Here is a 115,343-nt window from a genome sequence, read left to right on the forward strand (position 1 = left end):
GAACCTCATTTGATTCTAAAACAATTTACTTAATGTTATGAAAAACATTATTAATGTATTATCTCATACATTATTATTGTATGAAATTATATAAGATACTATCTTTGCTAACCTAATTACTGACTTAACTATGATAAATATTACTTTACCTGATGGAACTATTAAAACTTTCGAAGCAGGAATAACTCCCATGGAAGTTGCTAAAAATATAAGTGAAGGGTTTGCACGAAATGTTATTTCAGCAAATTTCAATAGTGAAACTATAGAAACATCTACTCCTATATTAAATGATGGCTCTTTAGTTTTGTACACATGGTCAAATAAAGAAGGTAAAAAAGCGTTTTGGCATTCAAGTTCTCACGTCTTAGCTCAAGCATTAGAAGAACTCTATCCTGGAATAAAGCTATCTATTGGACCAGCCATAGAAAATGGGTTTTATTATGATGTTGATTTTGGTGAAAGTACTATTTCAGAAAAAGATTTCAAAAACATCGAAAATAAGATGATAGAAATCGCCAGAGGAAAGCACGAGTTTAAAATGCGATCAGTATCCAAAGGAGATGCTTTGTCATTATATAAGTCTCAAAACAATGAATATAAAGTTGAGTTAATTGAAAATCTAGAAGACGGCACTATTACATTTTGTGATCATTCAACATTTACAGATTTATGCAGAGGTGGCCATATTCCAAATACAGGTATTATAAAAGCCGTTAAACTTTTATCGGTTGCGGGTGCCTATTGGAGAGGTGATGAAAACAATAAACAACTCACTCGCGTTTATGGTATTTCGTTTCCGAAGCAAAAAGAACTGACAGAATATCTACATTTATTAGAGGAAGCAAAAAAACGAGATCACAGAAAACTTGGAAAAGAACTTGAGTTGTTTACTTTTTCACAAAAAGTAGGTCAAGGACTCCCATTATGGTTACCAAAAGGTGCCGCTCTGAGAGAACGTTTAGAAAACTTTCTAAAAAGTGCCCAGAAAAAAGCCGGATATGAAATGGTTGTTACGCCTCATATCGGACAAAAAGAGCTTTATGTTACATCTGGTCATTTTGCTAAATACGGTGAAGACAGTTTTCAACCTATTAAAACACCAAATGAAGGTGAAGAATTCTTGCTAAAACCAATGAATTGCCCTCATCATTGTGAAATATATAATACAAAACCCTTTTCATATAAAGAACTACCTAAACGCTATGCTGAGTTTGGCACAGTATATAGGTATGAGCAAAGTGGTGAATTACATGGTCTTACTAGAGTAAGAGGCTTCACTCAAGATGATGCGCATATTTTTTGTACACCTGATCAACTTGATAAAGAATTTAAAGACGTTATAGATCTTGTGTTATATGTCTTTGGCTCTTTAGGTTTTGAAAACTTTAAGGCTCAAGTATCACTAAGAGACCCTAATAATCCAGAAAAATATATTGGTAGTGATGAGAACTGGAAAAAAGCAGAAGATGCTATTCTCAGTGCAGCAATTGATAAAGGATTAGATTATGTTGTGGAGACTGGTGAAGCGGCCTTTTATGGTCCGAAATTGGATTTTATGGTTAAAGATGCTTTAGGCAGAAATTGGCAACTTGGAACAATTCAAGTGGATTACAATTTACCTGAACGTTTCGATTTAACCTATAAAGGAAGTGATAATGAACTTCATCGGCCAGTTATGATTCATCGCGCACCGTTTGGAAGTATGGAACGCTTTATTGCCATTTTACTAGAGCATACGGGAGGTAACTTCCCTCTTTGGTTAATGCCAGAACAAGTTATTGTACTGTCGTTAAGTGAGAAATATGAAAAATACAGTGAAAAAGTTTTAAATTTGCTAGAAAATAACGAAATTCGCGCCCTCGCAGATAATAGAAATGAAACGATCGGTAAGAAAATCCGTGAAGCCGAAATGAACAAAATACCGTTTATGGTTATTATTGGCGAGAACGAAGAAAACGAGAATAAGATTTCTGTCAGAAAACATGGAGGTGAAGATTTAGGCATGATTAGTGTAGAAGAGTTTTCACAAATTATTGACAAAGAAATCAATAGAACATTAAAAACATTTAAGTAAAATAAGTTTAACTAAAATATATAAGTCATAGCAATACGTAGAAGACACAACCCTAAGCGAGTAGTAAAAGAAGACCAGCACAAAATTAACTCTAAAATTAGAGCCGAAAAAGTACGACTTGTCGGTGACAACATAGAGGTAGGTATTTATTCGACTAAAGACGCTTTAGCCATTGCCGATGAGCAGGGCTTAGATCTTGTTGAAATATCACCAAAAGCTGATCCTCCTGTCTGTAAGGTTATGGATTACAAAAAGTTTCTTTATGAACAAAAGAAACGAGAAAAGGCACTAAAGGCAAAAGCCTCGAAAGTGACTGTAAAAGAAATTCGTTTTGGTCCTCAAACTGATGATCACGATTACGAATTTAAAAAGAAACATGCTGAAAAGTTCCTGAAAGATGGTGCAAAACTCAAAGCTTTTGTTTTTTTTAAAGGACGTTCGATAATATTTAAAGAACAAGGTCAGATTTTATTGTTGCGATTAGCACAAGACCTTGAAGAGTTAGGTAAAGTTGAACAAATGCCTCGATTAGAAGGTAAGCGTATGACAATGTTCATTGCGCCAAAAAAAGTAAAATAAGCTGAAAAGTTCAGCTTTAAGATAATAAGCGAAACGTAAATAAAAAGGAGACAATGCCTAAAATGAAAACAAAATCAAGTGCTAAGAAACGTTTTAAACTAACTGGCACTGGTAAGATTAAAAGAAAGCATGCTTTTAAGAGTCATATTTTGACAAAAAAATCTAAAAAGCGAAAGCTAGCTTTAACTCATGACACTTTGGTACACAAAGCAGATGAGAACAATATTAAAACAATGTTACGTTTAAAGTAATATCGTTTTAATCGGTTAAAACAAATTATAAACCCTGGAGTTAGGCAAAAAAATTTAGCAAGTGTCGAAAAGACCGCCTACTACAAAAAAACAATTTAAGAAATGCCAAGATCAGTAAATTCAGTAGCAAAAAGGGCCAGAAGAAAAAAGGTTCTTAAGCAAGCAAAAGGTTACTTTGGAAGACGTAAAAACGTTTGGACAGTAGCGAAAAATGCGGTTGACAAAGCGATGCAATATTCGTATAGAGACCGTAGAGTAAAAAAGAGAACGTTCCGTTCGTTATGGATAATGCGTATTAACGCAGGTGCAAGAATGCATGGAATGAGCTATTCAAAGTTTATGGGGAAATTAAAAGCTAATAATATCGAATTGAACCGAAAAGTTCTTGCAGATTTAGCAATGAATAATCCAGAAGCTTTTGAAGCCATAGTAAATAAAGTAAAGTAAGGCGTTCGCCTAAACAATAACAACAATTCGCTTATAAAACCGATTCAGAAATGAATCGGTTTTTTTATGGTATAAATTAAAAAACGACATCCATTAATTCGTGTCAACATGTATATAAAAAGCCAATCCTTGAAGAATTGGCTTTTTACTTTCATGCATTAACATGACATGAGTTTTTTGCAATTAATTTTATTTTGGTATAATGCCTCCACCTTCTTTCGGTATGATGCCTCCACCTTCTTTCGGTATGATGCCTCCACCTTCTTTCGGTATGATGCCTCCACCTTCTTTCGGTATGATGCCTCCACCTTCTTTTGGTATGATGCCTCCACCTTCTTTCGGTATGATGCCTCCACCTTCTTTCGGTATGATGCCTCCACCTTCTTTTGGAATGATGCCTCCACCTTCTTTCGGTATGATGCCTCCACCTTCTTTCGGTATGATGCCTCCGCCTTCCTTCGGAACGATAGAGTCTCCTTCCTTATGTTGTGATTGTTTAGCCATTATATAGTTTTTTAGGATTAATTATTTACTATATTAATAAAAATATGTAAATTTAGCAAGCGATTTCCCCTTTATATAACAAACCTCCTAACTTAATTAATTGTAAATGAACCTAAAAGGTTTTTTTAAAGAATGTCATAAAAAGGAAGTATTTAAAATGCTTTCAATTTATATTGTATCGAGCTGGGTGCTTCTTCAAGTCTTAGCACTGATATCAGAGCCTATTGGAATTCCTCAAAAGAGTATCACGTACCTGATCGTAATTCTATTAGTTGGATTTCCTGTTTACATATATGGCATATGGAAATTTAAACTGCTCAAATACGAAATCCAGCAAACTGAAGACCCTAATACTCCATACAACAAAAGTGCATTTCAAAAAATGTACTTTTCTTCTTTATTTGTGATTGGAATTATTTCTGGTATTTCAATAACACTAATTGTTAAAAATAGTTTTCAAACTAGTTTTTCCTTAGAAAAAATTGAAAGTAACAACAAAATTGCTGTATTAGAATTTGAGAACACAACCACAAATGAAAACCTCAATAATGTTGGTAAAATAGCATCAAATTGGGTTATTCATGCGATAACTGAAAACCAACTTGGCCAAGTTATTTCTCCCAAATTGATAAATGATTACACCAGTATTTTAAAATCGAAAGCAGAAAATAAAGATCTCAATAACTTATTGAAAAATTATTTTAAACCTGATAAAGTAATTGTTGGTGTTTATTACGAAGAAAATGGTAAGCTTTTACTTCAAGGCTCTATTAAAGATGGTTTAATTGATGAAACACTCATATCATTTGAAACCATTGTTTGCGATCCTAATTCGCCATTGGATTGTGCCGAAAAATTGAAGCAAGAAATTCTCGGTTATTTATCAACAGTCGGTAAACAAGATAATCTTGGCTATATTCTTAATAAAGATAATAAAACGATGTCGTCCTACTATGAGGAAACACCGCCTAACTATGAAGCGTATCAGTATCTTGTGAATGCACTCGAAAATAGAGGTAATGATAACATTTTTTTAGAATTAATAAATAAGTCGATAGCAACAGATCCTAGTTTCTTTGAACCAAAAATTCATAAGATCGCTTTCTACTATAATAAGGAACAGTACAAAATTGCAGATTCGCTACGACTTTTAATTGACGTCAAATCAAAATTAAATAATCGACAAGAAAATATTATGTTGTTTTATGAGTCCATATTAAAAGGGAAAAATGATAAAGCCTATAGAGCTCACAGTGAAGAATATAAAAAAGCTTATAAAGACCTAGGAACTAATATGAGTCAAATGACCATTGCTTTGCAAAAGGTTAATCTTCCAGAAGACATTGAAAATATTTTCAATGAAATCCCCATGGAAGATCTAAATTTAGAAAATTGTTCGCGTTGTGGATATCGATATTATATGAAAAGCCTTGCTGATGTTGAATTAGGTAAATATGAACAAGTGACTAAAACACTTTTACCAATTACTAATATTATTGAAGACAATTATTTAAAGCGCCCATTAATTAGTGCTTTTGTGAAATCAGGAAAATTTGTTGAATTGGAAAAATATCTATCCGATTATGAATTAATTGCCTCTCAAAATGACATAGACTATTTGATGGCTTTTACAGGCATCCAATTTATAAATTCTAATCAAATCGAAGAAGCCAACAAATATTTCAACAAAATAATTACTAGTGAAAATTCAAATTTAGACCCCATTAATTTGGCACAAGCTTTTTATTTTAAAGGTGACTTTATAAAAGCACAAGAACTCTATAAAACATTGCATGACAATAACCCAAGTAATATCAAATATGTAGTCCATTTAGCCATTAGCTATTTTAACAACGGAAATTTTGAAGCTGCAAAAACATGCATAGATAAGTTGGATGGCTTAAGAGCAGATTATCAATTCGGCGCTATCGATTATGCTTGGGCTCAATATTACACGGTTATTGGAGATAAAGTCAAAGCTATCGAATTTCTTCTTAAGGCTGTTGTTCAAGGTTATGATTATACACCATCTACATTTCAAAATGACCCCCATTTTAGAACGATTAAAGACAGTCCTGAATTCAATAATCGCATTATGAACTATTGGAAAAATAAAACATTATGATCACATTTTTACAAGCTGCAGCAGAAAAAGGACAAAAGATAACTGAAGGATTAAAAGACACCGAGAAAACTGTTGATGATCCAAAAATTTTTCACGATATAATTAATTTACTCGATGTCATCATTTGGCCAATTGCATTAATAATTGGCTTATATATGTTTAAAGATCATATCGGCAGAGTTATCAAGAGCTTAGGGTCAATTAAAGCGGGTGCATCTGGTTTTGAAATGAATTTTATGGAAAATAAGCTTGAAGAAGCTACTAAATTAATTGGCATCGGTTCATCTGGAATTATTTCTAAAGATGGTGGTTCTATCATACCAAAAGATGGTAGAGGTATTATTCCAAAGGATGGCTCTGGGATGATCCCTAAAGATGGATCAGATATTACCCCAAAAAGCGAAGAATATAAGACATCAAAAAGAAGTAATGCTGAATCACCATATCAAGAACTAATGGAATTACAGGATGCTATCAATCAAAAACTATCTGATATTGCAACACAAAAAGGCATTCAGAATACCGTTGGTCATTCAAATTTTGCATTGACTAGTGATTTATCTAACCTAGGCATAATAGATAAACATACATCGAGTAAGTTAAAAACTCTTATAGAGTTGAATACCCTAGGTCTTAATTCCCCCGAAATTACTCATGAACAAGTTTTTCAAATGAAAAGATTATTTAATAATATTTCCTTTTAAATTAAAATATGAGAACACTTGATAATGCATATGCACTCGTCATTGGAGTAGATTGTGATCAAAAAACACCACAACCTGAACGCGATGCAAAAGCCATTTATAATGTGCTTTGTGACCAGTCACTGTGCGGATATAAAGAGGAAAACGTTAGGCTTCTTGCAGACAAAGAAGCTACCATGCAAAGAATCCTTGATGAGTTAGATGACATTATTAAAAAAACTGATGAGAAATCCTCTTTTTTATTATACTATTCTGGCCATGGTGGTTATTCTAAGCAGTATAATCTTTCATATTTATGTCCTTATGATTATGGAAATGATCAATCAAAGCATGTAACTGGTAAAGAATTGAGAGAAAAAATTAGTGAAATGAAATCAAAAAGAATTTTTATTCTTTTTGATTGTTGCCATTCGGGGGCTTTTTTCGAAGAGAAAAAAGATGAAATTATTTCACAAACTATATCAAATAATACACGTCAGCAAATTATTCGCGAGAACTCAACCCTTGAAGGTCTTGCTCAAGAGATTGATGATGAACAAGGTATGGTCATAGTGGCTTCTTCGCAAGCCGATGAGCAATCATGGGGAGATTTTGAAAATGACGATTATAGTGTTTTTACAACATGCTTGATGGAGGCTTTCAAAGCAGAAAACATAAAACATAAAAAGTATTTGCCTGATGAATATATCAGAACTGTTAATACTATTAATTATGTTTTTGAAAGAACTCCTGAATTAATTAACATACTCAAAAAAAGAAGCGACATCGTAAAAGATCAGACTCCTTATTCTAATTTACAAATGAGTTCAGATTTTGCAATATGTTATATTCCCGAAGAACTAAAGCATAAAATAGCCACTAATAAATTTCAAAAACCATCTCAAAATACTGAAACGGTTATTTCAAAAAATAGCAATATTGAATTATGGGAAAGAGATGAAGGCAATAATTTGTTATTGTTTGTTCCTGGTTTTTCTGGAGAATCTAAAGGAACATTTGGAGACATCCCAAAATTATTGCAAGCAGATTCGAATTTTGATGGATGGGCTATGAAATCATTGGGTTATTCATCGGGAGTTCAACCTAAACTCGGTAAGGATATTTGGGGAGCTATTCGTGATCTAGATATCATTGCTGGAAACCTAAGAACCTCTATTAAAAATAAATTCCGTAATTATGATCGGATTGCTATTGTCGCGCACAGTTTAGGTGGGTTAGTCGCCCAAAAGGCAATATTAGGTTTAGACCAAGACAATAGAAATAGAATTTCTCATCTTATTATGTTTGGAACTCCAAGTAATGGAATTGCTCCAGAAGTTTTAACCAAACAATGGAATAAAAAGTATAGTGACATGAATAGTGAGGGTGATTATATAAAATCTTTGCGCAAGAAATGGAAAGACACATTTAATGATAACTATCCTTTTAAATTAAAAGTCGCAGCCTCTACTGAGGATGAATATGTTACTCTAGAATCATGCCATGGGCCTTTCAATGAAGAATACCGTGAATATGTAGATGATAAGCATTTGGCTATGGTAAAACCAAAAGATGAAAAAGATGATGCTTATTCATTAATATTAAATACATTAACCGGCAGCAAATTCTTTAATCAATACGCTAACAAAGAGGAAATAAATTTGACTCTCGGGAAATATGATGCCGTTGTTAAAGAACTGTTACCAAGAAAAGATGACCTTGATCCTAGAGGTTTAACACAGCTTATTTTTGCGCTTGAAGGTCTTGAGCGTAAAGATGATATTACTGATATTTTAAACAGTCACCCTATTACTCAAGATGTAAAAAAACATACAGATTTAATGGGAATCACTGCTGGTCGTCATAAACGTGATTACTTAAAAACATTTTCATATAAATCAAGTCAATTATCTCGTGATTATTATAGTAAGGCACTGGAAATTTCTGTCGAAAATGAAGTCCACTCACAAATTTATTATCATGCCATAAACTTAGCGTTTTTAAGTATTGTTACTGATCCTGTAACTGGCAAATCTGAAATGAAAAAATATGCTAATCAAGCATTAGAAGCAACTAGCCATTGTGATGATGATCTATGGAAATTTGCAACTGTTGCCGAAGCAAATATGTATTTAGGTCATCTAGAAACTGCAAAAGAATATTATATAAAGGCCTCTGAGGGTATTGGTGTAAGAGAAAAAATATCTATGCATACGAATGCTTATGAAGGATACGTCGCTTTAACAAAAAAAGAAGATGATGAGTTTACGCAATTTTTGAAAGCGCGCTTATTAAGTTAATATGTTAAGGTTTAAGCAACATATCATTCCAGATTTAGCATTTAAAAAAGCCATTAAAAAACCTATTCCAATTAAATGTTATCAAATTGATGACACTTTTACAGTAGACACTTTAGAAGGGACCATGACCGGGAAAAAAGGCGATTGGTTAATGGTTGGTGTCAATGGTGAAATGTACCCTTGTGATAAGTCTATTTTCGAAAAAACATACAGCCTATTAAAATAATGAGTATATTAACATTCCCTTAATTAATCCAAACCAACTAAAAACTAAATAATATGAGTGCTGAAACTATTTTTGTCAGTTACTCCAGTGACGACAGACCGTTCGCACTAGGACTTGTAAAAGAATTACAAAGTTTAGGAGCAAATGTCTGGATAGATCAATTAGGTATCGGTCTAGGCGAAAACTGGGATAATGCAATTGAAGAAGCTTTAGAAAAATCAGAAACATTTATGCTTATTTTATCACCTACATCCGTTGAATCACAAAATGTTCAGGATGAGGTGTCAATAGCGATAAATACAAAGAAGAAGCTTGTTCCCATTCTAATTAAAGAATGTGAATTACCTATGCGATTACAACGAAGACAATATGCTGATTTAACCAGCAATCCTGATAAAGCTATTAATGATATTTTAACTTTTCTTGGATTAAAAGAAAAGGCCTCTGCTAGCTTAGACAAAATATTGTCACTTATTGGAGTTTCCGAAGCACCAAAAAAAGTAGTACAAAAAATCACAGAAGAGTCAACAGGTAAAGTAATTCAACAAGAAGTTAATGCAGAAGATTTACTAGTTTCTGATGCTGAAATTGACCGAGCCATAGCAATGCATAAAAAAGGAATTAAAAAGAACTGGCAAATGACTATTATTACTGCTGTCATAAGCGTAATGTTATCAATTCTAGTTTTTGTTTTTAGAGATTCCGATTTTTTACGCATCGATCCTATGTATTCAATTATAGGTTGTTTATCAATTAATTTATTATCTGTTAGATTATACGGCAGCATGAAGAAAAGACTGAGGAACATTGATTTAATTGAACTTTTAAAGTTAAAAAGAGAACGCTTAACTCGAGTAGTAAATAAATTAACGAATAAAGAAATTGACGATTTAAATAACGAATTCTACAATTATATTACTATATAAAACATATTTCTATGAAGCGCATTGATGATAAAATTAAAGAAATTGAGAAAAAGGATAAATCCAATAGATGGTTATTTTATGGCATAATTGTCATCATTATTGGTTTTTTATATTTTGCCAGTACAACTAAAAAGACAATTGATGAACAAAAAGGCACCATTGCTGAACAACTCGAAACTATAGAAAATCAATTAGAAGTTGAAAAAGGACTAAGTCAGCAATTAGAAGATAGTATTAACGAATTAAACCGAAGTTTGAAGCCTGATGAGTATTGGGATCATATTAGAGCTGAAAACACTGTTGAGGGTTATATTGGATTTATAACAAACGATTGGGGAATAGATAAATCAGCATTTTTAACTAAAGCCTATAACAGATTAATGGATAACAATCCTGATACAAAAGCTGATGGATATGAAGGCTGGCTCTTTGTTGGGCTTAAAAATATTGCTAATGAATACACTAGCGGTAAGAGTAATGGAGAGAAAATAATTAAAATTGTTTATAGAGATGGAAACGATGATAATATCACCCATTCTGAACCTAAAGTAGGTGATGTAGTGCAACTAGTAAGCAAACGAAATCGTATAACTTATAGCCGAAAAGATAAAGTGAGTAAAAGAAACTATAGAAATGAGCAAGGATTTAGAAATAAAACTAAGGCCATTGTTGTTGATGTGCATCCAGATCCAAACACTGCCGAATTCTACGTACAATTAAAATATTATTAAAAATTTTAAAATCATAGTTTCTTTATAATTAAAAAAAACCGATTCTAAAATGAATCGGTTTTTTTATTGTTTTTTATTTCTCATGTAAAAGCATTCAAAGTCGTTTACACCTAATAAATTTCAATTTTTTAAGTAACTTACAATTCAATTAATTCCAACCATATGAAACGCATACAACTCTTTACAACCCTCATTCTACTCATTTCTCTTAATACCTATAGTCAAGATAAAGAAAAAGCAAAATCTTGGGATGTTGCCAATCCCGAAGGAACTTGGGACTTTAAAGAACTTAAACTTTCTACTGATGAAGGTACATGGATGAATCTTGATGTGAGTCCAGATGGTAAGTCTATCGTTTTTGACTTATTAGGAGACATCTACAAATTAGATATCAATGGTGGAAATGCTAGAGTTTTAAGAGAAGGTCTGCCTTTTGAAATTCAACCTCGTTTTAGTCCAGATGGTAAACACATTTCTTTCACAAGTGATGCTGGAGGTGGTGATAATATTTGGATAATGAATAGTGATGGTTCTGAAGCTAAACAAATCACTAAGGAAAGTTTTAGATTATTAAATAATGCGGTTTGGATGCCAGATGGTAATTATTTTATTGCTAGAAAGCACTTTACTTCCAGTCGGTCGTTAGGCGCAGGAGAACTATGGATGTATCATAAAACTGGAGGCAGTGGAATTCAACTTACAAAAAAGAAAAATGATCAACAAGATGTAAATGAGCCTACAATTTCTCCAGACGGAAAGTACCTATATTATAGTGAAGATGTATATCCAGGTGGATTTTTTCAATACAATAAAGATCCAAATAGTCAAATTTATGCTATCAATCGCTATGACTTAGTCTCAGGAAAAACGACGAGAGTTACTGGTGGACCAGGTGGTGCTGCGAGACCTCAAATATCAAGAGATGGCAAAAAACTTGCTTTTATAAAACGTGTCCGTACCAAGACAGTATTATACATCCATGATATAGAAACTGGTGAAGAATGGCCTGTTTATGATCAACTCAATAAAGATCAACAAGAAGCTTGGGCTATTTTTGGAGTATATACAAATTTCAACTGGATGCCTAATAATGAAGATATTGTAATTTGGTCAGGAGGCAAAATAAAGAGTATAAACATTAATTCCTTTGCGGCATCAGAGATTCCTTTTCAAGTAGATGCAACTATAAAAATGGCAAAGGCCATTGAGTTTGATACTCCTGTAGCTCCAGATACCTTTGATGCTAAAGTAATTCGTCATGCCGTGACATCTCCTGATGGAAAATCAGTCGTATTTAATGCCTTAGGATATTTACACATACAGAAATTACCTAATGGAAAAGCAAAGCGATTGACCGCAGGTACAGACTTTGAATTCGAACCTGCCTTCTCACCTGATGGAAAATCAATCACCTATGTGACATGGAATGATGAAAATCTAGGAGGCATATATTCTGTTCTTGCAACTGGGGGAACACCAACAAAGCTTTCTTCAGAAAAAGGCATTTTTAGAAACCCCTCCTATTCCCATGACGGAACGCATATCGTTTATCGCAAAGAAGGTGGCAATAACGAACAAGGCCGTACCTTCGATAAAAAGACAGGTTTATACATAGTGAATGCTGATGGCTCTAATCCAAAACGCATTACTAAAGAAGGTGATTATCCTATGTTTAATGGTGATAATACACGAATTATCTACCAAAAAGGAGGTCAGTTTTTTGGCGCCCTTACTAAAGAATTAAAAAGTATAGCTCTTAATGGTTTTGATGAGCGCGTTCATGTTAAATCAAAACACGGAAATCGCTTAGTCCCAAGTCCCGATGGAAATTGGATAGCTTTCATTCATTTACATAAAGTCTATATGGCGCCAATGCCTAAAGCTGGACAAACTATAGATTTGACTGATAAATCCAAGTTTGTTCCCATTACTCAGCTGTCCAAAGATGCTGGCATCAACTTGCATTGGTCTAAAGACAGTAAGACCATACACTGGACATTGGGTAACATGTATTATTCTGCTGAAGCTTCAGAAGACACCAAACTTGTAGAATCAGGAACTAAAATAAACCTAGAAGCTAAGACTGATAAACCACAAGGGAAAATCGTATTAAAAGGTGCACGTATCATTACTATGGAAGGTGACGAAGTAATTGAAAATGGGACTATTGTTATTAATAATAATAGAATTGAAAGCATTGGTAAAGCTTCAGAAGTATCAATCCCATCCGATGCAAAGGTATATGACGTTTCAGGAAAAACAATCATGCCCGGAATGGTCGATGCCCATGCTCATATAGGCGGATTTCGGTACGGTCTTACCACCCAAAAGCATTGGCAATTTTATGCCAACTTAGCTTATGGTGTGACAACCGCACATGATCCTTCAGCTAATTCTGAAACAGTTTTCGCTCTTTCCGAATTACAAAAAAATGGTACTCTCGTTGGACCACGCCTCTACTCTACAGGGTTTATACTTTATGGTGCAGATGGTGATTTCAAAGCTATTATCAATAACCTCGAAGATGCACGATCGTCAATTAGACGAACAAAAGCTTTTGGTGCTTTATCTGTAAAAAGTTACAATCAACCTCGTCGTGAACAAAGACAACAAGTCTTACAGGCTGCCCGTGAAGAAGGCATCTTCGTAGTTCCTGAAGGTGGATCAACTTTCTACCATAATATTACCATGGTCATGGATGGACACACAGGTGTTGAACATAATATTCCAGTGGCTCCAGTTTATAAAGATGTATTAAAACTTTGGGGAAATAGTAATGTTGGTTATACGCCTACGCTTATTGTTAACTATGGTGGTATGAATGGTGAAATGTACTGGTATCAAAAAACTAATGTTTGGGAAAATGAAAAACTCTTAAGGTTTACACCTCGCGGAATAATCGATGCACGTTCAAGACACCGCATTATGATTCCTGAAGAAGAATATGAGAATGGACACATTCTGGTTTCTAAGACATGTAAAGCCCTAGCCGATGCTGGTGTTAAAGTGAATTTAGGTGCTCACGGACAATTACAGGGTTTAGGTGCGCATTGGGAATTATGGCTATTACAACAAGGTGGAATGACTAATCTTCAAGCTTTAAAAGCTGCAACGATAAATGGGGCTGATTATCTTGGAATGAGTACTGATATTGGATCACTTAAACAAGGAAAACTGGCAGATTTAATTGTGATGGATAAAAACCCATTAGAAGATATTAAAAATTCTGAAAGTATCATTTACACTATGATTAACGGTCGAATGTATGATACCGAAACCATGAATGAAATTGGTAATAATTCTAAAAAACGCACGAAGTTTTATTGGGAAAACAATAAATATAATGAAGCATTTCCTTGGCATGAAGAGACCCAGAGTTTCACGAGAGGTGCCTGCGGTTGTCATGTTGGCTCACATTAAAAAAAAATCCGATTCAAAATTGAATCGGATTTTTTCATCTTTTTAAGTTTTCTGTTTTTTCTTTTTTGCTGCAGGAAATAAGACATTATTTAATATCAAACGATAGCCCGGAGACGTTGGATGTAAGTCTAATTCTGTTTTAGGATCTCCAACTTTATGCGTATAATCTTCTGGATCATGACCGCCGTAAAACGTGAAGAACCCCTTTCCTTTAATCCCATGAATGTATTTGGCTTCACCATTGGTTTTATTTTCACCCATGACCAAGACATTTGACTTTATTTCATCGCGCGTAAAGGAGGTCGTTTGCCCCATGAATCCTTTGACTAAAGCCGTATGATTTTGACATAACATGGTTGGAATGGGATCCCATTTTGCAGAAAATTCCATTAAACTAAAATAATCTGTTGTCATAGGTATGCGTCGTTTTCTAGTCATATCAATTGATGAAAACTCATATACATTTGGGTTTCTCTCTAAAATGAAATTTTTAAATGCAAACGTCCTACTGAAATCTATTTTATTCTGATATCCTGGGTCACTGCCATCTCCGTCAAACATAGGCTCACAGATATCAATACCATCAGCAGCTAAAGCAATATCAAAACTGTCTGTTGCACTGCACATGGCAAACATAAATCCACCACCTATCACATAATCTCTAATTTTTTGGGCCACTGCTAATTTTTCTTCAGAAACTTTAGCATAGCCTAATCTTGCCGCTAATTCTTCGGCATCTTTTTTCTCTTGAATATACCACGATGCTGATCGATATGCTCTATAAAACTTCCCAAACTGTCCGGTAAAATCCTCATGATGCAAATGCAACCAATCAAAGAGTAACAGTGAATCGTTTAAGACTTCTTCATCATAAACTGTTTCATATGGAATTTCAGCGTAGGTCAATACCATTGTAACTGCATCATCCCAAGGCTGTAAACCTTTTGGTGTATAGACGGCTATTTTTGGTGCTTTTTCTAATACAACAGCCTCCATATTCTGAGATGGACTCGCAATCATATTTAAAATTTCTTCTGCTTTAGCGTTGGAGATGACCTCAAAACTCACACCTCTTATTTGGCATTCACGTTGAATCTCTTCAGAATCTGGTAGCAGAAATGAGCCTCCCTTATAATTTAATAACCACTTAACTTTAAGCTGTTTCTCTAAAGTCCAATAGGTCACACCATAAGCTTTTAAATGATTATTCTGTCCTTCCGCATCCATAGGTATTAGAATGTAAGAGGCATAAGACTGTATTGAAAATAGAAACAGAATTAATAAAACAATTGTTTTTTTCATTTGGTAATTCTTCTTTATCGCTTTTGAAATATAATCAAAAAATATTCCTGAACTATAGCCTTTAATATAGTTTTATATATTTTTTAGCTCAACTGTTCTTTTTTAGGATAAGGCTAACTTTTGCAGTTTATGATAATATGGTTGGCATTCTTCTAACAAAGGTATCAGATGCTTCGGAAATGGGTCAGACTTTGGCACATACTCAGCAAAACCCGATGATTTATGGACATTAGCATACCAGTATTTAGCCCAAACCCCATCCTCAATCCGTTTTGAAGGCGTCCAGGATAGCATATTCTCATCAAATGGAATATTAATAATCTTGCAAAATTGTCGTAAAATACACTCCGGGTTTAGCAAGACATTTTTAGCATCTAAAACGATATATTCAATATGTTGTCGGTCAAATTCTTCAATGAGATCAATGTGTAATTTATAGCCAACATCATCCATGTTTGGGTTTTTAATCACCTTATCAAAAGACGGTAACATTTCCAAAGGATCTCTGGTTAATATAACATTGGTGAGTTGTTTCATAAAACGACGATCTAAATCTAACAAATGATGTGTCATGTTTTTAAAGAAAAAGACGGGATAGTCATAAGAATTCAGCATCATATCTACCACTTTATCTCCATCATTTTCCATAGAATTTAATATGTCTTCTGCTCCAGGATGATAGGATTTAGCAGAACTTAGTCGCAAATAGTGCGCGTACAAAGGTTCATCAAATACTTTTGTATCTAGTCGCTGGGCAAAACTATACATTAAAGCAGTTGAGATATTTCGAGGACCAGACCATACCGAAATTCGCTTTATATTATCTCTGGTCATTCGCTACTGCTTCTTTTATTAGTTCCTGATATAAACCGCTTAATCGTTTAGTCATATTTCCATATGATTGAGTTCCAATAATTCGACCATCTATTTTCGTTACTGGTGTCAACCCACCAAAGGTTCCTGTCACAAAAGCTTCATCAGCACCATACACATCAAATAATGAAAAATCTTTTTGATGACAAGATATTCCATGACGCTCACATGCCTCAATGACTTTTGCTCGCGTAATGCCATTCATGCAATATTGACCTGTGGACGTCCACACCTCTCCATTTTTAATTATAAAGAAATTGGTCGCATTACACGTAGACACAAATCCGTTAACATCCAACATCAGTGCTTCATCAGCTCCTGCTTCTATAGCTTGAATTAATGCTTGAACTTCATGTAATTTGCTATGGCAATTTAATCTTGGGTCTAGATAGTCTGGCGATCCGCGTCTTATTGTACTAGTAAGCAAGGTTATCCCGCTTTCTTTACTTTCGTTGGACGCTTTTTTGTATTCAGGAATGATAACCACATTTGGACCAGATATGGTAAGCCTCGGGTCTTGAGAAGGTGTTTTTTTAATCCCTCTAGTAATCATAATACGCACATGTACATGATTTGTCATTTGGTTTTCATTGAGTACATTCCAAATGGTTTTGGTCAATTCAGTTTTAGTAAATGGAAAAATCATTCCAACGGTTGCAGCCGATGTCCATAAACGATCTAAATGATCATCAAGAAATACCAATACACCTTCGTGCACCCTTAAAGCTTCCCATATACCGTCACCTACAATATATCCACTATCAAAAACCGAAATTTTAGCCTTATCGCGTGAAAAGAATTCACCGTTAATATAAATTTTAATGTCCTTGTTTCTGTCGTCTGCGACAGCATTATGAGTACCGTGAACCATAGATAGAGTGATTGAATATGATTCAAGAAAGATACTTAAAAATATAGAGTTGTCAATCTATTTTTTAAGTGGTGTGATGTTGCGCTCAGGTCCAGATAACAGAGAGGCAATAACTTTGGTTCCAGGAAATTGTTCTAAAATAATTTTTATAAATACCGTAATTGGTATTGCCATTATCAATCCAGGAATACCCCAGATAAAACCCCATAGCATTAACATGATAAGCACGGCAATGACATTTATAGAAAATGATTTTCCCATAAAAATAGGTTCTAAAATAGCTCCAAATATAATTTGCACACCGGAAATAGATACAATAAAGAAAAACAAAGTACTTGTTGGATCTAACTCTACAAAAGCAAAAATAGATAATAAAATTACTGAAATAAACGAACCTACCATTTGAACAAAGTTAATTAAGAATGCAAAAAGTCCCCAAAAAATAGGAAAGCTCACATCAAAAAATACACATGCCAATCCAGTAAAAATACCAGTAAGTAAGCTTACTAAAAATTTCACTTTAATGAAGGTAATTAAGTCCTTTTCAATCTTCATAAATGCCTTGATTGAAGTATGCTTCTGTTTTAAGATAGTATTATTCATTACTTTATGCATATTGATAGACTCCGATAACCACAAGATGGTGAAAAAGGTCATCATCAATATATTAGTAAGAAATTTACGTATAAAATCAAAGGTCGATCCTATATTTTCCTTTTGAAAAAACTGTGCGAAAAAATTACCTTCCGTATTGTATTTCAAGCCGTATTCTTCCTGTAAATACATCATTAAATCATTAATCTTGATTTCCGCTTTACTCAAAAATACCGTGTTATTGGCAAGTATTTGTTTACTTGACAATTGCACAAGTTCAACGCCAATCATCACGCCTATAGCGATAAGTGTTATTACAATTAGAATACTAAACAAGCGCGGCACTCGACGTCGCCCCAACCATCGCATTAGGGGCAAAAAGAGCAATGCAATAAACATTGAAGCGATTAATGGAATAAAAATAAAGGATAATATTTTAAGTAAATAAAATATTAAAGGAATTACAATGACTAACAATAAAATATTAGTAGTACGTCTTTGGTCTAACATGAGGCGATTTTCTTTTCATAGCTGATTAAGCAAAGTTAGAGTATTATGTCAATATAATTCCCTAAAAAAACTTAAAATGGCACATCATTATCGTCATCTTCTGGGGCACCAAAGGCATCAGAAGCAGACGGAAAATTATCTGGTTTAAAGGTATCATCATTTGCGGCTGCATTCATTTTTGAATGAAACTCTCCAAATGGTGTATCGAAATCATCTAAGTTATCAAACTTACCTAAGTGACCTATAAACTTCAAACGAATATTGTCTAAACCACCATTTCTATGCTTGGCGACGATAAACTCACCTTGACCTTCTGTTGGTGAGCGTTCATCATCATCCCACTCATCAATTTTGTAGTATTCTGGTCGGTATATGAAACTTACAATATCCGCATCTTGTTCAATGGCTCCAGATTCACGTAAATCAGATAGTAGTGGTCTTTTACTTCCCCCACGAGTTTCTACCGCACGTGACAACTGAGATAAGGCTATTACAGGAACACTAAGTTCTTTAGCTAAAGCTTTCAGGTTACGAGAAATCATAGATATTTCTTGTTCACGGTTCCCTCCTTTTTGACTTCCTCCTGCGGTCATTAACTGCAGGTAATCAATCATAATCATTTTAACACCGTACTGAGATGCCAAACGTCTGGCTTTAGCACGCAAATCAAAAATGGATAATGACGGTGTATCATCAATAAATAAGGGCGCTTTTTCTAAAGTCTTCACCTTAACATTTAACTGTTCCCACTCGTGTTTTTCTAGCTTTCCGGTTCTTAGTTTTTCAGAAGACAATCCTGTTTCCGAAGAAATCAAACGTGTAATTAATTGTACAGAAGACATTTCTAATGAAAAGAACGCGACTGGAATATTACTATTCACCGCAATATTTCTTGCCATAGTTAATGTCAATGCTGTTTTCCCCATACCTGGACGTGCAGCGACAATAATTAAATCACTTGGCTGCCATCCAGAGGTCAATTTGTCTAATTTGGTAAATCCAGTTGGGATTCCACTTAAACCTTCCTTATTTGATATTTCCTCAATTTTCTTTTTAGCTTGAATAACTAAACTTTGAGCAGTTTCTGTTGATTTCTTTACGTTACCTTGTGTTACTTCATAAAGTTTAGCCTCAGCATTATCTAATAAATCGAAAACATCCTTAGTTTCATCATAGGCTTCCTCAATAATTTCATTGGATATTTTTATTAAGCTACGTTGAATATATTTCTGTAGTATAATGCGAGCATGAAACTCAATATGCGCAGACGACGATACGCGTTGTGTTAATGAAATGAGGTAAAAGTCCCCTCCTACTAAGTCTAGTTTAGCGTCTTTCTTTAATTGACTAGAAACCGTTAATAAATCGACAGGTTCACTATTTTCAAATAATTTGAAAATAGCTTCAAAAATATGTCTGTGCGCATCTTTATAAAAAGCATCGGGACTAAGAATATCAATAACCTCATCAACCCCTTTTTTATCAATCATCATCGCGCCAAGCACAACCTCCTCTAAATCAGTTGCTTGTGGAGGTATTTTACCTTTCTCCAAGCTAATGATTGTGCTTTTATCGACTTTATAGCCTTGTATTTGATTAGGTTGTTTCATAACTGCGAATGTAAATAAAATGTCAACTAAAACGCTGTTTTAAAAAGTTTCAATCTTAACATGTCATCAACAATTTAACTGTTAATAACTTGATTATATTGTTAATAGCGCTAAAAAAACCGAAACCAATGGTTTCAGTTTTTATAATCCGTTAAAGTTATTAGGATTAGCCTTTAAAAACGCCCATTGCTAGGTATTTATCCATACGTTGATTTACTAAATCTTTTGGTGATAACTTTTTTAGTTCCTCATAATTTTTTTCAATAGCCTTTTTCACAGCAAGAAAGGTCGCTGGTCTATCTGAATGCGCACCACCAAGTGGCTCTTTGATAATATTATCAACGAGCTTCAGTCTTTTCATATCAGGAGCTGTTAGCTTTAATGCTTCAGCTGCTTGTTCTTTATACTCCCAACTTCTCCATAAAATAGAAGAACAAGATTCAGGAGAAATTACAGAATACCATGTATTTTCTAACATTAATACGCGATCACCTACACCAATACCTAATGCACCTCCAGAAGCTCCTTCACCAATAATTACAGTAATAATTGGCACTTTAAGCCGTGTCATTTCCAGAATATTTCTGGCTATCGCTTCTCCTTGTCCACGCTCTTCAGCTTCTAAACCGGGATAAGCACCAGGAGTATCGATCAAGGTGACTACTGGAATTCCAAATTTCTCGGCAGATTTCATTAAGCGCAGGGCTTTTCGATATCCTTCAGGATTAGACATTCCAAAATTTCTATACTGACGTGTTTTTGTATTAAACCCTTTTTGTTGGCCAATAAACATATAACTTTGATCGCCAATTTTACCTAAACCACCAATCATGGCTTTGTCATCTTTCACGTTTCGATCTCCGTGTAATTCTAAAAAAGAATCTCCACATAAGGCTTTTATATGATCTAAGGTATACGGTCGACCAGGATGTCTTGATAACTGAACACGTTGCCAAGCGGTCAAATTTTTATAGATATCCTTCTTAGTCTCTAATAATTTCTTTTCAATTTCCTTACAGGTTTGTGTAACATCAACTTCGCTCTCTTCACCAATTAACTGGCACTTCTCAAGTTGATCCTGAAGTTCTTTTATGGGTAATTCAAAATCTAAATATTCCATTGAAATTTTGATTTAGTTCTTAATTCGTTTGTAGTTAGTTCTTGCAAATATAAAAACTTTAATCCGGTTTACTCTCTATGGATTTGCGCTTTTTAATACTCTTTATGTTTTTTAAAATCCCATCGGCTAAAACGGTAGCTAATACTAAAAATGCACCATAGTAAAACTGTGTACTCATAGTTTCCGTGTCAGGAAACATCAATAGTGCTAAAGCAATACCGTATAAGGGTTCTAAATTATAGGTAAGGACGACGGTATACGGACTTATATAACGCATGACTTTTACCGATCCTATAAATGCATATGCTGTACAAATAGAGGCTAAAATGAAAATGTAAATCCAATCTACAGTTTTTAAAGTGAAAAATTCTGCTGAAAAACCATCATTAAAAACTAGGATAAACAATGATAAAAAAACCACACCACTAATAAATTCATAAAATGATATCACCGTTGCACGATGTTGGGCAATAAACCTTCCATTGATTACAGCAAAAATGGTTGAAAACAATGCTGAAGAAATCCCTAAGATAATCCCGTTTAAATATTTAATCTCACTTTGCGTGATTAAGAAAACACCGAAAATGACGATTATTCCGAAAAGAATTTCATACCAAATAATTCTACGCTTATAAATTAAAGGTTCAATAAACGATGCAAAAAAGGCACCAGTAGAAAACATGGCCAATGTGATTGATACATTAGATTGATTAATCGCCTCAAAGAATGTAATCCAATGCAATGCAATGATAATTCCTGCACCAAAGAATTGTAATTTCGTTTTTGTTGATACTTGTATTTTCAGTCGTATAACTTTAATGTATAGAAACATTAACAAACCTGCTATAAGCATGCGATACCATACTAATGCCGTAGATCCAATTGAAATTAATTCCCCAAGAATGGCGGTAAAACCAGCAATAAAAACTAGAAAATGTAAATGAAAGTAATTTTTAAGCTTAGCGTTTGGCATTGTAAAGCAGATAAGCGGCTAAGATACCAAAAACGATATTAGGAAACCACACCGCTAAAAGAGGATCGAAACTGGATTGTTCGGCCATCACACCAAATACTTTGTCAAAGAACACATATATCATGGCAATGGTGATCCCAAAAGCAAGGTTTACTCCCATCCCTCCTCTTCGCTTTATTGATGATACTGCAACCGCTATAATAGTCAAAATAAAAACAGATACAGGTAAGCTCCACTTCTTATACTTTACAACCAAATAACGTCCAATATTCGACGATCCTCTCCGCTTTTCTTTTTCAATAAACTTTATGAGGTCATTATATTGCAAGGTTTCGGCAATATATTCTTCTGGCGTAAGGTCTTCTGCATCAAACTCGAAAGCTATATCTTTTCGTCTAGAATATTCTAGGATATCATCATGTTCACCAAAGGTTCGCTTCGTATAAGACATTAAACTGTATGTAGAATCATTATCTTTTATAGAGTTGGCCGTGATTTTGTAAATCAATTTATTGCCTTCAAAATGTTCTAAACTAAAGTTACTTCCTTGTTTTGTTACGGGATTAAAACTACTCACATAGATATAGTCATTATCATTGACCTGCCTATAAATATTCGTGGTTTTAACTATTTTGGTATTTGTTTTGAGATGTTTATACTTAAACTCATTGAAACCTTTACTTGCTTTCGGAGCCAAATACAAGCCCATGACTAAAGCAAATGCCGCAATAATTGTTGCGCCTATCATATAAGGTCTTAAAAAACGCCAAAATGACACTCCTGAACTTAAAAAAGCAACTATCTCTGTATTATTAGCTAGTTTGGATGTAAACCAGATAACTGATAAAAATAAAAATATAGGAAACAAAAGATTCGCGAAATAGATAGTGAAATCGAAGTAATATTGTGCAACATCTGGAAACGGGACCTGTCGCTCTAAAATTTTTCCAATTTTTTCGGCAAGATTTACAGTTATTCCAATAGGAATAAAAAGCAACAACATCATTAAAAATGTAAACAAATAGCGCTTTAATATGTACCAATCTAGAATTTTCAAATTATAAACGTTTATCCATTTGTTTTACCATTTTATCTTTCCAAGCTCTGAAATCTCCTGCTAATATATGTTTTCTTGCTTCTCTCACCAACCACATATAAAATCCGAGATTATGAATAGTTGCAATTTGCTTTCCGAGTAATTCGTTAACGGTAAATAAATGTCTTAAATAAGCTTTGGTGTATTCGGTATCAACAAATGTAATACCCATCTCATCAACAGGAGAAAAATCATCTGCCCATTTTAAGTTTTTAATATTAATTGAACCATGAGCGGTAAACAACATGCCGTTTCGTGCATTACGAGTTGGCATGACACAATCAAACATATCTACTCCGAGAGCAATATTTTCTAGAATATTAATTGGTGTTCCTACACCCATTAAATATCTTGGTTTTTCCCATGGTAGTATTTCACAGACCACATCAGTCATGGCATACATTTCTTCGGCAGGCTCTCCTACAGATAAACCTCCAATAGCATTACCTTGAGCTCCAGCATTAGCAATATATTCTGCCGATTGTTGTCGTAAGTCTTTGTATGTGCTTCCTTGAACAATAGGGAAAAAAGTTTGCTCATAATCATACATAAAAGGCGTTTTATCTAGATGTGTCAAACAACGATCTAACCAACGATGTGTCATATGCATAGAGCGTTTGGCATAATTATAATCACAAGGGTATGGCGTGCATTCATCAAATGCCATAATGATATCAGCACCAATACTTCGTTGAACTTCCATCACGTTTTCAGGTGTGAATACATGATATGAGCCGTCTATATGAGATTTAAATTTCACACCTTCTTCTTTAATCTTCCGGTTGGCTGATAATGAATAAACTTGATAACCACCAGAATCGGTTAAAATATTCCGATCCCAATTCATAAATTTATGCAGCCCGCCCGCTTTCTCCAAAATAGGTGTTTGGGGTCGGAGATATAAATGATATGTATTTCCTAAAATAACATCTGGATTAATGTCATTTTTCAATTCACGTTGATGAACACCTTTCACTGATGCCACTGTACCAACAGGCATAAAAATAGGGGTCTCAATTTGACCATGGTCTGTTGTCATTACAGCAGCTCTGGCTTTACTTTGAGGGTCGCATGCTTTTAATTCAAATTTCATAAAAAACGGGCATCAGAGGGCAAAGATAATTATCTAGACGTATTAAGGTCTTAAACATTTAATAAAATTGCACTTCTAAATATCTAAAATCCTCATTCTATATTATTAAATCCTTAAATTGTTAGCAAGTGTTTAAAATCGTTAATAAGTGACTGGTTTCTATTTTTGTTTAGGCACATGAAAACTTTATTTTTGACGCTGAAATTACATACATGTTTTATATGCCAAACACACAACAATTACAAGATCTAACAACACAAGTTCGCAGAGATATTTTGCGAATGGTTCACAAGGTAAATTCTGGTCATCCAGGAGGTTCTTTAGGCTGCACAGAATTTATGGTAGCACTTTATCAAGAAATAATGGATAGAAAAGACAGTTTTGATATGGACGGTATCGGAGAAGATATTTTCTTCTTGTCTAATGGTCATATTTCGCCAGTCTTTTACAGTGTGCTTGCACGCTCTGGATATTTTCCAGTAAATGAATTGAACACCTTTAGATTGATAAATTCTAGACTTCAAGGCCACCCTACTACACACGAAGGCTTACCTGGAATACGTGTTGCATCTGGTTCACTTGGTCAAGGTTTTAGTGTTGCTCTAGGTGCTGCTGAAACTAAAAAGTTAAATAACGATAACCATATTGTTTATAGTTTACATGGTGATGGCGAATTACAAGAGGGTCAAAATTGGGAAGGCATTATGTATGCGGCAGCTCATAAAGTCGACAATATTATTTCTACAATTGACTTAAACGGTCAACAAATTGATGGCTCTACAGATGACGTTTTACCAATGGGTAGTTTAAAAGCCAAATTTGAAGCCTTTGGGTGGATTGTTGTTGAGATTGAAAAAGGAAATGATATTGAGGCAATATTGAATGGTATGATCGAAGCAAAATCTTTAACTGGTCATGAAAAACCTGTATGCGTCTTACTTAAAACAGTTATGGGTAATGGAGTTGATTTCATGATGCATACCCACGCTTGGCATGGGAAAGCTCCTAATGATGAGCAGCTAGCAATCGGACTTGCACAAAACGCAGAGACTTTAGGAGATTACTAATTAGCAATTAAGAAAAAAATGAAGACATATACAAATACAGGAAATAAAGACACACGATCTGGTTTTGGAGCTGGACTAACTGAGTTAGGCAAAACTAACGCAAATGTTGTTGCACTTTGTGCAGATCTCATTGGGTCTCTTAAAATGGATGAGTTTAAAGCTAACCATCCTGAACGTTTTTTTCAAGTAGGAATCGCTGAAGCCAATATGATAGGTCTTGCAGCAGGTATGACTATTGGTGGCAAGATTCCATTTACAGGAACCTTTGCTAATTTTTCTACAGGTCGCGTTTATGACCAAATTAGACAAAGCGTTGCTTACTCACACAAAAACGTAAAGATTTGTGCTTCTCATGCTGGTTTAACTTTGGGTGAAGATGGTGCTACACATCAAATTTTAGAAGATATTGGATTGATGAAAATGCTCCCTGGCATGACCGTCATTAACACCTGTGACTATAATCAAACCAAAGCTGCAACAATAGCTATTGCGAAACATAATGGCCCTGTATATTTACGATTTGGAAGACCTAAAGTCGCCAATTTCACTCCTGAAGATCAAACATTTGAAATTGGAAAAGCACTGCAACTCACTGAAGGTAGTGATGTGACAATTGTAGCAACTGGCCATTTGGTTTGGGAAGCTCTAGAAGCCTCTAAAACACTAAAAGAAAAAGGGATTTCAGCGGAAGTTATTAATATTCATACAATCAAACCTTTAGATGAGACTGCTATTTTGAATTCAGTTGCGAAAACTGGTTGTATCGTTACTGCTGAAGAACATAATTATCTTGGTGGTTTGGGTGAAAGTGTGGCACGTGTGCTATCTCAACATTATCCTGCTCCTCAAGAACTTGTTGCAACTAAAGATACATTTGGTGAATCTGGAACTCCAGCTCAGCTTATGGAAAAGTATGGTCTAAATGCGAAAGCCATAATAGAAGCTACTGAAAAGGCGGTACAAAGAAAATAATTAACCTAGATAGGAAGTTATTATCTTGTGTACTGCACATTTGATGAGACGATAGGATTTTAATTTAGACGGTGAGCTAAAAAATAATTTTCGTTTGGCAACGTTTTTGATATTATACATCAAAATTACAAAAAACGAATATTATGAAAAAATTAGTTATCAGTACGTTTTTATTAAGCTTGTTTTGTTTTAGTGCCAATGCTCAAGAAGGAACTTCCTTCGGAATAAAAGCTGGCTTAAATTACAATTCCAACGGCGACTATTTTCAATCTATCGGTGACAATGCTCAAAATCCAGATCGAAATATAGGCTATCATATTGGAGTCTACGGGAAAATTGGTAATGCTCTTTACTTCAGACCAGAATTGATATACACGAGTACTAAGAGTGATTACAATAGTGATGATTTCGAAATGAAAAAAATTGACGCTCCACTATTAGTTGGTATTAAAGTAATCGGTCCTGTTAGTGTATTTGGAGGACCTTCTCTACAGTATATTTTGGACACCCAATTTGACGGAATAAACATTGATAATGTAGAAAACGACTTCTCAGTAGGTTTAAACTTCGGAATTGGTCTAAATTTTAATAAAATTGGTATCGATCTCAGATATGAGCGCGGTTTTAGTGACAATGAAGCAACTTTTATTGGAAATAATCTCGGACAAGCTGCTATAAGTAGAATAGACACAAGACCAGATCAATTAATTTTAAGTTTATCAATAGCACTTTAAACACTAAAAGACATAAAAAAAGACGCTTAAAAGCGTCTTTTTTTATTTATAATTGAGATTATTCCGTTTCATTAGACTCTGTAGAATCTTCATCTAAATAATTTGGAATGCCATCCATATCCGAATCATCGTTAGTAGGATCACCGTCATTATTTAAATCTTCATTAATGGTTAACACACCATCACCATCATCATCAGGATCGAAAAAATTGGGAATATCATCTTCATCCGTATCATCATCAGTAATGTTATTATTACCATTTAAATCTTCAAAATGAGAAAGGACACCGTCATTATCATGATCATTTGGTGCAGCATCATACAACTCGAATTTAAAAATCAAATTGGTGTAAGGAGCAATACCTGCTCCTCCTGGAGGCGCATTAAAATAAGCCAGACCCGAAGGTAAAAACATGACTCCAAACCCATAATTTGAATACCCTATTGTACCATCAGGATTTACAGTTGGTCCATCTTCCGCAGTATTAAAATCTTGTAATACATCTCTCCAACCTGGAATAACTTGAATTAAATCTAAGGTTATAGCATTAGGCGTACTATCAAATACAGTCCCATTAGGCAGCTGTCCGCTATAAATAATACTCACATCATCGGTGAAATTTGGCTCCGGCCCAATTGCATCAGGATTTAAATCCAATACATAATAGTCATAAGTGGTATCTTGAAAAGAAGTTGTTAATGTAACAACATCATTGATCAATAATTCATTATCATCTGGATCAGGCAATTCTAAATAATTTCCCTCGCTATCTTTTGGAAGCTCCATGATGACAATATCATCGACCGAATAATCTAGAGACGTATCGGCAAATGCACTTTTATTGTAATAATGTGTTTCTAGATAGTTTAAAAGTGAGTCATTATCTGCAATTTGCTGTTCTGTTCTGTCCCTTGGTGGTGGTACAGTAAACTCGATTTCATCAGGTGTACAGGCTAATATAACACCGATAAACACCATGATTATGAGTAAACTTTTTTTAATGTTCATGTTGACGTAAATTTTCTTTGATCCAAATAAGAAATGAATCGTTCAATATTGCTTATTTTTAAGGCGCAAGATACAATAATATAATTTTTTTGTACTATACTATTAACGTCAATTTCACAGTTTTAATATGCGAATCGATAAATACCTTTGGTGTGTCAGATATTGTAAAACAAGAAGCATTGCGACTAATGCATGTAAAAAAGGTCATGTAAAAGTCAATGAGCAGGTGGTAAAGCCGAGCAGAGAAGTGTACCCAACGGATAAAATTGACTTCAGAAAAGATCAAATTAACTATCAAATTATTGTTAATGATTTGCCGGAAAGTCGGGTTGGTGCAAAGCTGGTAGATCTATACAGAACAGATGTGACTCCAAAAGATGCGTTTGAAACACAAGAGTTACTAAAACTTGCTAAAGATTATTATCGAAAAAAAGGCGTAGGTCGACCTACGAAAAAAGACCGAAGGGATATTGATGACTTTTACGACGAGCCTGAAGAAGATATCTAGGTAATCATAAGCACATTAAGAAAACTCTTTTTTATATTTGAACAAACCAAATGGCAGCATGAATATTTCAAAAAATATAATATTAGATCACCAGGAGATCCAGCATAAAATTAGACGCATTGCTTATCAAATCTATGAAAGTAATGTCTATGAAGACGAAATCATTTTAGCTGGTATTGAACAAAATGGTTATATACTTGCAAAAAAGCTTAAACTTAGCCTTGAAAAAATTTCCGAATTAAAACCTATTCTTTGTAAGGTAATCATTGATAAAAAAAATCCATTAAACGAGATAAAGACGTCACTTAAAAAAGAGGAATATCAAGATAAATCTATTGTTTTAATTGATGATGTTCTTAATTCAGGAAGTACCTTAATTTATGGCGTTAAGCATTTTTTAGATGTTCCCTTGAAACAATTTAAAACAGCAGTATTGGTAAATCGTAACCACAAGAAATTTCCAGTTAAGGCAGACTACAAAGGCATTTCGCTATCTACCTCTCTCAATGAACACGTAGAAATCGATTTATCTGGGAAACAAAATAAGGCGTTTTTAAAATAATTGAAGCATGATGTCTTGTACCACATCATCAATAGAACGACCATCTGTTTTTACACTTATCTGAGATTGCTCATAAAACGGGGCTCTTTCAAAAAGATGTTTTCCAATAAACTCTTGAAGTTCTTCTTTGGAGTTTAGATGTGCAATAAGCGGCCTATGGGTCTTTTGCTCAAACAATCGCTGTGATAAGGTAGGTATATTGGCCTTAAGGTAAATAGTTACAGCGTCTTTGTTTGTTAACAAAGCCTCCATATTATTGCCATAACATGGTGTACCACCTCCCAAAGACACAACAGTATGCGACAAAGATGTAACATCCTCTAAATAGATAGCTTCGGCTTTTCTAAAATAAATCTCCCCTTTGTTGTTAAAAATATGAGATATGGTAGAATTTTCTTTTGATTCTATATACCTATCAAAATCCTGATAATTGTAGTTAAGGACTTCGGCTAATTTCTCACCGACAACTGATTTTCCAGAACCCATATATCCAATTAAAAATAGCGTCATTTTATCCTTATAATTTGATTTTTAAAAACATAAGATATGTCCTTACAAAAAAACAAAAAATTATCTAATAATAGGTTTGGAATATAAATTAATCGTTTTATATTTGCACCCTCGTTAGAGAAACTTATTGACCAGTTAGCTCAGTTGGTAGAGCATCTCCCTTTTAAGGAGAGGGTCCTGGGTTCGAGCCCCAGACTGGTCACAACAAAAAAGTTAAGCACTCGCTTAGCTTTTTTTTTATCTTTACTAAAATAATGCGCACGTGGCGGAATTGGTAGACGCGCCAGCTTGAGGGGTTGGTGGACTTTAGTCCGTGGAAGTTCGAGTCTTCTCGTGCGCACTTTCTTTCTTACCTATTTTCTCTCTACCAAATCAGGAACTATTAAAAAAAACACAAAAAAGAGTACCCTGACAAAAAAATACTTATTTTTGTTTAACTTTTTTTAATGAACAATGAACAACGTTAAGAGTACATTTAGCATCAAGGATCTTGAAAACCTAACTGGAATTAAAGCACATACGATAAGAATTTGGGAAAAGCGATACAATCTATTGCAACCAGAAAGAACAGATACGAATATTAGATATTATAGTCTAAGTAATCTTCAGAAACTGTTAAATATCAGCTATTTAAACAGTAATGGTTATAAAATTTCCAAAATTGCTTCTCTAGAAAATAACGATATTCCCAAATTAGTAAAAGAGGTTGCTCAAAATGATAGAACTCACAATCATGCCCTTGATGCCTTTAAACTTTCGATGCTTAACTTTGATCAAAAACTCTTTTACGATACCTACGAAGGCTTAATGAAGGAAAAATCTTTTAGCGATATGTTCTATGAAGATTTCATCCCACTACTCTCAGAAATTGGACTTTTATGGCAAACAGATACCATAACTCCGGCTCATGAACATTTTTTGACATCATTGATACGACAGAAAATTTTAGTAAATACTGAAGTCATTCAATCCAAAAATCAGGTGGTATCCGATAAGGTCTTTGTCTTATATCTTCCAGATAATGAAGTGCATGAATTAGGATTAATGCTGATTAATTATGAAATAATTTCTAGAGGACATCAGTCTATATTTTTGGGCCAAAGTGTTCCTTTAAATAGTTTAAAAGATTTATTGAACTATTATGATGATATTACCTTTGTTTCGTATTTCACTGTAAAACCCGAAAAAGACCAGATTGATTCCTACATTAAAGACTTCACTACAAAAATATTAGTGAAAAAATCGATTAAATTTTGGGTCCTTGGTCGAATGTTAGAAGAAATTGATTTAAATTTATTACCACAACAAATCACGCCTTTTGATTCGGTGAAGAATTTAGTTAAAAAACTCTAAAATTTTATCGCTCAAGTTAAAATTGTTTAACTTTTGTATAAATTTGTTAGACAATGAAAAAAAGCATCGCCATAATCGGTTCAGGGTTCTCAGCACTTTCCGCCTCGTGCTATTTAGCTAAAGATGGATACAATGTTAGCGTTTTTGAAAAAAACGCAACTGTAGGTGGTCGAGCACGACAATTAAAAAAAGATGGCTTCACTTTCGATATTGGACCGAGTTGGTATTGGATGCCCGATATTTTTGAAAAGTTTTTTGGTGACTTCGGTAAATCCACTTCAGATTATTACACTTTAGACAAATTAAGTCCTGCATATAAAATATTTTTTAAAGATGAAGTGATCACTATAGGTGACACTATGGACAAAATATGTGATGAATTTGAACGTATAGAACCAGGAAGTTCAAAACCTTTAAGGAAATTTATTGCTAAAGCCGCCACTAATTATGACATTGCAATTAACAAAGTCGTACTTAAGCCCGGTTTATCACCGTTTGAGTTAATCACACCTGAAACTGCGACTAGAGTAGATCAATTCTTTAAAACCATAAGTGGCGAAGTAAGACGTAATTTCAAAAACCCTAAATTAATTTCCACCTTAGAATTTCCGGTATTATTTTTAGGAGCAAAACCTAGTAAAACACCTTCTTTTTATAGTTTTATGAATTATGCCGATTTCGGTTTAGGAACTTGGCATCCAAGAGGTGGGATGTATGAGGTTATCCTAGCTATGGAAGCATTAGCTAATAGCTTAGGAGTTACCATTCACACCAATAGCCCTGTTGAAAAAATCAATGTATCAGATAAAAAAACTACGTCAATACTTGTCAATGGTGAAGAAAAGGCCTTTGATATCGTTTTGAGTGGCGCTGATTATCATCACTCGGAAACATTATTAGATGAGAAATACCGTCAGTACTCCGAATCTTATTGGAGTAAAAAAACCTTTGCTCCGTCATCATTATTATTTTATGTTGGATTTGATAAGAAATTAAATGATATAGAACATCATAATTTGTTCTTTGATACCAATTTCGAAACACATACTGAAGAAATTTATGACAGTCCTCAATGGCCAAAAGACCCATTATTCTATGCTAATTTTCCTTCTGTAACTGATTCAACCATGGCTCCAATGAATTGTGAAACAGGGTTTTTCCTCATTCCAATAGCACCTGGTATTGAAGATACAGAGCAACTAAGATCTAAATATTTTGATATTATTATGTCACGTTTTGAACGTCTCACAAAACAAGATGTTAAAAATAATATTATCTTTAAAGAGTCCTTTTGTGTTAAGGATTTTATTAAAGAGTACAATTCTTATAAAGGAAATGCCTATGGAATGGCCAATACGCTAGCCCAAACCGCCTTTTTAAGACCCAAATTGAAAAGTAAAAAAGTTAATAACCTTTATTTTACAGGACAATTAACCGTTCCAGGACCAGGGGTTCCTCCGTCTTTAATATCTGGAAAATTAGTTGCAGAACTTATTAATAAAAACCACAGCAATTAACTATGAAATTAATTTTTGACAATGTATCTAAAGAATGTAGTAAGATAGTAACAAAGTCTTACAGCACATCCTTTTCCCTAGCAACTAAAATGCTATCTGCGACTATTCGTCAGGATATTTATAACATTTATGGTTTTGTCCGGTTTGCAGACGAAATTGTCGATAGTTTTCACGATTATGATAAAGAAATATTATTTAATAATTTTTCAAAAGATTTAGAATTAGCACTTGAGCATAAAATCAGTCTTAATCCTATATTAAACTCATTTCAGGAAACCTTTCACAGGTATTCTATTGATAAAAGTTTAGTTGATGCATTTATGAAAAGCATGCGGCTAGATTTACATAAGCACAATTATCTCACAGATGCTGAGTACAAAGAATACATTTATGGTTCTGCCGATGTTGTTGGGTTAATGTGCTTAAAGGTTTTTGTTAAAGGTGATCATGAAAAGTATGAATCACTAAAAGATGCTGCCATGCGCTTGGGATCTGCCTTCCAAAAAGTAAATTTCTTAAGAGATTTAAAAGCAGATTTCGAAGATTTAAGTCGAACCTATTTCCCAAATACAGATCTCAATCAATTAGATGAAGCATCTAAGCAAGCTATCATTGCGGACATTGAAAGTGATTTTTTAGAAGGATTACAAGGTATTAAAAGATTACCCATAGAAGCTAAATTCGGAGTATTCATGGCCTATCGTTATTACAGCCAATTGCTTAAAAAGCTAAAAAAAACACCTGCGTTAGAAATAAAGTCAACCAGAATACGAGTACCTAATTATAAGAAATTTGAATTACTTACTCGCAGTTATGTAAAGTATCAACTTAATTTATTGTAATTATATGCAAACAGTTTATTGGATTCTTGTTTTTTTAGGTGTATTTAGCACCATGGAATTTATGGCTTGGTTTACACACAAATATGTCATGCATGGTTTTTTATGGGTTTTACATAAAGACCATCATCATAAAGATCATAAAAGTTGGTTTGAACGTAATGACGCTTTCTTTATATTTTATGCCGTTGTGAGCATGTTTTGTTTTTATTTATGGAGCTATGAAGATATATGGTACTGCCTACCTATAGGATTTGGTATTATGGCTTATGGTGCAACTTATTTCGTTGTACACGATATCTTCATTCATCAACGTTTCAAAATGTTTAGAAATGCTAATAACTGGTATGCTAAAGGTGTGAGACGCGCACACAAAATACATCACAAGCATCTTGGCAAAGATAAAGGGGAATGTTTTGGTATGTTATTTGTACCTTTAAAATACTTTAAAAAATAGTATTTCTTCGCTTTTATGACTGATAGTTCCCATTTCGATTACATCATTATAGGAAATGGTCTAGCTGGTTTACAGTTAGCTTTAAGACTGTCTTCAGACTCTTTTTTCGACACCAAGCAAATCGCTCTGATAGATCCGTCAGAGAAGAACCAAAATGATAAAACATGGAGTTTTTGGGAAACTCAACCCTCACAATGGTCATCCATCATTCACAAATCTTGGTGTAAAGCAGCTGTCTTAACTTCGAAGAAAGCAATAGATTTATCACTTGAACCTTACAGCTATAATACCATTCGTGCTATCGATTTTTATACGTTAGCAAAATCAAAACTCAAACAAAAAGGTAATATTCACTTTATTGTTGAAAATGTTACTTCCGTTACTGAAGACCAATCAGTTATTGTAACTACGCCAGATAACTCCTATTCAGCAACACACGTATTTGATAGTCGGGTCCCAGAAGAATTCTCAAGAGTATCAAAAGATAGTATTTCAATCATTCAACATTTTAAAGGCTGGGTAATTAAAACAGAAAACGATTGTTTTGATGAGAACAAAGTAATCATGATGGATTACCGTTTAAAAGACGGAGACCAAACGACATTTACATATGTCCTTCCATTTTCTAAAACTGAAGCCTTAGTAGAATTCACCTATTTCACTGAACATATCGTTAAGTCTCATGTTTATGATAGCTATATTAAAGATTACATCATAAATTATCTAAACATCGACAACTATAGCATTATTGAAACTGAACAAGGTCAAATTCCCATGACCAATTATAACTTTTCGAAATTCAATACAAAAAAAATAACCAAAATAGGTACTGGAGGAGGTTGGGTAAAAGGATCGACAGGCTATTCCTTTAAACATACCGAAAAGAAAGTCGCCAAGATCATTAGTAATTTGAAAGCCAATAAAACCCCCTCAACTAAGTTTTTCAAGAAAAAATATAGGTTCTATGATAAGATCTTTCTTAAAGTACTCAAAGATGAAAATCAAAAAGGAGAGTGGATATTTGAACAATTTTATAATAAAAACTCAGTGCAAACCATGTTCCGTTTTTTAGATGAAGAATCTACATTAACTGAAGAACTGAAAATCATGATGTCACTATTTTCATGGAGTTTTATTAAAGCCTTCTTTAAAACGTTGTAAGTAAGTCATCAATAGCAGTTGTCACAACAGCACTATTCCAATCTGCTGCTCCAGATTTATCAATTAATATATCACCCGTTTTACTTATTAGAAATGTTCTAGGAATAGAAGATACCTTCAATTCTTTTGGGTATTCGGTTAAGGATTGGTACGTTTTAAAAGTAAAGCACTTTGAAGACATAAAAGTGTTAACAACCGAATTATCCTCATTAGAGACAAACAAAAAGACAATATTATCATTGTCCTCATATTTTCTATAAAGTTTTTCTAAACTAGGCATTTCGGCTATACAAGGCGGACACCAAGTTGCCCAAAAATTAATCACAATCACTTTTCCTTCTGCAGTTTGAAAATCAAAACGATTACCAAAACTATCTTTTAATTGCCAATCATAACTCGTGAATTGTTTTCGTTCCAAAACATCAATGACTGAAGGTTTAATAATTTGGGTAATCCCTTTATTTATTAATATCTGGATGGGATAACGTGTTTGAGGAATAATCAATATAATGATGATAACAATTAATGCCACATTATAAACTTTCTTTCTTTTCTCTTTTGTCATTGTTTTCGAATAAGACCCCTATTATCTATGTCGATAATAGGTTTCAAATCTAACAACAAAACTCTAAACTTTAGAATTAAGTATTTTAATTTCCTTTGTTTTTACTTTACGTTGAGAGATCATGATGTAATAAAATAGTATTCGCATTTGCCTCTATTCTGTTATAAGATGTTGTTGGCAATTACATATTAAACACCTTTTAATAATACCATAAAAAAAGCCCTTGATTTCTCAAGAGCTTAAATTTATCTAAAGACAGCAATTAGGCTGCATTTTCTTTTTTAATCAAGTTTAAAGCAGAACCTTCATTATACCAATCAATTTGAGACTGATTATAAGTATGGTTTACTTTAATTGTATCTGAACTTCCATCAGCATGCACAACTTCTATTGTTAATTGCTTATCTGGAGCAAACTCATTTAAATCTAAAAAGTTAAACGTGTCATCCTCCTGAATTAAATCGTAGTCACTTTCATTAGCAAATGTCAGTCCAAGCATCCCTTGTTTTTTAAGGTTTGTTTCATGAATACGTGCAAATGATTTGACAATAACTGCAGCAACACCTAGATGACGCGGTTGCATAGCCGCATGTTCCCTAGAAGAACCTTCTCCATAATTATGATCACCAACAACTATAGATTTGATTCCTGCCGCTTTGTATGCTCTAGCAGTATCTGGAACACCACCAAACTCTCCTGTTAATTGATTTTTAACAAAATTTGTTTTCTTTCCAAAAGCATTTACAGCTCCAATTAACGTGTTGTTCGAAATATTATCTAAATGACCACGGAAGCGCAACCAAGGTCCAGCCATACTAATATGATCTGTTGTGCACTTTCCAAATGCTTTTATGAGAAGTTTAGCTCCGGTAATTGAATCTCCAAGAGGTTGGAATGGTGTCAATAGTTGTAAACGTTCAGAATCTGAAGCTACTTTAACTTGAACGCCACTTCCATCTTCCATAGGTGCTAAATAGCCATTATCTTTTACCTCAAAACCTTTTGGTGGTAATTCCCATCCTGTTGGTTCATCTAACATAACTTCCTCTCCGTTTTCATTAATTAGAGCATCAGTCATTGGATTAAAATCTAATCGACCAGCGAGTGCTATGGCCGCAGTTAGTTCTGGTGATGCCACAAACGCGTGTGTATTTGGGTTTCCATCGGCACGTTTTGCGAAGTTTCTATTAAATGAGTGTACGATACTATTTTTTGGCGCGTTTTTCGGATCTTCATAGCGAGCCCATTGCCCAATACAAGGTCCACAAGCATTAGTGAATATCTTAGCATCTAGTTTCTCGAAAATTTGAAGAATTCCATCACGCTCAGCCGTATAACGAACCTGTTCAGAACCAGGATTAATTCCTAATTCAGATTTCATCTTTACACCTCTATCTAAAGCTTGCTGAGCAACCGAAGAGGCACGAGATAAATCTTCATAAGAGGAGTTAGTACAAGAACCAATTAAGCCCCATTCTACCTTCATTGGCCAATCGTTAGCTTTTGCTTTTTCAGTCATATCTGAACCAACTTTAGTAGATAAATCCGGCGTAAAAGGCCCGTTTAATAAAGGACCTAGTTCAGAAAGATTAATATCTATTACTTGATCAAAATAGTGTTCAGGATTTGCGTATACTTCAGCATCGCCTGTTAAATAATTCTTTACTTGATTTGCTGCATCCGCTACATCTGCTCTATCGGTTGAACGCAAATAACGTTCCATCGATTCGTCATAACCAAAGGTTGAAGTCGTTGCTCCAATTTCGGCTCCCATATTACAAATAGTTCCTTTTCCAGTACAAGACATTCCTGTTGCACCTGGACCAAAATATTCAACAATAGCTCCAGTTCCTCCTTTTACGGTAAGAATTTCAGCTACTTTTAATATCACATCTTTAGGCGCAGTCCATCCAGATAATTTACCTGTTAATCTTACGCCTATAAGTTTAGGGAATTTTAATTCCCAAGCCATTCCTGCCATGACATCAACAGCATCAGCTCCTCCAACTCCAATAGCAACCATTCCTAGTCCGCCAGCATTCACTGTATGCGAATCGGTTCCTATCATCATTCCACCAGGAAATGCATAATTTTCTAAAACTACTTGATGAATAATACCAGCTCCTGGTTTCCAGAAACCAATTCCGTATTTATTAGATACTGATTCTAAGAAGTTAAATACTTCATTACTCGTATTTATCGCATGTTGTAAATCTGATGCCGCACCATTTTTTGCCTGAATCAAGTGATCGCAATGCACTGTTGTTGGCACAGCGACTTTACTTTTACCTGCTTGCATAAACTGCAATAACGCCATTTGTGCAGTTGCATCTTGACATGCTACTCTATCTGGAGCAAAATCTACATAATCTTTACCCCTGGTGAATGCCTTAGTAGGTTGTCCATCCCAAAGGTGAGAATATAATATTTTTTCTGAAAGTGTTAGCGGTTTACCAACGACATCGCGAGCTGCATCAACGCGCTCCGACATATTTGAATACACCTTTTTAATCATGTCTATATCAAAAGCCATATGTAGTATTTAAATATTAATTATCAATTTAAAAGTCTTGCAAAATTACAACTTTTCATGCAAATTAAAAAATATGTAATGAAAAGTGAATTATATTGAATATAAATCAATAAATGGTATGATTTTTAGAATAAAAGTAAATTATTACCAAGAATTATGAATGAAAATTATTAAATTAACAATTCAATCAACAGGAACTGAGACTGAATTTATTCTTCAAATCACATCTTTTAATCGTGTTCAATTAAAATAAGCTCCTAATGATTTGATCATCTGTAATGCCTTCAGCTTCTGCTTTGTAGTTTTTAATAATTCTATGACGTAATACACCAGAAGCAACGGCTTGAATATTTTCGATATCTGGAGAGAACTTTCCATGAATTGCGGCGTGAGTTTTTGCTGCTAAAACTAAGTTTTGAGAAGCTCGAGGTCCAGCACCCCAATCTACGAATTCAGAAACGAGTTCTGATGCTGTAGACTCATTAGGTCTTGATTTACTCACCATACGCACTGCATACTCTATAACATTATCTGGAACTGGAATACGACGGATTAAATTTTGATAATCTATAATTTCTTGAGCCGTAAATAACGGATTTACGGAAGCTTGAACGTCTGTTGTTGTAGTTTTCACGACTTGAACCTCTTCCTCAAAAGTTGGATAACTCAAATTAATAGCAAACATAAAACGGTCTAATTGTGCTTCTGGCAAGGGATAAGTTCCTTCTTGCTCAATTGGGTTTTGTGTTGCTAATACAAAATATGGAAGATCTAATTTATAGTGATGTCCAGATACCGTAACGGCTCTTTCTTGCATGGCTTCTAATAAAGCTGCTTGCGTTTTAGGTGGTGTACGGTTAATTTCATCGGCCAAAATAATATTTGCAAAAATTGGTCCTTTGATAAACTTAAAATGTCTATTCTCATCTAAGATCTCACTCCCTAAAATATCACTAGGCATCAAATCTGGAGTAAACTGAATACGTTTAAAATTTAAACCTAAGGCTTGCGCAATCGTATTTACCATTAAGGTTTTTGCGAGACCAGGCACCCCTATTAATAACGAATGACCTCCAGAGAAAATGGAAATTAGAATCTGGTTGACAACTTCATCCTGTCCTACAATGACTTTAGCGACTTCGGTTCTTAGGAGTTGATATTTCTTTACAAACTGTTCTATTGCAGTAACGTCAGACATATTATTCTTTTTCAGTTTTTAGCCAATTACTATTAAATTCACAAGCTTTATAATCGTCGTTTATTTTGACATAAGTATCGAAAATCTTTTCTTCTTGCCATTTTTCGATCTCTTTAAATTGCTTGTCTTGCAAGGCTAAATTTTTAATTTTTAAATAGTCACGGGCAAAATCAGCTTCATGCTCATTAATTCTGTCTGTCACTGTTAAGAGTTTAAACTTAATAGGGTTAATTCTATCTTGATCACGCAGCACTAAACTAATCTCTCCATCTTTCAAGTCTTGAATTTGACCGTATAATTCAGGATCCATCTTTGTTAATTCCAAACTCGAATCTTGAGTATATGGGTTTATTAACTGGCCACCTTCAAATTTAGTTTCCTCTTCATCGCTAAATTCACGTGCAGCATCTGCAAAACTTAAGTCTCCTGCTATAATGCGCTCTCTAACTCTAGTAATTTCATCACTCGCTTCTTTTATGGCATCTTCGGTCATTTCTGGGCGTAACAAGATATGTCTGATATCATATTCTTGACCTCTAACCTTTTCTAACAAGATTATATGGTATCCAAAATCAGTTTCAAAAGGATCAGAAATCTCTCCTTCTTGCAATGAAAAAGCTACATCACGAAATTCTTTTACCATTTGCGGACGTTTTCTATTGAGTGTGTAAGCACCACCTTTACTTCGTGCTGCAGTATCATCAGAATAGAATACAGCTTTAGTAGTAAAACTTGCACCATTTTCAATCACATCAGCCTTAAATTCTTTAAGACGGTCTATAACCACTTGTTTTGCCTCTTCCGTCACCTCGGGAATGACAATAATTTGAGCTACTTTAAGTTCTGTTCCAAATATTGGACGTTCTTCTTTGGGTATACTATTAAAATATTCTCTAACTTCTTCGGGTGTTACTTCAACTTCTTCTACAATTTTTCGTTGCATATCGCCTGCTAACTTCTGATACTTGTTGATCTCAAACATCTCTTCACGAAGACTTTGCTCACTATCTTTATTATAGAAATCTAACAGTTCTTGCATAGAACCACCCTTTTCTTCTAAAAAGGCTGATATCTGTTGCTCGATATTCGACCGAATCTCAAGTTCATTAACAACAATACTATCTTGAATAGCATGGTGTGCGTAAAGTTTATCCTCTAGTAATTTTCCGAAGAGCTGGCATCTCGTAATATCTTTTATAGAGACACCTCTTGCCTGTAATTGGATATATTCTTTGTCAATATCAGAATCTAAAACCACAAAATCGCCAACAACAGCTGCAACACCATCTACTTTTTTGCGATCATTTTGAGTTGAATCCATTTGCTTTTTGGACGTATCTATTACATCCTGAATAATTTCTTGGGCTCCGGCAACATTAATCGCCATTACGCCTAGAACTAAGCTTGTAATAACGGACTTAGTTATAAATTTCAAATTGTTTGTTCTTAATTGCATCTTTGGTAATATCTTTTTCAAGTTGTTTAATTAACTCTAACTTTCTTTTGTTAATTACAATTTGTTTAATCGTAGGTTTTACGTACTCTAAAGGCGCTAAATCATTTTGTGATAACACGTCTTTTATTTGCATCAAATATAGGTCTAATGAATCTTTGAGCTGTATATAATTAGATTTTTTTAACAGTTCTTTTTTGTTTTCAGAATTGAGAACACTAATTTTCTCGGTAATTTGCGAAGCTTGTATCCATATGGAATCGTTAAGCGAATAACTTTTAAACTGGACTGAAATAGAATCTAAAAAACGTTGATCTTCTGCATCAAATCGCTTAAAGCGGGTTTTAATTTCTGCCTCATTTATCGCATTTTGAGGTATGGTAATATACCTAAATTTAACGAGTTCCTCATTTAGTTTAAAGGTTTCTTGATTAGCATCATAAACCGCTTTAGCTTGAGTTTCACTTACTAAGGTATCAATACTTTTTTTAACCAAAGCGTCTAAATACGCTTTGGTGTACAAGTCATTTTTATATTGAACAACCAATCTGTCAAAATCTACTTGTTTATTCTCAGGCAAGTTGAGTTCTGCGCCATCTAACAATAATTGTTGTGTTGCCCATCTATTGATATAACTGCTAACAATTTGTGTGCTATCTTGTGCATCAGTACCTTCAGCTACGAGATCATATATATCCTCTTCATATAAAAACGTCTCGCCTACTCTAGCAATTGGGTTTCTATCGTCTGTTGGTTTAAAAAAATCACAGGCGAATACCGTAAAAATACAGCAAATGTATACCGAGATACGTTTCACATTAATTGTTTTGAATTTGTTTCTTAACACGGTTTAAAACCGTTGGATCAACCTTAACATCATATCGCTCATTAAGCTTTATTACCCAATTTTCTTCAATAAAATTTTGATAGTCACTAACTACTTTTCCTCTTGCTTCTTCCAATGTTTTGAAACCCGCAGGCAATAACGATTTTACAATGATAACATGAAAAGCATCATTGTGATTATAGATTTGTGAGATACCTTCTTTAAACTTAAAATTTTCTGGAAGTGAGGGATGTCCCTGCTCAAAAATTCCGGCTGTAGAAATGATATTTAATTCACCTTTTATGTTCATTGTCGACATGATATCCTCTACGGAAATACCTTTTTCAAAAGACTGTTTTACCTTTTCAACATTCGTTTTAGAAGCTGAAGACATTATTACCATATCAGCTCTGTCTTGCCAAACGTATTTATCTTTATTATTTTTATAGAAAGATTCTAATCCCAGTGTGTCTTTTGTTGCAGCATTCCATACTTCCTTCTCCATAAGATCAAATAGCAATAATCCATCTCTATATTCTTTTAAGACAAACGCAAAGTCTTCATTTTCGAATTCCAAATTATCTTCATGATACTTTAAAACCTGAGTTTCAAAAAAGATGTCTAATTCCTTATCAACAACGACATCAAGAGGTAAATTTTTCTTAAAATAATTACGTTGATTTTTCATTAATTGCATCATGAACTCTTTGTTTCGCACCGAACGATTGCCTAAAGTCATTATAATTCCATCTGAGTTAAAATCTTCAGTGACTTTCCATGCTTGATTAAAATAAGCATCGCTCATTATTGTCTTAAAATAGGCAACAGTATCTTTATTAACTTTCGCGGTGTACTTCGATGCCAATTGTTTAGCTAAGGCAGAGTTAATAAGTTTAGAACGTGAATCACGTTTGACTTTATTTTGTAATTCTACTTTCATTTCTTCAAAAGGACGAAGTCCCTTTTTACGAATGAGTTTTATGATATGCCATCCGTAATCCGATTGAAATGGTTGTGAGATATCTCCTGAATTTTCTAAAGAAAAGGCAACATCTTCAAAAACTTTAGAACTTAATTGACCTCCAGTAAATAGTGCCAATTCACCACCTTTTGATGAAGAACTCTTATCATCTGAAAACTGCTTTGCGAGAGATTGAAATTTTTCGCCTTGTTGAATTTTTTGATAAATCTGTTTGATTCTGTTTTCAGGATTTGTTGTACTGTCTTTTTGGTTTTGAGACACCATTATATGAGCAACAGTAACCTCTCCTAATGCTTTACGTTTATCAAAAACCTTCACAATATGATAGCCAAACCTCGTTCTAAAAGGCATAGACACCTCTCCTACCGGAGTTTCGAAAGCGACTGTTTCAAAAGGATACACCATTTTAAAACCTCCAAAATAGCCTAAATCTTCGGCAAAAATTGTTTGGCCGTTATGAACCTCTTTCTGAACAGCTTCATATCCTTCATTAATAACACGTTGACGTAATTTTAGCATGCGATTATAAACTACTAATGTGTCTGTTTCATTTTCGTCAATACGAATCAAAATATGCGATGCCTTAACATCATTAATAGTTCGTTCATAGGCTTCCTTCACCAGAGCATCGGTAACCTTACTATCTGCCATAAAGTTCTTTGTAAGCTGATTTTTATAATTATTAAATTCTTTTATGTACTTAGAATCTTTATCTAACCCTAAACGACGAGCTTCTTTCACTTTAAGTTGATAATTGATGAAAAGATCTAAATAGGCATCCACATCTTTTTGGCTTTCATCTTGAACTAAGTCTAAATTTTTATTGTATACTCTGATAAACTCTGAAGCCATTACTGGGTCTCCATCTACTGTGAATATTACATCATTGTTTTTCACCTGAGCCTGAGAAAAACAAGTCATAAAGAATAAAATCGCGGTAATTGATACTTTCATGTCTTTAATTTTATATTTCATTGGTTGTAATGTCTGCAACATTAAATCATTGGATTCTCGCTGAAGCAATTTATTTTAGTCTTATCATAATTGACGGTGACAATTTCAGCAAAAATAACACAATATCTACATAAAACAAGTTGCTTTTTGTAAACGCTTTAAGGGATTCTTTAGTATGAGAATTACTGGTTAAAAATAAGAGAAAATCACAAGTGGAATTATCACTTCATATGACTTCAAGTTATGAAGTTATAAATACGAAATCATTATAACATCTAACGAGGGTTTCTTAATTATGAATTATGCGACTCTAACGATGTGAATTTTACATTCGATATCCCTAAAGCGAATGAGGTTTAAACAACGCTGATCACACTTGATTTCTGGGTGTTTAACTTAATTTATAAAGATTTCTCTTAGGTAAAGTTTATGGTTTAGATGTTTTAGATGGTAATATCAGAAGATCAGTATTTCAATAAATAGTAAAGAGATGTCCAAAATAACATCCTTTATATACCATTAATCTAAAATTATGGTGATTGAACATTCAATCGCTATTTTATTTTAAAAAACCATCTATCTTTAAAATTGAATTATCCCTCTAGATTCAAAATGAAATATACTACAGAAATAAAGGTAGATGTACCTCTACATGTGTTCATAAAAAAAATGGACAACATTGAAAACTTAAAACATTGGCAACGTGGCTTGACATCGGTTGAGCACCTCTCAGGTGATCCTGGCGAATTAGGTGCTAAAATGAAGCTGACCTATCAGTTTGGCAAACGTAAAATGGAGCTCATAGAAACGATAACAAAACGCAATTTCCCTAATGAATTTCATGCTAATTACGGTTCTAAGAGTGTGCACAATATTCAGGAAAATTATTTTGAAAGCACGCCTGATGATTTTACAAAATGGACTTCAAAAAGTGAATTTATTCCCTTAAATTTGGTAATGAGAATTATGCTGTTTTTAATGCCTAGCGCATTTAAAAAACAATCATTAAAATATATGAGAGATTTTAAAAATTTTGCTGAACATGGAACATCAGTAACAAATGCGTAAATTAAAATTAATCTGGGACTTTAGAGGTCCTGACGCTTTCAAAATAGCTGAACACCACGAAAAGCATCTTAAGGGTTATGTTTCTCTTGAAAAAACCAATTTAAATATTACTGGCTTTGAACAACTTAACGAGATGCATAGCATCGCTTATATGGTTGTTACAGAGGATGAAATGAGACCCATAAGAGATGCTTTGAAACCGCATCGTGGACAGTTATTTGAAGAGTAACTACCCTTTATTCAACACGTCTATTTAAACCTACAACTCATACAATTAAATAGTCATAAAAAACTACTCAAAACAGCAATTAGAAACTCAGTAAATTATTTTCTTGACATCACTTTAATTGTTTTTCTTAACTTAGATGTATCTCAAACCTTCGTTAGTAATGACTAAGAATGAAATTCTTAAGGAATTGAAAAAAACTAAATGTAATCTACTAGAATAGGTCATAGTGAAAAGCAATCATTGCCTAACCAATAATCTCAAGGAAAGGGAATATGTACAAGTGAGGTTATAAGCAACATTAATAATAAAACCGACTTTATTGATTACTACTAAAAAAGATACTGTGGTAAGTAGAAAATCAAAATAACAACTAACTAAATCAATAATTATGAATCCAATTTTAAAAAATATTTTAGCCATCGTAATTGGTTGGCTCACTGGAAGTGTAATAAATATGGGATTAATAAAACTAGGCCATTTGCTCATGCCTATTGACGGTGTAGATCCAAACAATATGGAAGTCATGGCCGAAGTTATGCCTACTTTAAGTTTTGAGTATTTTATCTTTCCTTTTTTAGCACATGCATTAGGCACTTTTATAGGAGCATTTATTGCTGCCAGAATTGCCAATTATCGTAAAATGGCCTTTGCAATGGCAATAGGTTTTCTCTTCTTACTTGGTGGCATTATGATTAATTACATACTCGCTGGACCAACATGGTTTACAGTCGTTGATCTCTTTTTAGCCTACATTCCAATGGCTTGGATAGGTGGGGAATTAGCGTTGAAACTTTCTAAAAATAAAAAATGAGAAAATTTGCTTTTATTATTTTAACCTCAGCTGTCTTATCGGCATGTGTTTCTAGTGATTCTATTTTTGAATTAAGTCCATCACAAAGTATGTCTATTACCGAAAAAGGACCGGGTCAAGATGCAGCTAATAATCCATATTAAAATGACAAAAGCATAGCTATAGTCAAAAATAATTGTGAAAGTAGTTTTGTAATTCGAGTGCAAAATAAAGGAAAACTAATAGCAGAAATCACATTGAATCCATCACAGAAAAACACGATAGTCCTCGAAAAAGGCAGTGAATTATACTTGGATAGTGAATTGGTATCAAAAGCATGATTAAAATTTAAAAAAGCAAAATAAAAGACACAAAAAAGCACAATGCTTTGTTGTGCTTTTTTAATTTGTATACTATTCTATCTCGAATAATTAGGCGCCTCCTTAGTAATGGTTACATCATGTGGGTGACTTTCATTAATTCCTGACGCCGTGATTTTCACAAAACGACCAGTCTTTTTTAAAGTATCAATATCTTTTGCACCGCAATAGCCCATTCCAGCTCGCAGACCACCAACAAACTGATGAATACTTTCCTCTAATTCACCTTTGTAGGGAACACGACCAACAATGCCCTCAGGCACTAATTTCTTAATATCATCTTCGACATCCTGAAAATAACGATCTTTACTTCCTTGCTTCATAGCTTCAACTGAACCCATGCCACGATAAGACTTGAACTTACGACCTTCGTAAATAATTGTTTCTCCCGGACTCTCCTTTGTTCCAGCCAATAAAGATCCTAACATTACGCAATCCGCACCAGCTGCAATGGCTTTAGGGATATCTCCTGTGTAACGTATCCCACCATCGGCAATTACGGGAACACCAGTACCCTTTATCGCTGCAGCTACTTCTAATACCGCTGAAAACTGCGGAAATCCGACACCCGCGACTACTCTAGTTGTGCAAATTGAACCCGGACCTATACCAACCTTCACTGCATCAGCTCCGGCTTCGACAAGATATTTGGCTGCTTCTGCAGTAGCAATATTACCAACAATCACTTCTAAGTTTGGAAATTTCTTTTTGATTGCTTTTAATACCATAACCACACCTTTTGTATGTCCGTGGGCTGTATCAATAATTACGGCATCAACACCGGCTTTAACTAGTGCAGAAGCTCTATCAACCGCATCACCAGTAACACCTATAGCAGCAGCAACGCGCAACCTTCCATAGGAATCTTTATTAGCATTTGGTTTTTGGGTAACTTTAGTAATATCTCTAAATGTAATAAGTCCAACTAACTTATATTGGTCATCAACAATAAGAAGTTTTTCGATTTTATTTTGTTGTAATATTTTCTCAGCATCTTTTAACGATGTGCCTTTAGCCGAAGTAATCAAATTATCAGAGGTCATAACTTCTACTATTGGTCGATCATTATCGCGTTCAAAACGTAAATCGCGATTAGTAACGATACCAACTAATTTACCATTGTCATCAACAATTGGAATCCCACCAATTTTATGCTCAGCCATATTCTGATTGGCATCACCCACAGTTGCGGTTAAAGGCAAGGTGACTGGATCTATAATCATTCCACTTTCGGCACGTTTCACACGTCTGACTTTATCAGCCTGTTGTTCAATGGTCATGTTTTTATGAAGTACACCAATACCACCTTCTTGAGCCATAGCAATAGCCATTTTACTCTCGGTAACTGTATCCATAGCTGCAGATACCACAGGAATATTGATCGTTATGTTACGTGTGAATTTGGTTTGAATATTTACTTCTCTAGGAAGTACTTCGGAAAATGCTGGAACTAAGAGTACGTCGTCATAGGTGAGACCTTCTCCAACAATTTTGTTTTCGTGTGCTATCATGATGCAATTACAGTTATAATTGCGTGCAAAGATACAATTAAATAACGAATACTAATAAGATTAGAACAAATCTTAGATGTGCTTATTAAGGGTTAGCGGCGACAGAATGGTCGTGATTCTTAAACAAAAGGGCAGCGCCGACAATTGGTCTTACCATTCTTTTTATACTTCTTACAACAAGTCTTCTTTTTATTCATCTCAGAATACAGGATACAGGAGGTAATTATAATAGGCGTTGCTGTTTTGATATGATCCTTTTGCATTATTTTAATTTATTCTAAATAAATACAAAATTACATAAAAAAACTGTCGCTGCTGAAGTCTTTTTACAACTATTTATTAACAGTTCTATTACTCATTTTCATGAGCCGCTGCAATGGTATTTATATCGCGATCAAACAAGTAATGACCAGATTTATCATTACCTATAATATTGAGTTTATCAAGTAACGTCCTAGCCATAGCTTCCTCTTCTAGTTGCTCAGTGACGTACCACTGCATAAAATTATGTACGTTGTAATCCTTATTTTGCAAACACTCATATATCACATGATTGATTTGCTCAGTTACAAACATTTCACTAGTCAAAAACTTTTCGAAAAGCTCATTAAGTCCTTTGTAAGTTGGCTTTGGTTTATCTAATGCTGGAATGATGACATTCCCTCCACGTTCATTAACAAATTTGATAAGTTTAGCCATGTGAACTCGTTCTTCATCAGATTGACTGTAAAAAAAGTCAGCAACACCGTTATAACCCTCAGCATCTGCCCAAGAAGCCATTGCCAAATATTGCAAAGATGCCTGGGCTTCGTATTTTATTTGATTATTTAATAACTGTTCTATGGTTGTATTCATGACTTTTATTTTGTGGTTTTCTTGTACTAAAATAAGCATAATATTCAAGATATGAAGTGTTCTTAATAAATCAAAACAGAGACGGCTAAAAATAATATAGAATCAATACTACTGACTTTCAAATCTTTATAAATTTTATTCTTATTTATTCTAAATAAACTTTGATAAAGTATATTTCATGCTTAAATTTGCACCCGAAAAATCAACTATTTTAAATGAGTCTAAATAAAATGAAATATAAAATCGTATTATTATTCTTACTTTCTATTGGTGTGTCATTTGCACAAAATTCACCGAATACCCAAGCTAAAGATTCCATTCAAAAGCTTGATGAAGTCCTATTAAAAACCAATGTGATTTTCGGTAATAAATACCAAGCTAAAAACAGAACAGGTTCATCATATTACATCTCTCCAAAAGAGCTAGCAAAATTTAATTATACTGATATTAATAGAGCTTTAAGAACCGTACCTGGTGTAAATATTTACGAAGAAGATGGCTTTGGATTAAGACCTAACATTAGTTTAAGAGGTACCTCTCCTGAAAGAAGCGCTAAAATATCCATCATGGAAGATGGGGTGCTTATTGCTCCTGCACCATATAGTGCTCCCGCAGCCTATTATTTCCCATCGGTAGCAAGAATGGAAGCCGTTGAAATTCTAAAAGGTAGTAGTCAAGTACAGTATGGTCCGTTTACAACAGGTGGTGCAATCAATTTAGTGTCTAGCCAAATCCCAAATTCTTTTACAGGACGGGTAAAAGCTAGTACTGGTAGTTTTAATTCTAATCAGTTTCATGCAAAAATTGGCGATAGCAAAGCTAATATTGGCTATAGTATTGAATATCTAAATTTTAATTCGGATGGATTCAAAAATTTACCTGATGGCGGTAATACCGGTTTTGATAAAAATGATCTGGTAGCAAAATTCCGTGTCAATACGAATGCTAATGCGAAAGTACAGCAGGCATTAGATGTAAAATTTCAATATTCGGATGAAATCTCAAACGAAACTTATCTAGGTTTAACGCAAGCCGATTTCAATTCAAACCCCTTTGATCGTTATGCCAGTTCACAAGAGGACACCATGACCAACGATCATATTCAGTTTATGCTCTCACATCAATTAGATATAAGCAAGACACTCAGAATTACGACCACTGGTTACTATAATGGGTTTTCCAGAAATTGGTATAAGCTAGATGATGTAGTATTTAACGGTACAAAAGCAAGTATTGCCTCTATTGTTGGAGATCCTGAAACATTTTCCGATTACATGGCTATTGTCAACGGAAGCGCTAATTCTGATGCTGATGCTCTTTTAGTTAAAGCCAATAATAGGGTTTACGTATCAAAAGGGGTTCAGACAAAACTTGATTACCATTGGTCTGGAGAGCAGGTATTTCATGATCTCGAAGTAGGACTTCGCTATCACTATGACGAAGAAGATCGTATCCAATGGGAAGATGGATACAGCATGACAGATGGTGATATGATTTTAACCACAGACGCACCACTTGGAAGTGATGCGAACAGGATTAGTAGTGCCAATGCTTTTGCAGCTTATGTGCTTTACAAACTGAAATATAAGAACCTGACTTTAACTCCTGGTTTGAGATATGAGAACATTGTTTTAAATCGTGAAAACTTTGGTACCAATGATCCTAACAGAACGGGTAGCAATTTAACTACAAGAGAAAACCAAGTTGATGTATTTATACCAGGTATTGGATTTAACTATAAATTTGATAATGATTTATCTGTTTATGGTGGTATACATAAGGGCTTTTCTCCTCCTAGTAATCAATTAGGTCAAAAACCAGAAGAAAGTGTCAACTACGAATTAGGGACCCGCTTTAGTATGAAAGAAATTAGCGGAGAAGTCGTTGCTTTTTATAACGATTATAGCAACCTCTTAGGTAGTGATCTTGCAGCAACGGGTGGTACTGGCTCCCTAGAACAATTTAATGCAGGCGAAGTTAGTGTTCGCGGTTTAGAATTACTATTAAATTATGATCTCTTAGCTAAAAACTCAAAATTCGCATTACCGATTACTTTTGGCTATACTTTTACAGATACCGAATTCCTAAATAGTTTTGGCAGCTCAGATGATCTTTGGGGAGAAGTAACTAAAGGTGATGAACTGCCATATATTGCAAAACATCAGTTCAATACTACCATTTCACTCGAACACGCATCATTTGAAATACATCTCAATGGTCGTTATAATGGTGCTTTCAGAACAACGGCGGGCACTGAAGCAATAACAGATAGCAATGGCGTAACCTCCAACTTCATATTTGATTTCTCAGGTAAATATCACCTCACAAAGTATTTAAGTCTCACCGGGAATATCATCAATCTCTTAGATGAAACTTATGCGGTTTCAAGGGTTCCAGCTGGATTACGTCCCGGACATCCGTTTGGTGCCTATGCTGGTTTAGAATTGCGATTTTAGAAGTATATTTTATGTGCAGTAAAGAGTCATTATAACAATAATGGCTCTTTTTTTTAATGATAAGTCGTAAAGATTTTTGTCGCTTCATTATAGGCACTCTCAAAACTCATAGCATTAAGATTATTATTCTTTTTTGATGTGAAATAGGATAATAGCTTCTCAGTAGGCATATTACCCGTGAGTTCGTCTTTGGCCATCGGACAGCCGCCAAATCCTTGAATAGCACCATCAAAACGCATACATCCAGCTTTATACGCGGCATCTACTTTTTCAAACCACGTTGTAGGTGTAGTATGTAAATGAGCGCCAAATTCAATTTCTGGATACTTCGGAATTAAGTTAGAGAATAAATAATCAATACTTTCGGGATTTGAACTACCTATAGTATCGCTTAGAGATAAAATTTTTACACCCATGTTACTCAATCGCTCCGTCCACTCTCCTACAATAGCCACATTCCAAGGATCCCCATAAGGGTTTCCAAACCCCATGGAAATATAAACCACCACCTCTTTGCTATGTTTATTGGCGAGTTCTAAAATTTCAGAAAGTGTCACTACGGATTGCGCAATCGTTTTATGCGTATTACGCATTTGAAAATTTTCGGAGATGGAAAACGGATACCCTAAGTAACTAATTTCAGCGTGTTGGCATGCATCATTCGCTCCTCTTGTATTAGCTATAATTGCAAGCAACTTACTTTTGGTAGAACTCAAATCCAATTGTGCCAAGACTTCAGACGTATCAATCATTTGAGGAATCGCTTTAGGCGATACAAAGCTCCCAAAATCAATCGTGTCAAATCCAACCCTTAGTAAGGATTGAATGTATTGCACTTTCCTATCGGTAGGAATAAATTCTTTGATGCCTTGCATAGCATCACGCGGACATTCAATTATTTTGAGTGCTTTATTCATTGCGTCAAAGATAGTGATTAAGATGATTTATTTAAGGCTATTTTTCAGCAGTGAAAATAAAAATGGCAATTCCTACGAACACAACAATCTGTATCCATTTAAAATAATATCCAATATGACTATGCTGTTTTGTGTAATCTGAAATATGTCCAGCTAAGATTGCAATTGCAGAAAATATTAACGCAGAAACAAACATAAAAAGCAGACCTAAAATGTAAAACTGAAAAACAGTATCAAGTGTGGGACTGAACAAAAAGGATGGAAAAAATGCCAAAAAGAAAATTGATACTTTAGGATTAAGAACATTCATAATAAAGCCTTGCTTAAAAAGCTGTGCAACGCTTTTCTTCGGGATTTGGTCTGAATCCAAATCTAATGCAGCATTAGAGCGATAGACTTTGTAAGCTAAAAACAACAAATAGAGCGCTCCAAATAATTTAATCACAAAAAAAACGGTATCATTTTCCTTAATAATTGCCGACACACCGAAAGCCACTAAAGTCGTATGAATTAAACATCCAGAAATTAATCCAGCTACCGTTGCAAGACCATACTTCTTTCCATTGACAATGCTCTGCATGAGCACATAGATATTATCAGGACCAGGCGAAATTGCTAATACTGAAGTCGCAATAACAAATGATATGAGTAGTTCGTAATTCAGTATGTTCAATTTTTCGTAAAAATAATATTAAAAAAAGATTTTGATGCGTGTAAGTAATTAAAATACAAAACATCCTCTAATCAACGACAATTAATTTTAAGCTCGGTTCAAAATGTGGTTTAGCTAATCTGGTTAGAACTTCAAGACGTCTCGACAGCCACAAAAAAAGCAGCTATAAACTGACAAACGAAAGGTGTTTCATCTATATTATTAGGTATTTTATCGGATTTTTAATATGTTTACCATCCTAAAAAACACCTATTTTGTTATGAAACAAATTACACGAATTAAACAACTATGCCTATTTTTAGCATTTAGCTGCGGGATTTTAACACTTTCTGCACAACAAGAAGCAGAATGTGGGACCATAGCAACGCCGGAATCAGAGCGCTATTTGCAAGAGCTTTTACCTCAAATTCAGGAATACGAGCAAGAATTTTACCAATTACAATCTCAAAGAAATACATCAAGTGCTATTAGCTCTGTCCCAATTAAAGCACACATTATTAGAACGGATAGCGGTACAGGTGGCCTAACGGAAAGTGAACTGAACCAGGCTCTATCTATTATGAATAGTTATTATGCCAATGCCTACCTTGAATTCTTTTTGTGTGAGGGAATTAATTATATTGATAGTTCTGAATACTATGACTACACTATTGATGAGCAAGCTGCTCTTACTGGCACTCACAATGTGAATAATGTAATTAATATTTATTTCACCGATGCTGTAACGAGTTCTAGTGGAAATGCCGTTTGCGGTTATGCTTATTTTCCTGGTGGACCAGAAGTTATCTTAATGAATAATTCTTGTGCCATAAACGGTAGTACCTTGTCGCATGAAGTAGGACATTTCTTTGGTTTATCGCACACACATGGCAATAGCAACTCTTCATTAACGAATGAATTAGTAGATGGGTCTAATTGCGATTCAGCTGGTGACTTTGTCTGTGACACACCAGCAGATCCTCAGTTAAGTGGAAGTAATGTTTCTTCCTCTTGTATATATGTAGGTACTGTCTTTGATGCTAATGGTGATTTATTTGTTCCTAATCCGTTTAACATCATGTCGTATTCAAGAAAACAATGTCGAACAGAATTTTCAGCTGGACAATATGCTAGAATTTACGGAGTTTATCAAGCATCAAGAGCTGTAATGGCTTGCCCAACTTTTAATGTAGATATTGCATCTGCCTTTACAAGAGATTGTAGCAACACCCTAGATGTAAGTTTTACAGACAATAGTGTTGGTGCTACCTCATGGGAATGGGATGTTGATGGTGATGATGTTATCGATTACACAACACAAAACCCCACTCACACCTATACAGGTTCGGGAGTATATGATGTGGCATTGACCATTTCTGATGGCTCAAACTCATTAACAAAAGTTTATTCAGAGTATATAGAAGTTGGTGTTGAAGATATCTCAACTAATGAAATTGTATTGACTTTAGTTATGGATGACTATCCGAGTGAAACATCTTGGGTATTGACTGATGGTAGTGGAAATGCAGTATATACAAGTCCGCAATATGTAGAAGGTGTAGATGATTTTCAAACGATTACTGAAAATTTCACAGTCTCAACAAACGAATGCTATACCTTTGAGATTTTAGATAGTTTTGGCGATGGCATCTGCTGCGCTGAAGGATTAGGATCATATACATTAACAACATTTGAAGGCGCTGAAATTGCTACTGGAGGTAATTATGGATTAGGAGAAGTTATTTACATGGCTAATGACGTATTAGGTGTTGATGATTATTTTACTAACAACCCTATTTCGGTTTATCCAAATCCAACAAAAAACACATTGAATATTAAGTTATCAAACCAAAGTAATCTTCCAGATTCCTTTACGATTTACAATGTTCTAGGCCAAGTTATTGCAGAGAAGACAATTACTAGCGCTGAAGATTTGCTTATTTCAGCAGAACGCTTTAGCGATGGTGTTTATTATATCAAAATCTCAAAAGGAACGAGCTCTAATACGATTCCATTTATTAAAAATTAATAGAGATAAATAGGTATACGTTTATAAAAAAAAGCGAATTGATTAATTTCAATTCGCCTTTTTTATGAGTGCTTTGTTGATGTCTTTAATTAATTTCGGACCCTCATAAATAAAACCTGTATAGATTTGAACCAAATCTGCACCTGCTTCCATTTTTTCTATGGCATCAGTAGCGGAATGAATACCACCTACTCCAATAATTGGAAAGGCCTTATTGCTTTTGTCTGCCAAATACTTTATGACTTGAGTTGATTTGTCTTTTATAGGCTGACCACTTAACCCTCCATTTCCAATCTCTTTAAGCCTATCATTGGATGCTTTTAAACCGTTTCGGTCTTTAGATGTATTACTCGCGATAACTCCGTCTAATTTTGTTTCTGAAATAAGCTCTATAATTTCATCCAATTGATGTGTGTTAAGGTCTGGTGCAATTTTCAGCAAAATAGGTTTTTGTACTTCGAAGGTATGATTTGCTTTTTGCACTTCAGAAATGAGCTCTATAAGATAATCTTTATCGTTCAATTTAGCATGACTATCAACATTTGGACAACTCACGTTTAGTACAAAATAATCAACGTACGGATGCAAACCTTTAAAACAATCCAGATAGTCTATGGTGTAATTTTCAGGTTTTGTATCAGTGTTTTTTCCAATATTTCCGCCAATGATTAATTGTCCTTTATTTTTTTTCAGCTCTTCAATCGCAGCCTCTAAACCGTCATTATTAAATCCCATTCGGTTAATTATCCCATAGTCATCTTTCAGTCGGAATAAACGTTTTTTCGGATTACCAACTTGACCTCTTGGCGTAACTGTACCAATTTCAATAAACCCAAAACCAAAATTAGCCAGTTCATTATACAGGACAGCATTCTTATCAAAACCAGCAGCAAGACCTACTGGATTTTTAAAGGTTATACCGAATAATTCTCGTTCTAAACTTTTATCCTTAACCAGGTATAAACTTCTAAATAAGGCCTTCATCCCAGGAATCTTGGACACATTTCGAATTAAAGAAAAGGTGAAATGGTGTACGCTTTCTGGATCAAATTGAAATAGTAAGGGTCGTAATAAAAGCTTGTACATAGGAAATCTTTTCTGTTGCAAAAATACTATAGATTTGATTAAAATCGCTAACTTTCATCCCATAAATCCTTAAAGGATTTTATTTTCCCTCACTCAAACTCTAAATGCAACTATAACAGTATAAGTATATGATTACCAAAGAAGATATTATCAAACGTTTTATTAGTTATGTTACCGTAGATACCGAATCTGATCCAGAAAGTGATACCACTCCGAGTACAGCGAAACAATGGGATCTTGCTAACGCTTTAGTCGATGAGCTAAAGGCTATTGGTTTATCAGATATAAGCATTGATGAGAATGCCTATATCATGGCCACCTTACCTTCTAATGTTGATTATAAGGTACCAACCATTGGTTTTATTTCTCATTTTGATACGACTCCTGATTTTACCGGAGCCAATGTCAAGCCACAAATAATAGACACATACGACGGAAAGGATATTATACTAAATACAAAAGAACAAATTGTTTTGTCGCCAGATTATTTTGAAGACCTTTTACTATATAAAGGACAAACTTTAATAACAACCGACGGTACAACACTTTTAGGAGCAGATGACAAAGCAGGTATCACCGAAATAATCTCGGCAATGGAATATTTGCTACAACACCCAGAGATTAAACATGGTACGATTAGAATTGGGTTTACACCGGACGAAGAGATCGGACGAGGTGCACACAAATTTGATGTTAAAAAATTTGGTGCTGATTGGGCATATACTATGGACGGTAGTCAGATTGGTGAATTGGAATATGAAAATTTTAATGCAGCAAGCGCTAAAGTGACCATAAAAGGAAAAATTGTACATCCTGGATATGCCAAAGGAAAAATGGTTAACTCCATCTATATCGCTACAGAATTCATCAATTCCTTACCACGTATGGAAACTCCTGAGCACACAGAAGGTTATCAAGGTTTTTTCCACCTCCATAATATGAATGGTAAAGTGGAAGAAACTGTCTTACAATATATCATTAGAGATCATGATATGGGACATTTTGAGGCGCGTAAAGAAGTAATGCAAAAACTCACCAATGAAATCAATGCGCAATATGAACGTGAAGTCGTGAGTATCGAGATTAAGGACCAGTACTTTAATATGAAGGAAAAGGTCGTACCTGTAATGCATATTGTAGATATTGCCGAAGAAGCCATGAAACAACTAGGTATTGAACCACTGATAAAGCCAATTAGAGGTGGCACTGATGGTTCTCAGCTGAGTTATATGGGCTTGCCATGTCCAAATATTTTTGCTGGCGGACATAATTTCCATGGACGCTATGAATATGTCCCAGTAGAAAGTATGATTAAAGCTACTGAAGTGATTTGTAAAATTGCTGAGTTGACCGCAGTAAAAGCTAAAAAATAAACTAATACAAATGCAAAAAGTTTATTCTGTAGAGGAATATATTGAGATTAATGCACATTATGCAGATGAACTTTCACTCTTACGAAAGATCATCAATTCTACAGGGTTAGAGGAATCAATAAAGTGGAGTATGCCAACCTACTGTCTTAAAGGCAAAAATGTCCTAGGTATTGGTGCTTTTAAACATCATTTCTGCTTGTGGTTTCATCAAGGAGTATTTCTAAAAGATGAGCATAATCTCTTAATTAATGCTCAAGAAGATAAGACAAAAGCGCTACGTCAAATGCGCTTTGAGAAAAAAGCAGACATCAATGAGCCTGCCGTTTTAGCTTATGTGAAAGAGGCCATAGAAAACCAACGGTTAGGTCGAGAAATAAAGCCTACTCGCAAAATCAAAGACCTACTCATCCCAAGTGAATTAAAAGGTGTTTTAAAATCCAATACAAAACTAAACACAGGTTTTAAAGCCTTAACACCTGGGAAACAACGTGAATACTGCGCCTATATTAGTGAAGCCAAACGCGACGCGACTAAACAATCGCGATTAAAAAAAATAACGCCAATGATTATCAACGGTATTGGACTAAATGACAAGTATAAAAACGGTTAAGTAAACCCAAAAAAAAACTCCGAAATCAAAAATTTCGGAGTTTTTATATTGTATTGTTAGTACTATTTTGTTTTGGCAGGAGCGTTGAGTTTCTTGCTAATTTCCATTGAAAGCGCTGAGCGTTCAAATTTGATTTTTCCTGCAAGTGTTTCAATAACACAGCTGTTGTCTTTATCATTTAAATCAACAATCTTGCCATGCATACCGCTCTTAGTAACCACTTTATCACCGCGTTTTAAACTCGCTGCAAATGCTTTTTCTTGCTTTGCACGTTTCATTTGTGGCGCAATCATAAAGAAGTATACCACCGCAAACATGGCTATAAACGGTAAAAAATTTCCAATTTCTCCCATAAAACTATTCTACTGAACTGATTTTATTGAAGCTGTACCTGCTTTTTTAGCTGGTGCATTAGGATCTGGTTGAACAAAAGCTTTAATCTTTACAACTTCAGAACCTTTTTCGGTGTTTGTTGTTAAGGTAATTGACTTTTGAACTTGATTCGATCCTTTTCCGTTAAATTTCACTGTAAACTCAGCAGACTCACCTGCAGCTAAAGGGTCTCTGTTCCAATCTGATGGTACAGTACAACCACAAGTACTTTTGATATTACTAACAACTAATGGAGTTTTTCCTGTGTTAGTGTATTTGAATTTTGTTTCAACTGGCGTGCCATTGATGATAGTTCCAAAATCGTGTTCGGTTTCTTCAAAAGTGATTACTGGAAAATCTGCAGCACTTGCATCTCTCTCAGCAGCTGCCGCTACGTTATCAGAATTGATCTTACTAGTAGCATCTTCTTTACAAGATGTGAAAGCTACTAAACATAATGCGCTTAACGCTAAAATTGCTTTTTTCATTGTTATAATATTTAAATAATTTTTGATTCGAGAAGCCAAATGTAATAATAATTTCATCCAATTAAAATTTTTAGCCCATATTCAAGTAAAAGATTAACAGTCTATGACTTGTAAACCTTAGAAAACTATAGTAATCCGCGACCTATTTTATTGAATTGTCCTTCCTCTGAATACTCCTTAAGTATTTTATCTAAAATGCCATTAATAAAGGTACTACTTTTAGGTGTTGAGTACTCTTTTGCAATTTCCAAATACTCGTTAATTGTAACTTTCACTGGTATTGATGGAAATTTCTGGAATTCACAGATAGCCATTTGCATGAGCACAGTATCAATTTGTGTAATTCGATCTGCATCCCAATTTTTAGTCTTCGACGCTATTTCAGTATTAAAAACCCCTTGATTCAATATTGTTTTTTTTAGCAGATCCAATCCAAATTCTTTGTCTTCCAAATCTTTAAACAATTCTGGGGTAAACATATTACCATCAGAAGCGGCCTTTACTTTTTTAAGAAGTTTCAAAATAGCTGTATTTACTACGGGTAAATCATCCAACCATGTGATACGTTTATCTTCAAAATAATCATAGAGCTTATCATTTGGCGCAATAATTTCAGTAAATATATCAATGATAAAATTCTTGTCCTCCTTGAAAGTAGACGTCTTTGTAGCCATGTAATCTTTATAGATATCACTCTCTATTATGACCTTGAAAATGACATCTACATATTCAAAATCTAAGTACCATAAGTTTTCCTTCTGATCTTCAATAAGTTCTTGTAAGGCTTCATTTGTACTTAACAACACTAACACTTCGTTATTTATAAACTTAGCATTTGGATTCTTGTCTTCTTGAGTCGCTAAAAGTTTTAACTGGTTTTTATCTAAGCGGTCCTTCGCCTTTTTATGAACTTCAATGAGAAGAGATAATTGCGCCAAGAACAGATCATACATACTATTCAGACTTAGAAGTAGAAATTTTTCGTTGTTTTTTATGTTATCACTTTCACTTCCTTTAGAAGCGTAAAGCGTTTGCATAACTTTAATACGAATATGTCGTCTGTTTAACATGGTTACAAAGAGCTAGAAATTAACAAAGCGAAAGTTTTTAATCTCTCGCTTTGCAAAAATACTATTATTTTAAATCTAATGAAATATTTGATCAGGATTTACATTTATTTTGCCTGTTCTCTTTTTCTTGTTTCGATGCGTTCTTTTGCTATATTCAATGCCGCAACGTTTGTTGTGACTCCATTTTGTTTAGCACGTTCAAAAATCTCTAAGGTTGTATTGTAGATGTTTTCAGTTTTACGCATAATTTCTTGCTTATCGTAATTCTCTAGTTCGGCGTAAACATTAATAATACCACCTGCATTGATTAAGAAATCTGGTGCGTAAACTATTCCTTTATCTTGTAATAATTTTCCGTGTTTAATTTCATCTGCCAACTGATTATTAGCAGCTCCTGCGATAATATCCGCTTGTAATTTATTGATGGTATCATCATTTATCGTCGCTCCTAAGGCACAAGGTGCATATATATCCATAGGCTCAGCATAAATATCTTGTCCTCCGTAAATCGTTACATCATGCTTCGCTCTAACTTCTTCCAAACGTTCTTGATTGATATCTGCAATCGTGACCTTAGCGCCTTCATTTAATAAATGCTCTACTAACGATTCTCCAACATGACCGATACCCTGAACGAATATTGATTTATCTTCTAAAACTTCACTACCATATTTAAATTTTGCAGCCGCCTTCATACCCATAAATACGCCATAAGCTGTAATTGGCGAAGGGTTACCAGCGCCTCCCTTATGTTCAGATATACCTGTAACATAAGGTGTTACTTCTCTTACCGTATCCATATCATCGGTTGTCATTCCCACATCTTCAGCTGTAATATAACGTCCACTTAAAGAATGTACAAATTCACCAAATTTTTTCATTAATTCTGGTGTTTTTTGTGTTTTAGCGTCTCCGATAATAACCGCTTTTCCTCCACCAAGATTTAAACCCGTAATTGCTGATTTAAACGTCATACCGCGGGAAAGTCTTAGCACATCATTAAGGGCTTCCCATTCATTAGTATAGGACCACATTCTGGTACCGCCAAGTGCAGGGCCCAAAACTGTATTATGAATACCAATTATTGCTTTTAAACCAGTATCTTTGTCGTTGCAAAAAACGATTTGCTCGTGATTATCAAAGGATTTTTGACCGAATACTGGGTCAATTTTTGTGAGTTCTTTAGAACTTATAACGTCTGATGTCATTTGAACTTAGATTAAGAATCTATTTTATATTATTTGTAAAATATCGTGCAAAAATAAAGCAATATTGGAGTATTAGCAAAAATACAGGCGTTAAAATGTCAAATTGTTAATATCTAAGCCTCAAAAATTGTAAATGAAGGAACTTAAACATATTAATAAATACTTTTATAAGTATCGTTACAGATTGTTGTTTGGTATTTTAATTACTGTTGGTGCAAAAATATTTGCACTGTTCACACCAAGATTTATCGGCAAGTCGATCACTACGATCTCAAAAGCTTTCGATGGTGAAATTTCAAATGAAGTTTTTAGACAAGAATTAGCTACAAATATTATGTATTTAATTGGTGCTGCGGTCATTACTGGTATTTTTACGTTTTTAATGCGACAAACCATTATTAATGTCTCACGTTATATCGAATATGACCTTAAAAATGAAGTCTATCAACAATATCAAAATCTATCACTTAATTTTTATAAAGCGAATCGAACTGGAGATTTAATGAATAGAATTAGTGAAGATGTGGGCAAAGTACGTATGTATGCTGGACCAGCTATAATGTACACGATTAATACAGTAACACTTTTTGTTGTAGCCTTAATTTATATGGTAAGTGTCGCACCAAAACTCACATTATACACCGTACTTCCCTTACCTATACTGTCTATTATCATATACAAACTGAGTAAAATCATTAATAAGCGTAGTCGTATCGTACAAGAGTACCTGTCACATCTATCGACGTATACTCAGGAATCATTCAGTGGTATCTCCGTGATTAAATCTTACGGCATTGAAAATGCCAACTATGACGAATTCAATGCACTTTCCGAAGAAAGCAAACAGAAACAAATCGATCTAACTAAGGTACAGGCTTTGTTTTTTCCATCAATGATTCTCTTAATTGGTATCAGTAATATCCTCGTTGCCTATATAGGCGGGATGCAATATATCAATGGTGAAATCAAAGAAATTGGAACCATTGCAGAGTTTTTAATATATGTAAATATGCTCACATGGCCTGTAGCGACCGTTGGTTGGGTTACTAATTTGGTTCAGCAGGCAGAAGCCTCTCAAAAACGAATCAATGAGTTTTTAAAACAAGAACCCGATATTAAAAATTTAAATACAACACCGTCAGAAATCAATGGCAACATTGAATTCAAGAATGTAACCTATGTGTATCCAGACACCAATATCAAAGCCCTTGACGGTATAAGTTTTACGCTTCACAAAGGGGAAACCCTTGCCATCTTAGGAAAAACAGGATCAGGGAAATCGACTATTTTAGATCTTCTTGGGCGTCTTTATGATGTTCAAGACGGACAAATTCTAATCGATGGAATAAACATTGATCAGGTTAATCTAAAAAGTTTAAGAGACGGTATTGGATATGTTCCTCAGGATGCCTTTTTATTCTCTGATACTATTGCCAATAACATCAAATTTGGTAAAGAAGACGCCACTGATGATGAAGTTATCAGAGCAGCTAAACTTGCTGATGTACATCGAAATATCACTAAATTCAAAAAAGGCTATCAAACGAAACTTGGAGAACGTGGCATTACGTTATCAGGTGGGCAAAAGCAACGTATTTCTATTGCTAGAGCTATTATTGAGGCTCCAGAAATCATGTTATTCGACGACTGTTTATCGGCTGTAGATACTGAAACTGAAGAAAAAATTCTTAAAAGCCTGCGAGAAATTTCAGATGGAAAGACAACTATTATCGTGAGTCATCGTGTGTCTTCAGCTAAAGATGCCGATAAGATAATTATCCTTGAAGATGGTAAAATCGTTCAACACGGCACTCATGAAACGTTAGTAAACACTGATGGATACTACAAAGAGCTTTATATAAAACAACTTAGTACAAAAGAATTATAATTATTTTTGTTTACTAATCTTTTTTTTTAGATTTTTGATGCACAATCAATTTGAAAAATTAGAATTAGCTATGAGCGATCACGGAATGATGGAAAAAGAGGAGATATATTCAAAAGTATTAAGAGCAGGGCGAAGAACCTATTTTTTTGATGTAAGAGCAACTAAAGCGGGAGACTATTATCTTACAGTCACAGAAAGCAAAAAATTTACAAACGATGATGGATCTTTTCACTACAAAAAACACAAGATCTATTTATATAAAGAAGATTTCTCAGAATTCAATAACATTTTACAAGAGATGACTGATTATATCATCGCTGAAAAAGGGGATGAAGTGATTAGTGAGCGTCATCAAAAAGACTTTAAAAAAGATGAATATACCGTGAATGATGACGTGGCTGAAGGAGGCGAAAGCAACAATGATTCAGACTCAGCAGATAAATTTACAGACATCAGTTTTGAGGATATTTAAATCAAAATAACTGTTAAATAATAGTAAACCGTTACGCAATGCGTAACGGTTTTTTTATTTTTATACTTTAATCAATTTATATGAAACTAACTATCCTCCTACTTGCACTGAGCTTCTTTCAGCTTAATGCTCAATCACAAACTACACTTGACTATTATCTTCCTCAAAACAGTACCTACAACCCAACTATCCCAACACCTCAATCTGTAATTGGTCATGAGGTTGGTGAATGGCATATCACACATGACAAATTAGTGCAGTACATGCAGACCATAGCTGCATCTTCAGATAGGATACACATAGAAAATAGAGGCGCTACCTTTGAAGGTAGACCTTTGCTTCTCTTGACCATTACTTCTCCTAAAAATCATCAAAATATTGATGTCATTAGAACTGCGCATATCGCTTCTACGGAGAGTAATTCGGTCAATACTAGTGCAATGCCAATAGTTGTATATCAAGGATTTTCTATACATGGAAATGAGCCTAGTGGATCTAATGCTGCGCTATTAGTGGCCTATCATTTAGCAGCCTCTGAAAGTCAAGACGTAAAAACCTTATTAGACAATACCGTTATATTATTTGATCCTTCCTACAATCCTGATGGTTTACAACGTTTTGCGTATTGGGCTAATACAAATAGAAGTATGCATTTAAATCCTGATCCTAATGACAGAGAATATAGCGAAGTATGGCCTGGTGGACGAACCAATCACTATTGGTTTGATATGAATCGAGATTGGCTTCCTGTGCAATTGCCAGAATCAAGAGCACGAATTGCCAGTTTCCATAAATGGTTGCCAAACATTCTTACCGATCATCACGAAATGGGTACCAACGCAACTTTCTTTTTCCAACCTGGAATTCCGTCGCGAACACATCCATTAACTCCAAAATTAAATCAAGAGCTCACCAAAAGTATTGGAAACTATCACGCTCAAGCTCTAGATAAAATAGGATCGCTTTACTACACCGAAGAAAGTTTTGATGACTTCTACTACGGAAAAGGATCTACCTTTCCTGATATTAATGGTGGCGTAGGTATTTTATTCGAGCAAGCCAGTTCTCGAGGACACATCCAAGAGAGTGACAATGGTTTACTTACATTTCCATTTACCATACGCAATCAATTTACGGCAGCTTTGTCAACGCTTAAAGCTGCAAAGAACATGCGAGAAGACCTATTGCAATACCAACATGATTTCTATAAAAATGCAAGGACTGAAGCCGCAAAAGAAAACGGGAAGGCTATCGTTTTTGGTGATGAAAAAGATGCAACAAAGACATATCACTTAGCAGAAATATTAGAACGTCAGCAAATTGAATTTCATGAATTGAAGAACGATTTCACGAGCAATGGAAAACGTTTCAAAAAAGGCTATGCTTATATCATTCCGAAGAATCAAAAGAACACGCGATTAATCAATGCGATGTTTGAAAAACGTACTAAATTTCAAGACAGTCTGTTTTATGATGTATCAGCTTGGACTTTTCCTTTAGCCTTTGGCCTAGACTATGCGGAGGGTGTTTCAACAGCCAATGCGGGAGAAAAAGTAGATGATCTAAATATGCCCTCAGGAACTGTGACTGAGAAAAGCCAATATGCTTACCTCATGGAATGGCACGAATACTATACTCCAAAAGCCTTAAATACAATTTTAGGTAGCGGATTACGTGCAAAAGTAGGTATGAAGCAATTTAGTATGAATGGTAAAACCTATGATTACGGTACCATCTTAATACCGGTTCAAAATCAAAACAAGTCTATTGATGAACTTTACAGTTTTCTGCAAAACGTCGCAAGCGATAGCCACATAAGCATTGATGCTGTCAATACGGGATTAACTCAAGGTATCGACTTAGGTAGTAATCAATTTAGAGCCTTAGAACAACCTAAAGTAGCTATGATTGTTGGTGATGGCATTCGCAGTTATGATGCCGGTGAAATATGGCATTTATTTGACACCCGTTATGACATTCGTTTGACTAAGTTAGATACTAAATCATTAAGCAATGTAGATTTAGACAGATACAATACAATCATTTTACCTAGCGGATCTATTAACGGTAATGCCACAAAAAAACTAAAAACATGGGTTCAAAATGGAGGCACTATTATAGGATATAGAAGCGCAATAAATTGGTTAAAAAGTAATGAATTTATAAAGGTTGACTTCAAAAAGATGGAAAACACGGCTCAGGATATTTCCTTTGAAGATCGTGGAAATTTTAGAGGTGCTCAGGTGATTGGCGGCGCTATTTTTGAAGCAGAAACTGACCGTTCTCACCCCATTAACTTTGGTTTTAAAAATGATAGAATCGCACTTTTTAGAAACAATACAATGTTCATGAAAGCTGATAAACAGAGTTACAACAACCCAATACGCTATTCTAAACAACCTTTACTCAGTGGATATATCTCTAAACCAAATCTGGATAGCTTATCTCTAACTGTTCCATTTAAAGTGAAAGGGATGGGACGAGGAAATGTAGTAGTATTCACCGATAACACCAATTTTAGAGCCTTTTGGTATGGCACCAATAAGTTATTAATGAATGCTATCTTCTTTAGAGAAGAGTTATAATTTAACTGAAAATATATTCAAAACAATCACGCTAAAAAGGTATATGAATGCATATTTCAGTTCAAAAACAACACCTAATACAGACATTACAACTATTATAAACACTGGAACTAAAGTTATGGCAATCACGAACCTAAATGTGGATATAAATTCTACCTCACTAATTTTTGGCTGGATCATTTTTTTCCAGATTATGTAAGGAATGAACAGGTTTATAATCAATAAAACTTTCGATAATCGCTTTAATCGATGATCATGTTCAGGAAGACCTTTTTTACAAGTTTCAAAACCATTAGAAATACATTGGTTGACGTGTTTAGGTTGAGTAAAATCTACATTTAGCTTCTCAAGATATGTAATTATGATATCATAGTTTTCACTTTCAATATGAGTTGTGAGCTGACATAACTGAAGAAATACATCTTCTTTGAGTTGCAAAACGCTTTTGTTTTTATCGTTGAGTAACTCTGACCCCACTTGAAAGGGAACACCAAAATTGATTAAAGCACTGTCGCTATATTTTGTAGCGTGTTTAAAATTCAGTCCTACAGGAACTACGTTTATTTTAGTTTCTGGATAATCCTCAAGAGTTTGAAAAATAATACGCGTAAACCCTTTACTTAATGGTCTTACTGTACGTTTTAAGTTATGATTGCCTTCAGGAAAAATAACAATAGCCTTTTTTTCATGTAGCAATTGAGAACTCTTCGTAAACACAGAAGTATTTTTACTCAAGTTCCCAAAACCATCTCTAACCCTATAGACCGGTAGCATTTGCAAGCTTTGTAACATCTTACTAATTAACGGAACACTAAAAACACTTGCTCTAGTCAAAAAGTAAGAAAAACGTCCGTTTTTTACCGCAATTAATATGGCGTCTAATAAGGCATTTTGATGATTAGCTAAAAAGATAACAGGCTCATCTTTTGGTATTGCTTTTAAATTGATGACTTCTACTTTTTTAAAGTAAAAAAATAGACCTAAGCGTAAATATGATCTAATACTATATAACCATAACTGCTTCAAACCTCAACTAATTTAGATGGTTTATATCCCCAATAAAACGCTAATATCAATCCTGAGACAATATGCCATATCCCCCAAAACGCCGCCATAATAGCCATCCCTCCTAAACCACTAAAAAATGAAAATATGAGCAGGAGCCCCAATCCGGAATTCTGAATTCCTGTTTCAATAGCTAGTGTTTTTTGATTTATAAATGATAGCCTAAATGCCTTTGCGGTAAAGAAACCAAGCATAATAGCAAGAGCATTATGGCAGACACCAATAATTAAAACATAGTGGATATAATCATTAAATACATCTATATTTTTAGAAAATGCAATGACAACGATGGCAACAAACACCAATATTGAAATGGGCTTTAATAACTTAGAAATTTTGATAGCTAAATTTTTATTCCAATGTCTTAAAAGCATTCCAAAAAACAAAGGAATACCCAAAATAAGTACAACTAATTGTACCAGTTCTAAAGGTTGTAATTCTACATGTTTTAAAATTTGTGCCGTTGGCTCATATAGCATCCCATACAACTGAAAATTTAAAGGCGTGACTATTACTGCTAGAAAGGTGCCAAAAGCTGTCAGACTCACAGATAAGGCTGTATTCCCTTTGGCAAGATGTGTCATGAAATTTGAAATATTTCCACCTGGACAAGCAGCAACAATCATCATTCCTAAAGCAATACTAGGTTGAGGTTTAACTATAACAATAACTAAAAAAGTCAATAATGGCAACAACACAAATTGCGCTAAAACCCCAACCAATACCAATTTTGGGGTTTTTAATAACGATTTAAAGTCGTCAATTGAAATCCCAAGGGCTACACCAAACATTACTATTGCCAATGCTATGTTTAAAACCCATAGGCCATTGCTATCAAAATTTATTTTTACGTTGTCTATTTGCTCCATGAATTACCCTACAGTTGAACCGTTTTTTACATTTTGTTCAGGATTTAAAAGGATTACATCTTTACCATCCACAGCTCCTAAAATCAAACATTCGCTCATGAACTTGGCAATTTGTTTTTTAGGGAAATTAAACACGGCAACTATCTGTCGATTGAGTAACTCTTCTTTTTTATAACGTTTAGTGATTTGAGCTGAAGATTTTTTAACCCCTAATTCACCGAAATCAATAGTAAGTTGGTATGCTGGGGTTTTGGCTTCTGGAAAATCATAAATCTCAATGATTGTCCCGACACGTAAATCGACCTTTGAAAAGTCTTCGAAAGTTATTATATTATCCATTATCTAAATGTATAAAAAATATGGCACTTACGCCCTCAAATATGTTAGCCTTAGGCACCAAAGCTCCAGATTTCAAATTACGAAATACGGTTGACGATACTTTAGTAGCATTAGATGATGTCAAAGGTAAAAACGGCACACTTCTAATGTTCATCTGTAACCACTGCCCTTTTGTAAAACATGTGAATGCCGAATTGGCACGTCTTGCAGAAGATTATATCTCTAAAGGCATTAATTGCATCGCTATTTCTAGTAATGATGCCGCAAACTATCCTGAAGATTCCCCTCATTTAATGAAGCAGAATGCAATAGATCACGGGTTTATATTTCCGTATTTGTATGATGAAGACCAGAAAGTTGCTAAAGCTTATGATGCAGCTTGCACCCCAGATTTTTATGTGTTTGATGCGGATTTGGAGTTGGTCTACCGCGGACAATTAGATGACTCAAGACCTGGTAATGGGATTCCTGTAACAGGAAGAGATATCAGAACGGCATTAGATTGCACGTTATCAAATGATCCCATTTCCGAAGAACAAAAACCTAGTATTGGCTGTAATATTAAGTGGAAATAGGAACAAAAAAAAGAGACAAATTAATGTCTCCTTTTTAATTTTACACCATATTTAATGATTATTCAAATATATTTTCAGGAATTGTAACTAAAGTAACAATATCTCCGCCAGCATCAAATTCAGTAATATAAGTAAAGACTTCGGTATCTAAGTTAATACTACCAAAAACACCATTTCGATCTAAACCATACAATGTTCCATTATTATCTTTTTCTAGACAGCGGATATAATCAAGATCACTTCCTCCTCCGCCTCGACCTGTATCACTAGGCGGAAAACCAATAGGTGTTAATTCAATAATTTCAGAAACTGTGCCATCGATATTAAGTCGTGCAATTTCATCACCATCTGTAATTAAAAGTTCATCACTAGTATCTCCAAACTCTAAAGCCATACCGCCGCTAAATGTATAGTCATCACCTTCGAAAGTCAGGTAAGTAACATCGTCGATAGAACCATCAAATTCTAACCAGACCAATGATGAATATGTTTCATAATTATACTCATCCCAATAAACTGTTCCCAAAAGTTTACCATTAGAGATTTGCAATCCTGCAATAGCATACCAGTCTTCATTGGCATTATCATTTATAACGGTCGCTTGTAAAGTTACTGGGTCAATACTAAAAATTTTTCCGTCATAAGGGTCATTAGCTCTAGAGCTAGCATAGATCATACCATTAGCTGGATTATAAGCGATACCTCTAAGTCCAGCAAGAGGCTCACCGTTATAGCTAATTGATCCGAGAATTGTTAATGTGCCGTCTGTAATATCCAATGCTGAAAATACACCAGTATCGGTATTATAAACCACCATAATGTCATTGATAACCACTATAGGCGGATTATCATCATCGTCATTACAAGCTACAAATGCTGTAAAAACTAATGTTATTGCCAAAAATTTTAAAAATATCGCTTTCATAATTATATAGGTATTGATTAATAATTCAAATATAGAATTGAAGTCTTTTTCACGCAATGATATTCATCAGAATTGGATAATTAAAATGCATTTAAAAGCATTCTTATCTACATTTTAAAGTATCTTGGAAAGACGTAAAATAATAAAATCCTGTCTGTTTAAACAGACAGGATTTTACCCCTAACTAAACTAAATTTTAAACCTTAATGCGTCCGCTTAACTACTACATTAAGATTACCTACTTAAGATTAAGAAACTTCGAAAAGTTTCTATTTGCTTTATATACGAATAGTTAACATACTTTGGATGTCTCAATCTCAAAAAATTAAAATTTCTTTGCTTCCTCCCAATATACATCCATCTCTGCTAAGGACATCTCTGACAAAGGTTTGTTCATGTCTTTAGATTTTTGTTCCAAATACTGAAATCGTCGAATAAATTTTTTATTGGTACGCTCAAGTGCGCTTTCTGGATCTACCTTTAAAAATCGGGCATAGTTAATCATAGAAAATAAAACGTCTCCAAATTCACTTTCAATCAAATCTTGATTTCCTGCTTTAACTTCATCTTTTAGTTCAGCCAATTCCTCTTGAACTTTAGCAAAAACTTGATAAGGTTCTTCCCAGTCAAAACCAACTCCAGACACTTTATCCTGTATGCGATTCGCTTTTACCATGGCTGGTAAACTTTTTGGAACGCCCTCTAAAACACTCTTCTTGCCCTCTTTTAATTTCAGCTGCTCCCAATTGCGCTTAACCTCCTCTTCATCTGCTACTTCTGCATCACTATAAATATGAGGATGACGATCGATTAACTTATCGCAAATACTGTGGCATACATCGGCAATATTGAACGCATTTGTTTCACTTCCAATTTTTGAATAAAATACAATATGAAGTAAGACATCACCCAATTCATTTTTGACCTCTTCAAGATCATTATCGAGGATAGCATCTCCAAGTTCGTAAACCTCTTCGATAGTTAGATGACGTAAGGATTGAAGGGTTTGCTTTTTATCCCACGGACATTGATCACGCAACTCATCCATAATAATGAGTAAACGTTCAAAAGCTTCTAGTTGCTGAGTTTTATCGGACATTCTTCTGAATTTAAAACTCAAAAATACAACTATAGGGCTCAGATAGAAATTCTAAGCCTTAGATAATATGAACAATCTATTAACGGATGTTATTCTTCTTCTTCAGTAACTGCTGCTTCCTCTTCATCTAAGGCACTTAGCATGTCATGTTGTTGAAGCAAATTATACCACTGTATAATCTTCTTGATATCACTAGCATAAACACGATCTTCATCGTAATCTGATAGCACACTAAAGAAATACTCTTCTAAAGTATCCTTTGAATCTTTATGACTTATAGAAGTTGGTTGACCATTCTCTTTGTCTTTAATTTTTTTAAAGACTTCTCTTAATGGCAATTCCTCTGTTAAGGTATAAACAGCAATTTCACTCAAAACGCTAATATTGTTGTGAATATTAACTGCTACTTTTTTCTTATCAATCAATGATTCGGCAACAAAACCGTTACGAGTTTGTGCGACGATTTGATATAATCCTGGTTTTCCTGAGATGGAAAGTATTTTATCTAAGCTCATTTAATAGTTTAATTAGCGTTTCTTTTTCATTAATGGGAAACGCATTTTATAATCCACTTTAATTTTTCCTTTTGAAATATTAGCCAATTTCCCTTTGATTAAACGCTTTTTTAATGTGGATAGTTTATCGGTAAATAAAACGCCTTCAATATGATCATATTCATGCTGAACAACCCTTGCGATAATTCCATCAAACACCTCGGTATGTGCGTTAAAATCTTCATCCTGATAGCTTATTGTTACCCTTGGTTGTCGAAAAACATCTTCTCTTACATCTGGAATACTTAAACAACCTTCATTAAAAGCCCATTCGTCTCCATCTTCTTCAATGATTTGCGCGTTAATGAAAGTGCGTTTAAAGTTTTTTAATTGCTCTTGTTCCTCTTCCGAAAACACATCGTCTTCAGCAAAAGAAGAGGTATCTACTAAAAACAAGCGAATAGCAACGCCTACTTGTGGTGCGGCTAAACCAACACCATAAGCACCATACATTGTCTCTTTCATGTTTTCGATCAATGTATCGAGTTTAGGATAATCTTTGGTGATAGGCACAGCCTTTTTTCTTAACACCGCATCACCATAAGCTACAATTGGTAATATCATTTTATTATTATTTTCGGGTGCAAAAATACGATTCTTATTGGTTTTTGAGAATTTTTAAGATGGATTTAAGACTGATTATACAAATAACTTTGCAATATAATCGTTGCACTAATTTCATCAACTAAAGCTTTGTCTTGACGCTGCTTTTTATTAAGTCCACTATCAATCATCGTTTGAAATGCTAACTTCGATGTAAATCGTTCATCAACACGTTTCACCGGTATATCGGGAATAGCTTTTGACAATTGCTCTAAAAATTTTGAAATCGACGTTTCACTTTCAGAAGCTTCGTAGTTCATTTGTTTGGGCTCTCCTACAATAAATAATTCAACCTGTTCTTGCGAAATATAGTGTTTCAAAAACACTAGCAATTCCTTAGTTTCCACAGTCGTTAAACCAGAAGCTATAATTTGCAACTCGTCAGTTACAGCTATACCAGTTCGTTTTGTTCCGTAATCTAGTGCTAAGATTCTCGCCATATTGCAAAGGTAATCGAATTAAAGAAAAAAACTCTTCTTTGAAGGTCAAAGAAGAGTTCTAAAATAATCAACTATTAATTGAATCCATAGAACCATTTACCCTCTACCTTAAACAGTTTATGTTATACTTATACGACACGTAATATTTTAAAAAGTCACATCGTCATTAAAAAGAAAACTCTCCAAAGGGAGAAGGAGAGTTTTCATGAAAATTAGCTATTAATTATTAAAAATCACAAACGTTAGTTTAGGGAAACGCTTGAATCATAATAATTCATATTAGTAAGACACTGTACTTTTTAAAAGGTCACATTTATTTATTTTTTTATTCTGATGCCTTTATTCAAACCAATTATAGATTTATCTTTGTGGCAATAGCATTTTAAAATCTGACATGAAACAATTACAACAGTTTATAGAAAACGCTTGGAACGATCGTTCCTTATTAAGCAATCAAGATACTATTGATAGCATTAGACGTGTTATTGATCTCTTAGATGAAGGAACACTTCGTGTAGCAGAGCCAACATCAGACGGTTGGCAAGTAAACGAATGGGTAAAAAAAGCCGTCGTACTCTATTTTCCAATTCAGAAAATGGAAACTCTTGAAGCAGGTATCTTTGAATACCACGATAAGATTCCATTAAAACGCGATTATCAGAAAAAAGGTATTCGTGTGGTTCCTAATGCCGTAGCTCGTCATGGTGCTTATATTTCCTCAGGAACTATTTTAATGCCTAGTTATGTGAATATTGGGGCTTATGTTGACGAAGGCACAATGGTAGACACGTGGGCAACTGTAGGTAGTTGCGCGCAAATTGGAAAAAACGTACACCTTTCTGGCGGTGTTGGTATTGGAGGTGTTTTAGAACCTTTGCAAGCAGCACCAGTCATTATTGAAGATGGAGCTTTCATTGGCTCTCGCTGTATTGTTGTGGAGGGTGTTCGTGTTGAAAAAGAAGCGGTTTTAGGTGCGAATGTGGTATTAACAATGAGTACAAAAATTATTGATGTAACAGGAGATAAACCTGTTGAAACTAAAGGTGTGGTGCCAGAACGCTCTGTTGTAATTCCTGGAAGCTATACCAAAACATTCCCTGCGGGAGTATATAATGTGCCATGCGCTTTAATTATTGGTAAACGTAAAGAAAGTACTAATAAAAAGACCTCACTTAATGACGCATTGCGTGAGTATGACGTCGCCGTGTAGTAGTTAACAATTAATAACGCTTAGGTTTTGAAAATTTTAATCATACAACAAAAAATGATTGGTGATGTGCTCACGACTAGCATTTTGTTTGAAGCTATTAGAGCCGAACATCCCGATGCTGAGCTTCACTATGTCATTAATTCTCAGACCTATCCTGTTGTTCAAAACAATCCTTTTATTGATAAGTTTCTATTTGTAACACCTCAAATTGAGGAGAGCCGACCGCTATTTCTTACTTTTTTACAGGGCATAAAAAAAGCACAGTATGACGTCGTTATTGATGTCTACTCGAAATTCTCTAGTAACCTCATGACCAAATTCTCAGGTGCTCCGATTAAAATTTCTAAGAAAAAATGGTACACTTCTCACTATTATACGCATACCTTTAAAGAAGCTAAAACCCCAAAAACAAATGCGGGTTTGGCCGTTGAAAACCGCTTAAATTTATTACATCCCATCTGCAATACTATTCCTGAGAAACTACAACCTAAGATATATCTTTTGCCAGAGGAGATTGAACAATCGAAACAGCTTTTGATCAATGCCGATATTAATCTATCTAAACCTCTATTTATGATTAGTGTACTTGGAAGTGGCGAGAACAAAACTTATCCGCTACCGCATATGGCAAAAATAATTGATGCAATTGTTGAAAGCACTAACGGTCAAATTTTATTCAATTATATTCCTAAGCAACTCACCGAAGCTAAAACAGTTTTTAATTTTTGCAAAAAAGAAACCAAAGCACATATCTTTTTTGATGTCTTTGGAAAAAACCTAAGGGATTTTATTGCAATCACAAATCATTGCACGGCCTTAATTGGAAATGAGGGTGGTGCTGTAAATATGGCTAAAGCTTTAAATGTTCCTACATTCACTATATTTTCACCATGGATCTTAAAAGAAGCATGGAACATGTTTGAAAATGAGACTACTCATCGATCCGTTCACTTAAAAGATTTTAAACCTGAACTTTATGAGGGAAAATCACTTAAAACAGCTAAAAAAGAAGTTTTTTCACTGTATAAAACTTTTCCTCCAGAATTAATCATTCCAAAATTAATACGGTACTTAAAACAATTTTAAAGGCGCTTTATCCCAAAAGGGGTTGTTGTGCGATTTTCTCTTTTAGTCGTCGCTCTAATCGCCTGATTCTTTTCAATCATTTCTGGTTTCACATACCCTCTTGCATGATCTAAATGTAAACAAATAGCGCTGTATCTAACTTGCTTTGCTTTGATTCCTGCATTGAATAAGCGTTCTCCTAATTCTCGATCTTCACCACCGTATTGCATGCGTTCGTCATAACCATTAGCTGCCAATATATCCTCTTTAAATCCTGATGAATTGTGACCGTTCCAAGTTGCTGTTGTTGGCGTTAATACATTGAGTAATTTCTGCTTAAAACCGCGTGCAGTAATCTTATTATTTTTGAAAGAAGATTTAAGTCCGTGAGATTTAAGCCAACTTATTTCAAAGCAGCGTTGTGTCTTGATATCGGCTTCGGAAATGAGCTCACTAATGTCCATTGGCAATTTAAAATAGCCTCCAGATAAGAAATAACCTTTCTGACGTTGCTCATAGTGCACCTGAAGAAAATCTGCTCTCGCAATACAATCACCATCAGTATATACCAAATAATGGCCTTTACTGGCTACGGTCGCTTTATTCAGAATAATGGTTTTTTGGAATCCATTATCCTCATGCCAAATGTGTTGTATTGGATAGCGCACCTTTATTTTCATCGATTCAATCAAAGATTTTGTTTCAGTTCCCGAACCATCATCAGCAATAACGACCTCAAAGTCTTTAAATGTTTGCTGGTCAAAACTCCATAGTACCTTTTGCAGCCATAATGGGCTATTATATGTACTTATGATAACGGAAGTATCGCAATTTTTCATTGGTTCAAAAATAGTTATTTTTACCAAATATAAAATGCATACATGATTAAGATCTCTGGCGTCATCATCACATTCAATGAAGAACGAAATGTAGAAGACTGTATTTTGTCTTTGAACAATGTAGTAGACGAAATTGTAGTTGTAGATTCGTTTTCAACAGATACCACCAAAGCAATTTGCGAGAAGTACGACGTTAAGTTCATTGAGCAGCAGTTCTTAGGCTATATAGAACAAAAGAATTTTGCTTTGCAACAAGCGTCTTATGACTACATTGTGTCATTAGATGGTGATGAAGCATTATCTCCAGAACTTCAAAAATCGATACTTAATTTAAAGTCGACCTGGGCATTTGATGGGTATTACTGTAACCGTTATAATAATTTCTGTGGACAATGGATCAAGCATTCTGATTGGTATCCCAATAAAAAATTACGTGTTTTTGATCGCAGACAAGGCCAATGGACAGGATTGAATCCTCACGACCATGTTGAATTGCACAACAAATCGTCTAAAACAGGACATTTAAAAGGTGACATCCTTCATAAAACCTATCAAACCTATTCAGAATTTAACCAAAAAACAGAGTATTTCTCAACGATAGCTGCACAAGCTTATTATGACCTTGGCAAAACAGCACCTATATGGAGAATCATCTTTAATCCATTATGGGCATTTTTTAAGGCTTACGTATTGAGATTAGGGTTTTTAGATGGGTTTAACGGACTTATTATTTGCTATCAAACGGGCAATATTACCTTTTTAAAATATGCAAAACTTCGAGAATTATATAATTCAAAAGATTAATTCTACTTCTTCTTCCAGAATTTTAGTTTGTTTTTAATACGACGTCGTCTCCAATAGCGCTCTTGAAAATCCATAGTATATTTCCACATCAAATTAAAAACCTCATCTGCGTTTCGATTGACACATTTGGCGTATTCATCACTCATCGTTCTCACTATTGATTCATGTGTGGTGAGTTTGGCAAAGTTTTTAATTCGAGCTTCAAAATCCAACGGTTTAAATTCCATACGGTTAAGATCAACTAGGTAAAACTCATAGTCTGCTCCAATAGCTTTAATGAGCGTATTTCCTGGAGAATGATCTAAAAAGTTGACCTTTTTTTCGTGAAGTTTAAAGGTAAACCTTGTAAATGCTCTTAATATTTCCTCGTGATTAGGATAATTCAAATCTTTAGTAAGTTCTCGATAGGTCAAATCACATTCTAATTGCTTACTGATGTAATAACTATTTTTGAATAACAATGCGGTTTTAAATTCATAATAAGCCACTGGCTGAGGTGTGCCAATCTCCAAGCTTTGTAACCACTTGGCATATTCATAAGAACGTTGGGCTTTACTTTTTCTAAAAAACCGATAAGCTACTTGATTAATCACATTAGGAATACGGAATGATTTAACATTCAAAGTGTTTTCTCCTAATTTAAAAAGCTTTAATGAGTTGCGATCTTGATTACCAAAATCTTCACCTTTGGTTTCATAATGTGTTATGATATCATCTAGAAAAGCTTCATCTCGCTTAAACGTCTTGTGTATGTTTTTGGTTCTATTCACTTAAATATTTATCAACACCATTCTTACACCAAACTATTTGATTGTTTATGGTTTCGGCTTGTATGTCATGATTTTTAGTCAATCGGTCTTTCGAAAACTCATTATGCCAAATATGAAATACGATACCTCTGAACTTTAATCGCTTCCCAAAAACTTGGTTATTCACCATTCTCACCACAAGTTCGGTATCTTCACGTCCCCAACCAAATATATCTTCATTATAACCATTAACATTAATATAATCCTGTTTCCAATAAGATAAATTGCATCCGCGAACTTTCTTAGACATTGGCAATTCGCGTTTATAGCGTTTGGCTAAAAGCGGTATGTAAAGACTACGACCTCTCTTGGTCAACGCTTTTGAAAACACAGAAAAATCGATTTGTTTTTTTCTATATAATTGCGACACACTAAATTCTTTGAGACTCACACGAGAACCATATAAATAGGTGTTCTTTTCAATTGCAGAAATATGATCTTCAAGAAATCGTTTATGCAGAATGCAATCACCATCAATTTGAATGATATAATCACCTGTAGCTGATGCCACCGCTTTATTCACAATGACACCTTTTCTAAATCCGTCATCTTCATGCCAGAGATAACGTAAAGTTGTTGGAAAATCTTTTTGAAAACGCTCAACTAATCGTTTCGTAGCTTCTATTGAACCATCATCAGCAATAATAACTTCATCTGTGACTTGCGTTTGTCGTTTGACACTTAGTAACACCAATTCTAAGGCCTCTGGCCAATTGTAAGTTGGTATGATAAGCGTTGTACGTAACTTCATTAGTTTTTAAGAATGATGATCTTTTGTATTGTAAATTTAGAATACAAAAATATAACTATTTTTGTATTCTAAATCTGTATTCGCTAATGAAATCAAAAGGACTTTTTGTTATTACGTCTGTATACCACATCCTTTTATCAATACTGCATATTGAAGAGCGAAATCTTAAAAACAATATGCTTGTGATTGTTGAGATTACACCTGGGATTGAAACGCTCATACCTAATCTTAAAAACTCAAGATGGTTTGATGATGTGATCCTTATGGCAGGACGACAGCAACAAAAGAAACTTGCAGGCAAGCTCACTTACACATTGAACCGGAAGAAAATAGTTTCGCTCATTGATGCTCAAAATACTGAACTTAAAGCGCTTACAAAACACGAAACCGATTATGATATTTATATCTGCTCACCTGATTCGGCAAAAAACTATTTTATTTATAAATACAAGCATCATAATAAATTTATGATAGAAGACGGTCTCAAAACCTATGTCACCAGTGCACCTGATACTGTAAAAAAGATTACCAGCACATTAGTGAATAGACCACTGGTAAATGGTTTTGACAAACGCATCACTAAAGTATTTGCTACAACTCCAGACGATCTACCTCATGAGTTAAAAGTAAAATCAGATCACCTGAATTGGAAAGCAACGCTTGCGAATTTAAATATGCAAACCTTGGACGAACTCACAAAAGCATTTTTACCATCGACGAACCTCAACGATGCTGGCCTTTTTCCGATAGAAAAAACAAAAAGTATTATTATTACCCAAACCTTAAATGAGGATGGCATTGTAGCTAACGAGATTATTAAACTGCAGTATTATAAGGATTTTGTTAACCAAGCGCAAACAGATTTAATTTACTTCAAACCACATCCAAGAGAACGAACTAATTACAGTAAACTATTTGAAGCAGATGAGCGTATCATTGTGCTACCAAAATTATTTCCTGCAGAATTATTGAACTTATTACCAAATCTGAAATTCGAAAAAGCATTCACCGCGTACTCTACGGCAATTGATAATTTAGACAACGTCAAAGAAAAGATCATTTTAGGTCATAATCTCTTTAAGAAATAGGTCGGGAGATTTTTAAAGGTGTTTAGGAAGTCGTAAATTTGCAAAACGAAAAAAAACACTTTTGAGAGCACCTTGGCAATGAATTACAAACTAGCCCTTACGCATCCAATTTTTAAGATTATTTCCAGCGCAGCGAAAGCATTGGACGTAGACAGTTATGTCATTGGTGGTTTTGTTCGTGACTTCATTTTAAATCGTGGTGCACACAAAGATATTGACATTGTCGCTATAGGAAGCGGTATCGCTTTAGCTAAACAAGTCGCAAAGATGTTACCCAATCACCCCAAAGTTCAGATCTTCAAAACCTATGGAACAGCCATGTTACGCTATGAAGATATGGATATTGAATTTGTTGGAGCTAGAAAAGAATCTTATACAGAGAATAGCAGAAACCCCATTGTTGAAAACGGCACACTACAAGATGATCAAAACCGAAGAGATTTTACCATCAATGCGATGGCTTTAAATCTCTCCGAAACACATTTCGGAGATTTGCTTGACCCATTTAACGGGCGCCATGATTTAGACGTAAAAATTATTCGTACTCCATTAGATCCCAATATCACTTATAGTGATGATCCCTTGCGTATGATGAGAGCCATTAGATTTGCTACACAACTCAATTTTACCATTGAACCTCAATCCTTAAAGGCTATTTCTGAAAATAAGGATCGCATAAAAATTATCACTAAAGAAAGAATTGTAGTTGAACTTCACAAGATTTTAGAGAGCAAAATACCTTCTATTGGATTTTTACATCTTGAGCAAACTGGTCTTTTAGACTATATACTTCCAGAATTAGTTGCATTAAAAGGAATTGACGAAGTTGAAGGTCAGACACACAAAGATAATTTTTATCATACGCTAGAAGTGGTTGATAATATTGCTAAAACAACCGATAATTTATGGTTACGTTGGGCCGCTTTGTTACACGATATAGGAAAAGCACCAACGAAAAAATTCAGCAAAAAAGTAGGATGGACTTTTCATGCCCATGAATTTGAAGGTGCTAAAATGGTATATCATTTATTCAAACGTATGAAAATGCCTCTTAATGAGAAAATGAAATTCGTTCAAAAAATGGTGTTCATGAGTTCGCGTCCCATTGTATTAGCTCAAGATATCGTTACAGATTCTGCTGTGAGACGCTTGGTATTTGATGCAGGTGATTATGTTGAGGATTTGATGCTTTTATGCGAAGCCGATATCACAACAAAAAACCCGAAAAAGTATAATAAATACCATAATAATTTTAAAATGGTCCGTCAAAAGCTTGTGGAAGTTGAGGCCCGTGATCATGTACGAAATTTTCAACCACCAGTATCTGGCGAAGAAATTATGAAAACTTTTAATTTGAAACCGTCTCGGGAGATTGGTCAAATAAAAGAGGCGATAAAGGAAGCCATTTTAGAAGGTGACATTCCAAATGAATATGAAGCAGCATACCAACTAATGCTGAAAGAAGGAGAAAAATTAGGCCTTAAGGCAAATGTGTAATGATGATTGAAATTATAAGAACAGATTCTAACAACAAAGCTTTTGTGAGTCTTGTAAAAGAATTGGATGCTTATTTAAGAATTACAGATGGCGACGAGCATGCGTTTTATAACCAGTTTAACGGTATAGATGTTCTAAAACATGTGGTCATTGCTTATCATAATGAACAACCTGTTGGTTGTGGTGCTTTTAAACAATTTAATCATAAAAGTGTTGAAATAAAACGCATGTTTACAGTATTAAAGTATCGCGGAAATGGGATAGCATCTGAAATTTTAAGTGCCCTAGAAAATTGGGCTTTAGAGTTACAATATAAGTGTTGTGTTTTAGAAACAGGACAGCGGCAAACGGAAGCCGTTGCATTTTATAAAAAGAAAAATTACAGTGTAATCGCAAATTATGGTCAATACGTTGGGATGGATAATAGTTTGTGTTTTGAAAAGAAATTGCAAGATGAAAAAGGATAATAACAAAGTCATTTACTGGCTACTTACAGGTTGTATATTAATTTTTATAATGGTGATAGTTGGTGGTATCACAAGGTTGACGCATTCAGGTTTATCAATTTCTAATTACAAATTAATTTCAGGAACTATACCTCCGATGAACGAGGTTGAATGGCAGGAAGCTTTTGACCTTTACAAACAATATCCTGAATATCAAAAACTCAATACGAATTTTAGTATTGAGGATTTCAAAGACATTTACTTTTGGGAATGGATTCATAGAGTGATTGGCAGATTTATCGGACTTGTATTTATACTGCCGTTCGTGTATTTTTTACTAACCAAACAACTGAGTAAACCAACAATTAAAAAAAGTATCATTCTCCTTTTTATGGGAGGATTTCAAGGTTTCCTTGGTTGGTATATGGTCAAAAGTGGTTTAGTAGATAATCCTGATGTGAGTCATTATCGACTGGCAATGCATTTAACAACAGCTTTTCTAACTTTCGCTTACACATTTTGGGTCGCCTTAGATTTAATCTTTCCTGATAAAAAAGAAATCGCAAAAAAAATGAGAAACTTTATTCGGCTTGCACTTGTCGTACTCATTATACAAATCATTTACGGTGCATTCGTAGCAGGATTAGACGCGGGCTTTATACATAATCATTGGCCTCTGATGAGCGATGGGAAATTTATGCATGAAACCGTTTATATAGAGCAAGAACCACTCTATAAAAACTTCATAGAAGGGAAAAGTGGTGTTCAATTTGTTCATAGAACTTTGGCATATATCGTCGTTGCATTTATTATTGCAATGTGGTATAAAATGAGACGACTCCTTTTAACCAGATATCAAATTATTGGCATGAACAGCCTATTAGTAGGTGTGACATTGCAATTTTTATTGGGTGTACTTACTATTATTTATGCAGTTCCTGTTTGGTTAGGTGTTGTGCATCAAGTTGGTGCTTTCTTACTGCTATCAGCTATGATATTTACCTTACATCGATTTAGCAAATAATTTAAAAAATAGCTTATTTTTGCACCATGATTTACAGATTTAGAGTCATATTAGACAACGATACCGAAGATGATATTTTTAGAGATATCGAAATTCGTGAAACCGATACGCTTGAAGATTTACATAACTCTATCACGCAGTCTTTTGGTTTTGAGGGTTTAGAAATGGCTTCGTTTTATATCAGCAATGAGACTTGGGAACAAGGTGAGGAAATCTCTATGTTCGATGTGAGCGAAGGTGTAAATTCCGTGCGCTTGATGAATGAAACTAAACTTAATGATATCGTTCATGAAGCACAAACTAAACTTATTTATGTTTACGATTTTATGAGCATGTGGACCTTTTTTGTGGAGCTTGCCGAAATTGTAGAAGAAGCTGATGGTACTGACTACCCTAACCTCATGTTTGTTCATGGCCAAATACCCGATACAGCGCCAGAAAAAGCGTTTGAAGCTGAAGATTTTGGTGATGACTTTGATGAATTTGATGACGATATAGATGTGGATGATTATGACGATTTGGATTTCGACGAAAACTGGAATTAATCCTCTTTATTTATGAATGACTTTTTGTTCTATTTAAAAGAAGGTGTCAATCATATTTTAGACCCTGACGGTTTAGATCATTTTTATTTCATTCTCTCCTTTTGTATTCTTTATACCTTTAATGATTGGAGAAAAATTGTTGGTCTGGTCACTGCCTTTACTGTTGGACATTGTGTTACTTTATTTTTATCAGGTTTAGAATTAGTATCTATTAATGCTAACACTGTCGAACTACTAATTCCTATTACCATACTATTAAGTTGCGTTAATAATTTTTGGTTTCTAGTTAAAGATAAACCCTCTAAACAGCAGTTAACAACGACCTATATTATTTTATTGGTCTTCGGACTCATTCACGGATTAGGGTTTTCTAACTACATTAAAATGATGATCTTCGATGATGAGTCGATTGTTTTGCCTTTATTAGGCTTTAATGTTGGTATTGAACTTGCTCAACTATTAATTGTAGCTGGGTTTTTAGCGCTAATTTCAATAAGTACACTTGTGTTGAAATCAAAAATAAAATGGCTGCGTTTTGCTGTGAATGTGATCATTTTCTTCCTAGTACTTCAAATGATACTTTCTAATTAGTGACACGTTAAAAGTCATATCAAATAGATTTTTGTAACAAATCAACGTTCCATTCGTCATATTTAAATAATCAACCACTGCTGAACCTTTCCGCAGAAAAAATCAATCACTATTGGAATCTATTCTAACCATTAATAATCTTACCAAGAAATTTGGGCACCTCACTGCTGTAAAAGATTTATCATTTACTATTAATAAGGGCAATGTTTACGGCATTCTTGGACCTAACGGTAGTGGGAAATCTACAACCTTAGGTATTGTTTTAAATGTTGTCAATGCAACCTCGGGAGACTTCCACTGGTTTGATGGCAATACAACAACTCATGATGCACTCAAAAAAGTAGGTGCGATTATAGAGCGTCCTAACTTTTATCCTTATATGACCGCCTATCAAAATTTAAAATTGGTATGCAGAATTAAAGGTGTTGATGAAAGTAAGATTACTGAAAAACTTGAAATCGTTGGACTTACAGATCGTAAAGATCATAAATTCAGAACCTATTCTTTAGGAATGAAGCAACGCTTAGCAATAGCATCTGCCTTATTGAATGATCCAGAAATTTTGATCTTAGATGAACCTACTAATGGATTAGATCCGCAAGGCATACATCAAATTCGTCAAATTATCAAAGACATTGCCCAATCTGGAACAACCATTTTGTTAGCTTCTCACCTTCTGGATGAAGTAGAAAAAGTGTGCTCTCATGTGGTCGTGCTTCGGAAAGGCGAAAAACTGTATTCTGGCCGTGTTGATGAAATGATTTCTAGTCATGGATTCTTTGAACTTAAAACGGATAAACATGATGACCTTATAAAGGTATTAGAATCAAATTCAAGCTTCGGAAAAATAAAATTAGAAGGCCAATTGATTACTGTGTTTCTAAATGAACCTATGGACGCCCAGGCCTTTAACATACTTATGTTTGACCAAGGCATTGTTTTATCTCATCTCGTTAAACGTAAAGAAAGCCTTGAAGAGCAATTCTTACAATTAACAGATAACAACTAATCATCAATCAAAGCAAATCTGAATAGTATATTCAGAATTAAAAAAATCAACCACCATGTTAAGATTATTACAACTAGAACTTCAAAAACTACTCCTCAACAGAGCGAGTAAAGTTCTTATATTCATATCCTTTGTGTTACCGTTCTTTGTGATTATTCTATCCTCACTACGAATCAACTTTTTTGGATTCTTTGTATTAGAATTAGGCCATTATGGGATTTTTAATTTCCCGATAGTTTGGCATATTACAACATTTTTTGCAGCCCAATTCAAGTTCTTTTTTGCCATTGTTGTAGTTAGTATGATTGGTAATGAATACAGCAATAAAACCATTAAACAAAACCTTATCGATGGTTTGAGCAAAAAAGAGTTCATCCTATCCAAATTTTATACTATCGTTTTCTTTTCGGCAGTAGCCACAATTATCATTTTCTTGATTTGTTTGTGCATAGGGTGGTATTATTCTAGTATTGATGAATTTCATTTAATTATTAGAGGCACCGAATTCCTTCTCGCCTACTTCGTTAAATTAGTTGGGTTCTTCAGTTTGTGTTTATTCCTTGGCATGTTAGTCAAACGATCGGCATTTGCTTTAGGGTTTTTATTCGTGCTTTGGATTTTAGAGTGGATTACCTTTGGAATCATCACCTGGCAAGCCAACGCAGAGGTCGCTGAAAGAATTCAAAATTTCTTTCCTTTAAAATCTATGTATAAGCTTATAGACCAACCTATTCAACGCATTGTAATGTCTAAGATGCCTAACAAAGCTGATATTGATATCGCCTATGACTTTGCCGTGCATTGGTATGAAATTGCTATCGTTCTTGGTTGGACAGCCTTATTTATCTTTTTATCGTACAGATTATTAAAAAAGCGAGATTTGTAATATCTTTATTGACTTAGTCGTTCAACTAAAAAGCAGCCTGTTTTAGTCTCATAATTCCAAAGGGAATAAGTAGGAATTTTAATAGGTAACTTGTTTTAGTATTAGTACTTCTAAGTTAATTGCCTTATTACATGAAAAAGAAACACGTTTTATTTATTATTACGCTATTTTGTATTGCCTTTTCTTATGCACAACAAGAAGCATCCTTCTGGTATTTCGGACAAAATGCAGGTCTGCAATTTGATGCAGGAACAGGATCTGTAACTGCAATAACAGATGGGCAAATAAACACATTAGAAGGATGCACATCTATTTCTGACACGAGTGGTAATTTATTGTTCTACACTGATGGACAAACCGTTTGGAATAGAAATCACCAGATTATGGCAAATGGGGATTATTTTGGTGGCACCGGTTTACTTGGTGATCCATCGAGTACCTCTTCTGGACTTATCGTTCCAAAACCGCAAGACCCAACTCAATACTATGTTTTCACAGTTGATGAACCTCATCATAATAATGCTGCTGTGAGTCCAAACCAATTCACTGGCAACTATGATAGTGGTGGAACAGTGCCAGGTGCTGATGATGGTTTTAATAATGGATTTAATTATTCGTTAGTTGACATCACCCTTAATGGAGGCTTAGGTGATGTGGTGGATACGGAGAAAAATGTACCTTTAGTGACGTATGATCCTGCAGATCCTAATGAAGTCGCTTTTAAATGTTCAGAAAAAATTACGGCTGTGAAAGCCGACGATTGTTCATCGTTTTGGGTGATTACACATTTTACTGATAAGTTTTATGCCTTTAAAGTAGATATCAATGGTGTAGATACGACTCCGGTCATTTCTGCGGTAGGTCCAGAGGTTCCTGTTTCAGGCTATCGCAGAAATTCACTTGGCTATATTAAAGCCTCACCAGATGGCTCGAAATTAGCCGTAGCACATTTCGGTTTTTCAACAGTAACAGCTGGCAATGCAGCTGGAGGTGTTTACTTATTAGATTTTGATAATGACACGGGAGTTGTCTCGAATTCAGTTGAGCTCTATGGGACTGAAAATGGTGACAGCCCTTATGGTGTAGAGTTTTCCTCGGAAAATAGAAAAATTTACGCGAGTATTGGTCAAGGCACACAAGGTAATGGTGCTAGTAGCATATTTCAATGGGATCTAGAAAGTGCAAATATTCCTGCTTCTATAGAGTTAATACATACCTCAACATCTCTAAGTGCTGGCGCTTTGCAATTAGGTCTCGATAAACGGATCTATAGAGCACAGGTTAGTTTTGCGAATTTCAACACCTCTGGAAACTTTCTTGGTGTGATTAATAATCCTGAAGCTACCGGAGCTGCCGCAGGTTATAATGAAAATGGTGTACTCTTAGATATTAATGGAGGCTTTCAAAATGTTAGTAGAATTGGATTACCACCTTTTATTCAATCGCTTTTTAATTCTCAAATAGATATTATCCAGAATGGTATTAGTACAACAGAACTTAAACTTTGCACAGGAGACTCCTATAACTTACTAGCAGATAATATTCCTGGAGCTGATTATACTTGGTTCAAGGATGATGTAGAATTAGCTGAAACAAGCTTTGAACTCTTTGTTGATGAACCTGGGTTTTATGAGGTTTTTATTGAACCTAATAATGGAGAATGTCCAATTGAAGGAGAAGCTGTCGTGGGTGTTTTTGATATCCCAACGGCTACACAGCCTCAAAATATTATCGTTTGTAGTGACACAGAAGTAAGCACATTTGACTTTACTACCCAAAATGAGGATGTTTTAGATGGACAAAACCCACTACTCTATTCTGTGCGTTATTTCACCTCTCAAGAAGATGCCGATAATGGCACCAATGATATTATTGGTGATTTTACAAACACAGAAACGCCTCAAACCATCTATGCACGAGTAGATAATAATGATAACCCAAATTGCAATGCTATGACGTCGTTTACGATTACAGTATTTGTGAACCCAGTCATAAATTCATTAGAAGACATCACTGTATGTGATACAGATTTCAACGGGAACAGTATGGATGGTATAACCACGCTCAATCTAGAAAATTTGAATGCAGAAATTTTAGGCTCTCAAGATGACACAGTATTCGATGTTAGCTATCATCCAACACAAGACGATGCCGATGATAACACTAATCCATTCCCAAATAATTACACGAATACCGTAGCAAATTCTGAAGAAATTTTCGTTCGGGTTGAAAATAATACAAATACCGATTGTTATATAACCGATTCGTTTGTACTTACCGTAAATAATGCGCCTGAAGCCTTTGACGCGACACTTATTCAATGTGACGAAGATGGCATTCCGGAAGGGTTTACCTTGTTTGATCTCAATCAAGCTTTTGATGAGATTACTGGTGGTGCTAACAACAGAACAATTAATTTTTATGTATCCCTTGCAGATCTAGAAAATGATGAAGATGAACTCAATGCAGATGCCTTTGAGAATTATTTCAATCCGCAAATTATTTATGCACTGGTTACCAATACCACAACAGGTTGTACTAACATTGCTGAGTTGCAATTAGAAGCCAGTTCGACAGCATCAAACAATACCATTCTTGAAGTTTGTGATGATGATGGCACAGAAGATGGTTTTTATAATTTCAATTTAGTAAGTACTCTAAATGACATTCTTTTTGGCTTACCTACTGACTTGGAAATAGTATTCTATGAGACCTATGAAGACGCATTGATAGAAGACAATCCTCTAGCAACGAGTTATACTAACACCACACCATACTCACAAACCATTTATGCTCGTGTAGAAAATGCAAATGCCTGTTTTGGTATTAGTGAAATACAATTAAGGGTCTTTGAATTGCCAAATATTGTGACTCAAGAAGACCTTTATTATTGCCTGAATTTCTTTCCAGAAACGATTACATTAACTGGCGGTTTAATTGATGACACCCCTAATAATTATTATTACGAATGGTCAACTGGAGAAGATGAATTCGAAATTGAAGTAAATGAGCCTGGTACCTATACCGTTCGTGTCACCTCAACCGATGGCTGTTTTAAAGATCGCGTTATTAATGTATTACCTTCAGATATTGCAACCTTTACTGATATTCAAATTACAGATGCTACCTCCAACAATACAATTACAGTATTTGTCTCTGGCGATGGTATTTATGAATATGCCCTAGATGACCCTAATGGTCCTTATCAAGAGAGTAATATATTTGAAAATGTAAGTTTTGGGTTTCACACGGTTTATGTGCGTGATATAGAAAACGATTGTGGTACCATTGATGAATTAGTGTCTGTGATAGGCTTTCCCAAGTTTTTTACACCTAATGGAGATACCTATAATCAATATTGGCAAGTAAAAGGAATTTCATCAGATTTTCAACCAAACTCCCAAATTCTAATTTTTGATCGCTACGGAAAATTGCTAGTGGAAGTAGATCCTTTAGGAGCGGGTTGGGATGGCACTTTTAATGGCACAAATATGCCCGCAAGTGATTATTGGTTTGTGGTGACCTTAGAAGATGGACGCACCTTTAGAAGTCATTTTGCATTGAAACGCTAATAAAAATTACGTAAATTGAAAGTCTAAAACTCAATAAATGAGGTTGTTTAAACTAAACATAATTGCAGTAACCCTTATTTTCACTATTCCCTCATTTGCGCAAGATATTACCCTATTTCAACAATTTAATGGCCGTTATGACTATACAGCTTTTGGCAATACACTTAATCCATTTGAGAATAATCTAGACTTTAGTTTTTGTTTCCCGCTAGAATCTTCAAGTGCTAATTTGAATCTTTCCCCAAGTTCGACCGTTGTCGCTGCTTATTTATATTGGGCAGGTTCAGGAACAGGAGACACCTCAGTAACACTTAACGGGTTTAACATTGAAGCTGCAGATACCTATCTCGTAGATTATACCGAAGTATTTAGTGAAACACTCACGTACTTTTCATGCTTTGCAGATATTACGGATATTATCATTTCCGAAGGAAATATCAACTATACGTTTTCAGATTTGGACATTACTGATGACCTTACCAATACTGCTGGTTACTGCGATAATCGCACCAATTTCGCAGGTTGGAGCGTATATATTATTTATGAAGAGGACAGTTTACCCTTAAATCAATTAAACCTGTATCAAGGCTTAGAAATTATTAATAGAAATAATCAAGAAAAAATCATCACCATTGATAATTTAAATGTCATCGATAATGAAGGTGCCAAAATAGGATTCTTGGCTTGGGAAGGGGATAACAATTTAAATTTTGGGGAAAGCCTGTCTATTAATGATAATATCTTATCTAACCCACCTCTTAATTTGAGTGATAACGCTTTTAATGGCACCAATAGTTTTACTAACTCAAATACCTATTACAACTGTGATTTAGACGTTTACGACATCCAAGACAATATAAGTATTGGAGACACCAATGCTACTATAAAAATGACAACTGGCGCTTTAGATGAATTTGGAGTTTTTAGAGCTGATCTCATCATCATCAATAACATTGTAACCGTATTGAATAGCCAACTTCCTGATGCACGAATTACTTTAGATGACTTTACCATCAACTGTAGCAATCGCACTGTAGTTGGGAATTATACCGTTTCAAATACGAATAGCACAGATACTTTGCCACAAAACACACCCATTGCATTTTATGCCGATGGCATTCTAGTTGGACAAAGTCAAACTCAAAACACTATTTTAATCAATGGTTCGGAGAGCGGTATGATTACACTTTCAATACCAGATATCTTAAGTGATAGTTTCCTTCTGACTTTGGCAGTTGACGATGACGGTACAGGTATAGGTACAGTCATTGAAATAAATGAAAACAATAATAATGACGCTGAATTAATAGAATTATTAATCGCTCCTGCGATTCAAGAATTACCAAATGCAATTGGTTGTAATGAAGGATTCAATAGTGCGTCGTTTAATCTTGTTGAATTGTTTGAAACTGCTACTCAAATTGATTCGGATGATATTATATTTTATGAAGCTTTATCAGATTTAGAAACAGACGAAAACAACATCATAAATCCGGAAGACTACCAAAACATAACAAATCCAATTACTATTTATGTTAAAGTAGATAATCCGCCATGCTATGATGCTTATCAATTTCAATTATCTGTAGATAATTGTCCGCCATATGTCCCTGAAGGCTTTTCCCCTAATGGCGATGGCACGAACGACTGGTTTAATATTCAAGGACTCTATGATGTATTTGAACAGCACGAGCTCAAAATATACAATCGTTATGGCACGCTCATCTTTGAAGGAGATAATGACAAAAAATGGTACGGTTTGATAAATAGAGGTCTAAACAACAAAGGAGAATTGGTTCCTGTGGGCACTTATTTCTATGTTCTCTATCCCAATGATCCAGAGTATCAACCTCAGGTAGGCTGGGTATACGTTAACTACTAAAAATTTCAATGCATTACTACAGCTTGTAAACTACTAAAACAGCTTATAACGGAGCTATTTGTTTTAAAATGTTAAAGTTTTATGCGTTTCGTCGTCTTTTTTTGCATTTCGACTTATTTAACCCTACTTTTCAACCCAATAGGATATCAATACTATTTATAGTCCCAAACTAATCTTTATTGATACCATAAACTTAACCGCTTACAAATGACATTTTTAAAACAATCCCTCTTCATCATTGCATGTCTATTATGCTGTCAGGTTAATGCTCAGCAAATAAGTATTGATAATTCATTCTCAGCACAAGAGTTAATTACTAACAACCTTGTTCAAGGTTGTGTAGAAACTTCAAACATTCAGTCACAAGTTAATGGTCAAATCAATGGTTTTAACAGTTTTGCATATTTTGAGCGCGCGACTTCTAACTTTCCTTTTGAAAATGGCATCATGTTATCTACGGGTAATGCTACCTCAGGCGGAAATACAGAAAACACTTCAATATTAAATGAAGGGCAACCTAATTGGGCTACCGATATAGATTTAGAAACTGCATTAGGAATCACAGGAACATTAAACGCGACATCGATAGAATTTGACTTTGTATCGGTTGCGAACCAAATACAATTCAATTATATATTAGCTTCTGAAGAATATTTTGGAAACTTTCCTTGTCAGTATTCTGACGGCTTTGCTTTTCTAATTAAAGAAGCAGGAACGAGCGACCCTTATGTGAATATTGCTGTTATTCCTGGAACCGCTACTCCCGTAAACACCAATACCATACATGATGAGATTGTTGGTTTTTGTGCCGCTTCAAATGATCAATTTTTTGAAGGTTATAATTTAGGCGATACGAATTATAATGGTCGTACCACGGTCATGTCGGCTAATGCGTCAATACAACCCAATGTGCAATACCATATTAAATTAATCATTGCTGATCAAACGGATAGAAATTATGATTCTGCAGTATTTATAGAAGGTAATAGTTTTGATGCCACTGTAGACCTAGGAGCAGATATTCAAACCTGTGCAGAAGACATCACACTAAATGGTGACATCAACAATCCCGCAGCGATGTACACCTGGTATTTAAATAATACTATTATTCCTGGAGAATCTCAAACAACGCTTAACGTGACTCAATCTGGAGATTACCGAGTCGCCATTGAAATACCTCTAGCAGGTTCTACATGTCTTATTGAAGATATTATAACGGTTACCTTGAGTTCAACTCAAACAGCTAATCCTATTTCAAATTATGAGTTGTGCGACGATATAAGTGCCGATGAAGTTGAAATTTTCGATCTTGCAACTAAAGATACAGAAGTATTAGCGGCTGTTCCGGCATCAACTTACACAATTTCATATCACTTAACAGCTATAGATGCCCAAAATGGCAGTAATGCTGTTTCTGGTGCTTTCCAGAACACTTCAAATCCGCAAACCATATTTATTAGAATTCAGGATACCATCAACGGATGTTTAGCATATCAAAGCTTTGATTTAATCGTAAACCCCTTACCAAACATTACAACTCCAACACCTTTATTGGTGTGTGACGATGCTACAGCTGACGGTTTTACCGCAGTAGATTTATCTCAAAAAGATGATGAAATTACAAATGGTAATTCAGACCTTATAGTGACTTATCACTATACACAAAATGATGCTGACAACGGTGTGAATGCTATTCCGTTACCTTATGTAAATACACAAGCTATAGAAACACTCTTTGTAAATGTTATCAATTCAATCACAGGATGTGCTTCAACCACTAGTTTAGACATAGAAGTATTAAACAACCCTGTAATCAATACAGACAATCATTATATTGATGCCTGTGATTCAGATCACGATGGGTTTGCTACTTTTGATTTAACCACTATTATTGATGATGTACTCGAAGGCTTGACAGGTGTCAACGTGACCTTCCATGAAACTCAGGCGGATGCCGATATAGGGATAAATGCTATTGCTAACGAAACCAACTATAACAACATACAAATCAACGAACAGACCATTTTTATTAGAGTTGAAGATGCCGTTACAGGATGTGCTTCAACAACTCCAATTGAGGTGCATACTAATTTATTATTAACGGCTGTTAATATTCAAGATCAAACCAGATGTGATTATGGTAATGATGGTATCGTAGAACTTAATTTACTGAATATTACCACTGCTTTTATAAACGATGTCGAACAGGTAATGGAATACAATATTGATATTGATTTTTACCTAACAGAAGACGATCGCGATAATCAAATCAATCCAATTGATCCAACTGTACCATTTATACCTACATCAAACCCGCAAACTATATATATCACTATAACGAGTCCGTCGTGTCAAGAAATTTCTGAATTTATTATTACTCTTTTACCTGTTGTAGAATTTGACCCTATTGATATGCAGACCGTATGCGATACAGATCAAGATGGGTTTACACTCATTGATTTAAGCAGCTTTGATGTTTTAGTTACGGCTGGTCAGACTGCCGATTATAATGTGACATATTTCGCGACTGAAAATGATGCTGATACAAATAATAACCCCTTACCTACTCTATATACTAACTTGAGTAATCCACAAACCATTTTCACAAGAATCACAGCAAATGCGACTTCATGTGCTGACATTAATTCTTTTGATATTGAAGTACTCCCAGCACCTATTTCGACTCAACCCTCAGATATAGTAATATGTGATGACGATCAAGATGGTGTGTCTATTGTTGATTTAGATACTACAATAACCGAACTGGTAACTAATTTAACAGAGCGACTAATTACCTTTCATAATACACAAAACGATGCTGACAATTCTACTAATCCGATTGCTACTCCGTCGTCCTATTCAGCAAATACGGAAACGATTTTCGCAAGGATCGAAAATACAAATACAGGCTGTTACTCAACAGAAAGTTTTGAAATTATAGTCAATACACTTCCAGTATTTATTGCGATTTCGAATTATAGAATCTGTGAAAATGCTAGTGATGATGTAGCTGATTTTATATTTGCTACTAAAGATGCCGAAATATTAAATGGCCAACTAGGTAAGGAAGTATTATATTTTTTAAATCAAACTGATGCAGATAATAACACCAACCCTATTGATAAAAATATAGCATATCAAAACGTATCTAACCCACAAACGATATTTGTAAGAGTTCAAAATCTTACTGATGCTGATTGTTACGACACAACAGATTTTACAATTGAAGTGGGTACAAATCCCGTTTTTAACGAGCCTACCAACTGGTTTGTTTGCGATGATATTACTAACGATGGTAGTGAAATATTTGATCTGAATGTAAAAATTTCAGAAATTTCAGCAGGCATTACAGATACACTAGATATTACATTCTATACGTCATTGTCAAATGCTGAAAATCAAGTTAACCCAGTCCCTTTACAATATGCAAATACAGCAAATCCGCAACAATTATTTGCTGTAATTGACAATGGTACTATCTGTAATTCTATCGCCAGTTTCGAACTTAATGTAATTCAAGTACCTGAAGTAAATCTGGCCCAACCAATTATGATGTGTGATCATAATTATGACGGTATTGTAACCTTTGATCTGACACAAGCAGAATTTGAAGTTCTTGATGTACGACAAGATAATATTACCGTGACGTATTTTGAAACCATGGCCGATTTAGAGTCTGATACTAATCCTATTCAAAACCCAAACAGTTATACTAATCTTACAAATCCACAAACAGTTTTTATTAAAATCACCAATACAATCTCAAATTGTTTTGTTGCTGTTCCTCTTGAACTCATCGTTAATTTACCACCTGTAATCAATGACTTCCAGACGTACGAGATTTGTGACAATATAAATAGTAGTTTCGATTTGAATGATATTCTTACTGTAGCTGTTGATGATACAACTGATCGAACTTTTAGTTTTTATAATTCTTTAGTAGATGCCGAAGCCATGACTAATGCTTTAGGTACCAATTATACATACCAAACCAATAATGACACTATTTTTATTCGTGTTGCTTTCAATAACACCTCTTGTTTCGCTATCTATAGTTTCAATATCGTAGTTAATCCGTTACCTATTGCAAATCAACCTAACGATTTACAAGCTTGTGATGACGCGTCTAATGATAATGTGGCAAGTTTTAATCTATTTTCACAAAATAGTCAAGTGCTTGGAAATCAAAATAATTCAAATTATACCGTTAGCTATTATACTAATATAGCTAACGCCAACACAGCTGCGAATCCATTACCAGAAAATTATACGGGACTGCATGGTGAAACCATATTTGTGCGCATTGAAAATAATACGACCAGCTGTTTTAGTACAACACAGTTTAACTTGATCGTTAACACCCATCCTAATACCCCAACTACATTGCAGACTTGTGATGAAGATTTTGACGGATTAGCAATATTTGATCTGACACTCTCAGAGGGAGAACTCTTTAGTACAATTAATCCAGATAATGTGATTTCTTACTTTGAATCTATGTCCGATTTAAATGCTGATATAAATGTGATTTCGACTCCGACTGCCTATCAAAACACATCTAACCCACAAACCGTATTTATTAAAGTATACAATCAGGTGGCTAACTGTTTTACATCTGTTAGCCTTGACCTTGATGTTAACTTACCTCCAGCGATTAATGACTTCGGAACGTATGAAGCTTGTGCTAACGATACAAATACCATAGATCTTACAGCAATAAATTCAACTTTACTTGACCAAACTGCCAATGTGTTAGTGAGTTATTATACTACGGAAGACGATGCTAGAAATGAAACTAATGTTTTAAATACGATTTATAACTATCAAACTAACAATGATACGCTATTTGCAAGAGTGGAGTTTTCAACAACACATTGCTTTACTATTTATGAATTTACCTTGCAAATAAATCCATTACCTGTTGCTAATCAGCCCACCGATATGGAAGTCTGTGATGATGATTATGATGGATTTTTTGAATTCAATTTAACTCAACAGAATACACAAATTCTTGGCGGTCAAAATCCAAATAACTTTACGATCACTTATTATATTGATGACATTTTAGCAGATGAAGGCTTGGGTAGTATAGGAAATACCTATAATGCCATGACCAACGAAACGATCTATGCTCGAATTGAAAATAATACAACTGGATGTTATAGCATTATTCAATTTATGACAGTGGTTTTTGAAAAACCTATTATAGATATAGATGACCAAGTGGTCTGTTTAGATAATTTACCATTATTAGTTAGTGCTAACACAAATAATATTGGTGATACCTATCTATGGTCTACAGGAGAAACCTCTCCTGAAATTGAAATCACAGATATTGGGACGTACTCTGTGACGGTGACAACGCCTAATGCTTGTGAAACAACTCGTATATTTAGTGTTTCAGAATCTGAAGCTGCTACCATAGAAATTACAGAATCGGTGGACTTTTCAGACCCTAATAATATTACTGTCACCGTAAGTGGTATTGGAAATTATTCTTATCAATTAGATGATAATCCGCCACAACAATCCAATGTCTTTGAAAATGTAAGTTTAGGATATCATACCATTACGATTATAGATTTAAATGGCTGCGGTGAAGTCTCGAAAGAAATCGTGGTTATTGATGCTCCAAAATTCTTTACACCAAACAATGACTCTTATTTTGATACTTGGCACATTACAGGTGTAGAAAACCTTACTGGAACAATCGTTTACATTTATGATCGCTACGGAAAACTGCTTAAAACACTCACCTCTAATTCAAGAGGATGGGATGGCTTTTATAACGGTAATCTCATGCCAGCTAACGATTATTGGTTTGTGGCAGATGTTAGAAAAGAAAATATTTCGTTTCAAGTAAAAGGGCATTTTACCTTGCGCCTGTAAATTAAAACTTAACACTTTTTTAGTTTTACTACGTTATCCAGTGTGTATCTTTGCAATCGGAAAAATTGCAAATGAAATTTACGCTATTCGTCTTTTGCTTTTTATTTACAGTGATGACCTTCGGTCAAAATATCTCTGTAGATAGTGCGTCTTTTACAGCACAACAATTAATCGAAGATATCCTCATCGATAGCGACTGTATAGACAATGTTATCGTCACTAATGTTGTAGGTGGCGACTTCGGAAATACGGAACAAAGCTTTGGTTTTTTTGATGCTGCTGGGACGAATTTCCCCTTTGAAAGCGGCATTGTATTGAGTACAGGTCGATTATCTAATGTGCCAGGTCCAAATACTTCCTTAAGTGATGATGATGCAGCGGATTGGCAAGGCGACGCAGACCTAGAGTTTGTCTTGAACGAATCGAATACCACAAATGCAACCATATTAGAATTTGATTTCACCTCTGTTGCTAATGAAATTAGTTTTCGCTATATCTTTGCTTCGGAAGAATATCAAGAAGGAAACCCAAATACATGTCAGTTTTCTGACCTATTTGGCTTTTTAATCCGACCTATAAATAACCAACAATATGCCAATATCGCTTTAGTACCAGGAACCCAAACTCCTGTAAAAGTGACTACCGTTCATCCTGATATTCCTGGCGGATGTCCAGCAGAGAACGAAGCCTATTTTGAAAGTTTTAATGGTGCAAATACACCTATAAATTTCAACGGACAAACAACAGTTCTTACAGCAACAGCGACTGTCGTCCCTAATGAAACGTATCACGTTAAGCTCGTCATTGCCGATGAGCAAAACTACAGATTTGACTCTGCCGTGTTTTTAGAAGCAGGAAGTTTTAGATTGTCAACTGATATAGGTCCAGATCGCCTAGTCCAATCTGGAACAGCGGTTTGCGGCAATAACACCATTACAATACAAACCGACGAACCTGGAGCTACCAATACCTATAAATGGTTTATAGATGGCGTAGAACTCATGGGAGAAACCAATGCTTCATTAGACGTTTCCGAAGGTGGTTTTTATAGTGTTGAAGTGACTCGTGATAACTGTGTGCTATTTGGTGAAGTTACTATAGAATATGCTGATAACCCAATCGTATTTGACGCCTTACTAACTGAATGTGATCAAGACCAAGACGCTTTGACCTTTTACGATTTAGATGATATAGAACCTATAGTTACCAATGCTAATAATTCTATTGGTATTAGTGGTTTTTTTCTGTCTGAAAATGAGGCTAATCAAAATTCCAATCCCATTACAAATCCGAACAATTTCGAGAATACCATACCATTCCAGACAGTTTATGCTCGCGTAATAAATCAAGCGGGTTGTTATAGTATTGCTGAAATACAACTAGAAATATCAAACAATACGCTTATTATTCCTAGTTTAGATGCTTGTGATGGTGAGATTGCTGACGGTTTTACTGAATTTAACTTAAATGATATAACAACGTCTATTAGTTCTCAAATTCCAACAAATGCGAATGTGAGTTTCTATGAGACCGAAGAAGATGCCTTTTTAGAGGTGAATATCTTATCTGGCATATTTCAGAATACAATACCTTTCAACCAAACAATTTATGTGAAGGTAGAAAGCAATAATCAATGCTACTCTATTTCAACGGCTGAACTTGAAGTCTTATACACCCCTGTATTAATGGAAGATGAGACATTTATCTATTGCTTAAACGATTTTCCTGAAATGATAACACTCACTGGTGGTATTTTAAACGACTTACCAAATAACTATTATTATGAGTGGTTATTTAACGGTGCATTGACTGAAGTGAACACCACTTTTAATGACATTAATGAGCCTGGTACTTATACAGTTATTGTCACTGACCCTAATGGATGTTCTGCAAGCAGAACCATTACTGTCTTAGCGTCAAATATTGCCACAATAGAGAACATTTACGTTACAGAAGGTTTAAACAATAATACGGTTAGTGTTGAAGTATCGGGAGAAGGAGACTATGAATTTGCTTTAGATGATCTAAATGGTGAGTTTCAAGGAGACTCTGTTTTCACTAATGTCGAACCCGGTTTCCATACCGTTTTTGTTCGAGACATCAATGGCTGTGGCCTCACAGAACAAACGATTTCAGTTTTAGGATTTCCGAAATTTTTTACACCTAATGGTGACCCATACAACGAACGTTGGCAAGTTTATGGAGTGAATGCAGACTTCAATCGAAGTATGGAAGTAAAAATATTTAATCGTTACGGCAAATTTATTACACAATTTGATAACACCAGTGTTGGTTGGGATGGCACTCTAAATGGGCAAGCTTTACCAAGCGATGATTACTGGTTTGTAGTGCGTTTAATTGATGGAAGAACCTATACAGGTCACTTTGCGTTAAAGCGTTAATTGATTAACTTTACAAATCATCGTAAGGATGTTATACATCCTATAATGAGCGTTTTTTTAAACATTGAATACCCTTAAACATTAATATTGTGCAGTCTAGAGCAGTGCAGCCATTTATATGAAATTTAAAGTCCAATCTGAATTCAAACCCACAGGAGATCAACCCCAAGCCATCAAGCAATTAGTTAATGGCATCAATACCAACGAGAAATACCAAACACTTCTAGGTGTTACGGGATCTGGTAAGACATTTACCGTCGCCAATGTGATTGAAGACGTGCAAAGACCAACACTCGTTTTAGCACACAATAAAACATTAGCAGCACAGTTATACTCTGAGTTTAAACAGTTTTTTCCAGAGAATGCCGTGGAGTATTTTGTCTCGTATTATGATTATTATCAACCCGAAGCTTACATTCCTTCCTCTGGCGTTTATATAGAAAAAGACTTATCCATCAATGAGGAGATAGAGAAGATGCGTTTAAGTACAACCTCCTCCCTATTATCTGGTAGACGGGATGTCATTGTTGTTGCGTCCGTTTCTTGTTTATATGGTATTGGAAATCCTGTTGAATTTCAGAAGAATGTCATTTCATTGGAAGTCAATCAGGAAATTTCAAGAACTGATTTGCTACATCGTCTTGTGCAAAGTTTATATTCAAGAACAGAAGCTGATTTTAAACATGGAAATTTCCGAATAAAAGGAGATACAGTTGATGTGTTTCCAAGCTATGCCGATGATGCATTTCGGATTCACTTTTTTGGTGATGAAATTGAAGATATTGAACAGTTTAATATTCAAACCAATGAAGTGATTGAACATTATGACCGATTGAATATCTATCCCGCTAATATGTTTGTCACCTCACCTGATATTTTACAAGGTGCAATTCGAGAAATCCAAGACGATCTCGTAAAACAGTATGATTATTTCAAAGAAATTGGGAAGCACTTGGAAGCGAAACGTCTGAAAGAACGCACAGAATTTGATCTGGAAATGATTCGTGAATTAGGCTACTGCTCTGGGATTGAGAACTATTCAAGATACCTAGATGGACGACAACCGGGAACACGGCCTTTTTGCTTATTAGATTATTTCCCTGAAGATTTTTTAATGGTGGTTGATGAAAGTCACGTTACCATTTCGCAAGTTCATGCCATGTATGGTGGTGACCGAAGTCGTAAAGAAAATCTAGTAGAATACGGATTTAGATTACCGGCTGCCATGGACAACAGACCATTAAAATTTGAAGAGTTTGAAGCCTTGCAAAATCAAGTAATATATGTGAGTGCCACACCAGCAGATTACGAACTACAAAAAACCGATGGTGTTTATGTGGAGCAAGTCATTCGACCTACAGGATTGCTTGATCCAGTTATTGAAGTACGTCCGAGTTTAAATCAGATTGATGATTTAATTGAAGAGATGCAGCAGCGTATTGAAAAAGATGAACGTACATTAGTAACAACGTTAACCAAACGAATGGCTGAAGAGCTAACGAAATACTTAGATCGGATTCAAATCAGATGTCGTTATATACATAGTGACGTCGACACCTTAGAGCGTGTTCAAATTATGCAAGATTTAAGAAAAGGCGTATTTGATGTCTTAGTAGGTGTCAACTTACTTCGTGAAGGTTTGGATTTACCAGAAGTGTCGCTTGTTGCCATTCTAGATGCCGACAAAGAAGGATTTTTACGTTCTGCACGTTCATTAACACAAACCGTTGGAAGAGCTGCGCGACATCTTAATGGAAAAGCAATTATGTATGCTGATAAAATTACCAAAAGCATGCAAAAAACAATTGATGAAACTGAATACAGACGTGAAAAACAAATCGCTTACAATACCAAACATAATATTACACCAACAGCGTTAAATAAAAGTTTAGATAATGCCTTATCTAAAAATTCAGTAAGCACTTACAGTTATGAATTGGAAGCTGCAAAAGCTGCAGAACCAGAAAGCGAATATCTGACTAAAAATCAGCTCGAAAAGAAAATCCGTGAAAAGCGTAAAATGATGGAGCAGGCTGCAAAAGCTTTAGATTTTATTATTGCAGCTCAATTGCGTGATGAAATTAAGGGATATCAAGAAAAATTAGAGAAGCTTAAGGTATCTTAGTTATACTGTACTTTGAAAATATCAATTAAAAAGTCTGGCGGTACAATTTTATTTGGAAAACTATCCATCAAATCTAGCACGCGATTAATAGATTCATGACTTAATCCCATTCGCAAACCGAAATTATGCAGTTTCACGAGTTCTTTATTAGTGATATCCTGATCTAAATTCATTAATAATACCAATCGATGAAATTGTACGATGCGTTCACTATGTGACTTTAAATGCACATAGCTAACTGGGTGTTCAAATAAATAGTTGAAATCTTCCTTTGAAATATCTAACTGTTTGGCAATGCTAGCTAGAAATTTATATTCAATGGATTTTATATTTTCGTCAGTCTGTGCAAAGGCTATCATTTCAGATAGTAAACTTAGCTTCTCAACACGATTTATCATATTAGAGGGATTCATGATTATTAGTTGTATAAATTTAAAACCTTTGTTTAAAAACTTATCCTAGTTTAATCGTAGGTTATCGAAAAAAAAAGTGCCTTTCGTCGTTGTTTTCTTACGTTCGTGCGTTTTTAATTATTAAAATTCTGTTTATCAGCACATTACAATGACCATGCAGTTCACCGATTTTTTAGGATTAGAAAAATATTATCGATGAACGGTAATCCTGCTTATTCTATATTTTTATGTACTTTCGTTTTATGCTTTTGTCTTTAAAAAAGATTAGTGTTTTAGTGTTGTTTTTATGCGATCATTATGTACTCAGAAACGTATAGCGAAGTTGGATGGCTTTTTGAAATCCATTCTGTAATTTATACGCTGGTAACGTTATAATATAGTGCTGAAACTTTAAGCTTTTTAAAACTAGGAATAAATTAAAACAATAGCATCCTATCAAAGATGTTGGTTGATTTTCTATTAAATAGCCGACCTAAAAACGAATATAATTAATACAATTTCATTGAAGACGAAACACAAAATATGTTCTTAGAGTATATTTTTTTATACTTTTCAATGGCTAATAATTAATCAATAATGGGATTAACTAATAACGACATTTTTAAAAAACTGCGTGTAGCGCACAAATTACGTGACGAAGATATTGTAAAAATTCTTGAGCTTGTAGATTTTAGAATTTCAAAAAGTGAATTAAATGCCTTCTTTAGACGTGAGGACCATCCCAACTATGTTGAGTGTGGTGATCAAATATTACGAAATTTTCTTAATGGATTAGTCATTCATTTGCGTGGCCCAATGCCAAAAGCAAAAAAAAAGAAAGACTAAATTATTTTATCAATTACAACATTGAGTACTAATTTTATTTCATGGAATTGTTAGGAATTTTTGATTTTGTGCTAATTAAAAAAACGGTTTCAAATATTTCAATAACCCCAAGAAGAGGTGTTTAGATTAAAACACATGAACTTCCATGTCATCCATTAGTATTACCGAGTGATAAGTCCGTAGTCTGTTTGTATTATAACAATCATAGGTAACATCGAAATGGTTGATAGAATAGCGACACCCTAAAAAAGTACTGAGCTTACATTTAGAACATAAAAAAAGCGCTCAAATTGAGCGCTTTTTTTTATAATAGTTAAAGTATTAAGCTAAAACCGCTTGTACTTTATCCGCAGCTTCTTGGAATTCTGTTGCGCTCATCACATCTAAACCAGAACTATCAATTAATTCTTTAGCGATATCTGCATTGGTTCCTTGTAAACGCACAATAATGGGTACATTTATGTTACCCATATTTTTATATGCATCTATAACACCTTGAGCAACTCGATCACAACGTACGATACCTCCAAAAATGTTAATCAAAATTGCCTTTACTGCTGGATCTTTTAATATAATTTTGAATGCAGCTTCTACTCTAGCAGCATCAGCAGTACCACCAACGTCTAAAAAGTTAGCTGGTTCTCCTCCTGCTTGTTTGATTAAATCCATGGTAGCCATTGCAAGTCCCGCTCCGTTTACCATACAACCAACATTTCCATCAAGGTCTACATAGTTCAAACCTAAGGCTCCTGCTTCAACCTCTATTGGGTTCTCCTCACGTAAATCACGTAATTCGGCGAGGTCTTTATGTCTGTATAAGGCGTTGTCATCTAAAGTTACTTTAGCATCAACTGCCATAATTTTATCATCACTAGTTTTCAATACTGGATTAATTTCAAATAATGACGAATCGGATTCTACATATGCTTTGTATAATGAAGTCACGAATCTCGTCATGTCTTTAAAAGCTGCTCCAGACAAACCTAAATTAAAAGCTATCTTACGCGCTTGAAAAGGTAATATTCCTGTTGCTGGATCAATTTCTTCAGTAAAAATTAAATGTGGTGTTTCTTCAGCAACAGTTTCAATATCCATTCCACCTTCGGTAGAATACATAATCATGTTGCGTCCATTAGCTCTATTTAATAATACAGACATATAATATTCTTCTGGTTCAGAAGCACCAGGATAGTATACATCTTCCGCTACTAAAACTTGGTGCACACGCTTACCTTCTGCTGAAGTTTGGGGTGTTACTAAATCCATTCCAATGATTTGTCCTGCAATTGATTTAACTTCTTCTAAGCTTTTAGCCAACTTAACTCCTCCACCTTTTCCACGACCACCAGCGTGAACTTGGGCTTTAATCACATGCCAGCCAGTTCCAGTATCCTCAGTCAACTTCTTAGCTGCTGCAACTGCTTCATCAGCATTTTGAGCCACAATACCACGTTGAATACGTACGCCAAAACTGCTTAATAACTCTTTTCCTTGATATTCGTGTAAATTCATAAGGGTTTAAAATTTTAGTTCGTATGCGACTACTTTTGCGAAGTCATTTTTTACGAGCACAAAAATAAACATACTAAAAGATTTTACCAATCTTTTTAGCGAGATTATCATTACGCTAAATTCAATAACAAAACCATTGAATTTTTAAGATTTCCTTATCATTTGTCTAAAAAAAACCAAGTAAATTTGTAGCTTAATTTAAATTGAAAATAATGGAACAAAACACCTTACTACAGATTGTAAAGGACTTCGGAAGTCCGGTTTATGTTTATGATGCTGAAAAAATCACTGCTCAGTATAAACGTTTAACTTCAGCATTTAGTAAGGTCAAACAGTTAAAGTTGAATTATGCTGTTAAAGCATTGTCCAATATTTCCGTTTTAAAATTATTTAATCAACTGGGATCGGGTTTAGATACGGTTTCAATTCAAGAAGTTCAACTTGGTTTAAAAGCAGGCTTTCAGCCTGAAAACATCATTTACACACCCAATGGTGTATCACTAGAGGAAATCGAGAAAGCGGCAAATCTGGGTGTTCAAATCAATATTGATAATCTTTCAGTATTAGAGCAGTTTGGAACCAAACACCCTAAAACACCAGTTTGCATCAGAATTAATCCTCATGTTATGGCTGGTGGTAACACGAATATTTCAGTAGGACATATTGATAGTAAATTTGGAATCTCCATACATCAAATTCCGCACTTGCTCAGAATTGTAGAAAATACAAAGATGACCATTAACGGAATCCATATGCATACAGGTAGTGATATATTAGATATTGACGTCTTTTTATATGCGAGTGAGATTTTATTTGAAACAGCAAAGAACTTCAAGAATTTAGACTTTATTGATTTTGGCTCTGGGTTTAAAGTACCCTATAAAACCGGCGATATTGAAACCAATATTGAAGAACTAGGTGAAAAACTAACCAAACGCTTTAATGGCTTTTGTAAAGCCTACGGAAAAGAGCTCACCTTAGCTTTCGAACCAGGTAAATTTTTAGTGAGTGAAGCTGGCTATTTTTTGACTCGTGTGAATGTGGTTAAACAAACAACTTCCACGGTTTTTGCACAGGTAGACTCTGGTTTTAATCATCTAATTCGTCCGATGTTATACGGATCGCAGCATGAGATTATTAATATTTCTAATCCGAAGGGAAAAGAACGTTTTTATTCAGTGGTAGGCTATATCTGTGAAACCGATACATTTGCTAATAACAGACGTATAACAGAGATTACTGAAGATGATATTTTAGCTTTTAAAAATGCTGGAGCCTATTGCTTTTCAATGGCTTCAAATTATAACTCACGTTATCGTCCTGCAGAAGTTTTATGGTATAAGAATAACGCGCATCTCATAAGAAAACGTGAAACCATCAAAGATATACTTCACAATCAAGTGGAAATAGCACTATAATTAAAAAGGCAAGTCATGACTTGCCTTTTTTTATAGATTTAGTTTTTAATAATCTTTAAGGGAGAATTTATCCAATAAGTATCCTCTTCAATCTTATTATCATTTATGGAAGCTTCTCGCAGCATACTTGCTTTATTGACAAACTTTAAATTGTTAGCAAGTTGTTTATTTGTAAACACTTGTTGTACAAAACTCTCTAAATTGATCCACATTCAAAAACGACAATTCATCCAATTGTCTTCCTGCTAAATCAGCAACATTTCTAATTTTGTATTCTATACCTGTCAACGTTTTGAAATTAGCTAAGTCTTCATCTCCAAAACGATTGACAATACTTACTTTAAGACGTCTTGGAGATATGAGCTTAACGTCATTAATTTTAAGTCGTTCGTCATTATATTTGAATTTAAATCGTCTTTTCTTGGCAATTGTACTTTTATCAATTTTATTACTGAATTTCACCAAAAAGGCTTTTTGCGATGGATCAAACTCGATAGTCTCAATTTTAAAACTGTCTCCACTTTTCACTTTAAATCGATTGTAAAATGAAATATAATTGAGGTACATTTTCCCTCCTTTAGGTTTATATTCCACAGTTACAGAATAAAACGGGCGCTGGTCATTTTTAAGATAACCATTGTATTCTAACTTATGAATTGCGAAGGTGTCGTAAGCGATATAAATTGTACCATCTGCAGTATTTTCTACTCCTGTGACCTGTTCAATCGCATAAAATTTTATTTCATAAATAGGTTTGTCATCCAGGTACATTTTACTTGTGACTCGAAATTCATGATTATATAAAAAGTCTTCTTTAAATACATCAACGAAAGAGAACGACTTCTTCTCGTAGTTTCTAATGGCATTATGAATATTTAAAATGCTTAACTCGTTTCCTCCAAAATCCGAAAGTGTTGCGGCTTCCATGAATTTAAAATTATAATTATCATAAGCCACAGTAAGCATAGAGTCTTGTGGAAATTTCTCATTTTGCTCAAAACTATATATGGCTGTTTGATTGTCTTTATAGAAGACTTTATTAGTTTGAAATCCCGCATCAAACTCTTCCATTATACCTTCATTAAGATTAAAATATTTCTTATTTAATATTTGATAATCTCTATAATAGCCTATATAGGAATGTGGATTTGTGGGATAATTGACGCGCATATTAAAAATAGCGTTCTTGACAATATCTTTTGCTGGAATATAATCTTCTTTTGGTCTTGATTTATTGGCAACTATGGTTACCGCATCCAGCGATTCAATTTGCGGTACCATTTTTAAAATGTTTAGCTGTCCCACAATTAACGTATTTACATTAATTGCTAAAGTTTTATATCCAATACAAGAAATGACAATAATATTATCATTGGTTTTGTATTTAATAGGTAGTCTAAAATTACCGTTATCATCAGCAATGACACCAACATTTTGATCTTTTACAGCAACAGTAGCAAAAACAACAGGCTGTTGTGTTTTACTATCGAGGAGTTGCCCTAATAGTTCTTGGGATTGCGAAAAACCCAAACTTGTGATTACACAAAAAATAATGGTATTAAAACTCTTTTTCATACTACTGTTTAACCGTTCCACGAAAGTGGTTCACATTAGAATTTATAGGATTTCCACTCGATCGTCTAAATGAAGCTAACTGTCCGCAATGCCATATTGCATCTGCTATAGGACCATTTACTTGGTTCCAAAATGGTATTTCATTAGTTCCGAATATGATTTTATATTGTGATATATCATCACTTTCTCTCAATATATCGGCAGCAGTTTTAAGGTTGATGAGTACTTGTTTTCGTTTTTCATTATAACTCATTTCTGACGAATTAATTTTACCATTTGTTTGTTTCAAAGTTGAGTTTACAATGATGTAAGACAAGTCTAAAATATGATCAATGGTTTCAGCAGTTGAGCGCACATCTTCACTGGGCTTATATTCCAAATCGGTACCATTAAGGCCTTCGCTAGCCCAATAAAACCTGAATCCTAAAGCATCTACCATTCTAGCAGCGACTGTTCCTGCAGAAAAGCTTTCTGAATATTCTGGAACTTCATAATAAGGTAATTGTTCGTTGGTATTATCTTGGCTATAAGCTAGTGTTGAGAGTAAAACCAAAAACACAATTAGCGTATTATTTCTAATCATATTTTTAATCTTTAAGTTCTTCGATATTTGTAATGGTTTCGGTTCCATAAGTATCTATTAAATAAACTAAGGAGGTCATAGATGCAGCACCCAATTCTAGTTCGCGCTTATTCACATGTTCAAAAGTATCATTAGAGGCATGATGATGGTCAAAATAGCGCTGTGAATCTGGTCTTAAGCCAGCTAAGACGATATTGTCATCTTTTAATGGTCCAATATCAGCACCACTGTAGCCTTTTTCAAAATAATGTATAAGGTAGGGTTCAAATAATGGTCTCCAGTTTTGTATTTTAGCTAACATTGCATCATTACATTGAAAGCTAAATCCTCTCGGTGTAAATCCGCCAGAATCACTTTCTAGTGCAAACACATGCTTTTCATTTTTGGATTTTGCAACCTCAGCATATTTACGGCCTCCGCGCAATCCATTTTCTTCATTCATAAAAAGAACAGCTCTAATTGTGCGTTTCGGTGTAATACCACTTTGTTTTAATAATCGCAATACATCCATAGATTGGACCACTCCTGCCCCATCGTCATGAGATCCATCTCCTAAATCCCACGAGTCTAAATGTCCACCAACTACAATAATTTCATTAGGAAACTCACTACCGGTAATTTCACCTATAACATTATAAGACTGCACATCATCTAATTGTTTACAATTTTGACTGAAGAAGAATTTTAAGTCTTTCGTTAAGGCTATCATGCCACTTAACAATTCAGCATCATTAGTACTAATAGCTGCAGATGGTATGCGTTGGTTCACTGGCAAATCACCATAACCCATACTCCCAGTATGTGGATAATCGTCTAATCTCAAATTTAGAGAGCGCACAATAGTCCCTACTGCGCCATATTTTGCAGCTTCGGCAGCTCCACGATAGCGTTCAGCTGAGCATCCGCCATAAGCTTCAAAAGTGTTAATTAAATCTGCTTGCATTGGTCGATTTATAAATACAATCTTCCCCTTGATTTGCGCTTCTCCTAAAGTTTTCAAATCTTCATATGATCCTACTTCTATAATATTAGCCTTAATACCACCATTAGGTGTCGCTATAGACCCACCAAGGGCGCAAATATTTACGTTTGTAGTTACTCCTGGAGACGTTTCTATATAGGCGAATTCGGGTGCTCCTCGCACCCATCTTGGCACCATAACAGGCTGTAACCACACCTTATCCACGCCTAATTTTTCAAATTCTTCTTTGGTATATTGTACTGCTTTTTCGGCATTTAACGAACCCGACAGTCGACCTCCAATTTGATTAGACAAGTGATCCAGCCATTGGTAACTCATACCATTGGTTAATGAATTTTTAAATATAGCTTTGACATTTTCAGCATCTGTTTGTGCTGAAATTTGAAAAGATATACAGAATATTAGAATAGTAGTCAATTGCTTCATGTGTTGGTGTTTTAGTGTGAAGCCTAAAGATACTATTTAAACCGATGTCTATTTATAAAGAAATCTTAAAAATCTCACAAGTGAGCGTCTAATTTAAACCTATCCTTCTATTTAGATTGACATAAACACAATGCTTTACCGGTACTTACATTATGCGCCACGTATCTTTTATTCATTTTCAAGTTGTTTTATATAATCTCCAATATTCTTTTTAATATCAGCCTCTAATTCTGGCTCTACAATATCTTTATATTGAATTAGGGTATCATATAAAATTCGTGCGACAATATAACGGGCGGTAGGCTTATCATCTGCCGGAATTGTGTACCAAGGCGCATGAGATTTTGATGTACGATTAATAGCATCTTCATAGCACTCTTGATATGAATCCCATAGTTTACGTTCTTTAAGATCACCTGGAGAAAATTTCCAATGTTTTTCGGTTCTATTTAAGCGTCTTAACAATCTGTTTTTTTGTTCTTCTTTTGACAAATGCAGAAAGAATTTAAATATGATGGTTCCATTTTCAACAATATGCTTTTCGAAATCATTAATTTGACGAAATCGTTTTGTCCAAAAAGCATCATTGACATCATCAATAGACTTAACGTCAGGTAGACTTTCTCCTAAAATATATCCAGGATGCACTCTTGTGACTAAAACATTTTCATAATGCGTTCTATTAAAAACACCAAATTTACCGCGAGCGGGAAGTGCAATATAATGTCGCCATAAATAATCATGATTAAGCTCTAATTCAGTTGGCACCTTAAAGCTATGTACTACAATTCCACGCGTGTTGAAATCTTTAAACACTTCTCTAATCATACTATCTTTCCCAGCTGTATCCATACCTTGAATACAAATCAGGATTGCATATTTACCATGTGCATAAATGGTGTTCTGAAAGTCGCCTAACTTCTCACGAACCTCTTCAAGCTCTTTTTCAATCGCTTTCTTCCTTGCACCTAAATCAAAAGTTGTAGCTACATTTTTTAGTTGAATACTTTCATTGACTTTAAATTGATTGATATTTATGTTCTCCATAATACTTTATTTAGATGCAAACAATTTCACATCAGTTTCACTCACTTCTCTACCGCCGAGAATGATTAAACGCTCAACAACATTTCTTAATTCTCGAATGTTTCCAGTCCAATCATATTCTTGTAATAATTTAATAGCTTTATCTGAAAACTCTTTTTTGACATTCCCTTGTTCTTCAGCGATTTTAGCAGCAAAGTGTTTAATTAGTAATGGTATGTCTTCACGGCGATCATTTAAAGCTGGAACTTTGATTAAGATAACTGCTAATCTATGGTATAAATCTTCTCTAAATCTCCCCTCTTCTATTTCTTTTTTTAAGTCTTTATTGGTCGCAGCGACTACACGAACATCAACTTTAATATCTCTGTCATTACCAACACGCTGAATTTTATTTTCTTGTAATGCGCGTAATACTTTGGCCTGAGCAGACAGGCTCATATCTCCAATTTCATCTAGGAAAATTGTTCCACTATTGGCCGCTTCAAATTTTCCTGCTCTATCTTTAACAGCGCTAGTAAAGGCTCCTTTCACATGACCAAACAATTCACTTTCTATGAGCTCTGATGGTATTGCAGCACAATTCACCTCAATTAAAGGTCCTTTAGAACGTGCGCTTTTTTGATGTAGCCAATGTGCAACAAGTTCCTTACCTGTTCCATTAGGCCCTGTGATAAGTACTCTAGCATCGGTAGCTGCCACTTTTTCTATCATGTCCTTGATTTGTGAAATGGCCTTGCTATCACCTATCATTTCATATTTTTTGCTCACTTTCTTTTTGAGCATTTTATTTTCAACTACCAGCGTTTTTGTATCTAAAGCAATACGAACTGTATTTAGGAGTCTATTTAAGTCTGGTGGTTTTGAAATGTAATCAAAGGCACCCAAACGCATAGTATTTACTGCTGTATCGAGATCGCCATGGCCTGAAATCATGACCATTGGTATTTCTGGTTTTATTTTTTTTACGGCTTCCAGGACTTCAACACCATCCATTTTAGGCATTTTAATATCGCAGAGCACCAAATCAAAATCGGTTTTCTTTATCATTTCAATGCCAACTAAACCATCTTCGGCCTCATCTACTTCATAAGCATCATTTTCCTCTGAAAGTATTTTTACCAAAACACGTCTTATTGACGCTTCATCCTCTATTACTAATATTTTTGCCATTATTATAATTTAAATTTTATTCCTGTTCTTAGATAAAAAGCATTTACATCGTCTAATTTAAAAACTTCATCTCTATTTTCATCACGTAATACATTATTTAACCTAAACGTATAGCCGGCATACATGTAAGCTACAAGGTGTTTTGTAAATAAATATTCATAGCCAAGCCCTCCAACACCTAGAGATAAAGAAATATTATTGACTTTTTTACCGTCTATTAATAGTGGACGCTGAACATGAGCAAAATAACCATCTAATCCTGCAAAGGTTTGAAATATACTTTTTTCGTTAAAAAAATACTTAATATTAGACTTTGGAACACCTACTGAAAACGACCATTTTTCATTCACCCGTCTATAATAGTTTACGAATGGTAATGGAAAAGGAACACCTGCTGTAGTGTTATAGGTTAACCCTAAGGTTAAGCGATAGGGTCTTTTGATTGTTTCATCTTTCGTTCTATCTGTAATTGCAAATGCACCGCCATTTATAAAAATATCATCTGATGTCAAGGAATTTGTTAAGGTAGAGGCGATTCGCGGATTAAATTTAAATCCTAATCTCCAATTCTCACTGGTTTTGAACGTATAACCGATATTTAAGTCGATAACTTGAATAGATTCTATAAGTGACGCATCAAACGGATAATTATCTTCGAGATTGAGTATGATTCTATTATATTCTGCACCAATCACTAAATAACAATCTTCTTTGGTTTTAATAGGATAATTAACAAGCGCTCGTAATCTAGTATATTGATCTTCAGAATTACTTTTAGGTATAAATGAATATTCCAAACGTGCTAAATCCGTAAGTTGTGCAGATGCCGTATGAGCAAAAAAGCCACATAGACTAATGAGCATAACTTTACTGAATGTTTTTAACATAGATATCGTTTGTGTTCTTCTTTAGATGTTATTGTGGCTTCTGAATGATATGAATATCTCGCTGAGGGAATGGAATTGCCACCTTATGTTCTCTAAATAATTTATCAATCTCAAAACGTATATCACTTTTGGGAAATTGTGCTCTAAAACTATTATTTATGGTAAAGATTAATTTGAAATCTAAAGAACTTTCACCAAACTGAGTAAACAATACGGATGGTTCAGGAATATTTAATACTTCAGGATGGCCTGTAGCTGCCTGTAATAATAATTTTTTTACTAATTGCACATCACTTCCATAGGCAACACCAACTTCAACGGTTTCTCTTGTAGACGTGCCATTTTGAGTCCAATTATACAAGCTATTTTCGAGATACAAGTGATTAGGAATAACTAATACTTTATTATCTATAGTTACCGCTCTAGTTGTTCGCAGTTTAATTTCTTCTACGCGACCAACCTTGCCGTCAATTTCGATAATATCACCCACATGCACCGATTGATCTATAAGTATAAATATCCCGGAAATAATATCCTGAAATAAAGTTTGCAGAGCAAGACCAACTCCAATTAACAGCGCTGCAGATGCTGCAAATACTGCAGTAACATTTACACCAACAGAATGCATTGTAATCAATAAAATAATGATATATACCAACCACCTAAAGTATCCATAAACAACATTAAATTTCTTTTTGTCATCATTGGGTAAATTTCTAGTGAATGCCTTAAAAATTAATCTTAAAATGATTGTGGTAATAAAAATCACCGTTATCATCATCAGTATATCTAAAATTGAAATCCGGATGTTCTCGCTAAAATCAATATGAAGATTGAGAAAGTTTCTAAAACCTTCCCAAGCCGAACTACCTGTTATTGACTCTTCGATTGTAGATAAATCTTGCATAATTAATATTTTATCCATTTATAAAGCTCTTTATAACTCGGTTTTTTACCATACATTAATATACCTACTCTGTAGATCTTAGCTGCAAACCAAACGGTAAACACAAAAGTCCCTACCAATATAGTAAATGATAAAACTTGTTGCCAAATAGGAACTCCAAATGGAATTCGCATGAGCATCACAACTGGTGATGTAAAGGGAATAAACGAGAAAACTGTTGAAACTGTGCCATGAGGGTCTTCGATTACAGTAAAAATACCAACATAGACCGCTAAAACAAGAGGCATAATAATTGGCAACATGAACTGTTGCGTATCTGTTTCATTATCTACTGCAGCACCAACAGCAGCATACAAGGAACTATACAATAAATAACCTCCAATAAAAAAGAGCAGAAATGCGATAACTAGATTTGCTAAAGGCAGATTATAGAAGGATTGCATTGCCAATTGCACTTCATTTGCCATATCGGCATTTTGCATAGCTTGATTCATCATTTCTTGCTGTGGGGTTTGCATTTCAGCTATGCTAATACCGAAAATCGCAGATAACACAAAAATCAATATACTACCTAAAATCAACCAAATAGCGAATTGTGTAATTCCAGCCAAAGACGTGCCAATAATTTTACCTAACATTAACTGTATTGGCTTCACAGAAGAAATAATAATTTCAATAATTCTACTTGTCTTTTCTTCTATAACACTACGCATGATCATATTACCATAGATAATGATAAACATGAACAATAAATAACCTGCAGCACCACCAAAAGCAAGTTTTAAATAACTATCTATTTTAGATGTTTTTTCACCGGTAAAGGTTTCTTGTGAAATACTTATATTGGTTTTAGAAGCTTCAATTTGCGCTATATTAACACCGTTATTCTGTAGCTTTTCATCTTCTAGTTTCTTTTCTATTTTTCGTTCCAAACTAGTGATAATTGACAATGATGGTGATTCATCTGAATAAAAACTGACATGAGACAAAATCGATTCCATATCATCACTTTTCTGAATGTACAATAAACCAAAATCCTCCTTAGCCTTAATAAGTTCTTTTGCCGTCTCAAGACTTGTATCAGTGAGCACTGTATATTTTGTGTGCTCTGTATCTTCAAATATCTCACTGAGGACACCTGTTTCATCCAACACAGATATATTGCGCTCTTTATCACTACTAAGTTGTGACAAATAAGCAACAACCACAATAAGTGCAACCATAATTAACGGACTAACAAAGGTCATGATAATGAACGATTTGTTTCTAACCTTTGTTAAATATTCTCTCTTTATTATAAGCGGTAGATGGTTCATTTTAATTATTTTTTACTGTTTGAATAAAGATATCACTAGCGCTTGGAATTACCTCGAGGAAATGATGTACTTCTGCCTTTGTAGTTAAAAAAGACAACAAATCATTAGAAGAATATTGACCATTCAACTTCACATTTAATTTAACATCATCATTAAGATTTCTGAAGGTTGCGGGCAGTACTTCAAATCTCTCTTGAATTTCTTGAGTTACCCGTTCTACGGCATCGGTTTGTAAACCAACCTCAAAAGTATTAGTTCTATACTGACGTTTGATATCTGTCAGTTTTCCATCTAACACCTTATTCGATTTATGAATTAAAGCAATATGATCACACAATTCTTCAACAGATTCCATGCGATGTGTTGAAAAAATAACAGTCGCTCCTTCATCTCTTAGTTGCAATATTTCATCTTTTATCAAATTTGCATTGATGGGATCAAACCCTGAGAAGGGCTCATCAAAAATTAATAATTTTGGTTGGTGTAATACCGTAACAATAAACTGTATCTTTTGAGCTTGTCCCTTGCTAAGCTCTTGTATTTTTTTATTCCACCAGTCACCTATTTCAAGTTTCTCAAACCAATGTTTCAATCGGTTTTTGGCTTCCTGTTTTGATAGTCCTTTTAGCTGTGCTAGATACAATGCTTGTTCCCCTACTTTCATAGTCTTATAAAGCCCCCGTTCTTCTGGCAGATATCCAATATGCTGTATATGTTCAGGTCTTAAAGGTTCTCCATCTAAAAACACATGTCCTGAATCTGGCATTGTAATTTGATTGATGATCCTAATAAGTGTTGTTTTACCTGCTCCATTAGGTCCAAGCAACCCAAAAATACTGCCCTTTGGAACCGCTATTGAGACATCATTTAGTGCTCTGAAATTTCCAAAGTTTTTAGATACTGAATCCGTTACTAATAGGTTATTCATAAATTGAAATTGATGCGTTGAATATAATAGGTGTAAAGATAAAAATGTTGTGCATGTAAATGCACGCTTATCGTATTAAATTATTAACGATTTTCGTATTGATCGTATTAAATTATTAACGATTTTCGTATTGTTTTTAGTTTGTGAAACGTTTTATTGCTTCATGTGAAGAGCTTATTTAAAAAACAAAACCCACCCTTAAACTTAATTAAGGATGGGAAAAAATTGCTATGAAAAAGAAAAATTACCACTAATTAGAATTAGTGATAATTCAAATATAGTGTTTTTTCTTAAATAAGGGTATTCTTATGAAAACATATCTTTAACTTTTTCAAAAAAGGATTTATCACTGCTCTGAGGCTTCGGTTCAAAATGTTCATCGCCTCGCATATTTTCAAAAAATTCTTTTTGCTCTTTGTTAAGTGTTTTAGGTGTCCAAACATTCACATGAACCAATAAATCACCACTACCATAGCCATTAATACTCGGTATTCCTTTTCCGCGTAAACGTAAAATTTTACCAGATTGCACTCCTGTTTCTACCTTAATTCGAACCTTACCAGTAACTGTATCTATCTCCTTAGAAGTACCTAATACCGCATCAGACAAACTCACATATAAGTCGTAGTGTAAATTATCTCCTTCACGTTTTAACGTCTCATGTTCTTTTTCTTCAATAACAACTAACAAATCTCCAGAAATACCATTACCTGGCGCATCATTACCTTTACCTGTTACTTTTAGCTGCATTGAGTCTACAACACCCGCAGGGATTTTAACAGAAACGGTTTCTTCTTGAACTTTTAAACCTTGCGCATCTGCATCAGCAGGTTTCTTATCAATACTTTGTCCTGCTCCTCCACAAGTCGGACAGGCAGAAGCGGTTTGCATGCGCCCCAAAATA

General features: G+C 34.5%; 101 protein-coding genes and 2 tRNA genes (1 of these 103 only partly in view). 53 read left to right on the plus strand and 50 right to left on the minus strand.

What is annotated here, in order from left to right; genetic code table 11:
- The first annotated feature begins 130 nt into the window (after positions 1–130).
- The 4 genes from thrS to rplT all read left to right on the plus strand — a co-directional run bounded on the left by thrS (position 131) and on the right by rplT (position 3,351).
- On the plus strand, positions 131–2,074 hold the full coding sequence (gene thrS / locus BLT57_RS12000; RefSeq protein ID WP_091425972.1) for a threonine--tRNA ligase: 1,944 nt from the start codon (positions 131–133) through the stop codon (positions 2,072–2,074).
- Between the two features lie 33 nt (positions 2,075–2,107).
- Positions 2,108–2,653 (plus strand): translation initiation factor IF-3, encoded by a 546-nt coding sequence (gene infC, locus BLT57_RS12005; RefSeq protein ID WP_091425974.1) that lies wholly within the window; start codon positions 2,108–2,110, stop codon positions 2,651–2,653.
- A gap of 53 nt (positions 2,654–2,706) precedes the next feature.
- Positions 2,707–2,904, plus strand: a complete 198-nt coding sequence (rpmI, locus tag BLT57_RS12010) for a 50S ribosomal protein L35 (RefSeq protein ID WP_040250651.1) — start codon at positions 2,707–2,709, stop codon at positions 2,902–2,904.
- A 102-nt stretch (positions 2,905–3,006) separates the two neighbouring features.
- Positions 3,007–3,351 (plus strand): 50S ribosomal protein L20, encoded by a 345-nt coding sequence (rplT, locus tag BLT57_RS12015; protein WP_091425976.1) that lies wholly within the window; start codon positions 3,007–3,009, stop codon positions 3,349–3,351.
- Between the two features lie 189 nt (positions 3,352–3,540).
- On the opposite strand, the gene BLT57_RS12020 is transcribed toward rplT, so the two are convergent.
- Positions 3,541–3,855: a hypothetical protein gene (locus BLT57_RS12020; protein WP_091425978.1), complete on the minus strand. Its 315-nt coding sequence runs from the start codon at positions 3,853–3,855 to the stop codon at positions 3,541–3,543.
- A 106-nt stretch (positions 3,856–3,961) separates the two neighbouring features.
- Between BLT57_RS12020 and BLT57_RS12025 the strand changes: the two genes are divergently transcribed.
- The 7 genes from BLT57_RS12025 to BLT57_RS12055 all read left to right on the plus strand — a co-directional run bounded on the left by BLT57_RS12025 (position 3,962) and on the right by BLT57_RS12055 (position 14,266).
- Positions 3,962–5,980 (plus strand): lipopolysaccharide assembly protein LapB, encoded by a 2,019-nt coding sequence (locus BLT57_RS12025; RefSeq protein WP_091425980.1) that lies wholly within the window; start codon positions 3,962–3,964, stop codon positions 5,978–5,980.
- Positions 5,977–6,684, plus strand: a complete 708-nt coding sequence (locus BLT57_RS12030; RefSeq protein WP_091425982.1) for a hypothetical protein — start codon at positions 5,977–5,979, stop codon at positions 6,682–6,684. The genes BLT57_RS12025 and BLT57_RS12030 overlap by 4 nt, the downstream gene beginning before the upstream one ends.
- An 8-nt stretch (positions 6,685–6,692) precedes the next feature.
- Positions 6,693–8,963, plus strand: a complete 2,271-nt coding sequence (locus BLT57_RS12035; protein WP_091425985.1) for a caspase family protein — start codon at positions 6,693–6,695, stop codon at positions 8,961–8,963.
- A gap of 1 nt (position 8,964) precedes the next feature.
- Positions 8,965–9,189 (plus strand): hypothetical protein, encoded by a 225-nt coding sequence (locus tag BLT57_RS12040; protein ID WP_091425987.1) that lies wholly within the window; start codon positions 8,965–8,967, stop codon positions 9,187–9,189.
- A gap of 53 nt (positions 9,190–9,242) precedes the next feature.
- A complete protein-coding gene (locus tag BLT57_RS12045; RefSeq protein WP_091425989.1) occupies positions 9,243–10,115 on the plus strand; it encodes a toll/interleukin-1 receptor domain-containing protein in 873 nt (290 codons plus the stop codon).
- An 11-nt stretch (positions 10,116–10,126) separates the two neighbouring features.
- On the plus strand, positions 10,127–10,846 hold the full coding sequence (locus BLT57_RS12050) for a hypothetical protein (RefSeq protein ID WP_091425990.1): 720 nt from the start codon (positions 10,127–10,129) through the stop codon (positions 10,844–10,846).
- A gap of 162 nt (positions 10,847–11,008) precedes the next feature.
- On the plus strand, positions 11,009–14,266 hold the full coding sequence (locus BLT57_RS12055; RefSeq protein WP_091425992.1) for an amidohydrolase family protein: 3,258 nt from the start codon (positions 11,009–11,011) through the stop codon (positions 14,264–14,266).
- A 42-nt stretch (positions 14,267–14,308) separates the two neighbouring features.
- Here BLT57_RS12055 and BLT57_RS12060 read toward each other — a convergent pair whose 3' ends face one another.
- The 9 genes from BLT57_RS12060 to tgt form a co-directional block, all read right to left on the minus strand.
- Positions 14,309–15,493: an asparagine synthetase B gene (locus BLT57_RS12060; protein ID WP_091426792.1), complete on the minus strand. Its 1,185-nt coding sequence runs from the start codon at positions 15,491–15,493 to the stop codon at positions 14,309–14,311.
- A gap of 177 nt (positions 15,494–15,670) precedes the next feature.
- Positions 15,671–16,402 carry a sulfotransferase family protein gene (locus tag BLT57_RS12065; RefSeq protein ID WP_231928695.1) on the minus strand — a complete coding sequence of 244 codons (732 nt, stop codon included), beginning with the start codon at positions 16,400–16,402 and terminating at the stop codon, positions 15,671–15,673.
- Positions 16,389–17,312, minus strand: coding sequence for an aminotransferase class IV (locus BLT57_RS12070; RefSeq protein ID WP_091425993.1), 924 nt, complete (start codon positions 17,310–17,312; stop codon positions 16,389–16,391). The genes BLT57_RS12065 and BLT57_RS12070 overlap by 14 nt, the downstream gene beginning before the upstream one ends.
- A 57-nt stretch (positions 17,313–17,369) precedes the next feature.
- Entirely contained in the window at positions 17,370–18,416 is a 1,047-nt protein-coding gene (locus tag BLT57_RS12075; RefSeq protein WP_091425995.1) for an AI-2E family transporter, read from the minus strand.
- Positions 18,417–18,487: 71 nt separating this feature from the next.
- On the minus strand, positions 18,488–20,026 hold the full coding sequence (gene dnaB, locus BLT57_RS12080) for a replicative DNA helicase (protein WP_091425997.1): 1,539 nt from the start codon (positions 20,024–20,026) through the stop codon (positions 18,488–18,490).
- A gap of 166 nt (positions 20,027–20,192) precedes the next feature.
- Positions 20,193–21,146: an acetyl-CoA carboxylase carboxyltransferase subunit alpha gene (locus BLT57_RS12085; protein ID WP_091425999.1), complete on the minus strand. Its 954-nt coding sequence runs from the start codon at positions 21,144–21,146 to the stop codon at positions 20,193–20,195.
- Positions 21,147–21,204: 58 nt separating this feature from the next.
- Positions 21,205–22,119 (minus strand): DMT family transporter, encoded by a 915-nt coding sequence (locus tag BLT57_RS12090; protein WP_091426001.1) that lies wholly within the window; start codon positions 22,117–22,119, stop codon positions 21,205–21,207.
- Positions 22,106–23,176 carry an LptF/LptG family permease gene (locus tag BLT57_RS12095; protein ID WP_091426003.1) on the minus strand — a complete coding sequence of 357 codons (1,071 nt, stop codon included), beginning with the start codon at positions 23,174–23,176 and terminating at the stop codon, positions 22,106–22,108. Before BLT57_RS12095 ends, BLT57_RS12090 begins: the two co-directional genes overlap by 14 nt.
- A 1-nt stretch (position 23,177) precedes the next feature.
- Positions 23,178–24,308 (minus strand): tRNA guanosine(34) transglycosylase Tgt, encoded by a 1,131-nt coding sequence (tgt, locus tag BLT57_RS12100; RefSeq protein WP_091426005.1) that lies wholly within the window; start codon positions 24,306–24,308, stop codon positions 23,178–23,180.
- Between the two features lie 221 nt (positions 24,309–24,529).
- Between tgt and BLT57_RS12105 the strand changes: the two genes are divergently transcribed.
- The 3 genes from BLT57_RS12105 (at position 24,530) to BLT57_RS12115 (ending at position 27,081) form a co-directional block, all read left to right on the plus strand.
- On the plus strand, positions 24,530–25,375 hold the full coding sequence (locus BLT57_RS12105; RefSeq protein WP_091426795.1) for a transketolase: 846 nt from the start codon (positions 24,530–24,532) through the stop codon (positions 25,373–25,375).
- A gap of 18 nt (positions 25,376–25,393) precedes the next feature.
- The gene (locus BLT57_RS12110) at positions 25,394–26,347 is read left to right on the plus strand and encodes a transketolase family protein (RefSeq protein ID WP_091426007.1); all 954 of its coding nucleotides are present in this window, start codon (positions 25,394–25,396) and stop codon (positions 26,345–26,347) included.
- Positions 26,348–26,490: 143 nt separating this feature from the next.
- Positions 26,491–27,081 (plus strand): outer membrane beta-barrel protein, encoded by a 591-nt coding sequence (locus BLT57_RS12115; protein WP_091426009.1) that lies wholly within the window; start codon positions 26,491–26,493, stop codon positions 27,079–27,081.
- A gap of 58 nt (positions 27,082–27,139) precedes the next feature.
- Here the strand turns inward: BLT57_RS12115 and BLT57_RS12120 are convergent, their stop codons facing one another.
- A complete protein-coding gene (locus tag BLT57_RS12120) occupies positions 27,140–28,090 on the minus strand; it encodes an FKBP-type peptidyl-prolyl cis-trans isomerase (RefSeq protein ID WP_091426012.1) in 951 nt (316 codons plus the stop codon).
- A 127-nt stretch (positions 28,091–28,217) separates the two neighbouring features.
- On the opposite strand from BLT57_RS12120, the gene BLT57_RS12125 reads away from it, so the two are divergent.
- Both BLT57_RS12125 and BLT57_RS12130 read left to right on the plus strand, forming a co-directional pair.
- The gene (locus BLT57_RS12125; RefSeq protein WP_091426014.1) at positions 28,218–28,598 is read left to right on the plus strand and encodes an RNA-binding S4 domain-containing protein; all 381 of its coding nucleotides are present in this window, start codon (positions 28,218–28,220) and stop codon (positions 28,596–28,598) included.
- Between the two features lie 58 nt (positions 28,599–28,656).
- Complete coding sequence (locus BLT57_RS12130) at positions 28,657–29,160, plus strand: phosphoribosyltransferase family protein (protein WP_091426015.1); 504 nt, start codon at positions 28,657–28,659, stop codon at positions 29,158–29,160.
- Here BLT57_RS12130 and BLT57_RS12135 read toward each other — a convergent pair.
- Positions 29,152–29,670, minus strand: a complete 519-nt coding sequence (locus BLT57_RS12135) for a shikimate kinase (RefSeq protein WP_091426017.1) — start codon at positions 29,668–29,670, stop codon at positions 29,152–29,154. The genes BLT57_RS12130 and BLT57_RS12135 overlap by 9 nt on opposite strands.
- Positions 29,671–29,799: 129 nt before the next feature.
- Between BLT57_RS12135 and BLT57_RS12140 the strand changes: the two genes are divergently transcribed.
- The 7 genes from BLT57_RS12140 (at position 29,800) to BLT57_RS12170 (ending at position 34,997) form a co-directional block, all read left to right on the plus strand.
- Positions 29,800–29,872, plus strand: a tRNA-Lys gene (locus tag BLT57_RS12140).
- A 54-nt stretch (positions 29,873–29,926) separates the two neighbouring features.
- Positions 29,927–30,010, plus strand: a tRNA-Leu gene (locus tag BLT57_RS12145).
- A gap of 113 nt (positions 30,011–30,123) precedes the next feature.
- Positions 30,124–31,023: a MerR family transcriptional regulator gene (locus BLT57_RS12150; RefSeq protein WP_091426018.1), complete on the plus strand. Its 900-nt coding sequence runs from the start codon at positions 30,124–30,126 to the stop codon at positions 31,021–31,023.
- Between the two features lie 53 nt (positions 31,024–31,076).
- Positions 31,077–32,540 carry an NAD(P)/FAD-dependent oxidoreductase gene (locus tag BLT57_RS12155; RefSeq protein WP_091426020.1) on the plus strand — a complete coding sequence of 488 codons (1,464 nt, stop codon included), beginning with the start codon at positions 31,077–31,079 and terminating at the stop codon, positions 32,538–32,540.
- Between the two features lie 2 nt (positions 32,541–32,542).
- Complete coding sequence (locus BLT57_RS12160; RefSeq protein WP_091426021.1) at positions 32,543–33,382, plus strand: phytoene/squalene synthase family protein; 840 nt, start codon at positions 32,543–32,545, stop codon at positions 33,380–33,382.
- 4 nt (positions 33,383–33,386) lie between these two features.
- The gene (locus BLT57_RS12165) at positions 33,387–33,836 is read left to right on the plus strand and encodes a sterol desaturase family protein (protein WP_091426023.1); all 450 of its coding nucleotides are present in this window, start codon (positions 33,387–33,389) and stop codon (positions 33,834–33,836) included.
- Between the two features lie 15 nt (positions 33,837–33,851).
- Positions 33,852–34,997 (plus strand): lycopene cyclase family protein, encoded by a 1,146-nt coding sequence (locus tag BLT57_RS12170; RefSeq protein ID WP_091426024.1) that lies wholly within the window; start codon positions 33,852–33,854, stop codon positions 34,995–34,997.
- Here BLT57_RS12170 and BLT57_RS12175 read toward each other — a convergent pair.
- The 6 genes from BLT57_RS12175 to BLT57_RS12200 form a co-directional block, all read right to left on the minus strand.
- Complete coding sequence (locus BLT57_RS12175; RefSeq protein ID WP_091426026.1) at positions 34,984–35,562, minus strand: TlpA disulfide reductase family protein; 579 nt, start codon at positions 35,560–35,562, stop codon at positions 34,984–34,986. The genes BLT57_RS12170 and BLT57_RS12175 overlap by 14 nt on opposite strands.
- A 262-nt stretch (positions 35,563–35,824) precedes the next feature.
- Entirely contained in the window at positions 35,825–38,095 is a 2,271-nt protein-coding gene (locus BLT57_RS12180) for an aconitate hydratase (protein ID WP_091426027.1), read from the minus strand.
- 244 nt (positions 38,096–38,339) lie between these two features.
- On the minus strand, positions 38,340–39,293 hold the full coding sequence (locus BLT57_RS12185) for a MoxR family ATPase (protein ID WP_091426028.1): 954 nt from the start codon (positions 39,291–39,293) through the stop codon (positions 38,340–38,342).
- 1 nt (position 39,294) lies between these two features.
- Positions 39,295–40,728, minus strand: coding sequence for a peptidylprolyl isomerase (locus tag BLT57_RS12190; protein ID WP_369825376.1), 1,434 nt, complete (start codon positions 40,726–40,728; stop codon positions 39,295–39,297).
- The gene (locus BLT57_RS12195) at positions 40,712–41,563 is read right to left on the minus strand and encodes a peptidylprolyl isomerase (RefSeq protein WP_091426797.1); all 852 of its coding nucleotides are present in this window, start codon (positions 41,561–41,563) and stop codon (positions 40,712–40,714) included. Before BLT57_RS12195 ends, BLT57_RS12190 begins: the two co-directional genes overlap by 17 nt.
- 1 nt (position 41,564) lies before the next feature.
- A complete protein-coding gene (locus BLT57_RS12200) occupies positions 41,565–43,508 on the minus strand; it encodes a peptidylprolyl isomerase (protein WP_231928698.1) in 1,944 nt (647 codons plus the stop codon).
- A 612-nt stretch (positions 43,509–44,120) separates the two neighbouring features.
- On the opposite strand from BLT57_RS12200, the gene BLT57_RS12205 reads away from it, so the two are divergent.
- The 4 genes from BLT57_RS12205 to BLT57_RS14095 all read left to right on the plus strand — a co-directional run bounded on the left by BLT57_RS12205 (position 44,121) and on the right by BLT57_RS14095 (position 45,759).
- A complete protein-coding gene (locus BLT57_RS12205; protein WP_091426031.1) occupies positions 44,121–44,576 on the plus strand; it encodes an SRPBCC family protein in 456 nt (151 codons plus the stop codon).
- The gene (locus BLT57_RS12210) at positions 44,569–44,805 is read left to right on the plus strand and encodes a hypothetical protein (protein ID WP_091426033.1); all 237 of its coding nucleotides are present in this window, start codon (positions 44,569–44,571) and stop codon (positions 44,803–44,805) included. Before BLT57_RS12205 ends, BLT57_RS12210 begins: the two co-directional genes overlap by 8 nt.
- A gap of 388 nt (positions 44,806–45,193) precedes the next feature.
- Positions 45,194–45,616: a hypothetical protein gene (locus BLT57_RS12215; protein ID WP_091426034.1), complete on the plus strand. Its 423-nt coding sequence runs from the start codon at positions 45,194–45,196 to the stop codon at positions 45,614–45,616.
- Positions 45,613–45,759 (plus strand): hypothetical protein, encoded by a 147-nt coding sequence (locus BLT57_RS14095; RefSeq protein WP_157717185.1) that lies wholly within the window; start codon positions 45,613–45,615, stop codon positions 45,757–45,759. The genes BLT57_RS12215 and BLT57_RS14095 overlap by 4 nt, the downstream gene beginning before the upstream one ends.
- A 254-nt stretch (positions 45,760–46,013) precedes the next feature.
- Here the strand turns inward: BLT57_RS14095 and guaB are convergent, their stop codons facing one another.
- Together guaB and BLT57_RS12225 are read right to left on the minus strand one after the other, a co-directional pair.
- Complete coding sequence (guaB, locus tag BLT57_RS12220) at positions 46,014–47,486, minus strand: IMP dehydrogenase (protein ID WP_091426035.1); 1,473 nt, start codon at positions 47,484–47,486, stop codon at positions 46,014–46,016.
- 351 nt (positions 47,487–47,837) lie between these two features.
- On the minus strand, positions 47,838–48,341 hold the full coding sequence (locus tag BLT57_RS12225; RefSeq protein ID WP_091426800.1) for a ferritin: 504 nt from the start codon (positions 48,339–48,341) through the stop codon (positions 47,838–47,840).
- A gap of 230 nt (positions 48,342–48,571) precedes the next feature.
- Here BLT57_RS12225 and BLT57_RS12230 point away from each other — a divergent pair, with 230 nt between their 5' ends.
- Positions 48,572–50,797 (plus strand): TonB-dependent receptor domain-containing protein, encoded by a 2,226-nt coding sequence (locus BLT57_RS12230; protein WP_091426802.1) that lies wholly within the window; start codon positions 48,572–48,574, stop codon positions 50,795–50,797.
- 53 nt (positions 50,798–50,850) lie between these two features.
- Here BLT57_RS12230 and BLT57_RS12235 read toward each other — a convergent pair whose 3' ends face one another.
- Both BLT57_RS12235 and BLT57_RS12240 read right to left on the minus strand, forming a co-directional pair.
- On the minus strand, positions 50,851–51,714 hold the full coding sequence (locus BLT57_RS12235; RefSeq protein WP_091426037.1) for a hydroxymethylglutaryl-CoA lyase: 864 nt from the start codon (positions 51,712–51,714) through the stop codon (positions 50,851–50,853).
- 37 nt (positions 51,715–51,751) lie between these two features.
- Positions 51,752–52,378, minus strand: a complete 627-nt coding sequence (locus tag BLT57_RS12240; protein WP_091426804.1) for a LysE family translocator — start codon at positions 52,376–52,378, stop codon at positions 51,752–51,754.
- Between the two features lie 268 nt (positions 52,379–52,646).
- Between BLT57_RS12240 and BLT57_RS12245 the strand changes: the two genes are divergently transcribed.
- Positions 52,647–54,395 carry a zinc-dependent metalloprotease gene (locus BLT57_RS12245; RefSeq protein ID WP_172827454.1) on the plus strand — a complete coding sequence of 583 codons (1,749 nt, stop codon included), beginning with the start codon at positions 52,647–52,649 and terminating at the stop codon, positions 54,393–54,395.
- Positions 54,396–54,443: 48 nt separating this feature from the next.
- Here the strand turns inward: BLT57_RS12245 and BLT57_RS12250 are convergent, their stop codons facing one another.
- On the minus strand, positions 54,444–55,481 hold the full coding sequence (locus tag BLT57_RS12250) for a quinone-dependent dihydroorotate dehydrogenase (RefSeq protein WP_091426040.1): 1,038 nt from the start codon (positions 55,479–55,481) through the stop codon (positions 54,444–54,446).
- Positions 55,482–55,609: 128 nt separating this feature from the next.
- Here BLT57_RS12250 and pepT point away from each other — a divergent pair, with 128 nt between their 5' ends.
- Together pepT and BLT57_RS12260 are read left to right on the plus strand one after the other, a co-directional pair.
- Complete coding sequence (gene pepT / locus BLT57_RS12255; protein ID WP_091426041.1) at positions 55,610–56,854, plus strand: peptidase T; 1,245 nt, start codon at positions 55,610–55,612, stop codon at positions 56,852–56,854.
- A 10-nt stretch (positions 56,855–56,864) separates the two neighbouring features.
- Entirely contained in the window at positions 56,865–57,464 is a 600-nt protein-coding gene (locus tag BLT57_RS12260) for a YdeI family protein (RefSeq protein WP_091426042.1), read from the plus strand.
- Between the two features lie 62 nt (positions 57,465–57,526).
- Here BLT57_RS12260 and yajC read toward each other — a convergent pair whose 3' ends face one another.
- From yajC to BLT57_RS12280, 4 genes are all read right to left on the minus strand, one after another.
- Entirely contained in the window at positions 57,527–57,817 is a 291-nt protein-coding gene (gene yajC, locus BLT57_RS12265) for a preprotein translocase subunit YajC (protein ID WP_091426044.1), read from the minus strand.
- 9 nt (positions 57,818–57,826) lie between these two features.
- Positions 57,827–58,324 (minus strand): DUF1573 domain-containing protein, encoded by a 498-nt coding sequence (locus BLT57_RS12270; RefSeq protein ID WP_091426805.1) that lies wholly within the window; start codon positions 58,322–58,324, stop codon positions 57,827–57,829.
- Between the two features lie 125 nt (positions 58,325–58,449).
- Positions 58,450–59,361, minus strand: a complete 912-nt coding sequence (gene nusB / locus BLT57_RS12275; RefSeq protein WP_091426807.1) for a transcription antitermination factor NusB — start codon at positions 59,359–59,361, stop codon at positions 58,450–58,452.
- A gap of 137 nt (positions 59,362–59,498) precedes the next feature.
- Positions 59,499–60,602, minus strand: a complete 1,104-nt coding sequence (locus tag BLT57_RS12280) for a Glu/Leu/Phe/Val dehydrogenase (RefSeq protein WP_091426045.1) — start codon at positions 60,600–60,602, stop codon at positions 59,499–59,501.
- Between the two features lie 133 nt (positions 60,603–60,735).
- On the opposite strand from BLT57_RS12280, the gene BLT57_RS12285 reads away from it, so the two are divergent.
- The 3 genes from BLT57_RS12285 (at position 60,736) to BLT57_RS12295 (ending at position 65,547) form a co-directional block, all read left to right on the plus strand.
- Positions 60,736–62,490 (plus strand): ABC transporter ATP-binding protein, encoded by a 1,755-nt coding sequence (locus BLT57_RS12285; RefSeq protein ID WP_091426047.1) that lies wholly within the window; start codon positions 60,736–60,738, stop codon positions 62,488–62,490.
- Between the two features lie 70 nt (positions 62,491–62,560).
- Entirely contained in the window at positions 62,561–62,962 is a 402-nt protein-coding gene (locus BLT57_RS12290; protein WP_091426809.1) for a PUR family DNA/RNA-binding protein, read from the plus strand.
- A gap of 80 nt (positions 62,963–63,042) precedes the next feature.
- A complete protein-coding gene (locus BLT57_RS12295) occupies positions 63,043–65,547 on the plus strand; it encodes a M14 family metallopeptidase (protein WP_091426049.1) in 2,505 nt (834 codons plus the stop codon).
- Here BLT57_RS12295 and BLT57_RS12300 read toward each other — a convergent pair.
- The 3 genes from BLT57_RS12300 to BLT57_RS12310 are packed head-to-tail and all read right to left on the minus strand — an operon-like array spanning position 65,542 to position 67,820.
- Positions 65,542–66,573: a lysophospholipid acyltransferase family protein gene (locus tag BLT57_RS12300; RefSeq protein WP_091426051.1), complete on the minus strand. Its 1,032-nt coding sequence runs from the start codon at positions 66,571–66,573 to the stop codon at positions 65,542–65,544. The two genes, BLT57_RS12295 and BLT57_RS12300, sit on opposite strands and share 6 nt — an antisense overlap.
- Positions 66,570–67,481, minus strand: a complete 912-nt coding sequence (locus tag BLT57_RS12305; protein WP_091426054.1) for a bile acid:sodium symporter family protein — start codon at positions 67,479–67,481, stop codon at positions 66,570–66,572. The genes BLT57_RS12300 and BLT57_RS12305 overlap by 4 nt, the downstream gene beginning before the upstream one ends.
- 3 nt (positions 67,482–67,484) lie before the next feature.
- The gene (locus tag BLT57_RS12310) at positions 67,485–67,820 is read right to left on the minus strand and encodes a tRNA-binding protein (RefSeq protein ID WP_091426056.1); all 336 of its coding nucleotides are present in this window, start codon (positions 67,818–67,820) and stop codon (positions 67,485–67,487) included.
- Between the two features lie 20 nt (positions 67,821–67,840).
- Between BLT57_RS12310 and BLT57_RS12315 the strand changes: the two genes are divergently transcribed.
- Positions 67,841–68,395 carry a thioredoxin family protein gene (locus BLT57_RS12315; protein WP_091426059.1) on the plus strand — a complete coding sequence of 185 codons (555 nt, stop codon included), beginning with the start codon at positions 67,841–67,843 and terminating at the stop codon, positions 68,393–68,395.
- Between the two features lie 58 nt (positions 68,396–68,453).
- On the opposite strand, the gene BLT57_RS12320 is transcribed toward BLT57_RS12315, so the two are convergent.
- The 5 genes from BLT57_RS12320 to ruvX form a co-directional block, all read right to left on the minus strand.
- Positions 68,454–69,320 carry a hypothetical protein gene (locus BLT57_RS12320; RefSeq protein WP_157717186.1) on the minus strand — a complete coding sequence of 289 codons (867 nt, stop codon included), beginning with the start codon at positions 69,318–69,320 and terminating at the stop codon, positions 68,454–68,456.
- 325 nt (positions 69,321–69,645) lie between these two features.
- On the minus strand, positions 69,646–70,419 hold the full coding sequence (mazG, locus tag BLT57_RS12325; RefSeq protein ID WP_091426063.1) for a nucleoside triphosphate pyrophosphohydrolase: 774 nt from the start codon (positions 70,417–70,419) through the stop codon (positions 69,646–69,648).
- Positions 70,420–70,508: 89 nt separating this feature from the next.
- On the minus strand, positions 70,509–70,934 hold the full coding sequence (locus BLT57_RS12330) for a DUF5606 domain-containing protein (protein ID WP_091426064.1): 426 nt from the start codon (positions 70,932–70,934) through the stop codon (positions 70,509–70,511).
- Between the two features lie 12 nt (positions 70,935–70,946).
- Positions 70,947–71,537 (minus strand): peptide deformylase, encoded by a 591-nt coding sequence (def, locus tag BLT57_RS12335; protein ID WP_091426066.1) that lies wholly within the window; start codon positions 71,535–71,537, stop codon positions 70,947–70,949.
- 65 nt (positions 71,538–71,602) lie between these two features.
- On the minus strand, positions 71,603–72,016 hold the full coding sequence (gene ruvX, locus BLT57_RS12340) for a Holliday junction resolvase RuvX (RefSeq protein ID WP_091426067.1): 414 nt from the start codon (positions 72,014–72,016) through the stop codon (positions 71,603–71,605).
- 394 nt (positions 72,017–72,410) lie between these two features.
- On the opposite strand from ruvX, the gene BLT57_RS12345 reads away from it, so the two are divergent.
- Complete coding sequence (locus BLT57_RS12345; RefSeq protein ID WP_091426069.1) at positions 72,411–73,226, plus strand: 2,3,4,5-tetrahydropyridine-2,6-dicarboxylate N-succinyltransferase; 816 nt, start codon at positions 72,411–72,413, stop codon at positions 73,224–73,226.
- 27 nt (positions 73,227–73,253) lie between these two features.
- Positions 73,254–74,312 carry a glycosyltransferase family 9 protein gene (locus BLT57_RS12350; protein ID WP_091426070.1) on the plus strand — a complete coding sequence of 353 codons (1,059 nt, stop codon included), beginning with the start codon at positions 73,254–73,256 and terminating at the stop codon, positions 74,310–74,312.
- Here BLT57_RS12350 and BLT57_RS12355 read toward each other — a convergent pair.
- A complete protein-coding gene (locus BLT57_RS12355; RefSeq protein ID WP_091426072.1) occupies positions 74,309–75,130 on the minus strand; it encodes a glycosyltransferase family 2 protein in 822 nt (273 codons plus the stop codon). The two genes, BLT57_RS12350 and BLT57_RS12355, sit on opposite strands and share 4 nt — an antisense overlap.
- A gap of 42 nt (positions 75,131–75,172) precedes the next feature.
- Here BLT57_RS12355 and BLT57_RS12360 point away from each other — a divergent pair, with 42 nt between their 5' ends.
- The gene (locus BLT57_RS12360) at positions 75,173–75,934 is read left to right on the plus strand and encodes a glycosyltransferase family 2 protein (protein WP_091426074.1); all 762 of its coding nucleotides are present in this window, start codon (positions 75,173–75,175) and stop codon (positions 75,932–75,934) included.
- Between the two features lie 2 nt (positions 75,935–75,936).
- On the opposite strand, the gene BLT57_RS12365 is transcribed toward BLT57_RS12360, so the two are convergent.
- Together BLT57_RS12365 and BLT57_RS12370 are read right to left on the minus strand one after the other, a co-directional pair.
- Positions 75,937–76,704: a lipopolysaccharide kinase InaA family protein gene (locus BLT57_RS12365; RefSeq protein ID WP_091426075.1), complete on the minus strand. Its 768-nt coding sequence runs from the start codon at positions 76,702–76,704 to the stop codon at positions 75,937–75,939.
- Positions 76,697–77,494 (minus strand): glycosyltransferase family 2 protein, encoded by a 798-nt coding sequence (locus BLT57_RS12370; RefSeq protein ID WP_091426077.1) that lies wholly within the window; start codon positions 77,492–77,494, stop codon positions 76,697–76,699. The genes BLT57_RS12365 and BLT57_RS12370 overlap by 8 nt, the downstream gene beginning before the upstream one ends.
- Positions 77,495–77,580: 86 nt before the next feature.
- Between BLT57_RS12370 and BLT57_RS12375 the strand changes: the two genes are divergently transcribed.
- From BLT57_RS12375 to uvrB, 13 genes are all read left to right on the plus strand, one after another.
- Positions 77,581–78,582, plus strand: coding sequence for a glycosyltransferase family 52 (locus BLT57_RS12375; protein ID WP_091426078.1), 1,002 nt, complete (start codon positions 77,581–77,583; stop codon positions 78,580–78,582).
- A 78-nt stretch (positions 78,583–78,660) separates the two neighbouring features.
- A complete protein-coding gene (locus tag BLT57_RS12380; protein ID WP_091426080.1) occupies positions 78,661–80,079 on the plus strand; it encodes a CCA tRNA nucleotidyltransferase in 1,419 nt (472 codons plus the stop codon).
- Between the two features lie 2 nt (positions 80,080–80,081).
- Positions 80,082–80,546, plus strand: a complete 465-nt coding sequence (locus BLT57_RS12385; RefSeq protein WP_172827455.1) for a GNAT family N-acetyltransferase — start codon at positions 80,082–80,084, stop codon at positions 80,544–80,546.
- The gene (locus tag BLT57_RS12390) at positions 80,533–81,549 is read left to right on the plus strand and encodes a COX15/CtaA family protein (RefSeq protein ID WP_091426085.1); all 1,017 of its coding nucleotides are present in this window, start codon (positions 80,533–80,535) and stop codon (positions 81,547–81,549) included. The genes BLT57_RS12385 and BLT57_RS12390 overlap by 14 nt, the downstream gene beginning before the upstream one ends.
- A gap of 26 nt (positions 81,550–81,575) precedes the next feature.
- A complete protein-coding gene (locus BLT57_RS12395) occupies positions 81,576–82,094 on the plus strand; it encodes a hypothetical protein (protein WP_091426086.1) in 519 nt (172 codons plus the stop codon).
- A gap of 12 nt (positions 82,095–82,106) precedes the next feature.
- Positions 82,107–82,685 carry a HupE/UreJ family protein gene (locus BLT57_RS12400; protein ID WP_091426088.1) on the plus strand — a complete coding sequence of 193 codons (579 nt, stop codon included), beginning with the start codon at positions 82,107–82,109 and terminating at the stop codon, positions 82,683–82,685.
- A 112-nt stretch (positions 82,686–82,797) separates the two neighbouring features.
- Positions 82,798–83,694, plus strand: coding sequence for an ABC transporter ATP-binding protein (locus BLT57_RS12405; protein WP_091426089.1), 897 nt, complete (start codon positions 82,798–82,800; stop codon positions 83,692–83,694).
- A 55-nt stretch (positions 83,695–83,749) separates the two neighbouring features.
- Positions 83,750–84,580: an ABC transporter permease gene (locus BLT57_RS12410; protein WP_091426090.1), complete on the plus strand. Its 831-nt coding sequence runs from the start codon at positions 83,750–83,752 to the stop codon at positions 84,578–84,580.
- A 131-nt stretch (positions 84,581–84,711) separates the two neighbouring features.
- Positions 84,712–88,152 (plus strand): T9SS type B sorting domain-containing protein, encoded by a 3,441-nt coding sequence (locus BLT57_RS12415; protein ID WP_091426092.1) that lies wholly within the window; start codon positions 84,712–84,714, stop codon positions 88,150–88,152.
- A 37-nt stretch (positions 88,153–88,189) separates the two neighbouring features.
- Positions 88,190–90,034, plus strand: coding sequence for a gliding motility-associated C-terminal domain-containing protein (locus BLT57_RS12420; protein WP_091426093.1), 1,845 nt, complete (start codon positions 88,190–88,192; stop codon positions 90,032–90,034).
- A gap of 207 nt (positions 90,035–90,241) precedes the next feature.
- Positions 90,242–95,923 carry a T9SS type B sorting domain-containing protein gene (locus tag BLT57_RS12425; protein ID WP_091426095.1) on the plus strand — a complete coding sequence of 1,894 codons (5,682 nt, stop codon included), beginning with the start codon at positions 90,242–90,244 and terminating at the stop codon, positions 95,921–95,923.
- Between the two features lie 71 nt (positions 95,924–95,994).
- Complete coding sequence (locus BLT57_RS12430) at positions 95,995–98,325, plus strand: T9SS type B sorting domain-containing protein (RefSeq protein ID WP_091426097.1); 2,331 nt, start codon at positions 95,995–95,997, stop codon at positions 98,323–98,325.
- Between the two features lie 118 nt (positions 98,326–98,443).
- Complete coding sequence (gene uvrB, locus BLT57_RS12435; RefSeq protein WP_091426099.1) at positions 98,444–100,450, plus strand: excinuclease ABC subunit UvrB; 2,007 nt, start codon at positions 98,444–98,446, stop codon at positions 100,448–100,450.
- Here the strand turns inward: uvrB and BLT57_RS12440 are convergent.
- Positions 100,447–100,848, minus strand: coding sequence for a hypothetical protein (locus BLT57_RS12440; protein ID WP_091426810.1), 402 nt, complete (start codon positions 100,846–100,848; stop codon positions 100,447–100,449). The genes uvrB and BLT57_RS12440 overlap by 4 nt on opposite strands.
- Positions 100,849–101,439: 591 nt before the next feature.
- Between BLT57_RS12440 and BLT57_RS12445 the strand changes: the two genes are divergently transcribed.
- Positions 101,440–101,688: a DUF1456 family protein gene (locus BLT57_RS12445; RefSeq protein ID WP_091426100.1), complete on the plus strand. Its 249-nt coding sequence runs from the start codon at positions 101,440–101,442 to the stop codon at positions 101,686–101,688.
- A 321-nt stretch (positions 101,689–102,009) separates the two neighbouring features.
- Here BLT57_RS12445 and sucC read toward each other — a convergent pair whose 3' ends face one another.
- On the minus strand, positions 102,010–103,200 hold the full coding sequence (gene sucC, locus BLT57_RS12450; protein ID WP_091426102.1) for an ADP-forming succinate--CoA ligase subunit beta: 1,191 nt from the start codon (positions 103,198–103,200) through the stop codon (positions 102,010–102,012).
- 212 nt (positions 103,201–103,412) lie between these two features.
- On the opposite strand from sucC, the gene lysA reads away from it, so the two are divergent.
- Positions 103,413–104,618, plus strand: coding sequence for a diaminopimelate decarboxylase (gene lysA, locus BLT57_RS12455; protein WP_091426104.1), 1,206 nt, complete (start codon positions 103,413–103,415; stop codon positions 104,616–104,618).
- Between the two features lie 165 nt (positions 104,619–104,783).
- Here lysA and BLT57_RS12460 read toward each other — a convergent pair whose 3' ends face one another.
- The 10 genes from BLT57_RS12460 to dnaJ all read right to left on the minus strand — a co-directional run.
- On the minus strand, positions 104,784–106,193 hold the full coding sequence (locus tag BLT57_RS12460; protein ID WP_091426105.1) for a carboxypeptidase-like regulatory domain-containing protein: 1,410 nt from the start codon (positions 106,191–106,193) through the stop codon (positions 104,784–104,786).
- A 1-nt stretch (position 106,194) separates the two neighbouring features.
- A complete protein-coding gene (locus tag BLT57_RS12465) occupies positions 106,195–106,776 on the minus strand; it encodes a hypothetical protein (protein WP_091426812.1) in 582 nt (193 codons plus the stop codon).
- Between the two features lie 4 nt (positions 106,777–106,780).
- Positions 106,781–108,184, minus strand: coding sequence for a M20/M25/M40 family metallo-hydrolase (locus tag BLT57_RS12470; protein WP_091426107.1), 1,404 nt, complete (start codon positions 108,182–108,184; stop codon positions 106,781–106,783).
- 168 nt (positions 108,185–108,352) lie between these two features.
- Positions 108,353–109,231 (minus strand): PPK2 family polyphosphate kinase, encoded by an 879-nt coding sequence (locus BLT57_RS12475; protein WP_091426109.1) that lies wholly within the window; start codon positions 109,229–109,231, stop codon positions 108,353–108,355.
- Between the two features lie 6 nt (positions 109,232–109,237).
- On the minus strand, positions 109,238–110,401 hold the full coding sequence (locus BLT57_RS12480) for a sigma-54 dependent transcriptional regulator (RefSeq protein WP_091426110.1): 1,164 nt from the start codon (positions 110,399–110,401) through the stop codon (positions 109,238–109,240).
- Between the two features lie 2 nt (positions 110,402–110,403).
- The gene (locus BLT57_RS12485; RefSeq protein WP_231928699.1) at positions 110,404–111,288 is read right to left on the minus strand and encodes a DUF6268 family outer membrane beta-barrel protein; all 885 of its coding nucleotides are present in this window, start codon (positions 111,286–111,288) and stop codon (positions 110,404–110,406) included.
- A gap of 28 nt (positions 111,289–111,316) precedes the next feature.
- Positions 111,317–112,213: a mechanosensitive ion channel family protein gene (locus BLT57_RS12490; RefSeq protein WP_231928700.1), complete on the minus strand. Its 897-nt coding sequence runs from the start codon at positions 112,211–112,213 to the stop codon at positions 111,317–111,319.
- Positions 112,198–113,511 (minus strand): ABC transporter permease, encoded by a 1,314-nt coding sequence (locus tag BLT57_RS12495; protein ID WP_091426112.1) that lies wholly within the window; start codon positions 113,509–113,511, stop codon positions 112,198–112,200. The genes BLT57_RS12490 and BLT57_RS12495 overlap by 16 nt, the downstream gene beginning before the upstream one ends.
- Before the next feature lies 1 nt (position 113,512).
- Positions 113,513–114,439 (minus strand): ABC transporter ATP-binding protein, encoded by a 927-nt coding sequence (locus BLT57_RS12500; RefSeq protein ID WP_091426114.1) that lies wholly within the window; start codon positions 114,437–114,439, stop codon positions 113,513–113,515.
- Between the two features lie 306 nt (positions 114,440–114,745).
- Positions 114,746–115,343, minus strand: the 3' portion of a protein-coding gene (gene dnaJ / locus BLT57_RS12505; RefSeq protein ID WP_091426115.1) for a molecular chaperone DnaJ. Its footprint extends 527 nt past the window's final position; only the last 598 of its 1,125 coding nucleotides appear in the window; its start codon lies off the right edge, out of view — the gene reads right to left on this strand; it ends in the stop codon at positions 114,746–114,748.

The sequence above is a fragment of the Formosa sp. Hel1_31_208 genome (assembly GCF_900104785.1).
Taxonomy (GTDB): Bacteria; Bacteroidota; Bacteroidia; order Flavobacteriales; family Flavobacteriaceae; genus Psychroserpens.

What these genes read in the sequence shown, in the direction of transcription:
- BLT57_RS12385 (WP_172827455.1), top strand. Translation starts at nt 80,082, where the DNA reads ATGATTGAAATTATAAGAACAGATTCTAACAACAAAGCTTTTGTGAGT.
- BLT57_RS12040 (WP_091425987.1), top strand. Translation starts at nt 8,965, where the DNA reads ATGTTAAGGTTTAAGCAACATATCATTCCAGATTTAGCATTTAAAAAA.
- pepT (WP_091426041.1), top strand. Translation starts at nt 55,610, where the DNA reads ATGATTACCAAAGAAGATATTATCAAACGTTTTATTAGTTATGTTACC.
- BLT57_RS12070 (WP_091425993.1), bottom strand. Translation starts at nt 17,312, where the DNA reads ATGGTTCACGGTACTCATAATGCTGTCGCAGACGACAGAAACAAGGAC.
- BLT57_RS12270 (WP_091426805.1), bottom strand. Translation starts at nt 58,324, where the DNA reads ATGAAAAAAGCAATTTTAGCGTTAAGCGCATTATGTTTAGTAGCTTTC.
- BLT57_RS12050 (WP_091425990.1), top strand. Translation starts at nt 10,127, where the DNA reads ATGAAGCGCATTGATGATAAAATTAAAGAAATTGAGAAAAAGGATAAA.
- uvrB (WP_091426099.1), top strand. Translation starts at nt 98,444, where the DNA reads ATGAAATTTAAAGTCCAATCTGAATTCAAACCCACAGGAGATCAACCC.
- def (WP_091426066.1), bottom strand. Translation starts at nt 71,537, where the DNA reads ATGATATTACCAATTGTAGCTTATGGTGATGCGGTGTTAAGAAAAAAG.
- guaB (WP_091426035.1), bottom strand. Translation starts at nt 47,486, where the DNA reads ATGATAGCACACGAAAACAAAATTGTTGGAGAAGGTCTCACCTATGAC.
- BLT57_RS12485 (WP_231928699.1), bottom strand. Translation starts at nt 111,288, where the DNA reads ATGTTAAAAACATTCAGTAAAGTTATGCTCATTAGTCTATGTGGCTTT.
- BLT57_RS12130 (WP_091426015.1), top strand. Translation starts at nt 28,657, where the DNA reads ATGAATATTTCAAAAAATATAATATTAGATCACCAGGAGATCCAGCAT.
- BLT57_RS12375 (WP_091426078.1), top strand. Translation starts at nt 77,581, where the DNA reads ATGAAATCAAAAGGACTTTTTGTTATTACGTCTGTATACCACATCCTT.
- BLT57_RS12110 (WP_091426007.1), top strand. Translation starts at nt 25,394, where the DNA reads ATGAAGACATATACAAATACAGGAAATAAAGACACACGATCTGGTTTT.
- BLT57_RS12415 (WP_091426092.1), top strand. Translation starts at nt 84,712, where the DNA reads ATGAAAAAGAAACACGTTTTATTTATTATTACGCTATTTTGTATTGCC.
- BLT57_RS12205 (WP_091426031.1), top strand. Translation starts at nt 44,121, where the DNA reads ATGAAATATACTACAGAAATAAAGGTAGATGTACCTCTACATGTGTTC.
- BLT57_RS12115 (WP_091426009.1), top strand. Translation starts at nt 26,491, where the DNA reads ATGAAAAAATTAGTTATCAGTACGTTTTTATTAAGCTTGTTTTGTTTT.
- BLT57_RS12290 (WP_091426809.1), top strand. Translation starts at nt 62,561, where the DNA reads ATGAGCGATCACGGAATGATGGAAAAAGAGGAGATATATTCAAAAGTA.
- BLT57_RS12295 (WP_091426049.1), top strand. Translation starts at nt 63,043, where the DNA reads ATGAAACTAACTATCCTCCTACTTGCACTGAGCTTCTTTCAGCTTAAT.
- BLT57_RS12120 (WP_091426012.1), bottom strand. Translation starts at nt 28,090, where the DNA reads ATGAACATTAAAAAAAGTTTACTCATAATCATGGTGTTTATCGGTGTT.
- BLT57_RS12225 (WP_091426800.1), bottom strand. Translation starts at nt 48,341, where the DNA reads ATGAATACAACCATAGAACAGTTATTAAATAATCAAATAAAATACGAA.
- BLT57_RS12500 (WP_091426114.1), bottom strand. Translation starts at nt 114,439, where the DNA reads ATGAATAACCTATTAGTAACGGATTCAGTATCTAAAAACTTTGGAAAT.
- nusB (WP_091426807.1), bottom strand. Translation starts at nt 59,361, where the DNA reads ATGCAAACGCTTTACGCTTCTAAAGGAAGTGAAAGTGATAACATAAAA.
- BLT57_RS12400 (WP_091426088.1), top strand. Translation starts at nt 82,107, where the DNA reads ATGAATGACTTTTTGTTCTATTTAAAAGAAGGTGTCAATCATATTTTA.
- BLT57_RS12105 (WP_091426795.1), top strand. Translation starts at nt 24,530, where the DNA reads ATGCCAAACACACAACAATTACAAGATCTAACAACACAAGTTCGCAGA.
- BLT57_RS12165 (WP_091426023.1), top strand. Translation starts at nt 33,387, where the DNA reads ATGCAAACAGTTTATTGGATTCTTGTTTTTTTAGGTGTATTTAGCACC.
- BLT57_RS12430 (WP_091426097.1), top strand. Translation starts at nt 95,995, where the DNA reads ATGAAATTTACGCTATTCGTCTTTTGCTTTTTATTTACAGTGATGACC.
- BLT57_RS12065 (WP_231928695.1), bottom strand. Translation starts at nt 16,402, where the DNA reads ATGACCAGAGATAATATAAAGCGAATTTCGGTATGGTCTGGTCCTCGA.
- BLT57_RS12185 (WP_091426028.1), bottom strand. Translation starts at nt 39,293, where the DNA reads ATGTCTGACGTTACTGCAATAGAACAGTTTGTAAAGAAATATCAACTC.
- BLT57_RS12490 (WP_231928700.1), bottom strand. Translation starts at nt 112,213, where the DNA reads ATGGATAAAATATTAATTATGCAAGATTTATCTACAATCGAAGAGTCA.
- BLT57_RS12330 (WP_091426064.1), bottom strand. Translation starts at nt 70,934, where the DNA reads ATGAGCTTAGATAAAATACTTTCCATCTCAGGAAAACCAGGATTATAT.
- BLT57_RS12470 (WP_091426107.1), bottom strand. Translation starts at nt 108,184, where the DNA reads ATGAAGCAATTGACTACTATTCTAATATTCTGTATATCTTTTCAAATT.
- thrS (WP_091425972.1), top strand. Translation starts at nt 131, where the DNA reads ATGATAAATATTACTTTACCTGATGGAACTATTAAAACTTTCGAAGCA.
- BLT57_RS12360 (WP_091426074.1), top strand. Translation starts at nt 75,173, where the DNA reads ATGATTAAGATCTCTGGCGTCATCATCACATTCAATGAAGAACGAAAT.
- BLT57_RS12250 (WP_091426040.1), bottom strand. Translation starts at nt 55,481, where the DNA reads ATGTACAAGCTTTTATTACGACCCTTACTATTTCAATTTGATCCAGAA.
- BLT57_RS12035 (WP_091425985.1), top strand. Translation starts at nt 6,693, where the DNA reads ATGAGAACACTTGATAATGCATATGCACTCGTCATTGGAGTAGATTGT.
- BLT57_RS12045 (WP_091425989.1), top strand. Translation starts at nt 9,243, where the DNA reads ATGAGTGCTGAAACTATTTTTGTCAGTTACTCCAGTGACGACAGACCG.
- BLT57_RS12085 (WP_091425999.1), bottom strand. Translation starts at nt 21,146, where the DNA reads ATGGAATATTTAGATTTTGAATTACCCATAAAAGAACTTCAGGATCAA.
- BLT57_RS12280 (WP_091426045.1), bottom strand. Translation starts at nt 60,602, where the DNA reads ATGACATCAGACGTTATAAGTTCTAAAGAACTCACAAAAATTGACCCA.
- BLT57_RS12180 (WP_091426027.1), bottom strand. Translation starts at nt 38,095, where the DNA reads ATGGCTTTTGATATAGACATGATTAAAAAGGTGTATTCAAATATGTCG.
- BLT57_RS12090 (WP_091426001.1), bottom strand. Translation starts at nt 22,119, where the DNA reads ATGCCAAACGCTAAGCTTAAAAATTACTTTCATTTACATTTTCTAGTT.
- BLT57_RS12380 (WP_091426080.1), top strand. Translation starts at nt 78,661, where the DNA reads ATGAATTACAAACTAGCCCTTACGCATCCAATTTTTAAGATTATTTCC.
- BLT57_RS12460 (WP_091426105.1), bottom strand. Translation starts at nt 106,193, where the DNA reads ATGAAAAAGAGTTTTAATACCATTATTTTTTGTGTAATCACAAGTTTG.
- BLT57_RS12320 (WP_157717186.1), bottom strand. Translation starts at nt 69,320, where the DNA reads ATGAAAGCGATATTTTTAAAATTTTTGGCAATAACATTAGTTTTTACA.
- tgt (WP_091426005.1), bottom strand. Translation starts at nt 24,308, where the DNA reads ATGAAATTTGAATTAAAAGCATGCGACCCTCAAAGTAAAGCCAGAGCT.
- BLT57_RS12215 (WP_091426034.1), top strand. Translation starts at nt 45,194, where the DNA reads ATGAATCCAATTTTAAAAAATATTTTAGCCATCGTAATTGGTTGGCTC.
- BLT57_RS12370 (WP_091426077.1), bottom strand. Translation starts at nt 77,494, where the DNA reads ATGAAGTTACGTACAACGCTTATCATACCAACTTACAATTGGCCAGAG.
- sucC (WP_091426102.1), bottom strand. Translation starts at nt 103,200, where the DNA reads ATGAATTTACACGAATATCAAGGAAAAGAGTTATTAAGCAGTTTTGGC.
- BLT57_RS12155 (WP_091426020.1), top strand. Translation starts at nt 31,077, where the DNA reads ATGAAAAAAAGCATCGCCATAATCGGTTCAGGGTTCTCAGCACTTTCC.
- BLT57_RS12390 (WP_091426085.1), top strand. Translation starts at nt 80,533, where the DNA reads ATGAAAAAGGATAATAACAAAGTCATTTACTGGCTACTTACAGGTTGT.
- BLT57_RS12025 (WP_091425980.1), top strand. Translation starts at nt 3,962, where the DNA reads ATGAACCTAAAAGGTTTTTTTAAAGAATGTCATAAAAAGGAAGTATTT.
- BLT57_RS12495 (WP_091426112.1), bottom strand. Translation starts at nt 113,511, where the DNA reads ATGAACCATCTACCGCTTATAATAAAGAGAGAATATTTAACAAAGGTT.
- BLT57_RS12060 (WP_091426792.1), bottom strand. Translation starts at nt 15,493, where the DNA reads ATGGATGCGGAAGGACAGAATAATCATTTAAAAGCTTATGGTGTGACC.
- dnaB (WP_091425997.1), bottom strand. Translation starts at nt 20,026, where the DNA reads ATGAAACAACCTAATCAAATACAAGGCTATAAAGTCGATAAAAGCACA.
- BLT57_RS12055 (WP_091425992.1), top strand. Translation starts at nt 11,009, where the DNA reads ATGAAACGCATACAACTCTTTACAACCCTCATTCTACTCATTTCTCTT.
- BLT57_RS12125 (WP_091426014.1), top strand. Translation starts at nt 28,218, where the DNA reads ATGCGAATCGATAAATACCTTTGGTGTGTCAGATATTGTAAAACAAGA.
- BLT57_RS12150 (WP_091426018.1), top strand. Translation starts at nt 30,124, where the DNA reads ATGAACAACGTTAAGAGTACATTTAGCATCAAGGATCTTGAAAACCTA.
- BLT57_RS12170 (WP_091426024.1), top strand. Translation starts at nt 33,852, where the DNA reads ATGACTGATAGTTCCCATTTCGATTACATCATTATAGGAAATGGTCTA.
- ruvX (WP_091426067.1), bottom strand. Translation starts at nt 72,016, where the DNA reads ATGGCGAGAATCTTAGCACTAGATTACGGAACAAAACGAACTGGTATA.
- BLT57_RS12135 (WP_091426017.1), bottom strand. Translation starts at nt 29,670, where the DNA reads ATGACGCTATTTTTAATTGGATATATGGGTTCTGGAAAATCAGTTGTC.
- BLT57_RS12420 (WP_091426093.1), top strand. Translation starts at nt 88,190, where the DNA reads ATGAGGTTGTTTAAACTAAACATAATTGCAGTAACCCTTATTTTCACT.
- BLT57_RS12315 (WP_091426059.1), top strand. Translation starts at nt 67,841, where the DNA reads ATGGCACTTACGCCCTCAAATATGTTAGCCTTAGGCACCAAAGCTCCA.
- BLT57_RS12410 (WP_091426090.1), top strand. Translation starts at nt 83,750, where the DNA reads ATGTTAAGATTATTACAACTAGAACTTCAAAAACTACTCCTCAACAGA.
- BLT57_RS12030 (WP_091425982.1), top strand. Translation starts at nt 5,977, where the DNA reads ATGATCACATTTTTACAAGCTGCAGCAGAAAAAGGACAAAAGATAACT.
- mazG (WP_091426063.1), bottom strand. Translation starts at nt 70,419, where the DNA reads ATGTCCGATAAAACTCAGCAACTAGAAGCTTTTGAACGTTTACTCATT.
- BLT57_RS12020 (WP_091425978.1), bottom strand. Translation starts at nt 3,855, where the DNA reads ATGGCTAAACAATCACAACATAAGGAAGGAGACTCTATCGTTCCGAAG.
- BLT57_RS12445 (WP_091426100.1), top strand. Translation starts at nt 101,440, where the DNA reads ATGGGATTAACTAATAACGACATTTTTAAAAAACTGCGTGTAGCGCAC.
- yajC (WP_091426044.1), bottom strand. Translation starts at nt 57,817, where the DNA reads ATGGGAGAAATTGGAAATTTTTTACCGTTTATAGCCATGTTTGCGGTG.
- BLT57_RS12480 (WP_091426110.1), bottom strand. Translation starts at nt 110,401, where the DNA reads ATGGCAAAAATATTAGTAATAGAGGATGAAGCGTCAATAAGACGTGTT.
- BLT57_RS12425 (WP_091426095.1), top strand. Translation starts at nt 90,242, where the DNA reads ATGACATTTTTAAAACAATCCCTCTTCATCATTGCATGTCTATTATGC.
- rplT (WP_091425976.1), top strand. Translation starts at nt 3,007, where the DNA reads ATGCCAAGATCAGTAAATTCAGTAGCAAAAAGGGCCAGAAGAAAAAAG.
- lysA (WP_091426104.1), top strand. Translation starts at nt 103,413, where the DNA reads ATGGAACAAAACACCTTACTACAGATTGTAAAGGACTTCGGAAGTCCG.
- BLT57_RS12230 (WP_091426802.1), top strand. Translation starts at nt 48,572, where the DNA reads ATGAAATATAAAATCGTATTATTATTCTTACTTTCTATTGGTGTGTCA.
- rpmI (WP_040250651.1), top strand. Translation starts at nt 2,707, where the DNA reads ATGCCTAAAATGAAAACAAAATCAAGTGCTAAGAAACGTTTTAAACTA.
- BLT57_RS12200 (WP_231928698.1), bottom strand. Translation starts at nt 43,508, where the DNA reads ATGAAAGTATCAATTACCGCGATTTTATTCTTTATGACTTGTTTTTCT.
- BLT57_RS12160 (WP_091426021.1), top strand. Translation starts at nt 32,543, where the DNA reads ATGAAATTAATTTTTGACAATGTATCTAAAGAATGTAGTAAGATAGTA.
- BLT57_RS12355 (WP_091426072.1), bottom strand. Translation starts at nt 75,130, where the DNA reads ATGAAAAATTGCGATACTTCCGTTATCATAAGTACATATAATAGCCCA.
- BLT57_RS12260 (WP_091426042.1), top strand. Translation starts at nt 56,865, where the DNA reads ATGCAAAAAGTTTATTCTGTAGAGGAATATATTGAGATTAATGCACAT.
- BLT57_RS12245 (WP_172827454.1), top strand. Translation starts at nt 52,647, where the DNA reads ATGAAACAAATTACACGAATTAAACAACTATGCCTATTTTTAGCATTT.
- BLT57_RS12475 (WP_091426109.1), bottom strand. Translation starts at nt 109,231, where the DNA reads ATGGAGAACATAAATATCAATCAATTTAAAGTCAATGAAAGTATTCAA.
- BLT57_RS12310 (WP_091426056.1), bottom strand. Translation starts at nt 67,820, where the DNA reads ATGGATAATATAATAACTTTCGAAGACTTTTCAAAGGTCGATTTACGT.
- BLT57_RS12440 (WP_091426810.1), bottom strand. Translation starts at nt 100,848, where the DNA reads ATGATAAATCGTGTTGAGAAGCTAAGTTTACTATCTGAAATGATAGCC.
- BLT57_RS12075 (WP_091425995.1), bottom strand. Translation starts at nt 18,416, where the DNA reads ATGTTAGACCAAAGACGTACTACTAATATTTTATTGTTAGTCATTGTA.
- BLT57_RS14095 (WP_157717185.1), top strand. Translation starts at nt 45,613, where the DNA reads ATGAGAAAATTTGCTTTTATTATTTTAACCTCAGCTGTCTTATCGGCA.
- BLT57_RS12345 (WP_091426069.1), top strand. Translation starts at nt 72,411, where the DNA reads ATGAAACAATTACAACAGTTTATAGAAAACGCTTGGAACGATCGTTCC.
- BLT57_RS12235 (WP_091426037.1), bottom strand. Translation starts at nt 51,714, where the DNA reads ATGAATAAAGCACTCAAAATAATTGAATGTCCGCGTGATGCTATGCAA.
- BLT57_RS12395 (WP_091426086.1), top strand. Translation starts at nt 81,576, where the DNA reads ATGATTTACAGATTTAGAGTCATATTAGACAACGATACCGAAGATGAT.
- BLT57_RS12210 (WP_091426033.1), top strand. Translation starts at nt 44,569, where the DNA reads ATGCGTAAATTAAAATTAATCTGGGACTTTAGAGGTCCTGACGCTTTC.
- BLT57_RS12175 (WP_091426026.1), bottom strand. Translation starts at nt 35,562, where the DNA reads ATGACAAAAGAGAAAAGAAAGAAAGTTTATAATGTGGCATTAATTGTT.
- BLT57_RS12305 (WP_091426054.1), bottom strand. Translation starts at nt 67,481, where the DNA reads ATGGAGCAAATAGACAACGTAAAAATAAATTTTGATAGCAATGGCCTA.
- BLT57_RS12465 (WP_091426812.1), bottom strand. Translation starts at nt 106,776, where the DNA reads ATGATTAGAAATAATACGCTAATTGTGTTTTTGGTTTTACTCTCAACA.
- BLT57_RS12285 (WP_091426047.1), top strand. Translation starts at nt 60,736, where the DNA reads ATGAAGGAACTTAAACATATTAATAAATACTTTTATAAGTATCGTTAC.